The sequence below is a fragment of the Streptomyces sp. NPDC037054 genome (assembly GCF_055606745.1).
In genome coordinates this window covers 1-113,788 of the sequence record NZ_JBVJSJ010000004.1, presented here as the reverse complement: position 1 = coordinate 113,788, position 113,788 = coordinate 1, and the positions used below count along the sequence as shown (strand labels likewise).

Annotated in this window: 94 protein-coding genes (1 of these 94 cut by a window edge); 55 read left to right on the top strand and 39 right to left on the bottom strand. The window is 72.3% G+C overall.

Annotation, left to right across the window (positions count from 1 at the left end; genetic code table 11):
* Window positions 1-959, top strand: the 3' portion of a protein-coding gene (locus tag ACZ7D7_RS11425) for an aminotransferase class V-fold PLP-dependent enzyme (protein WP_470823819.1). 424 nt of this gene lie to the left of the window's left edge; the window shows 959 of its 1,383 coding nt (coding positions 425-1,383); its start codon lies beyond the left edge, outside the window; the stop codon is at window positions 957-959.
* A gap of 15 nt (window positions 960-974) precedes the next feature.
* Here the strand turns inward: ACZ7D7_RS11425 and ACZ7D7_RS11420 are convergent, their stop codons facing one another.
* Window positions 975-1,949, bottom strand: coding sequence for a carbohydrate kinase family protein (locus ACZ7D7_RS11420; RefSeq protein ID WP_470823817.1), 975 nt, complete (start codon window positions 1,947-1,949; stop codon window positions 975-977).
* Between the two features lie 130 nt (window positions 1,950-2,079).
* On the opposite strand from ACZ7D7_RS11420, the gene ACZ7D7_RS11415 reads away from it, so the two are divergent.
* Complete coding sequence (locus tag ACZ7D7_RS11415; protein WP_470823815.1) at window positions 2,080-2,289, top strand: hypothetical protein; 210 nt, start codon at window positions 2,080-2,082, stop codon at window positions 2,287-2,289.
* 86 nt (window positions 2,290-2,375) lie between these two features.
* A complete protein-coding gene (locus ACZ7D7_RS11410; protein WP_470823813.1) occupies window positions 2,376-3,941 on the top strand; it encodes a hypothetical protein in 1,566 nt (521 codons plus the stop codon).
* A gap of 99 nt (window positions 3,942-4,040) precedes the next feature.
* Here the strand turns inward: ACZ7D7_RS11410 and ACZ7D7_RS11405 are convergent, their stop codons facing one another.
* Complete coding sequence (locus ACZ7D7_RS11405) at window positions 4,041-4,397, bottom strand: iron-sulfur cluster assembly accessory protein (RefSeq protein WP_470823812.1); 357 nt, start codon at window positions 4,395-4,397, stop codon at window positions 4,041-4,043.
* 276 nt (window positions 4,398-4,673) lie between these two features.
* Between ACZ7D7_RS11405 and nadA the strand changes: the two genes are divergently transcribed.
* Complete coding sequence (gene nadA, locus ACZ7D7_RS11400) at window positions 4,674-5,858, top strand: quinolinate synthase NadA (RefSeq protein ID WP_470823811.1); 1,185 nt, start codon at window positions 4,674-4,676, stop codon at window positions 5,856-5,858.
* A gap of 85 nt (window positions 5,859-5,943) precedes the next feature.
* On the opposite strand, the gene ACZ7D7_RS11395 is transcribed toward nadA, so the two are convergent.
* The 5 genes from ACZ7D7_RS11395 to ACZ7D7_RS11375 form a co-directional block, all read right to left on the bottom strand.
* Window positions 5,944-9,054, bottom strand: coding sequence for an efflux RND transporter permease subunit (locus ACZ7D7_RS11395; RefSeq protein WP_470823810.1), 3,111 nt, complete (start codon window positions 9,052-9,054; stop codon window positions 5,944-5,946).
* 205 nt (window positions 9,055-9,259) lie between these two features.
* Window positions 9,260-9,940, bottom strand: a complete 681-nt coding sequence (locus ACZ7D7_RS11390) for a response regulator (RefSeq protein ID WP_470823809.1) — start codon at window positions 9,938-9,940, stop codon at window positions 9,260-9,262.
* Window positions 9,941-9,963: 23 nt separating this feature from the next.
* A complete protein-coding gene (locus tag ACZ7D7_RS11385) occupies window positions 9,964-11,193 on the bottom strand; it encodes a sensor histidine kinase (protein WP_470823808.1) in 1,230 nt (409 codons plus the stop codon).
* Between the two features lie 49 nt (window positions 11,194-11,242).
* Entirely contained in the window at window positions 11,243-11,518 is a 276-nt protein-coding gene (pspAA, locus tag ACZ7D7_RS11380) for a PspA-associated protein PspAA (RefSeq protein ID WP_470823806.1), read from the bottom strand.
* A 33-nt stretch (window positions 11,519-11,551) separates the two neighbouring features.
* Window positions 11,552-12,328 (bottom strand): PspA/IM30 family protein, encoded by a 777-nt coding sequence (locus ACZ7D7_RS11375; RefSeq protein WP_470824247.1) that lies wholly within the window; start codon window positions 12,326-12,328, stop codon window positions 11,552-11,554.
* A gap of 266 nt (window positions 12,329-12,594) precedes the next feature.
* On the opposite strand from ACZ7D7_RS11375, the gene ACZ7D7_RS11370 reads away from it, so the two are divergent.
* Window positions 12,595-13,224, top strand: a complete 630-nt coding sequence (locus ACZ7D7_RS11370; RefSeq protein WP_470823805.1) for a DUF3043 domain-containing protein — start codon at window positions 12,595-12,597, stop codon at window positions 13,222-13,224.
* 89 nt (window positions 13,225-13,313) lie between these two features.
* Window positions 13,314-14,051: a class I SAM-dependent methyltransferase gene (locus ACZ7D7_RS11365; protein ID WP_470823804.1), complete on the top strand. Its 738-nt coding sequence runs from the start codon at window positions 13,314-13,316 to the stop codon at window positions 14,049-14,051.
* Window positions 14,052-14,132: 81 nt separating this feature from the next.
* Here ACZ7D7_RS11365 and ACZ7D7_RS11360 read toward each other — a convergent pair whose 3' ends face one another.
* Window positions 14,133-14,345 carry a hypothetical protein gene (locus ACZ7D7_RS11360; protein ID WP_470823803.1) on the bottom strand — a complete coding sequence of 71 codons (213 nt, stop codon included), beginning with the start codon at window positions 14,343-14,345 and terminating at the stop codon, window positions 14,133-14,135.
* Window positions 14,346-14,458: 113 nt separating this feature from the next.
* Here ACZ7D7_RS11360 and ACZ7D7_RS11355 point away from each other — a divergent pair, with 113 nt between their 5' ends.
* Window positions 14,459-15,658 carry a bifunctional adenosylcobinamide kinase/adenosylcobinamide-phosphate guanylyltransferase gene (locus tag ACZ7D7_RS11355; RefSeq protein WP_470823802.1) on the top strand — a complete coding sequence of 400 codons (1,200 nt, stop codon included), beginning with the start codon at window positions 14,459-14,461 and terminating at the stop codon, window positions 15,656-15,658.
* A gap of 3 nt (window positions 15,659-15,661) precedes the next feature.
* On the opposite strand, the gene ACZ7D7_RS11350 is transcribed toward ACZ7D7_RS11355, so the two are convergent.
* Window positions 15,662-16,630: a class I SAM-dependent methyltransferase gene (locus ACZ7D7_RS11350; protein ID WP_470823800.1), complete on the bottom strand. Its 969-nt coding sequence runs from the start codon at window positions 16,628-16,630 to the stop codon at window positions 15,662-15,664.
* A 137-nt stretch (window positions 16,631-16,767) separates the two neighbouring features.
* Between ACZ7D7_RS11350 and cobT the strand changes: the two genes are divergently transcribed.
* Together cobT and ACZ7D7_RS11340 are read left to right on the top strand one after the other, a co-directional pair.
* Window positions 16,768-17,901: a nicotinate-nucleotide--dimethylbenzimidazole phosphoribosyltransferase gene (gene cobT / locus ACZ7D7_RS11345; protein WP_470823799.1), complete on the top strand. Its 1,134-nt coding sequence runs from the start codon at window positions 16,768-16,770 to the stop codon at window positions 17,899-17,901.
* Window positions 17,902-17,951: 50 nt separating this feature from the next.
* Window positions 17,952-18,737, top strand: coding sequence for an adenosylcobinamide-GDP ribazoletransferase (locus ACZ7D7_RS11340; protein ID WP_470823798.1), 786 nt, complete (start codon window positions 17,952-17,954; stop codon window positions 18,735-18,737).
* A gap of 23 nt (window positions 18,738-18,760) precedes the next feature.
* On the opposite strand, the gene ACZ7D7_RS11335 is transcribed toward ACZ7D7_RS11340, so the two are convergent.
* From ACZ7D7_RS11335 to ACZ7D7_RS11315, 5 genes are all read right to left on the bottom strand, one after another.
* Window positions 18,761-19,594, bottom strand: a complete 834-nt coding sequence (locus tag ACZ7D7_RS11335) for an endo alpha-1,4 polygalactosaminidase (RefSeq protein WP_470823797.1) — start codon at window positions 19,592-19,594, stop codon at window positions 18,761-18,763.
* Window positions 19,591-20,274 carry a spherulation-specific family 4 protein gene (locus ACZ7D7_RS11330; protein WP_470823796.1) on the bottom strand — a complete coding sequence of 228 codons (684 nt, stop codon included), beginning with the start codon at window positions 20,272-20,274 and terminating at the stop codon, window positions 19,591-19,593. Before ACZ7D7_RS11330 ends, ACZ7D7_RS11335 begins: the two co-directional genes overlap by 4 nt.
* A 68-nt stretch (window positions 20,275-20,342) precedes the next feature.
* Complete coding sequence (locus ACZ7D7_RS11325; RefSeq protein WP_470823795.1) at window positions 20,343-21,863, bottom strand: hypothetical protein; 1,521 nt, start codon at window positions 21,861-21,863, stop codon at window positions 20,343-20,345.
* Window positions 21,860-23,389, bottom strand: a complete 1,530-nt coding sequence (gene pelF, locus ACZ7D7_RS11320; RefSeq protein WP_470823794.1) for a GT4 family glycosyltransferase PelF — start codon at window positions 23,387-23,389, stop codon at window positions 21,860-21,862. The genes ACZ7D7_RS11325 and pelF overlap by 4 nt, the downstream gene beginning before the upstream one ends.
* Window positions 23,390-23,506: 117 nt before the next feature.
* Entirely contained in the window at window positions 23,507-25,558 is a 2,052-nt protein-coding gene (locus tag ACZ7D7_RS11315; protein ID WP_470823793.1) for a hypothetical protein, read from the bottom strand.
* 351 nt (window positions 25,559-25,909) lie between these two features.
* Between ACZ7D7_RS11315 and ACZ7D7_RS11310 the strand changes: the two genes are divergently transcribed.
* The 7 genes from ACZ7D7_RS11310 (at window position 25,910) to ACZ7D7_RS11280 (ending at window position 36,401) form a co-directional block, all read left to right on the top strand.
* The gene (locus ACZ7D7_RS11310) at window positions 25,910-27,457 is read left to right on the top strand and encodes a leucyl aminopeptidase (protein ID WP_470823792.1); all 1,548 of its coding nucleotides are present in this window, start codon (window positions 25,910-25,912) and stop codon (window positions 27,455-27,457) included.
* 310 nt (window positions 27,458-27,767) lie between these two features.
* The gene (gene lpdA, locus ACZ7D7_RS11305) at window positions 27,768-29,156 is read left to right on the top strand and encodes a dihydrolipoyl dehydrogenase (RefSeq protein WP_470823791.1); all 1,389 of its coding nucleotides are present in this window, start codon (window positions 27,768-27,770) and stop codon (window positions 29,154-29,156) included.
* A 56-nt stretch (window positions 29,157-29,212) separates the two neighbouring features.
* Window positions 29,213-30,991, top strand: a complete 1,779-nt coding sequence (gene sucB / locus ACZ7D7_RS11300; protein ID WP_470823790.1) for a 2-oxoglutarate dehydrogenase, E2 component, dihydrolipoamide succinyltransferase — start codon at window positions 29,213-29,215, stop codon at window positions 30,989-30,991.
* Between the two features lie 205 nt (window positions 30,992-31,196).
* Window positions 31,197-31,826, top strand: coding sequence for a GntR family transcriptional regulator (locus ACZ7D7_RS11295; protein ID WP_470823789.1), 630 nt, complete (start codon window positions 31,197-31,199; stop codon window positions 31,824-31,826).
* Between the two features lie 262 nt (window positions 31,827-32,088).
* Complete coding sequence (gene aceE / locus ACZ7D7_RS11290; RefSeq protein ID WP_470823787.1) at window positions 32,089-34,791, top strand: pyruvate dehydrogenase (acetyl-transferring), homodimeric type; 2,703 nt, start codon at window positions 32,089-32,091, stop codon at window positions 34,789-34,791.
* A 60-nt stretch (window positions 34,792-34,851) separates the two neighbouring features.
* A complete protein-coding gene (locus ACZ7D7_RS11285; protein WP_470823786.1) occupies window positions 34,852-35,826 on the top strand; it encodes a helix-turn-helix transcriptional regulator in 975 nt (324 codons plus the stop codon).
* A gap of 56 nt (window positions 35,827-35,882) precedes the next feature.
* A complete protein-coding gene (locus ACZ7D7_RS11280; RefSeq protein ID WP_470824246.1) occupies window positions 35,883-36,401 on the top strand; it encodes a DUF4240 domain-containing protein in 519 nt (172 codons plus the stop codon).
* Between the two features lie 45 nt (window positions 36,402-36,446).
* Here ACZ7D7_RS11280 and ACZ7D7_RS11275 read toward each other — a convergent pair whose 3' ends face one another.
* Window positions 36,447-37,250 carry a peptidoglycan recognition protein family protein gene (locus ACZ7D7_RS11275; protein ID WP_470823784.1) on the bottom strand — a complete coding sequence of 268 codons (804 nt, stop codon included), beginning with the start codon at window positions 37,248-37,250 and terminating at the stop codon, window positions 36,447-36,449.
* Between the two features lie 154 nt (window positions 37,251-37,404).
* Here ACZ7D7_RS11275 and ACZ7D7_RS11270 point away from each other — a divergent pair, with 154 nt between their 5' ends.
* Window positions 37,405-38,589, top strand: coding sequence for a MarP family serine protease (locus ACZ7D7_RS11270; RefSeq protein ID WP_470823783.1), 1,185 nt, complete (start codon window positions 37,405-37,407; stop codon window positions 38,587-38,589).
* Window positions 38,590-38,606: 17 nt separating this feature from the next.
* Here ACZ7D7_RS11270 and ACZ7D7_RS11265 read toward each other — a convergent pair whose 3' ends face one another.
* On the bottom strand, window positions 38,607-39,110 hold the full coding sequence (locus tag ACZ7D7_RS11265) for a GNAT family N-acetyltransferase (RefSeq protein WP_470823781.1): 504 nt from the start codon (window positions 39,108-39,110) through the stop codon (window positions 38,607-38,609).
* 73 nt (window positions 39,111-39,183) lie between these two features.
* On the opposite strand from ACZ7D7_RS11265, the gene ACZ7D7_RS11260 reads away from it, so the two are divergent.
* On the top strand, window positions 39,184-40,086 hold the full coding sequence (locus ACZ7D7_RS11260) for a TIGR01777 family oxidoreductase (protein ID WP_470823779.1): 903 nt from the start codon (window positions 39,184-39,186) through the stop codon (window positions 40,084-40,086).
* A gap of 203 nt (window positions 40,087-40,289) precedes the next feature.
* Complete coding sequence (locus tag ACZ7D7_RS11255; RefSeq protein WP_470823778.1) at window positions 40,290-41,744, top strand: NAD(P)/FAD-dependent oxidoreductase; 1,455 nt, start codon at window positions 40,290-40,292, stop codon at window positions 41,742-41,744.
* A gap of 82 nt (window positions 41,745-41,826) precedes the next feature.
* Here ACZ7D7_RS11255 and ACZ7D7_RS11250 read toward each other — a convergent pair whose 3' ends face one another.
* Entirely contained in the window at window positions 41,827-43,299 is a 1,473-nt protein-coding gene (locus ACZ7D7_RS11250) for a regulator (protein WP_470823777.1), read from the bottom strand.
* A gap of 229 nt (window positions 43,300-43,528) precedes the next feature.
* Between ACZ7D7_RS11250 and lipB the strand changes: the two genes are divergently transcribed.
* From lipB to ACZ7D7_RS11230, 4 genes are all read left to right on the top strand, one after another.
* Entirely contained in the window at window positions 43,529-44,347 is an 819-nt protein-coding gene (gene lipB, locus ACZ7D7_RS11245; protein WP_470823776.1) for a lipoyl(octanoyl) transferase LipB, read from the top strand.
* A gap of 132 nt (window positions 44,348-44,479) precedes the next feature.
* Window positions 44,480-45,469, top strand: a complete 990-nt coding sequence (lipA, locus tag ACZ7D7_RS11240; protein ID WP_470823775.1) for a lipoyl synthase — start codon at window positions 44,480-44,482, stop codon at window positions 45,467-45,469.
* Between the two features lie 266 nt (window positions 45,470-45,735).
* Complete coding sequence (locus ACZ7D7_RS11235; protein WP_470823774.1) at window positions 45,736-45,936, top strand: SCO2195 family GlnR-regulated protein; 201 nt, start codon at window positions 45,736-45,738, stop codon at window positions 45,934-45,936.
* A gap of 91 nt (window positions 45,937-46,027) precedes the next feature.
* Window positions 46,028-46,729 (top strand): DUF4191 domain-containing protein, encoded by a 702-nt coding sequence (locus ACZ7D7_RS11230; protein WP_470823773.1) that lies wholly within the window; start codon window positions 46,028-46,030, stop codon window positions 46,727-46,729.
* A gap of 78 nt (window positions 46,730-46,807) precedes the next feature.
* On the opposite strand, the gene ACZ7D7_RS11225 is transcribed toward ACZ7D7_RS11230, so the two are convergent.
* Window positions 46,808-47,275: an RDD family protein gene (locus tag ACZ7D7_RS11225; RefSeq protein WP_470823772.1), complete on the bottom strand. Its 468-nt coding sequence runs from the start codon at window positions 47,273-47,275 to the stop codon at window positions 46,808-46,810.
* Between the two features lie 230 nt (window positions 47,276-47,505).
* On the opposite strand from ACZ7D7_RS11225, the gene glnA reads away from it, so the two are divergent.
* The 3 genes from glnA (at window position 47,506) to ACZ7D7_RS11210 (ending at window position 50,625) form a co-directional block, all read left to right on the top strand.
* Window positions 47,506-48,915: a type I glutamate--ammonia ligase gene (gene glnA, locus ACZ7D7_RS11220; RefSeq protein WP_470823771.1), complete on the top strand. Its 1,410-nt coding sequence runs from the start codon at window positions 47,506-47,508 to the stop codon at window positions 48,913-48,915.
* 159 nt (window positions 48,916-49,074) lie between these two features.
* Entirely contained in the window at window positions 49,075-49,338 is a 264-nt protein-coding gene (locus tag ACZ7D7_RS11215; RefSeq protein WP_470823770.1) for an SCO2583/SCO2584 N-terminal domain-containing protein, read from the top strand.
* Between the two features lie 102 nt (window positions 49,339-49,440).
* Window positions 49,441-50,625, top strand: coding sequence for a winged helix DNA-binding domain-containing protein (locus tag ACZ7D7_RS11210; protein ID WP_470823769.1), 1,185 nt, complete (start codon window positions 49,441-49,443; stop codon window positions 50,623-50,625).
* 79 nt (window positions 50,626-50,704) lie between these two features.
* Here the strand turns inward: ACZ7D7_RS11210 and ACZ7D7_RS11205 are convergent, their stop codons facing one another.
* Entirely contained in the window at window positions 50,705-51,019 is a 315-nt protein-coding gene (locus tag ACZ7D7_RS11205; RefSeq protein ID WP_470823768.1) for a hypothetical protein, read from the bottom strand.
* A gap of 174 nt (window positions 51,020-51,193) precedes the next feature.
* Here ACZ7D7_RS11205 and ACZ7D7_RS11200 point away from each other — a divergent pair, with 174 nt between their 5' ends.
* From ACZ7D7_RS11200 to ACZ7D7_RS11165, 8 genes are all read left to right on the top strand, one after another.
* Complete coding sequence (locus ACZ7D7_RS11200; RefSeq protein WP_470823767.1) at window positions 51,194-51,553, top strand: arsenate reductase family protein; 360 nt, start codon at window positions 51,194-51,196, stop codon at window positions 51,551-51,553.
* Between the two features lie 87 nt (window positions 51,554-51,640).
* Complete coding sequence (locus ACZ7D7_RS11195; protein ID WP_470823766.1) at window positions 51,641-52,579, top strand: hypothetical protein; 939 nt, start codon at window positions 51,641-51,643, stop codon at window positions 52,577-52,579.
* A 153-nt stretch (window positions 52,580-52,732) separates the two neighbouring features.
* Window positions 52,733-53,440, top strand: coding sequence for a hypothetical protein (locus tag ACZ7D7_RS11190; RefSeq protein WP_470823765.1), 708 nt, complete (start codon window positions 52,733-52,735; stop codon window positions 53,438-53,440).
* Window positions 53,441-53,871: 431 nt separating this feature from the next.
* Window positions 53,872-54,903 carry a glutamine synthetase gene (gene glnII, locus ACZ7D7_RS11185; protein ID WP_470823764.1) on the top strand — a complete coding sequence of 344 codons (1,032 nt, stop codon included), beginning with the start codon at window positions 53,872-53,874 and terminating at the stop codon, window positions 54,901-54,903.
* Window positions 54,904-55,056: 153 nt separating this feature from the next.
* Complete coding sequence (locus ACZ7D7_RS11180) at window positions 55,057-55,179, top strand: hypothetical protein (RefSeq protein WP_470823762.1); 123 nt, start codon at window positions 55,057-55,059, stop codon at window positions 55,177-55,179.
* A gap of 117 nt (window positions 55,180-55,296) precedes the next feature.
* On the top strand, window positions 55,297-55,887 hold the full coding sequence (locus ACZ7D7_RS11175) for a winged helix-turn-helix domain-containing protein (protein WP_470823761.1): 591 nt from the start codon (window positions 55,297-55,299) through the stop codon (window positions 55,885-55,887).
* Between the two features lie 60 nt (window positions 55,888-55,947).
* On the top strand, window positions 55,948-56,964 hold the full coding sequence (locus ACZ7D7_RS11170; RefSeq protein ID WP_470823760.1) for an NAD-dependent epimerase/dehydratase family protein: 1,017 nt from the start codon (window positions 55,948-55,950) through the stop codon (window positions 56,962-56,964).
* A 248-nt stretch (window positions 56,965-57,212) separates the two neighbouring features.
* A complete protein-coding gene (locus ACZ7D7_RS11165; protein WP_470823759.1) occupies window positions 57,213-58,754 on the top strand; it encodes a DUF1996 domain-containing protein in 1,542 nt (513 codons plus the stop codon).
* Between the two features lie 70 nt (window positions 58,755-58,824).
* Here ACZ7D7_RS11165 and ACZ7D7_RS11160 read toward each other — a convergent pair whose 3' ends face one another.
* On the bottom strand, window positions 58,825-59,280 hold the full coding sequence (locus ACZ7D7_RS11160) for a hypothetical protein (protein ID WP_470823758.1): 456 nt from the start codon (window positions 59,278-59,280) through the stop codon (window positions 58,825-58,827).
* 205 nt (window positions 59,281-59,485) lie between these two features.
* Between ACZ7D7_RS11160 and ACZ7D7_RS11155 the strand changes: the two genes are divergently transcribed.
* From ACZ7D7_RS11155 to ACZ7D7_RS11140, 4 genes are all read left to right on the top strand, one after another.
* A complete protein-coding gene (locus ACZ7D7_RS11155; RefSeq protein WP_470823756.1) occupies window positions 59,486-60,013 on the top strand; it encodes a tetratricopeptide repeat protein in 528 nt (175 codons plus the stop codon).
* A 35-nt stretch (window positions 60,014-60,048) separates the two neighbouring features.
* Complete coding sequence (locus ACZ7D7_RS11150; protein WP_470823754.1) at window positions 60,049-61,986, top strand: hypothetical protein; 1,938 nt, start codon at window positions 60,049-60,051, stop codon at window positions 61,984-61,986.
* Window positions 61,987-62,114: 128 nt separating this feature from the next.
* Window positions 62,115-63,173: a PDR/VanB family oxidoreductase gene (locus ACZ7D7_RS11145; RefSeq protein WP_470823753.1), complete on the top strand. Its 1,059-nt coding sequence runs from the start codon at window positions 62,115-62,117 to the stop codon at window positions 63,171-63,173.
* A 68-nt stretch (window positions 63,174-63,241) separates the two neighbouring features.
* On the top strand, window positions 63,242-63,931 hold the full coding sequence (locus ACZ7D7_RS11140) for a TetR/AcrR family transcriptional regulator (protein ID WP_470823752.1): 690 nt from the start codon (window positions 63,242-63,244) through the stop codon (window positions 63,929-63,931).
* A 33-nt stretch (window positions 63,932-63,964) separates the two neighbouring features.
* On the opposite strand, the gene ACZ7D7_RS11135 is transcribed toward ACZ7D7_RS11140, so the two are convergent.
* The 7 genes from ACZ7D7_RS11135 to ACZ7D7_RS11105 all read right to left on the bottom strand — a co-directional run bounded on the left by ACZ7D7_RS11135 (window position 63,965) and on the right by ACZ7D7_RS11105 (window position 76,812).
* The gene (locus tag ACZ7D7_RS11135; protein WP_470823751.1) at window positions 63,965-64,327 is read right to left on the bottom strand and encodes a 5-carboxymethyl-2-hydroxymuconate Delta-isomerase; all 363 of its coding nucleotides are present in this window, start codon (window positions 64,325-64,327) and stop codon (window positions 63,965-63,967) included.
* 95 nt (window positions 64,328-64,422) lie between these two features.
* Window positions 64,423-69,831 (bottom strand): pullulanase-type alpha-1,6-glucosidase, encoded by a 5,409-nt coding sequence (gene pulA, locus ACZ7D7_RS11130; protein WP_470823750.1) that lies wholly within the window; start codon window positions 69,829-69,831, stop codon window positions 64,423-64,425.
* A 257-nt stretch (window positions 69,832-70,088) separates the two neighbouring features.
* On the bottom strand, window positions 70,089-71,480 hold the full coding sequence (locus ACZ7D7_RS11125; protein ID WP_470823749.1) for an alpha-amylase: 1,392 nt from the start codon (window positions 71,478-71,480) through the stop codon (window positions 70,089-70,091).
* 190 nt (window positions 71,481-71,670) lie between these two features.
* Entirely contained in the window at window positions 71,671-73,371 is a 1,701-nt protein-coding gene (locus tag ACZ7D7_RS11120) for a glycoside hydrolase family 13 protein (RefSeq protein WP_470823748.1), read from the bottom strand.
* Between the two features lie 143 nt (window positions 73,372-73,514).
* Window positions 73,515-74,426, bottom strand: coding sequence for a sugar ABC transporter permease (locus ACZ7D7_RS11115; RefSeq protein ID WP_470823747.1), 912 nt, complete (start codon window positions 74,424-74,426; stop codon window positions 73,515-73,517).
* Window positions 74,427-74,439: 13 nt separating this feature from the next.
* Window positions 74,440-75,444 carry a carbohydrate ABC transporter permease gene (locus ACZ7D7_RS11110; protein WP_470823746.1) on the bottom strand — a complete coding sequence of 335 codons (1,005 nt, stop codon included), beginning with the start codon at window positions 75,442-75,444 and terminating at the stop codon, window positions 74,440-74,442.
* A 96-nt stretch (window positions 75,445-75,540) separates the two neighbouring features.
* A complete protein-coding gene (locus ACZ7D7_RS11105) occupies window positions 75,541-76,812 on the bottom strand; it encodes an extracellular solute-binding protein (RefSeq protein ID WP_470823745.1) in 1,272 nt (423 codons plus the stop codon).
* Between the two features lie 424 nt (window positions 76,813-77,236).
* Between ACZ7D7_RS11105 and ACZ7D7_RS11100 the strand changes: the two genes are divergently transcribed.
* A complete protein-coding gene (locus ACZ7D7_RS11100; RefSeq protein WP_470823744.1) occupies window positions 77,237-78,277 on the top strand; it encodes a LacI family DNA-binding transcriptional regulator in 1,041 nt (346 codons plus the stop codon).
* Between the two features lie 125 nt (window positions 78,278-78,402).
* Complete coding sequence (locus ACZ7D7_RS11095; RefSeq protein ID WP_470823743.1) at window positions 78,403-79,275, top strand: phosphatase PAP2 family protein; 873 nt, start codon at window positions 78,403-78,405, stop codon at window positions 79,273-79,275.
* A gap of 44 nt (window positions 79,276-79,319) precedes the next feature.
* On the opposite strand, the gene ACZ7D7_RS11090 is transcribed toward ACZ7D7_RS11095, so the two are convergent.
* Window positions 79,320-82,325: a bifunctional [glutamine synthetase] adenylyltransferase/[glutamine synthetase]-adenylyl-L-tyrosine phosphorylase gene (locus tag ACZ7D7_RS11090; RefSeq protein WP_470823742.1), complete on the bottom strand. Its 3,006-nt coding sequence runs from the start codon at window positions 82,323-82,325 to the stop codon at window positions 79,320-79,322.
* Between the two features lie 233 nt (window positions 82,326-82,558).
* Between ACZ7D7_RS11090 and ACZ7D7_RS11085 the strand changes: the two genes are divergently transcribed.
* Window positions 82,559-83,077, top strand: a complete 519-nt coding sequence (locus ACZ7D7_RS11085; RefSeq protein ID WP_470823741.1) for a pyridoxamine 5'-phosphate oxidase family protein — start codon at window positions 82,559-82,561, stop codon at window positions 83,075-83,077.
* A gap of 28 nt (window positions 83,078-83,105) precedes the next feature.
* On the top strand, window positions 83,106-83,561 hold the full coding sequence (locus ACZ7D7_RS11080; protein WP_470823740.1) for a VOC family protein: 456 nt from the start codon (window positions 83,106-83,108) through the stop codon (window positions 83,559-83,561).
* Between the two features lie 236 nt (window positions 83,562-83,797).
* On the opposite strand, the gene ACZ7D7_RS11075 is transcribed toward ACZ7D7_RS11080, so the two are convergent.
* Window positions 83,798-85,357, bottom strand: a complete 1,560-nt coding sequence (locus ACZ7D7_RS11075) for a pectate lyase family protein (protein ID WP_470823739.1) — start codon at window positions 85,355-85,357, stop codon at window positions 83,798-83,800.
* Between the two features lie 474 nt (window positions 85,358-85,831).
* On the opposite strand from ACZ7D7_RS11075, the gene ACZ7D7_RS11070 reads away from it, so the two are divergent.
* Window positions 85,832-86,881, top strand: a complete 1,050-nt coding sequence (locus ACZ7D7_RS11070) for an endonuclease/exonuclease/phosphatase family protein (RefSeq protein WP_470823738.1) — start codon at window positions 85,832-85,834, stop codon at window positions 86,879-86,881.
* A 137-nt stretch (window positions 86,882-87,018) separates the two neighbouring features.
* Window positions 87,019-88,242 carry an MFS transporter gene (locus ACZ7D7_RS11065; RefSeq protein ID WP_470823737.1) on the top strand — a complete coding sequence of 408 codons (1,224 nt, stop codon included), beginning with the start codon at window positions 87,019-87,021 and terminating at the stop codon, window positions 88,240-88,242.
* A 233-nt stretch (window positions 88,243-88,475) separates the two neighbouring features.
* Here the strand turns inward: ACZ7D7_RS11065 and ACZ7D7_RS11060 are convergent, their stop codons facing one another.
* The 3 genes from ACZ7D7_RS11060 to ACZ7D7_RS11050 all read right to left on the bottom strand — a co-directional run bounded on the left by ACZ7D7_RS11060 (window position 88,476) and on the right by ACZ7D7_RS11050 (window position 92,124).
* Window positions 88,476-90,233, bottom strand: a complete 1,758-nt coding sequence (locus tag ACZ7D7_RS11060; RefSeq protein WP_470823736.1) for an NAD+ synthase — start codon at window positions 90,231-90,233, stop codon at window positions 88,476-88,478.
* A gap of 566 nt (window positions 90,234-90,799) precedes the next feature.
* Window positions 90,800-91,426 (bottom strand): DUF305 domain-containing protein, encoded by a 627-nt coding sequence (locus ACZ7D7_RS11055; protein WP_470823735.1) that lies wholly within the window; start codon window positions 91,424-91,426, stop codon window positions 90,800-90,802.
* Window positions 91,423-92,124, bottom strand: coding sequence for a DUF3105 domain-containing protein (locus ACZ7D7_RS11050; RefSeq protein WP_470823733.1), 702 nt, complete (start codon window positions 92,122-92,124; stop codon window positions 91,423-91,425). Before ACZ7D7_RS11050 ends, ACZ7D7_RS11055 begins: the two co-directional genes overlap by 4 nt.
* A gap of 311 nt (window positions 92,125-92,435) precedes the next feature.
* Here ACZ7D7_RS11050 and ACZ7D7_RS11045 point away from each other — a divergent pair, with 311 nt between their 5' ends.
* Window positions 92,436-93,797: a glutamine synthetase family protein gene (locus ACZ7D7_RS11045; RefSeq protein ID WP_470823732.1), complete on the top strand. Its 1,362-nt coding sequence runs from the start codon at window positions 92,436-92,438 to the stop codon at window positions 93,795-93,797.
* Window positions 93,798-93,852: 55 nt separating this feature from the next.
* Here the strand turns inward: ACZ7D7_RS11045 and ACZ7D7_RS11040 are convergent, their stop codons facing one another.
* Genes ACZ7D7_RS11040 through ACZ7D7_RS11030 form a run of 3 tightly spaced genes read right to left on the bottom strand, consistent with a single transcriptional unit; the run spans window position 93,853 to window position 97,867 of the window.
* A complete protein-coding gene (locus tag ACZ7D7_RS11040; protein ID WP_470823731.1) occupies window positions 93,853-95,925 on the bottom strand; it encodes an SPFH domain-containing protein in 2,073 nt (690 codons plus the stop codon).
* Window positions 95,865-97,304 (bottom strand): TIR domain-containing protein, encoded by a 1,440-nt coding sequence (locus tag ACZ7D7_RS11035; protein WP_470824245.1) that lies wholly within the window; start codon window positions 97,302-97,304, stop codon window positions 95,865-95,867. The genes ACZ7D7_RS11040 and ACZ7D7_RS11035 overlap by 61 nt, the downstream gene beginning before the upstream one ends.
* A complete protein-coding gene (locus tag ACZ7D7_RS11030) occupies window positions 97,304-97,867 on the bottom strand; it encodes a toll/interleukin-1 receptor domain-containing protein (protein WP_470823729.1) in 564 nt (187 codons plus the stop codon). The genes ACZ7D7_RS11035 and ACZ7D7_RS11030 overlap by 1 nt, the downstream gene beginning before the upstream one ends.
* A 334-nt stretch (window positions 97,868-98,201) precedes the next feature.
* Here ACZ7D7_RS11030 and ACZ7D7_RS11025 point away from each other — a divergent pair, with 334 nt between their 5' ends.
* The 5 genes from ACZ7D7_RS11025 (at window position 98,202) to ACZ7D7_RS11005 (ending at window position 104,166) form a co-directional block, all read left to right on the top strand.
* Entirely contained in the window at window positions 98,202-98,957 is a 756-nt protein-coding gene (locus tag ACZ7D7_RS11025; protein WP_470823728.1) for an acyl-CoA dehydrogenase family protein, read from the top strand.
* Between the two features lie 95 nt (window positions 98,958-99,052).
* Window positions 99,053-99,559 (top strand): formate dehydrogenase subunit gamma, encoded by a 507-nt coding sequence (locus tag ACZ7D7_RS11020; protein ID WP_470823727.1) that lies wholly within the window; start codon window positions 99,053-99,055, stop codon window positions 99,557-99,559.
* Entirely contained in the window at window positions 99,556-101,124 is a 1,569-nt protein-coding gene (locus tag ACZ7D7_RS11015; protein WP_470823725.1) for a formate dehydrogenase beta subunit, read from the top strand. Before ACZ7D7_RS11020 ends, ACZ7D7_RS11015 begins: the two co-directional genes overlap by 4 nt.
* A complete protein-coding gene (gene fdhF / locus ACZ7D7_RS11010; RefSeq protein WP_470823724.1) occupies window positions 101,121-103,937 on the top strand; it encodes a formate dehydrogenase subunit alpha in 2,817 nt (938 codons plus the stop codon). The genes ACZ7D7_RS11015 and fdhF overlap by 4 nt, the downstream gene beginning before the upstream one ends.
* Before the next feature lies 1 nt (window position 103,938).
* On the top strand, window positions 103,939-104,166 hold the full coding sequence (locus tag ACZ7D7_RS11005) for a formate dehydrogenase subunit delta (RefSeq protein WP_470823723.1): 228 nt from the start codon (window positions 103,939-103,941) through the stop codon (window positions 104,164-104,166).
* A 404-nt stretch (window positions 104,167-104,570) separates the two neighbouring features.
* Here ACZ7D7_RS11005 and ACZ7D7_RS11000 read toward each other — a convergent pair whose 3' ends face one another.
* Window positions 104,571-105,194: a carbonic anhydrase gene (locus ACZ7D7_RS11000; protein ID WP_470823722.1), complete on the bottom strand. Its 624-nt coding sequence runs from the start codon at window positions 105,192-105,194 to the stop codon at window positions 104,571-104,573.
* Between the two features lie 131 nt (window positions 105,195-105,325).
* Between ACZ7D7_RS11000 and ACZ7D7_RS10995 the strand changes: the two genes are divergently transcribed.
* The 3 genes from ACZ7D7_RS10995 to ACZ7D7_RS10985 are packed head-to-tail and all read left to right on the top strand — an operon-like array spanning window position 105,326 to window position 108,112.
* Entirely contained in the window at window positions 105,326-106,417 is a 1,092-nt protein-coding gene (locus ACZ7D7_RS10995; protein ID WP_470823721.1) for a Re/Si-specific NAD(P)(+) transhydrogenase subunit alpha, read from the top strand.
* Entirely contained in the window at window positions 106,417-106,731 is a 315-nt protein-coding gene (locus ACZ7D7_RS10990; RefSeq protein ID WP_470823720.1) for an NAD(P) transhydrogenase subunit alpha part 2, read from the top strand. Before ACZ7D7_RS10995 ends, ACZ7D7_RS10990 begins: the two co-directional genes overlap by 1 nt.
* Window positions 106,724-108,112 carry an NAD(P)(+) transhydrogenase (Re/Si-specific) subunit beta gene (locus tag ACZ7D7_RS10985; RefSeq protein WP_470823718.1) on the top strand — a complete coding sequence of 463 codons (1,389 nt, stop codon included), beginning with the start codon at window positions 106,724-106,726 and terminating at the stop codon, window positions 108,110-108,112. Before ACZ7D7_RS10990 ends, ACZ7D7_RS10985 begins: the two co-directional genes overlap by 8 nt.
* A gap of 71 nt (window positions 108,113-108,183) precedes the next feature.
* Here the strand turns inward: ACZ7D7_RS10985 and frc are convergent, their stop codons facing one another.
* From frc to ACZ7D7_RS10970, 3 genes are all read right to left on the bottom strand, one after another.
* A complete protein-coding gene (gene frc / locus ACZ7D7_RS10980; protein WP_470823716.1) occupies window positions 108,184-109,440 on the bottom strand; it encodes a formyl-CoA transferase in 1,257 nt (418 codons plus the stop codon).
* Window positions 109,441-109,470: 30 nt separating this feature from the next.
* Window positions 109,471-111,204, bottom strand: coding sequence for an oxalyl-CoA decarboxylase (oxc, locus tag ACZ7D7_RS10975; RefSeq protein ID WP_470823715.1), 1,734 nt, complete (start codon window positions 111,202-111,204; stop codon window positions 109,471-109,473).
* 191 nt (window positions 111,205-111,395) lie between these two features.
* Complete coding sequence (locus tag ACZ7D7_RS10970; RefSeq protein ID WP_470823713.1) at window positions 111,396-111,953, bottom strand: LysR family transcriptional regulator; 558 nt, start codon at window positions 111,951-111,953, stop codon at window positions 111,396-111,398.
* A 144-nt stretch (window positions 111,954-112,097) separates the two neighbouring features.
* On the opposite strand from ACZ7D7_RS10970, the gene ACZ7D7_RS10965 reads away from it, so the two are divergent.
* Both ACZ7D7_RS10965 and ACZ7D7_RS10960 read left to right on the top strand, forming a co-directional pair.
* On the top strand, window positions 112,098-112,559 hold the full coding sequence (locus tag ACZ7D7_RS10965) for a PAS domain-containing protein (RefSeq protein ID WP_470823712.1): 462 nt from the start codon (window positions 112,098-112,100) through the stop codon (window positions 112,557-112,559).
* Window positions 112,560-112,808: 249 nt separating this feature from the next.
* Window positions 112,809-113,788: OFA family MFS transporter (locus ACZ7D7_RS10960; RefSeq protein ID WP_470823711.1), on the top strand; the 980-nt coding region annotated here is incomplete at its 3' end.

Here is a 113,788-nt window from a genome sequence, read left to right as displayed (position 1 = left end):
CGTGTCTGCAGTCCGCGAACCACGAGGTGGGCACGGAGCAGCCGGTCGCGGAGGTGGCCGGGGCGTGCCGGGCGGCGGGGGTGCCGCTGCTGGTGGACGCGGCCCAGTCGCTGGGGTGGGGTCCGGTGCCGGACGGCTGGTCGCTGCTGACGGCGAGCGCGCACAAGTGGGGCGGACCGGCGGGGGTCGGGCTGCTCGTCGTGCGCAAGGGGGTGCGGTTCGCGGTCCAGGGGCCGTCGGACGAGCGGGAGTCGGGGCGGGCGGCCGGTTTCGAGAACCTGCCGGCGATCGTGGCCGCGGCGGCGGCGCTGCGGGCGGTGCGGGCGGAGGCGGCCGAGGAGGCCGCGCGGCTGCGGGAGCTGACGGACCGGATCCGGGCGCGGGTGCCGCGGCTGGTGCCGGACGTGGAGGTGGTCGGGGACCCGGTGCGCCGGCTGCCCGGCATCGTCACGTTCTCGTGTCTCTATGTCGACGGGGAGACGCTGCTGCACGAGCTGGACCGGGAGGGCTTCTCCGTGTCGTCCGGTTCGTCGTGCACGAGCAGCACGCTGACGCCCAGCCATGTGCTGCGGGCGATGGGGGTGCTGAGCGAGGGCAACGTCCGCGTGTCGCTGCCGGCCGGGACGCGCGAGGAGGACGTGGACCGGTTCCTCGCGGTGCTGCCGGGGGCGGTGGCCGGGGTGCGGGAGAAGCTGGGCGCGCCGGTCGCCGCCGAGGACGTCCGGGCGGAGTCCGACGTCGTGGTCGTGGACGCGGTGGGGCGGCGCTGCCCGGTCCCGGTGATCGAGCTGGCGAAGGTCATCGGGGACGTGCCGGTGGGCGGCACGGTCCGGGTGCTCGCGGACGACGAGGCCGCGCGCCTCGACATCCCGGCGTGGTGCGAGATGCGGGGGCAGGAGTACGTCGGCGAGGAACCGGCGGACCGGGGTGCGGCGTACGTGGTCCGCCGGCTCGGGTAGCCGGCCGGGGGCGGGTCAGGCCAGGTGCGCCTGGACCTCGGCGGCGGCCTCGTCGCCGTAGGCCTTGGTGAAGCGCTCCATGAAGTGGCCGCGGCGCAGCTGGTACTCCTGGGTGCCGACGGTCTCGATGACGAGCGTGGCGAGCATGCAGCCGACCTGCGCGGCGCGCTCCAGGGAGACGCCCCAGGCGAGGCCGGAGAGGAAGCCGGCGCGGAAGGCGTCGCCGACGCCGGTGGGGTCGGCCTTGCGCTCCTCGTCGGGGCAGCCGACCTCGATCGGGTCCTGGCCCTCCCGCTCGATGCGCACGCCGCGCGCGCCGAGGGTGGTGACGCGGTGGCCGACGCGGGAGAGGATCTCGGCGTCGCTCCAGCCGGTCTTGGACTCGATGAGGCCCTTCTCGTACTCGTTGGAGAAGAGGTACGTCGCGCCGTCCAGCAGGATGCGGATCTCGTCGCCGTCCATGCGGGCGATCTGCTGGGAGAAGTCGGCGGCGAACGGGATGGACCGCGAGCGGCACTCCTCGGTGTGCCGCAGCATCGCCTCGGGGTCGTCGGCGCCGATGGAGACCAGGTCGAGGCCGCCGACGCGCTCGGCGACGGTCTGGAGCTCGATGAGGCGGGCCTCGCTCATGGCGCCCGTGTAGAAGGAGCCGATCTGGTTGTGGTCGGAGTCGGTGGTGCACACGAAGCGGGCGGTGTGCAGCGTCTCGGAGATGCGGACGGACTCGGTGTCGACACCGTGCCGGTCCAGCCAGGCCCGGTACTCGTCGAAGTCGAAGCCGGCGGCCCCGACCAGGATCGGCTCGGTGCCGAGCTGGCCCATGCCGAAGGCGATGTTCGCGCCGACGCCGCCCCGCCGGACGTCGAGGTTGTCGACCAGGAAGGACAGCGAGACCGTGTGCAGTTGGTCCGCGACGAGCTGGTCGGCGAAGCGGCCGGGGAAGGTCATGAGGTGGTCGGTGGCGATGGAGCCGGTGACTGCGATGCGCACGGCGTGGATTCTCCAGGAGGGAGGCGGATTGACAGTTCACGCTACCGGGTCGGCCGGTGTCGCTGAAGCGGGGAAAACTACCCGATAGTAGATCTTTCTTCGCGTGGGACAACCTGCATACGGTGCGGTCATGACGAACCTCGAGGTCCACGCTCCCACCCCGGACGAGATCGACGTCGACCTGGCCGCGCTGCGCGGCGACTGCGCCCGGATGGCCCCGCACTGGGCGGTCCGGGACCGGGACGCGGCCCGTCCGGTGCCGCCGTCGCTCATCCACGGCGTGAGCGTCCCGGCGACCTCGGCCCGGCTGCTGGACGCGATGTCGGACTACGGCGACTGAGCCGGCGCACCGAGGGAACCGCTCGCTCCCCCGCCGCGTCCCATCGCTGTCCCCCGTGACAGCTGTGCAGCCGAAGGAGCGATGCGGTGAACACCGAGCGACCCGACAACGACGACGCCGCGGCCGAGTCCGGCGCCGAGGAGGCCGGCGTGTCCGGCCCCGGCGGGGCTCGGGACGACGGTGACGGAAGCGGCGCCGGCCGCGCGGCCCGGCGTACGCCGGTGATCGTCGCCTCGGTCGCCGCGGCCGTGCTGGTGGTGGGCGGCGGCGGGGCGTACCTCGCCGCGAGCACGTCCGGCGGTTCGGACGACAAGGCGGCCGCGGGGGCGCCCGGCGGTGACACTCCCCCGCCGCTGCCCCTGGACGGCCACGAGGCGAGCGGCCCCGGCGTCGCGCCGGGCGAGCCGAATCCGTACGGCGCCGTGTACCGGGCGGACGGGGCGCTGCCGAAGGGGCCCGGCTCGGCGCCGGTGTACCGGACGTCGGGGCAGGTCACCAAGGACGAGGTGGTCCGGCTGGCCGAGGCGCTGGGCGTGGACGGGACGCCGGTGGCGGAGGGCCAGGCCTGGAAGGTCGGCGCGAAGGACGGCGCGGGTCCGAGCCTCCAGGTGAACCGGCAGGCGCCGGGCGGCTGGACCTTCCACCGGTACGCGCCGGGCACCGACGACTGCAAGGGCAAGCTCACGTGCGCGTCGGAGCCGGGCGCGGGCGGCGGCGCGACGGTCGACCCGGTCGGCGAGGAGGCCGCGCGGAAGGCGGCGGCGCCGGTGCTGAAGGCGGTGGGCCAGGACGACGCGAAGATCGCCGCGGGCCAGGTCGCCGGCGCCAACCGGGTCGTGAACGCCGAGCCGCTGGTCGGCGGGCTGCCGACGTACGGCTGGAGCACGGGCGTCACCGTGGGCGCGAACGGCGAGGTGGTCGGCGCGAGCGGTCAGCTGAAGGCGCCGGTCAAGAGCGACACGTATCCCGTGCTGGACGCGCGGCGGACGCTGGACCTGCTGAACGCCGCGCAGGGCGGCGGCCAGGTCGGGATCGGCGGCTGCGCGAGCCCCGTGCCGCACGGGGACGGGTCGCAGGCGCCGTGCGAGCCGGGCTCCGATCTGGCGAGCCCGGAGGCGAAGCCGCAGACGATCACGGTCGAGAAGGCGGTGTTCGGGCTGGCCGCGCAGTTCGTGTCGGGCCGGCAGGCGCTGGTGCCGTCCTGGCTGTTCGAGGTGCGGGCGCCGGGCGCGAAGGACCCGTTCACCGTGACCCACACGGCGGTCGACCCGCAGTACCTCACCTCCCCCGCGCCGCCCGAGGAGCCGGCGGAGCGGCCCAGCCCGCGGCCGACCGGGCCGGACGAGGAGCGCACGGGCAAGCCCCGTGACGTCGACGTCGAGGGCTACACCGCGGAGGGCCGGGAGCTGACCGTGCGCTTCACGGGCGGGGTCTGCTCGGACTACGCGGCGACGGCGAGCGAGAGCGGCGGCAAGGTGACGGTGAAGGTGACCGAGACGCCCCGGCCGGGCAAGGTGTGCATCATGATCGCCAAGGTGCAGCACCGGACCGTGACGCTGGACGAGCCGCTCGGCGACCGCGCGGTGGTCGGGGCGGACGGCAAGGGCGTGCCGCTGGAGAAGCCGGGGGCGCGGCTGCCGCAGGCGCGCTGAGCCGTTTCCGGCCCGTAGGCCCGTGCGGGAATGACGAAGGCGGCGCTCCCTCCGCGGAGGGGGCGCCGCCTTCGTCGTGCGTGCCGTGCGTGCCGGGACTCAGTTGAAGGAGTCGCCGCAGGCGCAGGAACCCGTCGCGTTCGGGTTGTCGATCGTGAAGCCCTGCTTCTCGATGGTGTCCACGAAGTCGACGGTGGCGCCGCCCAGGTACGGGGCGCTCATCCGGTCGGTGACGACCTTGACGCCGCCGAAGTCCTTGACCACGTCGCCGTCGAGGGAACGCTCGTCGAAGAACAGCTGGTAACGCAGGCCGGAGCAGCCGCCGGGCTGGACGGCGACGCGCAGCGCCAGGTCGTCACGGCCTTCCTGGTCGAGCAGCGCCTTGACCTTGGCCGCGGCGGCGTCGGTCAGGATGATGCCGTCGGTGACGGTGGTGGTCTCGTCCGATACGGACATCTACATCTCTCCCGGGTTGTACGGAGACTGCTTGCCGACGGTTGCAACCGGCGGGGCCGCGGATTCATTCCGGGCCGGGCTCGTGTCTTTCGGGCTCCGTCTTCATGCTCGCACACGCCGCCGCAAGCGGAAAACGCCTCTTCGGGGAATGAATCGCCGCCCACCGGGATTCACGTCACATGGACGCTATGGCCATCGTCAAACTGACGTGAAGCGGTTATGATAGATAGCGTCAAATCGACGAAAAGTCGCCGCAGAACAGAAAGGGTGCGTGTCGTGACCACCGCCCAGACCCAGGAGCTCGACGTACAGCCGACGCCCCTCGCCCTGCTGCTCCTCGGCCGTGAGGCCGACCCCAGGAGCGAGCGCGGCGTGGAGTGTCCCGGCGACCTGCCCTCGCCGTCCGACCCGGACCTGGTCGAGCGCGCCCGGGCGGCCAAGGAGAGGCTCGGTGACAAGGTCTTCGTGCTGGGCCACCACTACCAGCGCGACGAGGTCATCCAGTTCGCCGACGTCACGGGCGACTCCTTCAAGCTGGCCCGGGACGCCGCCGCGCGCCCGGAGGCCGAGTACATCGTGTTCTGCGGCGTGCACTTCATGGCGGAGTCCGCGGACATCCTGACGTCCGACGACCAGAAGGTCGTGCTGCCCGACCTCGCCGCCGGCTGCTCGATGGCCGACATGGCGACGGCCGAGCAGGTCGCCGAGTGCTGGGACGTGCTGACCGAGGCCGGGGTGGCCGAGCAGGTCGTGCCCGTCTCGTACATGAACTCCTCCGCCGACATCAAGGCCTTCACCGGCAAGCACGGCGGCACGATCTGCACGTCCTCGAACGCGCGCCGCGCGCTGGACTGGGCCTTCGAGCAGGGCGAGAAGGTCCTCTTCCTGCCCGACCAGCACCTCGGCCGCAACACCGCCGTGCGCGACATGGGCATGTCCCTGGAGGACTGCGTCGTCTACAACCCGCACAAGCCGAACGGCGGGCTCACCGCCGACGAGCTGCGCGGCGCGAAGATGATCCTGTGGCGCGGCCACTGCTCGGTGCACGGCCGCTTCAGCCTGGACTCCGTGAACGACGTGCGCGAGCGCATCCCGGGCGTGAACGTCCTCGTCCACCCCGAGTGCCGGCACGAGGTCGTCGCCGCCGCGGACTACGTCGGCTCGACGGAGTACATCATCAAGACGCTGGAGGCGGCCCCGGCCGGCTCCAAGTGGGCCATCGGCACGGAGCTGAACCTGGTCCGGCGGCTGGCGAACCGCTTCGCCCCCGAGGGCAAGGAGATCGTGTTCCTCGACAAGACGGTCTGCTTCTGCTCCACGATGAACCGCATCGACCTGCCGCACCTGGTGTGGGCGCTGGAGTCCCTCGCCGACGGCAAGCTGGTCAACCGCATCGAGGTCGACAAGGAGACGGAGGCGTTCGCGAAGCTGGCGCTGGAGCGGATGCTCGCGCTGCCGTAGCGGCGGTCCCGACCGTGCGAGGGGCCCCGCCCCCGGCGCCGTGAGGCGCTCGGGGGCGGGGCCCCTCGCATGTCGGCCGGGCGGGCTAGACCCCGGCGGGCTCCGGCGTCGACTCCTCCGGCGCCGCGCGCCGCTTGTCCCGCTTCGCCGCGCGCTTCTTCGCCCGGCGCTCCTTGCGGAGCTCCAGCATCGCGTACAGCGTCGGCACCAGCAGCAGCGTCAGCAGCGTCGACGTGACCAGGCCGCCGATCACGACCACCGCCAGGGGCTGCGCGATGAAGCCGCCCTCGCCGGTGACGCCGAGCGCCATCGGCAGCAGCGCGAAGATCGTCGCCAGGGCCGTCATGAGGATCGGCCGCAGCCGGTGCCGGCCGCCCTCGACGACGGCCTCGACGACGCCGTACCCCTGCTTGCGGTACTGGTTGATCAGGTCGATCAGCACGATCGCGTTCGTGACGACGATGCCGATGAGCATCAGCATGCCGATCATCGCCGGGACGCCCATCGGCGTGCCCGTGGCGACCAGCAGGCCGATCGCGCCCGTCGCCGCGAACGGGATGGACACCAGCAGGATCAGCGGCTGCGCGAGCGAACGGAACGTGCCGACCAGCAGCATGAACACGATCGCGATGGCCGCCACCATGGCGAGGCCGAGGTTCGCGAACGCCTCGTCCTGGTCCTGGGAGACGCCGCCGATCTCCGCCGTGGCCCCCGCCGGGAGCTTCAACGCGTCGATCTTCGACTGGAGTTCGGCGCTCACCGCGCCCGTGTTGTCGGCGGTCGGCCGGGCGGTGATCGTCGCCGCCCGCTGACCGTCGATGCGGGTCATGGAGACCGGGCCGTCCACGAGCTTCACGGTGGCGATGTCACCGAGCTTCACCGGGCCGAGCGGCAGCTTCTTCAGCTGCTCCAGCGTCCTGGCGGGCTTCGCCGGGCGGATGACGAGGTCGCGCTCGGTGTCGTCCAGGACCGCCTTGCCGGCCGGGGTGCCGCGGACCGCGCCCGCGACGACCGCGCCGAGCGTCCGGTCGTCGAAACCGGCCGCCGCGGCCTTGGAGTTGGCGCGGACCGAGATGCGGGGCACGCTCTGCGACAGGTCGCTGGTGACGTCGGTGACGTCGTCCAGTCCGGCCACCGCGTCGCGGACCTGGTCGGCCGCCGTGCGCAGCACCTCGGCGTCGGCCGCCTTCACGACGACGCTCAGGTCCTGGCTGCCGAAGCCGTCACCGGCGGCGACCGTGGTGGTGCCGGCGCCGTCGAGCTTCTCCAGCCCGTCCTCGATGTCCTGACGCACGTCCTCGAAGGACGCGGAGTCCTTGAGCCTCACCTGGTAGGAGGCCTGGTTGGTGTCGGTGCCGCCGCCGAACGCCGCCATGAACCCGGACGAGCCGACGGTGACCTGGTAGTCCTCGACGCCGTCCACGCCGTCGAGCGTCTTCTCGACCTCGCGCGCCGCGGCGTCGGTCGCGGCCAGGCTGGTGCCCGGCTCCAACTCCTGCCTGACGGTGAGGACCTCCTGCTCGCCCTGGTCGAAGAAGTTCGTCTTCAGCAGCGGCGCCATGCCGAAGGTGCCGATCAGGATCACGGCCGCGAGCAGCAGGCTGGTCAGCCGGCGGCGGGTGGCGAAGCGCAGGACGGGGACGTAGATCCGCTGCAGACGGCTCCGGGCCTCCTTCTCCTCGGCGAGGCGGCGCGCCTCGGCGGCGTCCTCGGGGGTGCCCTTCGGCGGGCGCAGGAACCAGTACGACAGCACCGGCACGACCGTCAGCGACACCAGCAGGGACGCCAGCAGCGCGGCCGTCACCGTCAGGGAGAACGAGCCGAACAGCTCGCCCACCATGCCGCCGACCAGACCGATCGGCAGGAACACGGCGACCGTGGTGAGGGTGGAGGAGGTGACCGCGCCCGCGACCTCGCGGACCGCCTTGAGGATGGCCTCGTGGCGCTCCTCGCCGTAGCCGAGGTGCCGCTTGATGTTCTCCAGGACGACGATGGAGTCGTCGACGACGCGGCCGATCGCGATGGTCAGCGCGCCCAGCGTCAGCATGTTGAGGGACAGGTCCCGCGTCCACAGCACGATCAGCGCGAGCACGACGGACAGCGGGATGCTCACCGCCGTCACCAGCGTCGAGCGGATCGACGCGAGGAAGACCAGGATGACGAGGACGGCGAAGACCAGGCCGAGCGCGCCCTCCGTGGTCAGGCCCTCGATGGACTTGGACACCGCCGGGCCCTGGTCGCTGACCACGGTGAGCGTGGCGCCGGAGCCGAGGTCCTCGCGCATGCCCGGGAGCATGTCCTGGACGGCGTCCGAGATGGCGACCGCGCTGCCGTCGTGGTCCATGGTGACGGCGACGGCGAGGCTCGGCCGGCCGTTGGTGCGGGTGAGGGAGTCGGCCCTGGCCTCCTCCCGCGCGACGGTCGCGACGTCGCCGAGACGCACCGGCTTCCTGTCCTCGCCCCGGACCGCGAGGTCCTGGATCTGCTTCAGCGAGGTGAAGCCGCCGCCGACCTGGACGGTGCGGTTGGCGCCGCCCTCGTCGAAGGAACCCGCCGGCACGGTCGCGCCGCCCGCCTGGAGGGCCTCGGCGAGGGCCTGCGTGGTCAGACCGGCCTTGGCGAGCTTCGCGTCGTCGGGCGTGATCGTGACCTCGACGTCGCGGACGCCGTCGACCGTGACCTGGCCGACGCCGTCGATGTCCTTCAGGTCCGGGACGACGGTCCGGTCGAGCTGGTCGGCCAGGGCCTGCTGGTCCTTGTCCGAGGTGACGGCGAGGACGACGGTCGGGATGTCGTCCGTCGAGCCGGCGACGACCTGCGGGTCCACCTCGTCCGGAAGCATCACCCGGGCCCGGTTGACGGCCTGCTGGACGTCGGCGACGAGCTGCTCGGTGTCGTTGCCGTAGTCGAAGGACGCCATGATGACGGCGTTGCCCTCACTGGCGGTCGACGTGACGCCGGTGATGCCGTCGACGGCCTCGAGGTTGTCCTCGATCGGCTCGACGACCTGCTTCTCGACGACGTCCGGGGACGCCCCCTGGTACGGGGCGATCACCGACACCATGGGCAGCTCGATGGTCGGCAGGAGTTGCTGCTTCAACTGCGGGATCGCGATCGCGCCGAAGACGAGCGCGACGATCGACATCAGGCCTATCAGGGCCCGTTGCGCGAGGCTGAATCTCGACAGCCAGGACATGGGTCAGGGTCTCTCTTCTGTGGAGCGGCAAAAAGCGCTTCTGGGAGCGTGCGCGCTTCCGGAAGCGGAGCGGCAGAAGCACGAAGGCGCGGGCATGCCGAGCCCGCCTCCTCCACCCTGGGCCACGCCGGGCCGTGGTTTCCCGGCCCGCAGGGCCATTTCCCCGTCCGGCGCGTACTGCGGGCGCAGTAGGGCCGTACCGGGATCAGTCCACCCTTGGACGTACCAGGCCGGTTTCGTACGCCATCACCACGAGCTGGGCCCGGTCCCGGGCGCCGAGCTTGGCCATGGCCCGGTTGACGTGCGTCTTCACCGTGAGCGGGCTGACCTCCAGGCGCTCGGCGATCTCGTCGTTCGAGTGGCCGCCCGCGACCTGCACCAGCACCTCGCGCTCGCGGACGGTCAGCGCGTCCAGCCGCTCGGCGCGGGCCGGGTCGCGGTCGTCGTCGGTGTCCCGCTGGGCGAGGAAGCGGGCGATCAGGCCCTTGGTCGCGGCCGGCGACAGCAGCGCCTCGCCGCCCGCCGCGACGCGGATCGCGTTGAGCAGTTCGTCGGGCTCGGAGCCCTTGCCGAGGAAGCCGGAGGCGCCCGCGCGCAGCGACTGCACGACGTAGTCGTCGACCTCGAAGGTGGTGAGTATGACCACGCGGACGTGGCCGAGGTCGGGGTCCGCGCTGATCAGGCGGGTCGCGGCGAGGCCGTCGGTGCCGGGCATCCGGATGTCCATCAGGACGACGTCGGCCCGCCGCTCCTTCGCCAGCCGCACGGCCTCGGCGCCGTCGGAGGCCTCGCCGACCACCTCCATGTCGGCCTCGGAGTCGACGAGGACCCGGAACGCGCTGCGCAGCAGTGCCTGGTCGTCGGCGAGCAGGACACGGATCGTCATGCGGGGTCCCCCGGGTGCTGCGGTCATCTGGACGGCTCGGTGTCTTGCGCGGCGGGCGTGCGGGCCTTGAGCGGCAGGATCGCATGGACGCGGAAGCCGCCGCCGTAGCGGGGCCCGGTGGTGAGGGTGCCGCGCAGGGCGGTGACGCGTTCCCGCATGCCGAGCAGCCCGTGCCCGCCGCCGGACTCCGGGCGCTCCTCCTCGCCGGTCCCGTCGTCCAGGACGGTGATCTCGACGCTGGGTCCCACGCGGACGACGCTGACCTCCGCCTTCGCCTCTCCGCCCGCGTGCTTGCGCACGTTGGTGAGGGCCTCCTGGATGATCCGGTACGCGGCCAGGTCGACGGCGGCGGGCAGGGTGGTGTCCTGGTCGGCGCGGGCGACCTCGACGTGGAGTCCGGCGCTGCGGAAGGTGCCGACGAGCTCGTCGAGGCGGTCCAGGCCCGGCGCCGGTTCGGTGGGGGCCTCGGGGTCGCCGGACTGGCGGAGCAGGCCGACGGTGGCGCGCAGCTCGTTCAGCGCCGAGCGGCTGGCCTCCCGTACGTGGGCGAGGGCCTCCTTGGCCTGGTCGGGCCGCTTGTCCATGACGTGCGCGGCGACGCCGGCCTGCACGTTGACCAGGGCGATGTGGTGGGCGACCACGTCGTGCAGGTCCCGGGCGATGCGCAGGCGTTCCTCGGCGACGCGGCGGCGGGCCTCCTCCTCGCGGGTGCGTTCGGCGCGTTCGGCGCGCTCCTGCACGGCCTGCACGAACGCCCGGCGGCTGCGGATGGCGTCTCCGGCGGCGGCGGCCATGCCGGTCCACGCGAAGATGCCCAGGTTCTCCTGCGCGTACCAGGGCAGCGGGCCGGCGATCATGGCGACGCCGGTCAGCACGGACATGGTGAGCAGGCCGATGCGCCAGGCGGTGGGGCGGTCGGTGGAGGCCGCGACCGTGTAGAGGGCGACGACGGCGGACATGGCGACGGGGGCCCGGGGGTCGCCGGTGACGAACTCGACGATCGACAGGGTGCCGGTGAAGGCGAGCACCGTCCGCGGGACGCGGCGGCGCAGCACGAGCGCGGCGGCGCACAGGGCCATGAGCACCAGGCTCAGCACGTCCGGGGTGCGCACGGCCCAGATGATGCGGTTGCCGCTGTGCGGCTCGACGAACGACCCGGCGACCATGCAGGCGAGCACACCGGCCGCGATGGCCGCGTCCAGCGCCATGGGGTGGGCCTTGAGTCGACGTCTGGCGCGGTCGAGGGAGGTCACGCCAGCCAACTGTACGGATCCGGGGCCGCTCTGTGGCCGGCTGAGGGACTCAGGAGATGAGGCCGTTGTCCCCGAGCAGTTCCCTGACCTCGTCCAGGGTGGCGTCCGGGGACGGGAGGATCAGGTCGGAGGGCTCCAGGGAGTCGTCCGGCAGGGGGTCGCCGAGGGCGCGGACCTCGGCGAGGAGGGCCTGGAGGGTACGGCGGAAGCCGGGGCCGTCGCCGTTCTCCATCTCGGCCAGGAGTTCGTCGTCCAGCTTGTCGAGTTCGGCGAGGTGGCTGTCGGCCAGCCTCACCTGTCCCTCCCCCATGATCCGTACGATCATGTCGCCCTCCTCGGCGTGGGCCCCGGCCGGTGCTTACTGCTTGTCGAAGCGCGGGGTGTCCTGCGGCTGCTGCTGGGACTGCGACTGGCCGTTGCCGCCCTCGATGGCCTGCTGCCCGCCGGCGCTCCCGCCGGCCAGCTCGGCCTTCATGCGCTGCAGTTCCAGCTCTACATCCGTACCACCGGAGAGCCGGTCCAGCTCGGCCTGGATGTCGTCCTTGTGCATGCCGGACTGGTCGTCGAGGGCGCCGGAGGCGAGGAGTTCGTCGATCGCGCCGGCCCGCGCCTGGAGCTGCGCGGTCTTGTCCTCGGCCCGCTGGATCGCCAGGCCGACGTCGCCCATCTCCTCGGAGATGCCGGAGAAGGCCTCGCCGATCCGGGTCTGCGCCTGGGCCGCCGTGTAGGTGGCCTTGATCGTCTCCTTCTTCGTGCGGAAGGCGTCGACCTTGGCCTGCAGGCGCTGGGCCGCGAGGGTGAGCTTCTCCTCCTCGCCCTGGAGGGTCGCGTGCTGGGTCTCCAGGTCCGTGACCTGCTGCTGGAGGGCGGCGCGGCGCGAGAGCGCCTCGCGGGCCAGGTCCTCGCGGCCCAGCGCGAGCGCCTTGCGGCCCTGGTCCTCCAGCTTGGACGACTGGGACTGCAGCTGGTTGAGCTGGAGTTCGAGGCGCTTGCGCGACGTGGCGACGTCCGCGACGCCGCGGCGCACCTTCTGGAGCAGCTCCAGCTGCTTCTGGTACGAGTAATCGAGGGTCTCGCGCGGGTCCTCGGCCCGGTCAAGGGCCTTGTTCGCCTTCGCGCGGAAGATCATCCCCATACGCTTCATGACACCGCTCATGGGCTTCGCGCGCCCCCTTCTGACGGACTCCACTCCAGCACCTGCGACAGAACCCACAGTACGGGCCCTGCATCCATTACCGCACTGTTAGGGGACGGATGCGCTCATCCCCAAGGACGACTGACCACCGCGGTCGTCCGGCGCAGGGAGTAGGTGGTCCCCGTACTCGCTGTCCGGTGCCGTCCCCTTCTGTCCAGATAGAGACGACTGGTGTTGCCGGATCGTTCCCCACGGGACTGGGGTCCATGCGCCACCACCCCGTACCCTTGGCTTTTGTGTTCCGTAGCCGTGCCAAGGAAGAGAAGGCATCGTCCGCCGACAACGCGACGGTGACCGACTCCAAGAGTGTCCGCCACCCGGAGGCCCCCAAGGGCCGCCCCACGCCCAAGCGCAGCCAGGCCCAGTCGCAGCGCCGCAGCGTCGCCAATACGTCGATGTCCCGCAAGGACGCGGCGAAGCGGCAGCGCGAGGAGCGCCGTGCCGCGCTGGAGCGTCAGCGCCAGGCGCTGGCCAGCGGCGACGAGCGGTATCTGCCGGCCCGTGACAAGGGCCCGGTCCGCCGCTTCGCGCGCGACTTCGTCGACTCCCGGTTCAACATCGCGGAGTTCTTCCTGCCGATGGCCGTCGTCATCCTCGTGCTGAGCATGGTGCGGGTGGCCTCGCTGCAGAGCGTCGCGCTGCTGCTGTGGCTCGTGGTGATCGTGCTGATCGTGCTCGACTCCGTCGTCACCGGCTTCCGCCTGAAGAAGCAGCTGGCCGAGCGCTTCCCGAACGAGAACAAGCGCGGCGCGGTCGCCTACGCGCTGATGCGCTCGCTGCAGATGCGCCGGCTCCGGCTGCCGAAGCCGCAGGTCAAGCGCGGAGAGCGGCCCTGAGCACAACGTCGTTCAGCGGGGGGCCGGCGGCCGAGGCCGCCGCGCCGGGCGGTCCGGAAGGACTGCGTGACGTCGTACGACGGGAACTGGTGGCCCGGCAGCTCGACGAGCAGCTGGCCGGACGGTTCCCGGTCGGGCGCCGGCTGCGGGTGCTCGACGTCGGCATGGGCCGGGGCACGCAGGCGCTGCGGCTGGTCCGGGCCGGGCACCAGGTCACCGGCCTCGAACAGGACCCGGCGCTGATCGCCGCGGCGCGTGCCGCGCTGGCCGCCGAGCCCGAGGGCATCCGGGAGCGGATGCGGATCATCGAGGGCGACGGCCGCGACACCGGCGTGCACTTCCTGCCGGGCAGCTTCGACGTGGTGCTGTGCCACGGCGTGCTCATGCACGTCGAGGAGCCCGACCCGCTGCTGGCCGGGCTCGCGCGGATGCTCGCGCAGGGCGGGCTGCTGTCGCTGGTGGTGTGCAACGGCGACGCGCTCGCGATGCGGCCCGGCCTGTCCGGCGACTGGGCCGGGGCGCTGGCCGCGTTCGACACGGCCGACCGGCTGCCGCATCCCCGGGTCCGCCCGGACGGCGGAGCGCCGGTCCGCGCGGTGCCGGAGCTGCGGGCCGACCGGCTGGGCAAGCTGACCGGGACGCTCGCGGGCATCGGGGCGCCGCTGCACACCTGGTACGGGGTGCGCGTCTTCACGGACACGGCTCCCGAGGGCGCGCCGCCGCCCGCCGACCTGGCGGCGCTGCTCGCGGTCGAGGAGCGGGCGGGGCGCACGGACCCGTACCGCGGGGTGGCCGCGCTGCTGCACCTGTGCGGCGTGCGCGACTGAGCGGGACACGGTGAACGGGGCGGTGGAGGGGGGCGGCCGGCGGGCCGCCCCCCTCCACCGTTCGCACCGCGTGTCAGCGGGTCACGACTCGTTCGCGTGCAGGCTCATCGGCCCGTAGATCTCCGTGGCGTCCTCGAACAGACGCACCTGGTCCACGCCGCCGTCGAGCAGTGCCTTCCACTGCTCCCCGATCCAGGACTCGGCGTCCCCCTGCGTGGTGAACTCCTCGGGCTGCACCGCGGGCTGCACCTCCGTCCCGTCGGCCGCCTCGAACCGCCACGTCCATGCCGCCATGTACGCCTCCCAGGTCTGAGCACAGGCAGAACAGAAGCCGGATCTTGGTCCGGCTCCTGCCCAGAGCCTAGCCGGACGCGCAAGACCGTCCCGGACACGTGAAAATCAGGGGCGTGGACATCACTCTGCTCGGTACCGGCGCTCCCGCGGGGCTTCCCCGCCCCGACTGTTCCTGCGCGTCCTGCGCGTCCGCCCTCGGCCGGGACGCGCGTGCGGCCACCGCCGTGCTCGTGGACGGGGCGCTGCTGCTGGACCTCACGCCCGGGGCGGCGTTCGCCGCCGCGCGGGCGGGGCGCTCGCTCGGCGGCGTACGGCAGGTGCTGCTCACGCATCCGCACGACGGGCCCGCCGTGGAGGTGCCGGCGGGGCTGCCGCAGCCGGGGCGGGTGCCGGACGGGCGGGAGCTGGCGCTGCTGACGGGGCATCGGGTGCGGGCCGTGGCGATGGACGCGCCCGGTACGGGGTACGCCGTGACCGGGCCGGGCGGTCAGCGGCTGCTGTATCTGCCGCCGGGCGGCGCGCCCGCGGGCCTGGAGGAGCCCGTCGAGCCGTACGACATGGTCCTCGCGGACGTCGTGGGGCGGCCGGACGGGCTCGCGAAGCTGCGGGCGGTGGGCGCGGCCGGGCCGACCACCGATGTCGTCGCCGTGCACCTCGACCACGACGTGCCGCCGGGCCCCGAGCTGCGGCGGCGGCTCGCGGCGGCCGGGGCGCGGGCGGTGCCGGACGGTGTGACGCTGGCCGTCGGCGCCTACGAGGACGTGCCCGACGTGCCGCGCCGGACGCTGGTGCTGGGCGGGGCGCGGTCGGGGAAGTCGGTGGAGGCCGAGCGGCGTCTGGAGGCGTTCCCCGACGTGCTGTACGTGGCGACGGGCGGGTCCCGCAACGGCGACACCGAGTGGTCGGCGCGGGTCACGGCGCACCGGGAGCGGCGGCCGGGGTCCTGGCGGACCGTGGAGACGTGCGACCTGGTGCCGCTGCTGAAGGACGACGGGCCGCCGCTGCTCGTGGACTGTCTGTCGCTGTGGCTGACGGACGCGATGGACGCCGTGGGGGCGTGGGACGACGCCGAGTGGGCGGACGGCGGGGAGCGGGCGCTGCGGGAGCGGGTGCGGGAGCTGACCGGGGCGGTGCGCGAGACGCGGCGCACGGTCGTCGCCGTGTCGAACGAGGTGGGGTCCGGGATCGTCCCGGCGACCGCGTCGGGCCGCCGTTACCGGGACGAACTGGGACGCCTGAACTCGGCGTTCGCCGGGGAGTGCGAGCACGTGGTGCTGGTGGTCGCGGGCCAGGCGGTGGTGCTGCGGGGGTGACCGTCAGCCGCGGCGGGCGAGGATCCGGTACGTCCACCGCGGGCGGGGCAGGCGGCGGGGCGGCGTGACGATCAGGCAGCCCTCGGCGCGGAGTTCCGCCTCGACGTTCGCCGGGAGCGGCAGGTGCGGGCGGGCGGGGCGCGCGGAACGGCCGGGACGGGTGGGGGGCGTCCACCGTCCGGCGCGCGGGTCGGTGAGGTCGATCAGGAGGTGGCCGCCGGGGCGGAGGACCGCGAGGGCGGCGTGGAGTTCCGCGCGGGGGTCGGGCGCGCCCTCCAGGTGGTGGAGCAGGCTGACGACGTCGTAGCGGGCGCGCAGCCGGGCCGCGATGTGCGGGTCCGTCAGGCGGCCGACGTGGACCTCCTCGACGTGGCCCGCCTCGTGCGCCCGCAGCAGGAGCCGACGGTCGGTGTCCACGCCGTCGAAGGCCGTGTACGGGAAGAACTCCCGCGCGGCGGCCGGGAAGCGGCCGTCCCCCGTGCCGACGTCGAGCCAGCTCTCCGGCTCGTGGAAGGGCGGCAGCACGCGGGCGGCGGAGCGGTGGCGACGGGCGGCCAGGTGGCCGGCGAGGAGGCGGACGGCCATGTGCGCCTCCTCGCCGTGGGGACGCGGGTGACGGGCAGGGCCCTCGACGGACGGCCCGGGGTGACGGGCAGGGCCCTCGACGGACGGGTCGGGGTGACGGGCGAGGCCTTCGGTGATGGGGCCCGGGTTCAGGAAGACGTGCCCGCAGTCCCCGCACTCGTCGTACGGGACGCCGCCGCCCCGGCCACCGTCGGGGCCGGCCGGCCGGTCGAGCAGGCGGCGCGGGCCCGGTGGCGCCGGGCGGGGGCCGAGCCGCTGCGAGCCGCACCACGGGCAGTCGGGGCGGCGCGGCTCGTGGAAGTCGGCGGCGGCGTGGGCGGGTTCGGCGGAGTCGGCCACCGCCCGGCGCCGGTCGGCGGCCCGAGAGGGGAACGGTGCGGACGGCATGGCGGCTCCCGGGGACGAACGGCGATCCACGACAAACCGGAACGTATGGGATACGGATCTTGGGTGCAACGACGTCGCCCCGACGGGGTGGCGATGTGGCGGCGATCCGTTCGACCCGGGCCGGTACTGTTCGGCGAATGAGCTCGCTGAATCTCGACGACTTCACCGATCTGATCGAGCGCCCCGACGGCGGGGTGCGCCGCGACGCGGAGGCGCGCCGGGAACGCCAGATCGTGCCGCCCGGATCGCTGGGCCGGCTCGACGAACTGGGCGAATGGCTGGCGGCGGCGCAGTCCGCGGTGCCGGTGCGTCCGGTCGAACGGCCGCGGGTCGTCCTCTTCGCCGGTGACCACGGCGTCGCCGGCCTCGGGGTGTCGGCCCGCCCGGCGGGCAGCGCCGGGCGGTTGGTGCGGGAGATCCTGGACGGCGGCCGGCCGGTGTCGGTGCTGGCGCGGCGGCTCGGAGTACCCCTGAGGGTCGTCGACATGGCGCTGGACTGCGACCCGGACACGCTGCCCGCCGACGTCGTACGGCACCGGGTGCGGCGGGGCAGCGGACGCCTCGACATCGAGGACGCGCTGACCGCCGAGGAGGCGGAGGCCGCCTTCCGGGCGGGCGTCGCGGTGGCCGACGAGGAGGCCGACTCGGGCACGGACCTGGTGGTCCTCGGCGACGTCAGCGTCGGCGGCACGACCGCGGCGGGCGTGCTGGTCGCGGCGCTGTGCGGGACGGACGCGTCGGTGGTGACCGGGCGGGGCGGACTGGCGATCGACGACCTCGCGTGGATGCGCAAGTGCGCGGCGATCCGGGACGGGCTGCGCCGGGCGCGGCCGGTGCTCGGCGACCAACTGCACCTGCTGGCGACGGTGGGCGGCGCCGACCTCACGGCGATGACGGGCTTCCTGCTGCAGAGCGCGGTGCGGAAGATGCCGGTGGTCCTGGACGGCGTCGTGACCGCGGCCTGCGCGCTGGTGGGCCAGCGGATCGCGTTCCGGGCGCCGGACTGGTGGCTGGCCGGGCACGACAGCGGGGAGCCGGGCCAGGCGAAGGCGCTGGACCGGATGGCGCTGGAGCCGCTGCTGTCCCACGGCGTGACGGTCGGCGAGGGCGCGGGCGCCCTGTTGGCCCTGCCGCTGGTCCAGGCGGCGGCGGCCCTGGCGGCGGAACTGCCGGAACTGCCGGAGAAGCCAGAGCGGCCGGAGCAGGCGGAGACGGCAGTGGACGCCGAGGGGGCCATCGGGGCCGAGGCGGGCAAGGGGACCGAGGCGTAGGCCACGGTCCTCCCGAGGGCCCTCGCCCGGCCGCCCGGTACTCTGCGCCGGTGTTCAGGACCCCCTCGGCCGACGGCCTCCGTTTCTCCTTCGGCACCCTCACCGTGCTGCCCGTCAAGGTGACCCGCTGGGACCGGGAGGCCGCGCGCGGCGGCATGCTGTGCGCCCCGCTGGCCGGGCTGGTCGTCGGGGCCGGGTCCGCCGCCGCCGGGCTGGTGCTGCTGGTCCTCGGTGCCGGCGCGCCGCTCGCCGCCGTCGCCTCGGCCGCCGTACCGGCGCTGCTCACCCGCGGCCTGCACCTGGACGGGCTCGCGGACACCGCGGACGGGCTGGGCAGCGGGAAGCCCGCCGAGGACGCGCTGCGGATCATGAAGCAGTCGGACATCGGCCCGTTCGGTGTGATCACGCTCGTGTTCGTGCTGCTCGCGCAGGTCGCCGCGCTGACGCAGGCGTACGCCGACTCGTGGCCGCGGGGCGCGCTCGCCGCCGTCGTCGCGGGCACCGTGGCCCGGCTCGCGCTCACCCTGGCGGCCCGCACCGGGGTGCCCGCGGCGCGGCCGGAAGGGCTCGGGGCGGCCGTCGCCGGGGTGGTGCCGGTGCGCGGCGCGGTGGGCGTGGCCCTGGCCGTCGCCGTCCTCGCGGCGGCGTCCGGCGCGTTCCTCGGCGGCGCGGGCGGCATGGCCCGTACGGCGCTCGCGGTGCTCGCCGCGCTCGGCGCGGCCGAACTGCTCCTGCGGCACTGCACGCGCCGCTTCGGCGGCGTCACGGGTGACGTGTTCGGCGGCCTCGCGGAGACGGCGGCGACGACGGCGCTCGTGGTCCTGGCGCTGGGCTGACCTCGCGGTCGGCGCGGGCGGGCTCAGCAGGGGCGTCGCCAGGCCCCCAGGTCGTATCTCTTGAGCATCGAGCTCAGTCCCAGCCGTCCGGCCTCGGGGCAGAAGCGGCGCGTCGGCAGTTCGTACTCGACGTGGAAGACCGCCTTGCCGGCCTCGACGAACGGGGTGAGCGTCTCGCACTCGTCGTACTGGGCGCACTGCTCGTTGACCGCGAAGTCGAAGTCGTCGAGGAGTTCGGGGATCTGGTCGAGGTCGTTCTTCAGGCCGACGGCCATGCCGCGCTCGTGGGCGAGCCGGGCCACGAGGCGGTTGTAGCGGAGCTGGTCGGCGGCGGTGAGGGGGAAGCCGGTGCGGTTGCGGTAGCCGTCCATGTTGTCGGGCTCCACGGCGTCGAAGCCCTTGTCGCGGCACATGTCGAGGCGGGCCGCCATGAGGGGTTCCAGGATGTCGACGCGGCGGATGTCGAGCCAGCGTTCGCCCTGCCAGCCGTTGCCGCGGCCCAGCACCGAGCGGGGGAAGTCGTCGGCGTCCGGGCGGAAGTCCTCCCAGGCGCCGGTCGAGACGTAGCAGATGACCTTGCGGCCGTCGCGGTGCAGTGCGGCGACCGTCTTCGCGGAGTGGTCGAAGCCGTCGATGTCGTAGACGGGCACGTCGACGGAGGTGTCGAGACGGCCGCTGAGCTGCCACTGCCAGGGCGTGCCGGGGCGCGGCTGCCAGCGGGCGCCGTCCGTGGCGTTCGCCCCCGGTGTGGCGTCCGTGGCGCCCGCCCCGGGTGTGCCGTCCGGGTCGTCGGTGCAGCCCGCGAGGAGCAGGACGAGGGCGCCCAGCAGGGCGGGGAGCAGGGGCGGGCGTCTCACCGGGCGGTCTCCAGGGTGTGGGGCAACGTACCCCAAGGATGATCTCCGTCGCCCGGAACCGCACAGTGGACGGCGGCGCCCAGGGCGCGGGCCCGGGCGGCGACGTCGGCGCCGGGCGGCACGCCGTACACGAGGTGGCACGGCCGGGCGTCGGCGGGGCCCGGCCACGGCCGCCGGTCCAGTGCGCGGTACGTCTGCCAGTGGCCCTCGAAGGTGACGAGGAGGTCGGCGATCCGGGCGTACGACGGGTGGGGCGGCGTGCCGTGGTTGAGGGCGAGCGTGCCGCAGCCGGCGCGTGAGGCGGCTGCGGCGAGCCGCCGGTAGTGGGCGAGTTCGCCGGGTCCGGCGGCGGCCTGGTCGAGGAAGGCGCCGTCGGTGCCGTACCAGTCGCGGTGCCGGGCGAGGTCGCGGACCACGTCGTCGTGGGGGCGGCGGCCGTAGGCGGTGTCGACGTAGCCGAGGACGCGCACCCGCGCCGCCCGCAGGCGCGCCGCGACCTCGGCGAACGCCGCGTCGGGGCGCTCGCCCGGGCCGCTGGCCGGGTTGAGGACGACGCCGTACAGCCTCGGGGCGGCGGCGACGACCGCGTCCCACTCGGCGGGGCGGACGGCGGGGTGCTCGTAGTAGGGGACCAGCAACTCGCGGGACAGGGCGGGTACTTGGTCCGGCGGATTCGTCATGGCGCCTCGCGTGTCGGGTACTTCGCGCCCCGCGTCCGGCGAGTCGCCGTGCGGCGGCGGTGGTTCGTTCATCGGTGGGCCGTCGCCCTCCCCAGCAGCAGGCAGACCAGGACGGCCTGCGTGGCGGCGGCGGTGCCGTGCACGGCGAGGCCCGTGAGGTGCGGGTCGGCCGCGCCGGTGAGGAGGCTGAGGACCTGGGCGAGGGCGGCGGCGCAGCACACGGCCGTCGCGGCGAGGACCGCGCCGAACGACTGGAGCAGCAGGCCCGTCCACACCACCACGCCGAGCAGGAGCAGCCCGGCGAGCCGGACGCCGCCGGGTCCGGGGGCGCCGGGCCACAGGGCGGAGGCGGCCAGGGCCAGCGCCAGCAGGGCGGCGAGGTAGGCGGTGAGGCACTCGGCGACGGTCCGGGCGGTCGCCCTGCGGAAGGCGCGCGGGGTGGCGGTGGAGCGCAGCCCGGCGAGGCCGGCGCTGCGGAAGCGGTACAGCAGCCACTCGGCGGGCCCCATGCTGAGGGTGAGTGCCACGGCGGCCGGTGCCGCCGTCGCGCTCGGCCCCCGGCCCGCGAGGACGTCGCCGAGCGCCGCGCACAGCACGAGGACGCCGCTGCCGAGCCCGAACAGGGCGTACGGCAGCGAGCCGGTGAGCCGGGGCCCGGCCGGCCGGCGCCGCTCGGCGGGTACGGTGCCGAACGCGCCGAAGGGCAGCAGCGCGGCCAGTCCGGCGCTCCAGCCGCCGGACCCGCGCGGCGCGGGCGCCGCCTCGCGCACCGCGAGGAACGCCACCGCCAGCAGGGAGCCCAGCAGCAGGGCGGAGCGGGCCGCGTCCGGCACGGGTCGCGCGAGGGCGTACGCGGCGCCCGCCGCCATCGGCAGCAGGGCGGCGAACAGGGCCTTCTCACGGCCCATGACCAGCAGCACGGTCGCCGCGCCCAGGTAGCAGGACTGCCCGGCGGCGAAAGCGACCGCTCCCGGACCGGCGCCGCCGGCAGCGCCCGCGGCGGCCGCCGCGGCCAGGGCGCCCAGTACGGCGCCGGTCACGGCCCCGAGGAGCAGGCAGCGCCGGGCGGCGTCCCGGTCCCCGAGGCCCAGCCAGGCGTACGCCCGGTGGGACAGGGCCTGGTTCCAGGCCCAGCCCCACAGCGCGCCCGCCAGCAGCGGCACGGTGCCGGCCGGCAGGCCGAGTGCGCGCGGGCCCGTCAGCAGGGGCGCGCCGAGGACGTAGGCGAGGCCGGGCAGCGCGAAGACGAGGCCGCGCAGCAGACACGCCGGCAGGCCCGCCTGCCAGGGGTCGTGGGCGGGGCCCGCCGGTTCGGGGTAGCGGCGCGGGACCCGCTCGTAGAGTTCCTCGGCGAGCGCGAAGGAGTTCTTCACGCCGTACCGCTCGCGTATCTGGTCGTCGGACAGTCCGTCGGACTCCAGCAGCGCGGCGATCTCGTCGGGGTGGACGGCGGCGGCCACGAAGTCGTCGAGCCGGTCGGCGAGTTCGTCCACCGGGTCGGGCCGGGCCCAGGTGGGGGTGCGCTGCCGGGGGATCGCGGGCAGGGTGTCCGGGCGGGAGCCCGGCGGCAGCCAGACGCTTCCGCTCACCAGCCGGTCCCGTCCGTCGCGACGGCCGCGTACCAGGGATCGCGCAGTTCGACGGTCCAGTCGGCGACGGTCTCGACCGTCGGCTCGTAGACCTCGGGCAGCCCGGCGAGTTCCTGGTAGATCGTCCGGAAGGCGTCCACGGAACGGCGCAGCGTGAAGCGGTCGATGACCCGTCTGCGGGACAACTCGCCCAGTTCGCGGCGCCGTTCGCCGTCGCGGAGCAGGGTCAGCGCGGCGGCGGCCATCTTCTCCGGCTCGCGCGGCGGCACCACGAGCCCGGTGTCGCCGACGGCCTCGCGCACTCCCCCGACGTCCGTGGACACCGTCGTACGGCCGCAGGACATGGCCTCGATGAGGGAGAACGGGAAGCCCTCGGATATCGACGACAGCATCACGACGTGACCGGCCGCGTAGGCCCGCCAGACCTCGGTGATGCGGCCCTCGAAGGTCAGCCCGTCGGTGACGCCGAGTTCGGCGGCGAGTTTCTCCAGCCGGGTGCGGTAGGCCTCGCCGCCCGGCGGCACCGGGCCGAACAACCGCAGCCGGGTCTCGGGGAGTTCGGCGCGGACCATGGCGTAGGCGCGGATCAGCGTCTCCAGGTCCTTGATGGGGTCGACCCGGCCGCACCAGCTGAGCGTGGGCACGTCGGGTTCGGGCCCGGCGTGCGGGAAGGCCTGCGGGTCGACGCCGTTGTAGACGGTGCGGATCTTGCCGGCGTCGGCGCCGCCGCGCTCCTCCCAGCGCCGGTTGTACTGGTTGCACGGGGTGATGAGGTCGGCGGCGCGGTAGCCGAGGGTGTTCAGCTCGCGGTAGAAGCCGAGCATCAGGGCCTTCACGGGCCAGCGTTGGGCGTCGCGGCGGTATCCGAGGTAGCGCTCGCGCAGGTAGATGCCGTGCTCGGTGAGGAGAAACGGTACGCCGTCCAGGTGGCGCGCGGCGAGCGCGGGCAGGGTGGCGAGGCCGCTGCTGACGGCGTGCGCCACGGTGTCCTCGCCGTCGGCCGCGATGCGCACGCCGAGCGGGCGCAGGGCGTGTTCCAGCAGGTCGGTCGCGGTCAGCGCGTCGTGCACGGTGGGCCGGGCGGCGGCCGTCGGCAGGTGGGGCGAGGTCCAGATCCACATCAGGGACCTGAGCGCCGCCTCGGTGCGCAGCGCGGCGGACAGCCGCCCGTCGCGGGCGAGCACGGCCAGCTCGTGGAGGGCCTCGCCGAAGTCGAACGGCCCCTCGGGGTCGAGGAACGACAGCAGGAACCGCTCGTAGGTGTCGAGGAAGCGGCGCCGGGCCCGGCCGTGCGGGGGCCGGGCGCGGCCGGGGCGCGGGCCCCAGGTGGGCACGTTGGTGTGCCGGCGGACGTTGGCCGGCAGCTCCCAGGTCACGGGTTCGCGGCCGGTGCCGGTGAGCGACACGACGTGGAAGTCGACCTCGGGCATGCCCTTGACGAGCTGGTCGCACCAGGTGCTGACGCCGCCGTGGACGTGTGGATAGGTGCCTTCTGTGAGCATGGTGACGTGACGGCCGGTACGCATCGCTGCGCTTGCTCCCCCCGGTTCGGATTCTGTGCGGGGAACTGCTGCCCGGCGCCCGGCTGCGGGTTCGTCGTGGCTGGTCGCGCAGTTCGCCGCGCCCCTTCAAGGCGTTTGCTCTTACGGCAGCTTCAAAGTCACCGCTGACTGGAGCAGCTCCGGCGTGGTCCACGCCGAGCGTTCGCCCGCGTACGGCGTGCCGAACGGCGCCGTGCCCAGGAGGAGTTGCTTGCGGGTGCCCTCCGGGGCCGTGATCGGGATGCGGACGCCCGACGGGGCCGTCACCGTGACCGTGTCGCCGACGCGGTAGGCGGTGACGCGGTTGGTGTCGAGGGCGGTCCGCCAGGCGGTGCGGCGCTGGAGTTCGGTGCCGATGGCCTTCTGCGGCAGGTTCTCCAGCGGAGTGTTGGCGGCGAACAGGGCCGCGTAGTCGGCGAGGACCTTGTCCAGGACCGGGTAGAGGATGCGGTCCTCGGCCAGGTTGGACTGGTGGACGTAGTGCGGGCGCGGGTCGCCCGAGACGACGTGGCCGAGGGCGGTGCGCGCCTCCTGCGGGACGATGTGCGTGTCGTAGCCGGTGGCCGGGTCCAGCGGGGCGGGCAGGCAGGTGGAGGTCGGGTCGTCCTCGCAGACGCCGCTGCCGCCGTCGGCGCGGGAGGTGTAGATCCAGTTGTACTCGTCGGTCATCTCGGCCTCGGTGCCGACGTTGTAGTACACGTTCATCGGGTGCCGGGGCACGGTGACCGCCGTGCCCACCGCACGCTGGCCGGGCTCGCGGGAGTTGTCGGAGGCGATCCACCGGATGCCGGTGTCGGCGAGGGCGCCGGCCAGGTGGGGGTTGTCGGACGGCTGCTGCGGCAGGGTCTTGAGGCCGGAGTGCTCGCCGGTGACCAGTTCGGTGCGGTCGACGGGCAGGCCCTTGTTGACGGCCCAGTTGTGGTTGTCGCGGATCTGCGCGGCGATCTCCGCGCGGCTCATCCACCTGACCGACCCGTCGGCGTTCTTCGCGCAGCTCCACGGCACGGTGGAGGTGTCCTGCACGCAGCCCAGGTAGGGGTGGGTGTAGGTGTGGTTGATCCAGCGGTACTGGCCCTTGTCGGCGAGCAGTTGGGCGGTGAGCGCGTCGGTGCCGCCGTGCTCGCGCTTCCACTCCTCGCCGGAGCCCGCGTTGTAGACCATGTCGAGCGTGAAGCCGCGCTCGCGCTGCCACTGGGCGGCGTACCGCGCGTCGTCGGCGGTCATGCGGATCGGGGCGGTGCCCTCGCCGTCGCCGCCCGCGCAGTCGAAGTCGCCGGGCGTGCAGTTGCGTTCGGTGTCCCAGCGGCTGTCGGGCGCGAACACGTCGTCGACGTGCACGGCGAAGTGGTTGCGGGCGCGGCCCAGGTGGACGCCCTGCGTGAGCCATTCGACGATGCCGCGCGCGAGCAGCCGGAACTGCTGCTGGTGCCGGTTGTACGCGAAGGTCACCACCAGTTCGCGGCGCCCGTCGTGGGCGTACTCGCCGACCAGGCTGCCGCGGCCCTCCCCGGCGGGCACCGGCAGGTCGACGTAGCTGGTGAAGCCGGCGCGGGGCCGGGCCACGTAGCCGTAACTCTCCAGCGTGGTGGGCGAGTTGTCCTCGAAGGTGAACGCGCCGTCGAGGTAGCCGAAGGGCCCGGACTTCCCGGCCTGGGTGACGGTGGCCTCGCGGCCGTCGAGGGAGCCGGCCCAGCCGCCCTCGCTGATGTGGTCGAGGCCGACTCCGGGGTGCGCCCAGGTGTAGGCGTCGACCTGCGGGATGCCGTACGTCCGCTCGTAGGTCTCCAGGGCGGTCTGCTCGGGCGAACCCGCGCCGAACGGGGCCTCGTTGGGCAGGACGACGCCCTGGTACCGGGCGCGGGGGCGGCCTCCCACCGTGTCGCTGAGGAAGGCCTCGGTGACGGTCGGGCGGTCCGGGTCGTTCAGGTCGACGGTGGTGTACGGCACGCCCGTGCTCCTGAGCCGGTCGGTGATCGCCCCGACCGAGCTGTCGCCGTTGTCGACGACCAGCACCCTCAGGTCGATGCGCGGTGTCTCGGCCGCCGAGGCGCCGGGCACCCCCAGCCCCAGCGCCAGCAGTCCCCCGGCCGTCAGCGCGACGGCGGGCCCTCTCAGACGGGTCCGTCGATTCCAGCGGTGCGCACGGTGCGCCATGGCGGTCCTCCCCCCAGATGATCCCCTCGCGGTCGATAAGCGGAGGATCCGTGGAAATCATGCAAAGCGGTGAGCCGGGCACTCACCGGAACGCGATGAGTGTGACTCAGGTCACCGGACGCGAGGATCGGGAAATGGCCATGACGCCACCCACAGGTGAACACCCGCAGGAATGAGCGAACGCGACCACGAGCGTAGGCTCGTCCCGGGTGTTCGCCGACAGGGTGAAGGCCCCGGTCGGTACCGCACCCGCAGCCCGTGGAACAGGTGGAGTTAGGGTCGGCCGACGGGCCCGGTCGACCCACCCACTCGGCCACAGCAACTTCACATCGGAAGCGAGAATTCACCACCGTGACTGCTCTCACTCTCAGCACCGCCGCGGCGCCCGGCCTGCGGGCCGACGCGCTCGTGATCGGTGTCGCCAAGGGCACGGCATCCAGGTCCGGGAACCTGGTCGTCGCACCGGGCGCCGAAGCCGTGGACCAGGCGTACGACGGCGGGCTCGCCGGCGTCCTCGAGACCCTCGGCGCCTCCGGTGCCGAGGGCGAGGTGACGAAGCTGCCCTCGCCGTCCGGCTTCAAGGCCCCGCTCGTGGTGGCGGTGGGCCTGGGCGAGGAGCCCGGCGAGGACGCCGAGGGCGGCTACGGCGCCGAGGCGCTGCGCCGCGCCGCCGGTGCCGCCGCCCGCGCCCTGGCCGGCTCGAAGAAGGCCGCCTTCGCGCTGCCGCTGGCCGACGCGGCGGACGCCGGTGCCGTCGGCGAGGGCGTGCTGCTCGGCGCGTACTCCTTCGACGCGTACAAGAAGAAGGACGGCAAGGACGCCGGCGGGAAGGGCGGCAAGGCGCCGCTCGGCGAGGCCACGCTGCTCGGCGGCAAGGCCCGCGACAAGGCCTACAAGGCGGCCCTGGAGCGCGCCACCGCGGTCTGCGAGGAGCTCAACCGCGCCCGCGACCTCGTGAACACCCCGCCGAACGACCTCAACCCCGAGGCGTTCGCGGCCGTCGCGCAGGCCGCGGCCAAGGAGCACGGCATCAAGGTGCAGGTGCTCGACGAGAAGGCGCTCACCAAGGGCGGCTACGGCGGCATCCTCGGCGTGGGCGCCGGCTCGGCGTCCCCGCCGCGCCTGGTGAAGCTGTCGTACACGTCCTCCAAGGCGAAGAAGCACCTCGCCTTCGTCGGCAAGGGCATCACCTACGACTCGGGCGGCATCTCGCTGAAGCCGGCCGGGCACAACGAGACGATGAAGTGCGACATGAGCGGCGCCGCCGCCGTGTTCGCCGCGGTCGTCGCCGCCGCACGCCTGGGCCTGGAGGTCAACGTCACCGGCTGGCTGGCGCTCGCCGAGAACATGCCGTCCGGCTCGGCGACCCGCCCCGGCGATGTGCTGCGCATGTACAGCGGCAAGACCGTCGAGGTGCTCAACACCGACGCCGAGGGCCGGCTGGTGCTGGCCGACGCGCTGTGGGCCGCCTCCCAGGAGAAGCCGGACGCCGTCGTGGACGTGGCGACCCTGACCGGCGCGATGATGATGGCGCTGGGCAGCCGCACCTTCGGCATCATGGCGAACGACGACGCGTTCCGCACCGCGGTGCACGAGGCCGCCGAGGAGGTCGGCGAGGCCGCGTGGCCGATGCCGCTGCCGGAGCACCTGCGCAAGGGCATGGAGTCCGCGACCGCCGACATCGCGAACATGGGCGAGCGGATGGGCGGCGGCCTGGTCGCCGGTCTGTTCCTGCGCGAGTTCGTGGGCGAGGGCATCACCTGGGCGCACCTCGACATCGCGGGCCCGGCGTTCAACGAGGGCGGTCCGTTCGGCTACACGCCGAAGGGCGGCACGGGGTCCGCGGTGCGGACGCTGGTCCGGCTGGCGGAGCTCACGGCCGCGGGCGACCTGGGCTGACGTCCGCCTCCTGAGGCGGACCCCGTCCGTCGTACGACGATTCCGCCGCGTGGGGCCGGTCGCTCCCACGCGGCGGAGCCGCACATCGACACGGTCCCGTGCCCTTCCGGCGCCGTCCGCTCCCCCGTGACACCTGAACGTGGGACGTCTCACACACCGGCCCCTTGTCTCGCACGGCGCCGACAAGTGCGAAGATGGGGCACGGCAGGACAGGGCCCCCACCGAAGGGCCGAAGCAAGAGCGGCCGGACACCAGCCGCCTGCCGGTCAGTGACGACCGGCTCACGGCGCACATGCATGGAGGACGTGACGTGGCGAACGACGCCAGCACCGTTTTCGACCTAGTGATCCTCGGCGGCGGCAGCGGTGGTTACGCCGCGGCCCTGCGCGGGGCGCAGCTGGGCCTGGACGTCGCCCTGATCGAGAAGGACAAGGTCGGCGGCACCTGCCTGCACCGGGGATGCATCCCCACCAAGGCCCTGCTCCACGCGGGCGAGATCGCCGACCAGGCCCGCGAGAGCGAGCAGTTCGGTGTGAAGGCCACGTTCGAGGGCATCGACGTGCCCGCCGTCCACAAGTACAAGGACGACGTCGTCTCGGGCCTCTACAAGGGTCTGCAGGGCCTGATCGCCTCCCGCAAGGTCACGTACATCGAGGGTGAGGGCCGGCTCTCCTCGCCGACCTCCGTCGACGTGAACGGGCAGCGGATCCAGGGCCGCCACGTCCTGCTGGCGACCGGCTCCGTGCCGAAGTCGCTGCCGGGCCTGGAGATCGACGGCAACCGCATCATCTCCTCGGACCACGCCCTCGTCCTGGACCGCGTGCCGAAGTCCGCGATCGTCCTCGGCGGCGGTGTCATCGGCGTCGAGTTCGCCTCCGCCTGGAAGTCCTTCGGTGCGGACGTCACGATCATCGAGGGTCTGAAGCACCTCGTCCCGGTCGAGGACGAGAACAGCTCGAAGCTCCTGGAGCGCGCGTTCCGCAAGCGCGGCATCAAGTTCAACCTGGGCACCTTCTTCCAGAAGGCGGAGTACACCCAGGACGGTGTCAAGGTCACCCTCGCCGACGGCAAGGAGTTCGAGGCCGAGGTGCTGCTGGTGGCCGTGGGCCGCGGCCCCGTCTCGCAGGGCCTCGGCTACGAGGAGGCCGGGGTCGCCATGGACCGCGGCTACGTCCTCGTCGACGAGTACATGCGGACGAACGTCCCGACGATCTCCGCCGTCGGTGACCTCGTCCCGACGCTCCAGCTCGCGCACGTCGGCTTCGCCGAGGGCATCCTGGTGGCGGAGCGTCTCGCCGGTCTGAAGACCGTCCCGATCGACTACGACGGCGTGCCGCGGGTGACGTACTGCCACCCCGAGGTCGCCTCCGTGGGCATCACCGAGGCCAAGGCCAAGGAGATCTACGGCGCGGACAAGGTCGTCGCTCTGAAGTACAACCTGGCGGGCAACGGGAAGAGCAAGATCCTGAAGACCGCGGGCGAGATCAAGCTCGTCCAGGTCAAGGACGGTGCGGTGGTCGGCGTCCACATGGTCGGCGACCGCATGGGCGAGCAGGTCGGCGAGGCCCAGCTGATCTACAACTGGGAAGCGCTGCCGGCCGAGGTGGCCCAGCTCGTCCACGCCCACCCGACGCAGAACGAGGCGCTCGGCGAGGCCCACCTGGCCCTCGCGGGCAAGCCGCTGCACGCGCACGACTGAGCAGCCCTCGGGCGCGACGACACAGACTTCCGCACTTCTAAGGAGCAACCGAAACCATGGCGGTTTCCGTAACCCTTCCGGCGCTCGGCGAGAGCGTCACCGAGGGCACTGTCACCCGGTGGCTGAAGGCCGAGGGTGAGCGCGTCGAGGCCGACGAGCCGCTGCTCGAGGTCTCCACCGACAAGGTCGACACCGAGATCCCCTCCCCCGCCGCCGGCGTCCTGGCCTCCATCAAGGTCGCCGAGGACGAGACGGTCGAGGTCGGCGCCGAGCTGGCCGTCATCGACGACGGCAGCGGCGCCCCCGCCGCGGCCCCCGCCCCGGCCGTCGAGGACGTCGCCCCGCCGGCGCCCGAGCCCACCCCGCAGGCCGCCCCGTCCACGGAGCAGGCCGCGCCCGCCCCGGCCCCGACCGCCGAGGCGGCCGCCGGTGGCGGTTCGGCCGAGGGCACGGACGTGGTCCTGCCCGCGCTCGGCGAGTCGGTCACCGAGGGCACCGTCACCCGCTGGCTGAAGTCGGTCGGCGACAGCGTGGAGGCCGACGAGCCGCTGCTCGAGGTCTCCACCGACAAGGTCGACACCGAGATCCCGGCGCCGGCCGCCGGTGTGCTGCTCGAGATCGTCGTCGGCGAGGACGAGACCGCCGAGGTGGGCGCGAAGCTGGCCGTCATCGGCCAGCCCGGTGCCGCCCCGGCCGCGGCCCCCGCCGCTCCGGCCGCCCCCGCTGAGCCCGCCCCGGCGCCCGCCGCCCAGGCCGCCCCGGCCCCGGCTCCGCAGGCCCCGGCCCCGCAGGCCCCGACGGCTCCGGCCCCGCAGCAGCAGGTCACCCCGGCTCCCGAGCCGGCCCCGGCCGCTCCGGCGCCCGCGCCCGCCCCGGTCACCCCGGCCCCGGCGCCCGCCGGTGACGACGGCGCCTACGTCACCCCGCTGGTGCGCAAGCTCGCCGCCGAGAACGGCGTCGACCTCGCCGCCGTCAAGGGCACCGGCGTCGGTGGCCGCATCCGCAAGCAGGACGTCATCGCCGCCGCCGAGGCCGCGAAGGCCGCCGCCGCTGCCCCGGCTCCCGCCGCGGCCGCCCCGGCCGCCAAGAAGGCGCCCGTGCTGGAGGCCTCGCCGCTGCGCGGCCAGACCGTCAAGATGCCGCGCATCCGCAAGGTCATCGGCGACAACATGGTCAAGGCGCTCACCGAGCAGGCCCAGCTGTCGTCGGTCGTCGAGGTCGACGTCACGCGGCTGATGAAGCTGCGCGGCCGGGCCAAGGACGCGTTCGCGGCGCGCGAGGGCGTCAAGCTCTCCCCGATGCCGTTCTTCGTCAAGGCCGCGGCCCAGGCGCTGAAGGCCCACCCGGTCATCAACGCCAGGATCAACGAGGCCGAGGGGACCATCACCTACTTCGACACCGAGAACATCGGCATCGCGGTGGACTCCGAGAAGGGCCTGATGACCCCGGTCATCAAGAACGCCGGCGGTCTCAACCTCGCCGGCATCGCCAAGGCCACGGCGGAGCTGGCCGGCAAGGTCCGCGCCAACAAGATCACGCCGGACGAGCTGTCCGGGGCGACCTTCACCATCTCCAACACCGGCTCGCGCGGTGCCCTGTTCGACACGATCATCGTGCCGCCGGGCCAGGTCGCGATCCTCGGCATCGGTGCCACGGTCAAGCGCCCGGCCGTCATCGAGACGGAGGAGGGCACGGTCATCGGCATCCGCGACATGACCTACCTGACCCTCTCCTACGACCACCGCCTGGTCGACGGCGCCGACGCCGCCCGCTACCTGACGGCGGTCAAGGCCATCCTGGAGGCGGGCGAGTTCGAGGTCGAGCTCGGCCTGTAGCCGCGCCCCGACGTCGCTTCGATGCCCCCGCCCGGAATCTCCGGGCGGGGGCATCGCCGTCTCCCGGTTGTGTCAGGGGCGTGTAAGCCTCGTCTCACCTGCACAGAAGCCCCGTGCACGCCCTTCCCGGCGAGCCAACGCGCCGTATTGTCTAAACGTCGAACGCCCCCCGGGGGTCCGAGAGGCCCCTTCCTAAGGAGCTCTCATGACCGCGCCCGTCGTCCATTCGCTCCGCGAGCAGATCCGCGAGCACATCCTGGAAGGGATCATCAGCGGGCGCTGGCAACCGGGCGAGCGAATCGTGGAACGGCGCATCGCGACCGAGCTGGAGGTCAGTCAGACGCCCGTCCGGGAGGCGCTGCGCGAGCTGGAGTCGCTGCGGCTGATCGAGTCGGCGCCCAACAAGGGCGTACGGGTGCGGAATCTGACCGCGGCGGACCTGGAGGAGAGCTATCCCGTCCGGGCCGGTCTGGAGGCCATCGCGGCGGAGCTGGCGGCCGCGCGCCTCGCGGAGGACTGCTCGGCGCTGGAGCCGCACGTCGCCGCGCTGTACGAGGCCGACCGCATGGCGGACGGCACGGGGCAGGTGCGGCACACGGTGGCGTTCCACCGGGAGCTGGTGCGGGCGGCGGGCAACTCGGTGCTGCTGCACACCTGGGAGGGCCTCGGCATCGAGGTGTTCACGGCGCTGTCGATCCGCTGGCTGGGCACGGTCCAGCAGTCGTACGCGGAGGAGCACGAGGAGCTGGTGGCCGCCTTCAAGCGCCGCGACCCGCGCATCGCGGAGCTCGTGAAGGCACATGTGCTGGGCTGCGCGCCCCGCCACGAAGGCTGAGCGGCGCCCCGCTCACACGTGGCCCGACCTGCGAAAACCACGCCAAAACGCGGCACCCGGTGTCTGCGCCGCAGGCACCCCGTGCCTACTTTCTCGTGATCAAGGGATTTTCGCCCCGAACCCTTTGATCGATCATCGATCAGGGGGTTACAGTCGCCGACGGGCTCCCACCCGAGCCTCCAGCCCTGTCCTGCCAAAGATCAAGGGCACCCCTGAACCCTTACCGATGAGGGAACCCCCTTCGACTGAGGAAGGCGGCGACATGACCGACCCCTACGCCATCCAGCCGAGCGAGCTCGACCAGCTCCCGGACCGCGACCCGGAGGAGACTGCCGAATGGCAGGCCTCACTGGACGCCGTCGCCAAGGCGGCCGGGCCGCACCGTGCCGCGTACCTGATGCGCCGTACGCTGGAGCGCGCCGAGGGCGCCGGCATCGCGCTGCCGAAGCTCCTCGAGACCGACTACGTCAACACCATCCCCACCGCCGCCGAGCCCGCCGTGGACGGTGACGAGGAGATGGAGTCCCGGATCACGGCCTGGAACCGCTGGAACGCGGCGGCCATGGTGACCCGCGGCTCGAAATACGGCGTCGGCGGCCACATCGCCACCTTCGCCTCCGCGGCCTGGCTCTACGAGACCGGCTTCAACCACTTCTTCCGGGGCAAGGAGGCCGACAGCTCCGGCGACCAGCTCTACATCCAGGGCCACGCCTCCCCCGGCATCTACGCCCGCGCCTTCCTCGACGGCCGGCTGACCGAGACCCACCTCGACAACTTCCGCCGCGAGTCGGGCGGCGAGGGCCTGCCCTCGTACCCGCACCCGCGCCGGCTGCCCTGGCTGTGGGAGTTCCCGACCGTGTCGATGGGCCTCGGCCCGCTCTCCGCGATCTACCAGGCGCGCTTCAACCGCTACCTGACCAACCGCGGCATCAAGGACACCGCCGGCTCGCACGTGTGGGCGTTCCTCGGCGACGGCGAGATGGACGAGCCCGAGTCGACGGCGGCCCTCGCGCTCGCCGCCCGCGAGGAGCTCGACAACCTCACCTTCGTCATCAACTGCAACCTGCAGCGCCTCGACGGCCCGGTCCGCGCCAACTTCAAGATCGTGCAGGAGCTGGAGGCCCAGTTCCGCGGCGCCGGCTGGAACGTGATCAAGACGCTGTGGGGCTCGGCCTGGGACGAGCTGTTCCAGCTCGACACCACGGGAGCGCTGGTACGCCGGCTGCGCGAGGTACCGGACGCGCAGATCCAGACGTACCAGACCCGCGACGCGGCCTACATCCGCGAGGACTTCTTCGGCAAGGACCCGGCGCTCGTCGAGATGGCGAAGCTGCTGAGCGACGACAAGATCGTCGAGTGCTTCCACTTCTCGCGCGGCGGCCACGAGTCCCGCAAGGTGTACGCGGCGTACAAGAAGGCGCTCGCGCACAAGGGCGCGCCGACCGTGATCCTGGCCCAGACGGTCAAGGGCCACACCCTCGGTGAGGGCTTCGCGTCGAAGAACGCCAACCACCAGATGAAGAAGCTGACGGTGGACGAGTTCAAGGCGATGCGCGACCGCCTCGGCCTGCCGATCAAGGACAGCGACTTCGTCGACGGCGTGGTCCCCTACGGCCACCCGGGCGCCGGCTCCCCCGAGGTCCGCTACCTCCAGGAGCGCCGCGCGGCCCTCGGCGGCCCCGCCCCGGCCCGCCGCGTGCACCCGGTCGCGCCGCTGCCCGCGCCCTCGGAGAAGGCCTTCGCCTCCTTCGACAAGGGCTCCGGATCGCAGAACGTGGCCACCACCATGGCCTTCGTCCGCCTGGTCAAGGACCTGGTCCGCGACAAGGAGACCGGGAAGCGCTGGGTGCCGATCGTCCCCGACGAGGCGCGCACCTTCGGCATGGAGAGCCTCTTCCCGTCCCTCGGCATCTACTCGCCCAAGGGCCAGACGTACGAGCCGGTCGACCGCGACCAGCTGATGTACTACAAGGAGGCCAAGAACGGCCAGATCCTCAACGAGGGGATCACCGAGGCCGGTTCGATGGCCGACTTCATCGCCGCTTCCACGTCGTACGCGACGCACGGCGAGGCGATGATCCCGTTCTACATCTTCTACTCGATGTTCGGCTGGCAGCGCACGGCCGACCAGATGTGGCAGCTCGGCGACCAGCTCGGCCGCGGCTTCCTCATCGGCGCCACGGCCGGCCGCACCACGCTGACCGGCGAGGGCCTCCAGCACGCCGACGGCCACTCCCCCGTCATCGCCGCGACCAACCCGGCCGCGCTGACGTACGACCCGGCGTTCGCGTACGAGGTCGCCGCCATCGTCAAGGACGGTCTGCGCCGCATGTACGGCGAGGCCGCCCCGGGCGAGGACCAGGACGTCTTCTACTACCTGACCGTCTACAACGAGCCGCTCCCGCAGCCGGCGAAGCCGTCCGTGCCCGGCATCGACGAGGGCATCGTCAAGGGCCTGTACCGCTTCAACACGGCGGAGTCGGCGGGCCTGTCCCCGGTCGCGAACGCGCCGCGCGTCCAGCTGCTGGGCTCCGGCACGGCGATCCACTGGGCGCTGAAGGCGCAGCGGATGCTGTCCGAGGAGTGGGGCGTGGCCGCCGACGTGTGGTCCGCGACGTCCTGGAGCGAGCTGCGCCGCGACGCGCTGGAGGCCGACGAGGCGCTGCTGCGCGGCGAGGAGCGGGTGCCGTTCGTGCGGCAGGCGCTCCAGGGCGCCGAGGGTCCGGTGCTGGCGGTCTCCGACTACATGCGTCAGGTCCCCGACCAGATCGCGCAGTGGGTGGAGCAGGACTGGTCGTCGCTGGGCGCGGACGGCTTCGGCCTGTCGGACACCCGTGACGCGGCCCGCCGCCACTTCGGTGTGGACGCGGAGTCGATCGTCGTCGCCGCGCTGGCCCAGCTCGCCCGGCGCGGCGAGGTCAAGGCGACGGCCGTGAAGGAGGCGCGCGAGCGCTACGGCCTGTAAGGCACGGCTGGTTTCCGGGAGGCCCTCGCTTCGGCGGGGGCCTCCTGCATGATGTGGTCCATGCGTGCTGCCCGGCTGATCAAGATGGTGCTGTTGCTCCAGTCCCGGCCGTCCATGACCGCCGCCGAGCTGGCGCGGGAGCTGGAGGTGTCGGAGCGGACCGTCACCCGGGACGCGCAGGCGCTGTCGGAGGCGGGCGTGCCGGTGTACGCGGACCGGGGCCGGGCCGGCGGGTACCGGCTGGTCGGCGGGTACCGGACGCGGCTGACGGGGCTGCACCGAGGCGAGGCCGAGGCGCTGTTCCTGTCGGGGGTGCCGGGGGCGCTGCGCGAGATGGGTCTGGAGGACGCGGCGTCAGCGGCCCGGCTGAAGGTGTCGGCGGCGCTGCTGCCGTCGCTGCGGGACGCCTCGCGCACGGCGGCGCAGCGGTTCCACCTGGACGCGCCGAACTGGTTCCGGGAGCCCCGCACGCCCCGGCTGCTGCCGGCGGTCGCGGACGCGGTGTGGGACGACCGGCGGATCGCGGCGCGCTACCGGCGCGGGGAGGAGGAGGTCGTCCGGGAGCTGGAGCCGTACGGGCTCGTGCTCAAGGCGGGCGTCTGGTACCTGTGCGCGCGGGTGGCGGGCCGGGAGTCGTTCCGGGTGTACCGGATCGACCGGTTCACGGCGGTGGAGGCGGGCGAGGAGCGGTTCGAGCGGGATCCGGACTTCGATCTGCCGGCGTTCTGGGAGGAGCGGGCCGAGCAGTTCGCGCGGTCCCTGCTGCGGGCGGAGGTCGTGGTGCGGCTCTCCCCGGAGGGGGCGCGCAGGCTGCCGTACGCGGTGGACCCGCTGTCCGCGCGGGAGGCGCTCGACGCGGCGGGCGGCCCGGACGGCGAGGGCTGGGTGACGGTGACCCTGCCGGTGGAGTCGGAGGAGGTCGCCCACACGCAGCTCGCGGCGCTCGGACCGGAGGCGGAGGTGCTGGCGCCCGAGGGGCTGCGGGCGCGGTTCACGGCGGACGCGCGGCGGCTGGCGGCCCTGTACGGCGCATAACGATCCGCCGCACTCCGCGTGCGACCGGTGGCCCGAGGGCCGATGCTGGACCCGTGATGGACGAGACGGAGTTCTGGCGGCTGGTGGACGACGCCCGGGAGGCCGCCGACGGCGATCCCGAGGAGCAGGCCGACCAGCTCGTGGAGCGGCTGCTGGGCCTCGACCCGGAAGCGGTCCTGGACTTCGCGCGCCATTTCGAGGTCCGCTACAACCGCGCCTACCGCTGGGACCTGTGGGGTGCCGCGTGGGTGCTGCTGGACGGCGCGAGCGACGACGCCTTCGACTTCTTCCGGTGCTGGCTGATCGGCCAGGGACGCGAGGTGTTCGAGGGGGCGCTGCACGACCCGGACGCGCTCGCCGATCTGCTGGGCGACTTCGACGAGGAGCTCGACGGGGACGCCGAGGAACTCGGTTACGCGGCGGACGAGGCGTACGAGCAGCTGACGGGGGTCGTCGCGCCGGACCTGGACCTCGCGCCGCCGCCGGCGGAGCCGGAGGGCACGCCGGTCGACTTCGAGAACGAGCGGGCGCTGTCGGAGCGGTATCCGCGCCTGTGGGACCGGTTCCGGGCCTGAGCCGCGGCTGCGGCCCGAGCGCCTTGTCCTGCCTGCCCCGGCACGCTACTTCCTGCCCTGCAGCAGGGCGGCCTGGCCGCGGATGGCGGGGAGGCGGGCGGTGAGCTCGGCGCCGGGGCAGGTGGTCATGTAGCCGTCGTTGTGGCCGGCGACGGCGGGCAGGGAGGCGGTGGCGCCGGCCGCGTACCGGCTGTGGCCGTTGCTGGACACCAGGTCGACCACGGCGCGCGGGTCGGTGCCGGACGGGCCGAGTTTCCAGGCGGCGACGGCGGCGACGGCGTCAGTGATCTCCTGAGGTACGGGGACGCCGGCGGTGAAGGTGCCGAGGGCGGCGATACCGGTGGTGCGGTGGTTGAAGCCCTGGGTGTGGGCGCCGGTGACGGCCCGGGTGACGCCTCCGGCGCGGCCCTCGTAGACGGTGCCGCAGCGGTCGACGACGAAGTTGTAGCCGATGTCGTCCCAGTCGCGGGCGCCGGTCTGGCCCGTGTAGAGGTCGCGCAGGATGCGGGGGGTGTCGGCGCAGTCGTAGTCGTTGGGCGTGTCGGTGTGGTGGACGAACACGGCGACGACCCGGTCGTCGTAGCGCGGCCGGGGCTGGGGACGGGCGGCGTCGCCCAGCCAGACGGAGCGCGGCACGATGTGTGGCCGGGGGGCGTGGTACTGCGCGGCGGGGCGGATCGCGGGGGCGGCGGCGGGGCGCCGGTCGACGCCGTGTGCGCACAGCACGAGCGCCCCGACGGCGGCGAGCCCGGGCAGCCAGCACAGCAGCGCCGGGACGGCGCCTGGCAGGCCGGGTATCCGGCCCGCGCGCGGTTGTCGTGCCCCTCGCGCGCTTCGGACGACACGCATGCTCCCACTGTCGGTCCGTTCCGCCGGGCCCGCGACGCGTGCTGTGCCACCCGGTGGAACCCCGTCCGGTCCGCGGCGGTCCGCGCTGATCATCGGGCCCCGCCGGCACGTACTACGTGGGGTCGGGGGTGGGGTCCGAAAGGAAGGCGGTGTCGTGGAGCTGCTCGACATCCTGCTGGTGCCGGTGGTCCTGGCCTACGCGGCGTCCGGTTGCCGCCGCGGGCTGGTGGCCGGCTGTGTCTCGCTCGCCGGGTTCGTCGGCGGCGCGGTCGTCGGTGTGTGGGTCCTGCCGTGGGTCATGGGCCTGGTGACGCCGGGGACGACGCGGGCGACGGTGACGGCCGTGCTGACGGTGCTGGTGCCGGCGGCCGTGGGGCACGAGCTGGCCGGGCGGCCCGCGATGCGGCTGCGGCGTGAGCTGGAGCGGGGCCCGCTGCGGGCGGCGGACGGCGTCGGCGGGGCGGTGGCGAACGCGGCGGCGGCGCTGATCGTGGCGTGGGTGGCGGCGAGCGTGCTGGCGGTGTCCTCGTCGCCGCTGGTCACGAGCGCGATCCGGGACTCGCGGCTGCTGGGCGCGGTGCAGGGGGCGATGCCGGACACGACGCCCACGTGGTTCTCGGGGGCGACGTCGGCGCTGACGGAGGCGGGCTTCCCGCAGGTGTTCAACCCGTTCGAGAGCGAGTCGACGGCCGAGGTGGCCAGGCCCTCCGGCGACAGCGTCACGGCGAGCGCCACGAACGCGGCGAAGCTGAGCACGGTCAAGATCGAGGGCGTCACCGGGGACGTGGGCCGCGAGGGCAGCGGCTTCGTGTACGCGCCGCGGCACGTGATGACGAACGCGCACGTGGTGGCCGGCATCGACGCGCCGGGCGTACGGGTCGGCGGGGTGGGGCGGACGTACGAGTCGCGGGTGGTGCTGTTCGACCCGGACAAGGACGTGGCGGTGCTGTACGTGCCGGATCTGCGGGCGCCTGCGCTGCGGTTCGACGACGGTGCCCGGCGCGGCGACCCGGCGGTCGTCGCGGGCTATCCGGAGGACGGCGACCTGGATCTGCGGGCGGCGACGGTCGCGGGCCGGGTGCACGCGACCGGGCAGAACATCTACAGCGACGCGAGCGTGACCCGTGAGATCTACTCGATCCGCTCCACGGTCCGGCCCGGCAACTCCGGCGGACCGCTGCTCACGACGGGCGGCGAGGTGTACGGCGTGGTGTTCGCCCGTTCCACCTCGGACGCCGGGACGGGGTACGTGCTGACGGCGGCCGAGGTCGCCGGCGACGCGGCGCGCGCGGCGGACGCGACGGCGCCGGTGGACACCGGGGAGCCGACCGGGCCGTAGGCACGGCGCCGCCGCTGTCAGCCCTGGGCGACGGGGACCAGGGACTGTCCCATCAGCACGTCGTCGACGTAGGCGCCGTCCAGGCGGAACTCCTCCGGCTGGACGCCCTCGACGACGAAGCCCTCGGACTCGTACAGCTTGCGGGCCGCGGTGTTGTGGCCGAGGACGCGCAGGGTGATGCGGCGGGCGCCGAGGCGGCGGGACTCCTCGACGGCGGCGCGGACGAGGGCCCGGCCGATCCCCAGGCCGCGGGCCTCGTCCGCGACGGCGAGACCGCGGATCTGCCGGACGTGCCGGTTGGAGGCGAGTTCCGTGGGGAAGCCGAGCCGCACATAGCCCACGACGCGCCCGGCCAGCTCGGCGACGAGGTGGTCGTCGGGCCCGCAGCGCTCCCGGAAGAACGGCTCCAGGCCGTCCGGGCGCGGGGTGACCGCGTGCAGGGGCGACCAGGTGGCCAGGTCGAGCCGCGCGAGCGGTTCCTCGTCGGCGAGCGTGGCGCGGCGGATGGACGGATGCGGCATGACGGCCACTGTACGGGGCACGCGTCGCGGCCGGTCATCGGTTTTTCGCCGCCGGGCGCGGCAGGATGGGCGCATGGCAGCTTCCCGTATCGCGGTGGCCGGCGCGTCCGGTCTCGTCGGCAGCGCCCTGGTGCGGTCCCTGACCGCCGACGGGCACGAGGTGGTGCGCCTGGTGCGCCGGGAGCCGCGTGCGGCGGACGAGGTGCGGTGGGATCCGCAGCGGCGGTCCGTGGACGCGGCGGGGCTCGCCGGGTGCGACGCGGTGGTCAACCTGGCCGGGGCCGGGGTCGGCGACCGCCGCTGGACGCCGGCGTACAAGGAGCGGATCCGCTCCAGCCGGGTGGACGGGACGGCGGCGCTCGCCGGGGCGCTCGCCGCGCTGGATCCGGGCGAGCGGCCCCGGGTGTTCGTGAACGGCAGCGCGATCGGCTTCTACGGGGACACCGGCGAGCGGGCCGTGGACGAGAGCGCGCCCGCGGGCGAGGGGTTCCTGCCGTCGCTGTGCGTGGAGTGGGAGGCGGCGGTGGCGCCCGCGCGGGAGGCGGGCGTGCGGACGGTGCTGGCCCGCACCGGGCTGGTGGTGGCCCGCGGGGGCGGGGCGTGGGGGCGGCTGTTCCCGCTCTTCCGGGCGGGGCTCGGGGGGCGGCTGGGCGACGGGCGGCAGTACTGGTCGTTCGTCGCGCTGCACGACGAGGTGGCGGCGCTGCGTCACCTTCTCGACACGGACGGCCTGTCGGGGCCCTTCAACCTCACCGCGCCGCGTCCCGCGACGAACCGTGAGGTGACCGCGGCGATGGGCCGGGTGCTGCGCCGGCCGACGCCGTTCACGGTGCCGGCCCCGGTGCTGCGGGGTGTGCTGGGCGAGATGGCCGGGGACGTGCTGGGCAGTGCGCGGGTGCTGCCGGCGCGGCTGCTGGAGTCGGGGTTCCGGTTCGCGTTCCCGGAGGTCGAGGAGGCGATCCGGGCGGCGCTGTGAGGCGGGACGCGGGCAAGGTCGTCTGGCGGGCCGCGGGCTGTGGGCGGCGGGGACGGGCATGCGACCGTCGTGCGCCCGTGCCCTGTGCGTGCGCGACTCCGCAGGGCGGATCACGGGCCTAACCTCGTGCCGAACTCGGGTATCCCTGGAGCCGGTTGGGGGCATGAGGTCTCCAGCTGCCGCGCAACCTCGAGGAGGGGCACGTGCTTGAGCCCGTGAATCAGGCGGACGTCGTCGTCGTGGGAGCCGGGGTCGCCGGGCTCGCGGCGGCTCATCGGCTGACCGGCGCAGGAGTGTCGACCGTCGTGCTGGAGGCCGCCCACGGGGTGGGCGGACGGATGGCGACGGAGAAGATCGACGGCTTCAAGCTCGACAGAATCGGACAGTTGCTGTCCACGGCGTATCCGGGGCTGCGGCTGACGCCGGGTCTGGAGGGGCTGGTGCTGCGCCCGTTCGCACCGGGGGTCCTGCTGCACAGCGAAGGACGGCACCACCGCGCGGGCGCGCAGACCGGCGCGGGGGGCGCAAGGAGCGCACTCCATGCCGTACGCGCCCTCGCGAGCGCTCCCCGGTCCGTACCGGCACCCCGGAGGCCGCTGCCGACGGCCGGGACGGCGGGGCGGCCGGGGGATGTGCCGCGCAGCCGGCCGGGGAGTGCGCCTCGGAGCCGGCCGGGGGGTGTGCCGCGCGGCCGTACCGGCGCCCCGCTCGGCGGCGCCGTCGACCAGGCGCGGCTCGGCGCCGCGCTGACCCGGCTCGCGGGCACGCCCGTCGAACGGCTGCTGGCGCGGCCGGAGATGCCGGCGGCCAGGGCGCTGGCGGCGCGCGGTCTGCCCGCCCGCACCATCGAGGGGTTCGTCAGGCCGCTGCTCGCGGCGCTGCTGTGCGACCCGGAGCTGACGACGTCCAGCCGGTGCGCGGACCTCGCCCTGCGGGCCTTCGCGGCGGGGCGGCTGTGTCTGCCGGAGGGCGGCGCGGAGGCGCTGCCCGAGCTGCTGGCGGGCTCGCTGCCGCCGGGCTCGGTGCACACCGGGGTGCGGGTCACGGCGGTGTCCACGACGTCGGTGACGACGGCGGAGCACGGCGAGATCCGCTGCCGGGCGGTGCTGGTGGCGACGGACGCGCGGGCCGCCGCCGAGCTGCTGCCCGGGCTGCGGGTGCCGGACTTCCATCCGGTGACCGTGCTGCACCACACCACGGCGGAGCCGCCGGCCACGGGCGCGTCCCTGGTGCTGGACGCGGACCGGGGCGGGCCCGTGGCGCACACGGCGGTGGTCAGCCGCGTGGACCCCTCGCGCGCGCCGGCCGGCCGCACGCTGGTGACGTCGACGGTCCTCGGCACACCGCCGCCGGACGTCGACACGGCGGTCCGCACACACCTCGCACGTCTCTACGGCACGTCGACGACGGGCTGGGAGACGCTCGCCGTACGGCACACCCCCGAGGCGGTCCCGGCGATGGGCGCGCCACACGACCTGTGCCGCCCGGTGCGCCTGCTGGCGGGCCTCTACGTGTGCGGCGACCACCGGGACACCAGCACGGTACAGGGCGCCCTCCACTCGGGCCACCGGGCGTCGACGGCGATCCTCGCGGACCTGGGGGCGGGCGGCTCGATGCACGCGGCGGAACCCTCGCGGACGATGCCCTCGGCGGCGTGAGCCGTGCCGTGACGGCCGGTCCGGTCGGTACCGGAGCGGCCGTCACGGCGAGGGACGGCGGCGGGTGCCGGGCGCGGGAACCTCAGGCCAGGGCCGCCACCCGGTCCCGGTAGCCGCGGGCCGCCGCCGCGTCCCGGTAGGGCTCCAGGCGGCGTTCGAAGTCCCTGACGTACTCCACGGCCCGCACCGAGCGCATCTCCGCGGCCTGGCCCGCGGCCTCGGCGGCGAGGCGGCAGGCCTCGTCGAGTTCGCCGAGGCCGAGGCGGGCGGTGGCGAGGACGACCTTGCAGAACACGCGGCTGCGGGCCTGCGCGGGCGCGCGCAGTTGCAGCGAGCGCTCGGCGTGCTGCGCGGCGGCCCGGAACTGCTGGAGGTCGCGGTGGCAGTGCCCGAACTCGTCCGCGAGCTGCGCCTCGTCGAAGAACCGCGCCCAGTGCGGCACCTCGTCACCGGGCCGGGCGGTCTCCAGCGCGCGCTCGGCCCGGACGAGGGACGCGGTGCAGGCGCGCACCTCGCCGAGCACGCCGTGCCCGCGGGCCTCGGCGGCGTGCAGCAGCGCCTGGAGGGCGGGCGGCACGGTGGTGCCGACGCCCTGCTGCGCCACGCGCGCGAGCTGCACGGCCTCCCGTCCGTGGCCGAGGTAGACGGCCTGCCGGCTCATGGTGACGAGCACGTACGCGCCGTAGGCCCGGTCCGCCGCCGCCTGGGCGAGCCGCAGCGCCTGCACGAAGTAGCGCTGCGCGAGCCCGTGCGCGGCGATGTCGTACGACGTCCAGCCGGCGAGCCTCGTGAGCTCGGCCGCGGCGGCGAACAGGCGGCGGCCGGCCTGCTCGCCGTAGCTGCCGCGCAGCATCGGCTCGCACTCGTGCTCCAGGTACCGCACGAGGGCCTGGCGCGCGTGGCCGCCGCCGTACATGTCGTCGAGGGTGCGGAACAGTTCGCCGACGGAGCGCAGCGCCGCGATGTCGCCGCCGGTGACCCGCTGGCCGGGGCCGCGGTCGGCGGGCCCGCGCCGGGCGGCGAGCGCGGCGGCCTGTTCCGGCCCGGCGGGGCGGCGTACCGCAGGGCGGCCCTGGGCGGGTACGCGCGTGGGGACCTCGGTGCGGGCGACCTTGTCGTCGGGCCGGCCGATGAGCCAGTCCCGGCTGGGCACGACGAGCCCCGCCGGGGTGAACGCGATCTTGCGGAGTTCGGCGTGGCTGCCGGAGTCCTTGCGCCACAGTCCGCTGACGATGTCGACGGCCTCGTCGGGGGTGGCGGCGAACTCCAGCCCGGCGTAGACGGGCGCGCAGGCGTCGAGCCCGAGGTCCTGCGCCGTGAGCCGGCGGCCGAGGCGGCGGGTGAACACCTCGGCGATCAGGGCGGGGGTGGTGCCGCGGGGCTGCTGGCCGCGCAGCCACCGGGTGACGGACGTCTTGTCGTATCTCAGGTCCAGCCCGTGTTCGAGGCCGAGCTGGTCGACGCGACGGGCCAGACCTGCGTTGGAGAATCCCGCTTCTGCGATGAGCGCGGCGAGTTGGCGGTTGGGAGTGCGCTGCGCGGGTCGTTCCGTCATCTGCGGTGCGGTCTCCTGCCTTCCGGGACGAAGTGCCCGGATTGCCTGTGAGCAGCCCTTATGGCCTCGTGGTCGGCGCGAATGTAGCGGAGCGTAGCCAGGCGATCGCACATTCCAGCAGGCATTCATCCGATCGTGTGAGGATTGGCCGCGAGGCTGACGGCCAGAGGCGGTCGTACAGTGGCGTAGGCACGTTTCGTGCCTTACGACTTCCAGGGAGGCGCTTGCCGTGAGTGAGCTGCGGTTCGTCCGCATGGGTTTCGGTGCCGAGGCCGTGGACTACCAGGTGGCATGGGACGAGCAGCGCCGGGTGCACGCGGCGCGCTTCGAGGACCGTGTCCCCGACACCGTGCTGCTGCTGGAGCACCCTCCGGTCTACACGGCCGGCCGGCGCACGGAGGACAGTGAGCGCCCCCTCGACGGCACCCCGGTCATCGACGTGGACCGCGGCGGCAAGATCACCTGGCACGGACCGGGCCAGCTCGTCGGCTACCCGATCCAGAAGCTGCCCCGCCCGGTGGACGTCGTGGCGCACGTGCGCCGCCTGGAGGAGGCCCTGATCCGCACCTGCGCCGACTTCGGCCTGGAGACGACGCGGGTCGAGGGCCGCAGCGGCGTGTGGGTGCTCGGCGACCCGGTGGCGGAGCGTCCCGCGCTCGGCGGGCTGTCCCTGGACTTCGACCCGCGCCTGACGGACGACGAGTTCGACCCCCGCCTGAACGGCCCCGACTACGCCCCCTCCAACGCGGGCCAGCGCCGCGAGGACCGCAAGATCGCGGCCATCGGCATCCGCGTCGCCAAGGGCGTCACGATGCACGGCTTCGCGCTGAACGTGAACCCGGACAACAAGTGGTTCGACCGGATCATCCCGTGCGGCATCCGCGACGCGGGGGTCGCCTCCCTGGCCGGCGAGCTGGGCCGCGACGTGACGATCGACGAGGTCCTGCCGGTCGTCGAGCGGCACCTGAGGGACATCCTGGAGAACGCCGAGCTGAAGCCGAGGGTGGTCGAGAAGACCCCGGAACCGGTCGCCCCGACCGGCGCCTGAGGACGGGGCCGTCCGGCCGCACGGGCGCCCGGGGCGGCGGCCGCCGCAGGCGCAGGCCAGCACCCACGCCGGCCACCAAATCAACGGGCGTACCCTGGTGGACGCCGAAGAATCAACGCTAGGGAGCCAGCCGTGTCCGCAGTCGCACCCGACGGACGCAAGATGCTGCGCCTGGAGGTCCGCAACAGCCAGACCCCCATCGAGCGCAAGCCCGAGTGGATCAAGACCCGGGCGAAAATGGGCCCCGAGTACACCAAGATGCAGAACCTCGTGAAGAGCGAGGGCCTGCACACGGTCTGCCAGGAAGCCGGCTGCCCGAACATCTACGAGTGCTGGGAGGACCGCGAGGCCACCTTCCTCATCGGCGGCGACCAGTGCACCCGGCGTTGCGACTTCTGCCAGATCGACACCGGCAAGCCCGAGGCCCTCGACCGCGACGAGCCGCGCCGCGTCGGCGAGTCCGTCGTCACGATGGACCTCAACTACGCCACCATCACCGGCGTCGCCCGCGACGACCTGGAGGACGGCGGCGCCTGGCTGTACGCCGAGACCGTGCGCCAGATCCACCAGCAGACCGCGGACCGCGAGGCCGGCCGCACCAAGGTGGAGCTGCTCGCCCCCGACTTCAACGCGGTCCCGGAGCAGCTGGCCGAGGTCTTCTCCTCCCGCCCCGAGGTCTTCGCGCACAACGTCGAGACGGTCCCGCGCATCTTCAAGCGCATCCGCCCCGGCTTCCGCTACGAGCGTTCGCTCCAGGTCATCACCGCCGCCCGCGACTACGGCCTGGTCACCAAGTCGAACCTGATCCTCGGCATGGGCGAGACCCGCGAGGAGGTCAGCGACGCGTTGCGCCAGCTGCACGACGCGGGCTGCGAGCTGGTCACCATCACGCAGTACCTGCGCCCCTCGGTGCGCCACCACCCGGTGGAGCGGTGGGTGAAGCCTCACGAGTTCGTGGAGCTCCAGGAGGAGGCCGAGCAGATCGGCTTCTCCGGCGTGATGTCCGGTCCGCTGGTCCGGTCCTCCTACCGCGCCGGGCGGCTCTACCGGATGGCGATCGAGCAGCGCCACTCGGCCGCTCCGGGACAGGGCGACGCCCAGGTCGCCGCGCAGGCCGTCTGACGCCCCGTCACCCGTCGTCCTCACGCGAGCCCTTGGCCGCGTGTGAAGTCGCGCACAAGTGACTACTCGCCGGTAGTGACCGATACGACGCGGTCCCGACCGTCCTCCCAGCTGAGGACGTACGTCGGGGCCGCGTCCGTGTTTCGGGGCGCCACATCGGGGCTTCATGGGTGTTTGACCGGTCGGTCACGCCCTGGTAACACCAATCAGTGACCCTGGAATCACAGGTCGTACACCCGTATCCGCTCCGAGGGGGGACCTCCACGATGCAGGCCGCGCCCGTCCGCGCCACCGCCATTCCGTCGTTCGGCACCGCACTGCGCGCCGTCGAGTCGCTGCTGATGAGCAGCGGCCAGCGCACCGCCCGTCGCAACGCCTGGACCTCCGTACTGGAGGACCGCCGCCGCGCCAAGGACCGCGTCGAGGCGCAGCGCGTCCTCGACGAGACCGTGTCCGGCCGCCTCTGATCCTCCCCGGTCCCCCGCGGCCGGCCCGCCGCCCGCGCTCCGGCTGGCACTGCCGTCGTCCGCGCTCCTGGGGACACGTAGACTTCTTGTCATGGCGAGGAAGGAAACCGCAGCGGACGCTGCGAACCCCGGGCGACTGAAGCAGATCGCCCTGACCTACAAGATGACCCGCAGGGCCGACAAGAAGATCGGTCTTGTACTCGCGGCAGTCGGAATCGTCACCTTCGGTGTCTTCCTCGCGATCGGTTTCTTGATCGGTCACCCCATCTATCTCGGCATCCTGGGCCTCCTGCTCGCCTTGCTCGCGACGGCGATCGTGTTCGGGCGCCGGGCCGAGCGGGCCGCCTTCGGGCAGATGGAGGGCCAGCCGGGCGCGGCAGCGGCGGTGCTGGACAACATCGGCCGGGGCTGGACCACGACCCCCGCCGTGGCGATGAACCGCAGCCAGGACGTGGTGCACCGCGCCGTCGGCAAGGCCGGCATCGTGCTGATCGCCGAGGGCAACCCGAACCGGGTGAAGGGCCTGCTGGCCGCCGAGAAGAAGAAGATGAACCGCATCGTGGCCGACGTGCCGGTGCACGACCTGATCGTCGGCACCGGCGAGGGCCAGGTCGAGCTGAAGAAGCTGCGCACCACCATGCTGAAGCTGCCGCGCGTGCTCACCGGCCCGCAGGTCACCACGACCAACGACCGGCTGCGCGCGCTGGGCGACCTGATGAGCAACATGCCGCTGCCGAAGGGTCCGATGCCGAAGGGCATGAAGCTGCCGAAGGGCGGCCCGAAGGCCCGCTGACGCACACGTCCTTGCGCCGTACGACGAAGGGGCGCCCGGATCACTCCGGGCGCCCCTTCGTCCTGTGCACCGGACGGGTCAGACGCGCACTTCCACCGTGCGGGCCAGCCGGTCGTGCAGGCCGCGGCCGTCGCGGTCCCAGACCAGCGGCGGGATCGCCAGGCACAGCAGCACCGTGCGCAGCAGGACCCGCAGGGGGTTGACCGTACCCGTGTCCAGGGCGACCACCCGCAGGCCGAAGAGCCGCTTGCCGGGTGTGCAGCCGATGGTGCCGACCGTGAGGACGCTGAGCACGAAGAAGATCAGCAGGGCCCAGTTGCCGGTGGCCTGGCCGTAGCCGTCAGTGATCAGACCGTATGCGATCAAGAGGCAGAGGCTCCAGTCCACGGCCAGCGCGCCGACGCGCCGCCCGGGCCGGGCGATCGAGCCGGGTCCGTGCTCCGGCAGGCCCAGCCGCTCGCCCCGGTAGCCGAGTTCCGCGCCCGCGTTCTCCAAGGCCGCGCGCGGCCCCGACAGCCATGACCCGAATGCTTCCCTGTTGTCCACGCGTCCACGGTACTGCGCCCGGTCGGGCCCGGGGGCCGGTGGGGTGCTCCGGGGCTACGGTGGAACGAGAGCCGGTCGACCCGACCGGAAGCCGGTTAACTTGTGCGAAACAAATGGGTCACGCCGGAGAAATCACGCGTCCCTAGGGTCGAGGTCAGCGTGTGCCACCCGCACTGGCCGCACGAACGAACTACCACCCCGGCGGGACGGTCGGGAGTAGGAGGAGCTGGATGTTCCAGAACGCCGACGAGGCCAAGAAGTTCATCGCGGACGAGGACGTCAAGTTCATCGACGTCCGGTTCTGCGACCTCCCGGGCGTCATGCAGCACTTCACGGTGCCCGCCGAGGCGTTCGACCCGGACGAGGAGCTGGCCTTCGACGGCTCCTCCATCCGCGGCTTCCAGGCCATTCACGAGTCCGACATGGCGCTGCGCGCCGACCTGTCGACGGCCCGGGTGGACCCGTTCCGCCGTGACAAGACGCTCAACGTCAACTTCTTCATCCACGACCCGATCACCGGCGAGCAGTACTCCCGTGACCCGCGGAACGTGGCGAAGAAGGCCGAGGCCTACCTCGCGTCCACCGGCATCGCCGACACGGCGTACTTCGGCCCCGAGGCCGAGTTCTACGTCTTCGACAGCGTCCGCTTCGCGACCAGCGCGAACGAGTCCTTCTACCACATCGACTCCGAGGCCGGCGCCTGGAACACCGGCGCCCTGGAGGACAACCGCGGCTACAAGGTCCGCTACAAGGGCGGCTACTTCCCGGTGCCGCCGGTCGACCACTTCGCCGACCTGCGCGCCGAGATCTCCCTGGAGCTGGACCGGGCCGGCCTGAAGGTCGAGCGCCAGCACCACGAGGTGGGCACCGCCGGCCAGGCGGAGATCAACTACAAGTTCAACACGCTGCTCGCCGCGGCCGACGACCTCCAGCTCTTCAAGTACATCGTGAAGAACGTGGCCTGGCGCAACGGCAAGACCGCGACCTTCATGCCGAAGCCGATCTTCGGCGACAACGGCTCGGGCATGCACGTCCACCAGTCGCTGTGGAGCAACGGCGACCCGCTGTTCTACGACGAGGCCGGTTACGCGGGCCTGTCGGACACCGCCCGCTACTACATCGGCGGCATCCTCAAGCACGCCCCGTCGCTGCTGGCGTTCACCAACCCGACGGTGAACTCGTACCACCGCCTGGTGCCGGGCTTCGAGGCGCCGGTGAACCTGGTGTACTCGCAGCGCAACCGCTCCGCCGCGATGCGCATCCCGATCACGGGCTCCAACCCGAAGGCCAAGCGCGTCGAGTTCCGCGCGCCCGACTCCTCCGGCAACCCGTACCTCGCCTTCTCGGCGCTGCTCCTCGCGGGCCTGGACGGCATCAAGAACAAGATCGAGCCGGCCGAGCCGATCGACAAGGACCTGTACGAGCTGGCTCCCGAGGAGCACGCGGGCGTCCCGCAGGTCCCGACCTCCCTCGGCGCCGTCCTCGACCGCCTGGAGGCCGACCACGAGTTCCTCCTCCAGGGCGACGTGTTCACGTCCGACCTGATCGAGACGTGGATCGACTACAAGCGCGCGAACGAGATCGCCCCGCTCCAGCTGCGCCCGCACCCGCACGAGTTCGAGCTGTACTTCGACGTGTGACAGGCACCGGGCCGCTCACCGGCCCGGGGGTTCGCACGAGGACCCGCCGTCCCTTCGGGGAAGGCGGGTCCTCGCCGTATCCTGGGTTTGGCACCGGACGGACGTTCGATCGGGCGACTGCCGGTGGCCGACGACCGCCGAGTACGGGGGGTGACCAGGATGTCCGGGCGTGACGAGTTCGAGGAGCGGGAGTTCGACATCCGCTGGGCCGACGGGGCCGAGCACAAGGAGCCGTCGGCGCGGGCCCGGATGCTGGCCGCGCGCTGGAAGCACGATCCGCCGGGGCCGGTGCCGTTCCGGCCCGAGCCGACGCGGAAGGCCGCGCGGCACCGGCCGGCCTGGTTGTCGGCCGTGCTCGTGCTCGGTGGCATGGCGGCGTTGATCGTGCTGCTCGGTCTCGGCGGGTTCCGCCCGCCCTTCTGACTTCGCCTCCCGGGCCCGGGCGCCTCGCGCCTGCGCCCGCCCCCGCTGTCAGTGGCGTCCGCGAGGATGGGCGTACCGAGCGTGGTGAGTGGGGAGGCGTGCATGGGTGAGCGGCAGCGGCACATTTCCGTGGTGGAGCGGCGGGCGCGGCTCGCGGTGCGGCACCGGCTGGCCGGGGCGGCCCGGGCGGCGGGGCCCGAGGAGGTCGCCGACTCGCTGGTAGCGCTGCACGGCACGGATCCGGCGACCGTGTTCCTCGCGGTGGGCGCGCGGCTCGCGGACCCGGCGAAGACCGTGCCCGAGACCGAGCGGGCGCTGTACGAGGACCGTGCCCTGGTACGGATGCACGGCATGCGGCACACCGTGTTCGTGTTCCCCGCCGGCCTGACCGCCGTCGTGCACGCGTCGACGGGGCTGACGGTCGCCGCGCGCGAGCGTGCCTCGCTGCTGAAGCAGATGGCTGCGGCCGGGGCGCCGGACGCGGCCTGGCTGGCGGAGGTGGAAGCGGCGACGCTGGCCGCGCTGGGCCGGCGCGGGCAGGCCACGGCGGCCGAACTCGCCGTGGACGAGCCGCGGTTGAAGGAACAGTTCGTGTACGCGGCCGGCAAGAGCTACGAGGGCGTGCACACCGTGTCGACGCGGCTGCTGAAGGTGCTGGGCGTCGAGGGGAAGGTCGTACGGGGCCGGCCGCTCGGTTCCTGGACGTCGGGCCAGTTCCGCTGGGCGCTCGCCCCGGAGCATCCCGGGCTGGACCCGGCCGAGGCCCGGGCCGCGCTGCTGCGGCGCTGGCTCACGGCGTGCGGGCCGGCGACGGAGGCGGACCTGAAGTGGTGGACGGGGTGGCGCGTGACGGACGTGCGCGGGGCGCTCGCCGCGATCGGGGCGCGGCAGGTGTCGCTGGACGAGGGCACGGGGTTCGTGGCCGACGGCGACGAGGCTCCCGTGGCCGCGCCGGACGGGCCGTGGGCCGCGCTGCTGCCCGCCCTGGACCCGACGGCGATGGGCTGGCAGCAGCGGGACTGGTATCTGGCGCCGGAGCTGCGCGCGGCCCTGTTCGACCGGAGCGGGAACGTGGGGCCGACGGTGTGGTGGGACGGCCGGGTGGTCGGCGGCTGGGCGCAGCGCGCCGACGGGGAGGTCGTCTGGCGGCTCCTCGACACGCGGGGCCTTGGCCGCGACGCGGAGGCGGCGATCGCGGCGGAGGCCGAGCGGCTGCGCGGCTGGGTCGGCCCGACGCGGGTGACTCCGCGCTTCCGGACGCCGCTGGAGCGGGAGTTGGCGGCCTGAGCGGCCAGGGGCGGAGACACCGGTGCCGGGCACCCCGTCGCAGCGGGGTGCCCGGCACCGGACGTACGCGTGCCTCCGGTCAGCGGCAGTAGCGCATCAGCGCGCGCACCATGTGGCACGTGGTGTCCGACGGCGGGTGGACGCCGATCGTCTCCGCCGTCTTCCGTATCGTCTCGTTGCGGGCCTGGTTCGGGACGTGGACGCCGGAGTCGAGCAGGGCGATCGCGAGCCGCATCGCCTTCAGACGCCGGTTGTGCGTGATGTACCACTCGCGGGGGCGGCCCGGCGGCAACGGGCGCTTCTCCACGGGGGCGTAGGGCAGGTCGAGCAGGACGGGACGCTTCGCGGTGGACTGGGTGGGCAGTGGCTTCGCCTTCAGTGCGGCAGCGGGCACAGGCATCCTCCTGTCGCGGTAAGAGCGCCGGCCGGGGACCTCGGCGACCCCGGCGCCGCTCTCGAACACTGCTTCTATTCTACTGCCCACCACTGACAAAAGCCCCTGGCCACAAGGGCTTTCGGGGGTGGTGTGACGCAGGGGGGAGACGGGTTTTCGCGTACCGTGGGCGGCATGGAGATCTGGATCAACCCGGCCTGTTCGAAGTGCCGCAGCGCCGTGAGCCTGCTCGACGCGGAGGGTGCCGACTACACCGTCCGCCGGTATCTGGAGGACGTGCCGAGCGAGGACGAGATCAGGGCCGTACTCGACCGGCTCGGTCTGGAGCCCTGGGACATCACCCGCACCCAGGAGGCCGTGGCCAAGGAGCTCGGCCTCAAGGAGTGGCCGCGCGACGAGAGCGCGCGGGGCCGCTGGATCGCGGCGCTCGCCGTGCATCCCAAGCTGATCCAGCGCCCGATCATCACGGCGGACGACGGCACGGCGGTCGTGGCCCGCACCGAGGAGGCCGTACGGGACGCCTTGTCCCGGTGATCGGTCTTTCGCCGCCGATGTGCGGGTAGTTGGCGGTTTGTCGCTCGGTGCGGGAGTGGGCGCCCTTCGCTGTTACCCTGCGCGGCCATGACCTTCGGTGATCATGGAAGCCCGCAGGGGCCCCCGCCCCCGCACAGCCCTTACGGGCAGTCGTACGGGCAGCCGCCCGGACAGACTTACGGGCAGGCGTACGGACAGTCTCACCCGCAGCCCGGTCCGGATCCCTACGGGGCCGGGGCCGCGCAGTCGTACGCCCAGTGGGAGGCGCAGCAGGAGCGGATACGCCGGGGGCGGCGCCTGCGGCGCGTGGTCGGCGGCGCGGTGGGAGTCGTCCTCGTCGCGGCGATCGGCGTGGGCGCCGTGCTGGCGACCGGCGGGGGCGGCGGTGAGGGCGCGGCCGCCGCACCCTCGTCGACCGGCTCCGTCGGGGAGGCCGTCCCCTCCGTGCCCTCCGTCGCCGCCGAGCTGCCCTCCGACGCGCCGTCCGCCCTGCCGTCGCTGCTCGCCCGGCCCGTGATCCGCCCGGAGCAGGCGTTTCCGGAGAAGAGCGTGCGGCTGGCGGACGGCGCGCGGTACGAGCGGGTCGACCTGGTCACCACCACCGACTGCGCGCGGGGCATGTCCCCGGAGCTCGCCGAGCTGATCGAGCAGGGCGAGGAGTGCCTGCGGCTGACGGCGGCCCTGTTCACGGACGCCGAGCGGCGTTCGCAGGTGACGGTCACCGTGCTGAGCTTCCGGCGCGTGGAGGACGCCTCGCGGGTCATGGCGATGGCGTCGATGGATCCGGTGACGTACCAGGTCGTCGCGCTCGATCCGCCGGCCGGTGCGGGACTGCCGACGGTGCCGCCGGGGTCGGCCGGTGTGTTCCGGCGGGTGATGACCGTGCGGTCCGTGGTGTTCGCCAGTGGGCAGTGGGGCGACGGCGCGGAGACCGGTGAGGCGGCGCTCACCGCTCGGACGGAGGGCCTGCTCGGGCACGTCAACGAGACCGTCGCGGCGTACGAGCAGGGTGCGGACGGGTCCTGAAACCGACTGCCGTCGCACCTCCGGGCGCGGGCGACGACCCTTCAACTCGCGTGTGATACAGGTTACTTCGGCGGTGGCCCCGAGCGCTGAGCAACCTCGTTCGGCATCTCGTACATAGCGGCGTACGCTCCCCTACCTCTTCAGGAGGCGCGCATGTCGCGCAGGAGAACGCTCAGTACGAAGAAGAAGATCGCGCTGCTGGTGAGCGCCGCGACGGTGGCGGGCGGCGGGGCCTTCGTCATGGCCGGTGCCTCGAACGCGCAGCCCCCGTCGGCGGCCGGCGACTCGGTCGTCTGCCAGGGTCTGGCCACCGCCCTCGGCAACAACCAGCGGTTCATCGAGGGCCAGCGGGCCGCCCCGGACGCGCAGTCCGAGGCGCGGATCGCCAACCGCGAGGCGGTCATCGCCGAGATCCGGCGCAAGCAGGAGGCGTCCGGCTGCGAGGCGGGCGCGGGGGCGGGGGAGTCGGCTCAGGACTCCCAGCCCGAGCAGCAGCGCCCGCCGCAGTCCGCACCCGCCGGGAGCGCGCCCGCCGGCGAGGCCCCGGCGGAGACCGCGCCCGAGGGCGGGGCCCCCGCCGGGAGCGCGCCGGCCGACGGGGCTCCGGCCGCCGGTGAGCGGGTCTGCGACGGGTCGACGGTGACCCTCTCCGGGGAGGGCGGCCCGCCCGCCGCGTCCAGCAGCGAGTTCCCGGCGGGCACGAAGCTGAAGGTCACCAACCTGGACAACGGCAAGTCCACGACCGTGGAGGTCACGTCCGTCTCCGGGAGCTGCGTCCTGCTCAACGACGCCGCGTTCGAACAGGTCCGTGAGCCCGGCAAGTTCCTGATCCGCCGGGCCGTGATCGAGAAGGTGGGGTGAGGCCCGGCGCCCGACGGCGAACCGCTCCCCCGTGTCACGGTCCTGCCGCGCCCGCCAGGCGCGGCAGGACCGCCGCCCTTCACCCCGCAGCACGCCCCCTTCGCCCCGCCGCACGCCCCTTTCGCGCGGTGCCGAGCGCCCCCTTCCGCCCGCCGCGGGCCCGTTCCCCCTCGCATTCCCATCGCATACGAGCCGTCGCCCCGAAGCCGCCACCGGGCCCCTGATCAGGGGCTTTCCGGGGACTTCCCGGCACGCGCGCGCCCTCACAGCGTGAGTCGCGCCACACGACCACCAGGTAACACGGGGTTCACATTCGGGCAATGGCCGGGAAATCGCCTGTTGACAGGCTTCCGGGTATCCGCGGCGCCCCAGTGCCGCAGCGCCGCAGCACCCGCAAGTGCGCCTAGACCCACCCCCGAAGGATGTGGCCCGTGACCTTCAAGGCTGAGTACATCTGGATCGACGGCACCGAGCCGACGGCCAAGCTGCGTTCCAAGACGAAGATCATCGCGGGCGCGCCCGCCGGCCTGGACGCGCTGCCGATCTGGGGCTTCGACGGTTCCTCCACGAACCAGGCCGAGGGCCACGCCTCGGACTGTGTGCTCAAGCCGGTCTTCTCCTGCCCGGACCCGATCCGCGGCGGCGACGACGTCCTGGTGCTGTGCGAGGTCCTCAACACGGACATGACCCCGCACTCCACCAACACGCGGGCCGCGCTGGCCGAGGTCGCGGAGCGGTTCGCCGCGCAGGAGCCGATCTTCGGCATCGAGCAGGAGTACACGTTCTTCAAGGACGGCTACCCCCTCGGCTTCCCCAAGGGCGGCTTCCCGGCCCCGCAGGGCGGCTACTACTGCGGCGTCGGCTCGGACGAGATCTTCGGCCGTGACGTCGTCGAGGCGCACCTGGACAACTGCCTGAAGGCCGGCCTCGGCCTGTCCGGCATCAACGCCGAGGTCATGCCCGGCCAGTGGGAGTTCCAGGTCGGCCCGCTGGCGCCGCTGGAGGTCTCCGACCAGCTGTGGGTGGCCCGCTGGCTGCTCTACCGCACCGCCGAGGACTTCGGCGTCGCCGCCACCCTCGACCCGAAGCCGGTCAAGGGCGACTGGAACGGCGCCGGCGCGCACACCAACTTCTCCACGAAGGCGATGCGCGAGACCTACGAGGCGATCATCACCGCCGCCGAGTCGCTCGGCGAGGGCTCCAAGCCGCTGGACCACGTCAAGAACTACGGCGCCGGCATCGACGACCGCCTGACGGGCCTGCACGAGACCGCCCCGTGGAACGAGTACTCGTACGGCGTCTCCAACCGCGGCGCCTCGGTCCGCATCCCGTGGCAGGTCGAGAAGGACGGCAAGGGCTACATCGAGGACCGCCGTCCCAACGCCAACGTCGACCCGTACGTGGTGACCCGCCTGCTCGTCGACACCTGCTGCTCCGCGCTGGAGAAGGCCGGCCAGGTCTGAGCAGGACCCGCAGCCTCCTTGCGCGAAGAGGGCGTCCACCGTGACGGTGGGCGCCCTCTTCGCGTCGTCGGGGGCGCGGGCGAGCGGGAGTTCGGGCGTCCACTGTGTGAGAGACGGCTCCTGCTGGACGTGGGTGTCTGCTTCAATGGGTCCATGACCGGTATCCAGAAGCACGTCGCGACGGGTCGTCACGACCTCGAGCCCTTCTGGCCGTCCCGTCAGCACCACGACTTCGACCGGGTGTGTTGCCGCGCGGTGAACGCGCGGGCCCTCTAAAGCCGTACCCCGGCCTTCGGCCAGCGCGGACGACGTACGTCCCGCGGCGCCCCGACCACGACCTCGCGGCCGTCGCCCTTTCCCGACGCACTCCTCGCGCGAAAGAGCTGACCTCTCATGGCGACCTCCCGTTCCCTGACCACCGCTCCCTTCCCCGCCCACTCCCCCGGCGTCCCTCGGCACCGGCTGCGCGCCGTCGACCGGGACGAGGCCGTGGAGCCGGCGTTCGACGTGGCGGACCTCCTGCCGCCGGGCGCCACCTGGCTGCCCGCGCCGCCGCACACCCTGCCCGCGCTGCCGGGCCGGCCGCCGATGGTCGGCTACCTGGTGCTCGTCCCCGCCGGCCGGCGGCCGCCGTTCCTCGCGGCGACCGACCGGCCGGAGGCCGCCGCCCCGGCCGGCGACGACGACGGCGCGCCCCTCGTCCGCATCGACACGGTGCGCCGCACCGCCGAGGTCGACGGGCGTGAACTCGACCTGACCTACCTGGAGTTCGAGCTGCTCGCGCACCTCGTCGCGCACCCGGGCCGGGTGCACACCCGGGACCAGCTCGTGAGCACGGTGTGGGGCTACGGGCACGTGGGCGACGGCCGTACGGTCGACGTGCACGTGGCCCGGCTGCGCCGCAAGCTGGGCGCCGAGTACCGGGCGGCGATCCAGACCGTGCGCCGCGTCGGCTACAAGTACGTGCCGCCGACCGGGCGCTGAGGCTCTGCCGACGGCAGATTCGCGTGCCGTGCCGGGCCCGCGCCGGGCAGAGTGACCGGCATGAGGCTTCTGGTGCTGGGTGGTACGGAGTTCGTCGGGCGGGCCGTCGTGGAGGCGGCCCTGGGGCGCGGCTGGGACGTGACGGTGTTCAACCGGGGGCGGCACCCGGCCCCGCCGGGGGTGCGGTCGCTGCACGGCGACCGCACCGCGCCGGACGGGCTCGCCGCCCTCGCCGCGGACGACGCCGAGTGGGACGCCGTCGTCGACACGTGGTCGGCGGCGCCCCGCGCGGTGCGGGACGCGGCGCGGCTGCTGCGGGGCCGCGCCGGACGGTACGTGTACGTGTCGAGCTGCTCGGTCTACGCCTGGGCGCCGCCCGCCGGGTACGCGGAGGACGCGCCGCTGGTCGAGGGCTCGGCGGACGCGGAGCAGACCGCGTACGCGGAGGACAAGCGGGGCGGTGAACTGGCCGCGCTGGACGCCTTCGGCGCGGACGGGTCGCTGCTGGTGCGGGCCGGGCTGATCCTCGGCCCGTACGAGAACGTGGGGCGGCTGCCCTGGTGGCTGGGCCGCATGGCGCGCGGCGGCGCGGTGCTGGCGCCGGGACCGCGGGACATGCCGCTGCAGTACGTCGACGCGCGTGACCTCGCCGAGTGGTCGCTCGACGCGGCCGAGGCCGGGCTGAGCGGGCCGTACAACCTGATCAGCCCGCAGGGGCACACGACGATGGGCGCCTTCCTGGAGGCGTGCGCCCGGGTGACCGGCGGCCGGGCGGAACTGCGGTGGACCGACCCCGAGGTGGTGCTCGCCGCCGGCATCGAGCCGTGGACGGAACTGCCGGTGTGGGTGCCGCCGGGCAGCGACATGCACGAGGCGCTGCACAGCGCCGACGTGTCGCGGGCCGTCGCGGCCGGGCTGCGCTGCCGTCCCGTGGAGGACACCGTCGCCGACACCTGGGCGTGGCTCCAGGAGATCGGCGGCACGGCGCCGCAGCGACCGGACCGGCCTCGCAAGGGCCTCGACCCGGAGGTGGAGGCGAAGGTGCTCGCCGGGGGCGGGACCGGCGCGCCGTCATGACCGTGCCGCCGTGATCGCCGGGGACAGTGGGAAGCGGACGGATTCCGCCGCATCCCCGGCATCACGCCGCAATTCTCAGGAATTCCCGGCTCCCGCTGCTCAAACGGCATTCGAAACATCATTGCGGCGCGCAATTCCCGGCAATCGCCGATGCGTCTGAACACCTCTGGGCCCAACTCCGTATGGGAGGACGCCGCTTCACTCCTGTCGGGCGCCTCGCTGCCCCGCAAGGAAGTCAGAGGAGTTCCATGGGACGCAATACACGAAAACGCCGTACGCCGCTGGCCACCAAGGCCGTTGCCGCATCGGCGGCACTGGCGCTCGGTGGGGGCGGGCTGGTCTGGGCGAATTTCTACGCCTCGGCGCACGAGTCCGACGGCCGCGACGGCACGACCCGTTCGGCGGGTGCGCAGATCGCCACGATCGACTGTCCGGACGTGGGTCAGCAGCTCAGGCGGCTGCCGCGGGGGGCCCGCTCCGGAGTCGACAGGGAATTGGCGAACCTCGACAAGCAGATCACCGAGGCGTACACGCGTCTCGCGTCGACGCGCGACGCCCAGGAAGGCGATCCGGGATATGTGCGGAACGCGATTCTCAGCCCGCTGAAGTCCAAGCGGACCGCCGCGCTCGACCGGATCGGCATCAACATCCGCCGGGCGGGCGGCAGCACGCCGGGCGACCTGGACCGGTTCGCCGAGTGCCGGGGCGTGCCGGCCGAGGAGCCCGAGACCGTCGACGGCGACGGCGACGGCGACGGCCAGGACCAGGACGGTCAGGACGGCGACCAGGACAACGACGGTCAGGACGGCCAGGACGGCGGCCAGGACGGCGGTCAGGACCAGGGCGACGGCCAACAGGGCGACAACGGCAACGGGGCCGCGGGCCCGGTCGCCGAGGACTTCGTCGACATCACGACCGTCGAACCCAACGTGCAGCAGCCGCAGGAGGGCGAGAACGCCTCGACGGGCAGCTTCACGACCGAGTGCGGCGTGAACGAGAACGACCTGTTCAACAGCGACAACCTGATCGTGGCGCCCGGCGTCGACAACGGCGCGCACCACGTGCACGACTACGTCGGCAACCAGGACAACGACGCGTTCTCCAGCGACGAGGACCTCGCGAACGCCGACACCAGCTGCCAGAACCAGGGCGACAGGTCCACGTACTACTGGCCGGTGCTCCGGCTCCAGGACGGGACGCAGGAGTTCGACGCGGGCGACCTGGGCGGCGGCGCCGAGGGCAACGTCGGCCGGATCCTCCAGGCGGAGAGCGCCGAGATCACGTTCGTCGGCAACCCGCAGAGCGAGGTCGTCGCGATGCCGAAGTTCCTGCGCATCATCACCGGTGACGCGAAGGCCTTCACCAACGGCGACGCCAACGCCAACGCGGGCTGGTCCTGCACCGGGTTCGAGGACCGGGTGCTGGAGGACAAGTACCCGCTGTGCCCGGACGGTTCCAAGGTGGTCAGGATCTTCGACTTCCAGAGCTGCTGGGACGGCCAGAACATCGACAGCGCCAACCACCGCGACCACGTCGCGTTCGCCGACCCGGCCACCGGCGCCTGCCCGGAGGGCTTCCGGGCCATCCCGCAGCTGACGATGAACCTGGTCTACGACGTGCCGCGGCCGACCATCGAGAACGGGCAGGTGCAGAACCCGTTCGCGGTGGACGGCTTCCCCGAGCAGCTGCACAAGCCGATCACGGACCACGACGACTTCATCAACGTCATGGACGAGGACCTGATGAACCAGGTGGTCGACTGCATCAACAGCGGCGAGGACTGCCAGTGACGCGGTAGCGGCCACGAAGGGGAGCCGGCGGCGGGTGCGGAACGTTCCCGCCGCCGGCTCCCCCGTGCGCTCAGTGGTGCGAGCCCGTGTGGCCCCCGTCCCCGCTCCCTCCGTGCGACGTGCCCTCCTCCAGCGTCCCGCCGAGCCGCCCGCGCAGTGACCGCACCACGTCCGCGTGGCCGACGGCGACCCACTTGCGTCCGACGAGGTAGTGACCGCCGTAGTCCTTGGCCGTGTTGATCCACTCGCGCTGGCCGCGGTCGGTGGCGAAGGTGGCGAGGACGTACTTGCCGTCGCCCGTCCCGCAGATGGCCTGGCGGATCTCGTCCGCGTCGGTCTGCATGTCCGGCTCGCAGTCGGCCTCGGCGGCCAGTTGCTCCAGGCTGCCGGTCGCCGTGCGGGGCGGCGCGGCACCGCCGCTCCCGCCGTCCGCCCGCGCGGCGCCGTCCCCGTCGGATCCGCAGGCCGCCAGTGCCAGTGCCGCCACGGCCCCGGTCAGCGCGAGCATCGGTCGGGTCACCCTCATCCTGTCTCCTCCGGTCCCTCGCGGCGGCACCGAGCGGTGGCACCGCACGGTGGCGTGCCGCGGCCGGCCCCGGCCCGGGGCCTCCCCCTGGATACGGGCGCGGGGCGCACCGCGCTCAACGTCCGCGGGGCGCACCGCGCTCAACGTCCGCGGGACGCGGCGCGCTCAAATCCGCGTGCCGCCGCCCGCCCCGCCGTGCGAAGGTGTGCCGGTGAACCAGGACTGGGAAGACCGCGTGGCCGCCGCCTGGGCGTCCTTCGACACCTACGACGAGGACAGGGCGGGCGAGTTCCGCGAGGTGATCGAGGCGCTCGTCGCCGAACTGCCCGCCGACAGCCCGCTCGGCCCGTTCGAGCGGGCCTGCGCCTGGGACTCCACGGGCCGCTCCGACCTGGCCGTTCCGCTGTACCGGGAGGCGCTGGCGCGCGGCCTCGCCGAGGTGAGCCCGTACAAGGCACGCCGGACGAAGATCCAGCTGTCCAGCTCGCTGCGGAACATCGGGCGCCCCGCGGAGGGCGTCGAGCTGCTCACGCCCGAACTGGACGCGCTGTCCGACGAGTTGGACGACGCGGTCCGTGCGACGCTCGCGCTGTGCCTGTCGGGCCTCGGCCGCGACCGCGAGGGCCTGGCTTTGGTGCTGGGCGCCCTCGCGGCCCATCTGCCGCGCTACCAGCGGTCGATGGCGAACTACGCGCGGCTGCTGACCGCCCCGGAGGGCGACACCCACGCGTGAAGTGACCATCCAACGATTCGCTCGTTCTGCTGAACGTGCAGTCACAGGATGTCGCCCCGCACCCCACCCCCTCCGCCGCCGACCCGGTCGTGGACGTCGAACAGGCCGAGGCCGCGCTCGTCGAGCACTATCCCCGGCTGGTCCGGCTCGCCTACCTGGTGCTGCCGCCCCGCCTCGGCCGCAACCGGCGTGTCCTGACCGCGCACGCCCTCACCCAGCGCGCCCTGCCCCGCGGCCGGACGCCCGCTCCCCCGGCGCCCGCCGCGACGGTCCCGGCGCAGCCGGCCGGCCGGAACGCCGACCCCGGCTACGCCCTGGTCCGCCTGCGGGTGCTGCGCACGGCGCTGGAGGCGGACCTGCCGCCCCGGCACCGGCTGCTGCCCCGGCGGTCCCACCTGCCGCCGCTGCTGCCCCAGGTCTGGGGGCTCAAGCTGTTCCCGCGCTCGGGCGGCGCCGACGAACTCGCCCTGGACCAGCGGCTGTCCGCGCTGTCCGGCCCGGCGCGCGCGGCGTACGTGCTGCGCGGCCTGGAGAAGCTGCCCGAGGGCGACGTGCGCGAGACGCTGGCCGCGGCGGGCGTCGACGACGTCGAGGACGCGCTGCGCGCGGCCGGTGAGGTGCCGGAGCGGTACGCGCTGCTGAACTCCCCCGAGTTCGACGCCTGTTCACTCCAGGCGCGGCCCACCGACCTGATGCGGCGCAGGCAGCACCTGAAGGCGGCGCTGGCCGCCGGGGCGGCGCTGGTGGTGTGCGGCGCGCTGCTCGGCCTGCCCGGCGACGCCTGGGGCCCGGACGGCGCGGCGGCACCGCCGTACGCGCGCAATCCCGCCGCCGAGGCCGCGCTGGACCCGGGGAAACTGACGAGGGTCGCGCCCGCCGCGTGGCAGACCTCGGCGCGCACCGACTTCTCCGTGTGGCCGGCGCGCGGTGAACTCAAAGGCGACAAGGACCTGTTGCGCCGCGCCCTCGCGGTGTGGGCGCGCCCCGGCGAGACGGTGCAGGTGTCGGCGACGCCGGGCACCCCGTCCGGCGGCCCGTCCGGACCGCCCCAGCTGCTGTACGCCGGAACCCTCGGCCTCGCGCGCGTGGTGGTCCTGTACGACGGTCTGCGCATCGCCCGGTACGCGGAGCCGAAGGACGGCACGGAGGGCGCGGCGCTGGACTTCGCGCGGGCCGACGGCGCCGGCCGGGCCGGGGCGAGCGCGGTGGTGCTGGAGCGGACCGACGGCAACGTCCGCTACCTGACGGCACCCTGGGTGAAGCGGGCGTCCGTCAGGGATCTCGCGAAGCCGGACTCCCCGGCGCGGGACCTCGCGATCACCGACGGCGTGACGGCGCCGCTGGCGAGCCCGGCCGCCCGGCAGTCCGGGACGTGCACGTCCTGGCACGTGCTCCAGGTGACCGACGGCACCGGTACGCGCCTGATGACCGACCTCGGCGAACTGGTACCGGCCCGCCTGACCACGGGCCGCCCGGGCGCGCCCTCGGACGCCGCCGGCTCCGCGGCACGGCGCGCCTGGGCGCCGTACGCCTGCTCGCTGGCGGCGGTGCGGTCGGCGGGCGTGCGGAGCGTGAACGCCTGGGAGTACGCCGAGCAGCGGCTGCCCGACGCGAGCGGGGCGGCCACGTGGGTGTGCACCCGCGCGGAGACCTGGCGGGGCGGCGGCGAGCGGGTGCTGGCGCAGTTCCACACCCCGGACGGGACGTACGGGGCGGTGGCGGCGCGGGCGGAGAACGTGACGGCGTGCGGCGCGAAGGACCCGCACGTGCTCGCCGGGGTGCTGTGGAAGTCGGCGGCCGGTGACTGGTACCTGCTGGCGGCGGGCAGTCGCGACACCGAGTCGATCAGCGCGACCGGCGGGGTCGGCGGTTCCGTGCGCGGCAACCTGCTGGCGGTGCCGGCCGCGCAGGGGGCGCAGGCGGGCCTGAAGGGGACGCTGCGGGACGGGCGGACGGTGAGCGGCCTCGGATGAGGCCCCGGCCCGGGCCTCGGATGAGGCCCCGGCCCGCCGACTTCGACCCCGGCCCCTTGCTGACAAAAATGTAAACAAGAGCCCGCGCAGGGGTTCACCCAGGACTTACTCGTCAGTACATTGACGCCATGTCCAACAAGACCCGCCTGTTGACGAAGCCCCGCACCGTCGCCCTCGCCGCGGGAGTCGCGCTGCTCGCCGCGCGAACCCTGCTCCGTCGCGGGGGCGGGACCCCGGCCCCGCGTCCCGCCGAGTCCGCGCCGCCGCGCTCGCGGGACCTCGGCCTGCTGGTCACCACGCACGAGCGGATCGCCGACGGAGTCGTCCAACTCCGCCTGGAAGGCACCGAGTTGCTGCCCTGGGAGCCGGGGGCGCACCTCGACCTGGTGCTGCCGTCGGGGCTCGTGCGGCAGTACTCGCTGTGCGGGGACCCCGAGGACACCTCGTCGTACACCGTCGCGGCCCGGCTCGTCGAGGACGGGCGCGGCGGCTCGCGCGAGGTCCACGAACAGGTGCGGGAGGGCATGGAACTGGAGGTGCGCGGGCCGCGCAACCGCTTCCCGCTCGTCGCCGCCGACGCCTACGTCTTCGTGGCCGGCGGCATCGGGATCACCCCGATCCTGCCGATGCTGCGGGCCCTGCCGGAGGGCACCGACTGGCGCCTGCTGTACGGCGGGCGGACGCGGGCCTCGATGCCGTTCCTGGAGGAGATCGAGAAACTCGCGGCGCGGGGCGGCCGGGTCACCGTGGTCCCCGAGGACGAGGCCGGACTGCCGGACCTGGACGCGCTGTTCGCCGATGTCCCCGAGGGCACCGCCGTCTACTGCTGCGGCCCGGACGGGCTGATGGCGGCGGTCGAGGAGCGGCTGCCGGAGGGCTCGGAACTGCACCTGGAGCGGTTCGCGCCGCGCACGGCGGGCGGCGACGGCGCCTTCGAGGTCGAACTGCGGCGCACCGGGCGGACGGTGACCGTGCCGGCCGGCACGACGGTGCTGGCGGCGGTGCGCGAGGAACTGCCGGAGACCGCGTCGTCGTGCGAGCAGGGCTGGTGCGGGACCTGCCAGCAGCGCGTGATCGAGGGCGAGGTCGACCACCGGGACGACCTGCTCACGGACGCGGAGCGTGGCGACTCGATGCTGATCTGTGTGTCCCGCGCCCGCGGCGAGCGGCTCGTGCTCGACATGTGACAGCACGTGCGAACATCCGCGTCGGAACGGACCCGTTCGAGGCCGGATTCGATCGGTAAGGTGTCCGCATGACTACCGGGGTTCGCCGCAGAATGGGAGTCGAGGAGCGGCGGCAGCAGTTGATCGGCGTCGCCCTCGAACTGTTCAGCCGCCGCTCGCCCGACGACGTCTCCATCGACGAGATCGCGTCGGCCGCGGGCATCTCGCGCCCGCTCGTCTACCACTACTTCCCCGGCAAACTCAGCCTGTACGAGGCGGCGTTGAAGCGTGCCTCGGACGATCTGGCGGCCCGCTTCGTGGAACCGGAGGAAGGCCCGCTGGGGCTCCGGCTGCTGCGGGTGATGCGCCGCTTCTTCGACTTCGTGGAGGAGCACGGGCCCGGTTTCTCCGCTCTCATGCGCGGCGGGCCGGCGGTCGGCTCCTCGACCACGAACGCGCTCGTCGACTCCGTACGGCAGGCCGCGTATGACCAGATCCTTTCGCATCTGCGGGTCGACGTGCCGCCCGCGCGACTGGAACTGGTCATACGCTCATGGATCTCGCTCGTGGAGTCGACGGCGCTGATCTGGCTGGACGGCCGGCGCATTCCGCGCGCCGAGCTGGAGACCCAGCTCGTGCACGACTTCGCCGCGCTCGCGGCCGTCGGCGCCGCCTACGACGACGAACTGAACGCCCTGCTGCGCCGCGTCATGAAGGACGAGCCGGTCGACGGCCCGTTCAACGGCCTGGCGTCCCGCCTGATCGCCCTGGCGTCCTGAACCGGCGCCGCCCGGCGGCGGAGAACGCCGCCCTCAGCTCTCGGACTCGAACCTCCGGTACGACGGGTCCAGATCCCGCACCTCCGCCGACACGTGCAGCGCGAGTCCGGCCGCGGGCTTCACGAACCGCTTGAGCAGGTCCACGGCCTCCTCGGTGAGACGGGCCTTCGTCTCGTCTGTGCGGCCCGCCAGCAGACCGATCACGACGTGCACGACGGCGTGCCCCTCGGCGTCCGGGCCGACGGTCGTGTCCTCGGTCCTGCGGAACTGCGTCTTGCAGGCCGGCGGCTTGGCGGCCGCGATCTCGACGGTCGCGGCGTGCAGGGCCCGCGCGAAGCCCGGACGGTCGAAGTCGTCCGCCAGCCGGTCCGAGTAGTCGACGGTGATCTGCGGCATGGGCACTCCTGTTCTACGGCAACGGGGCCACCCTAACCGCGGGTGGCCCCGTGGGCCCTACGGATCCGGACAGCGGTTTCAGCCGCTCGCCGTCGTCACCGGGTGAAGACGGCCACCGTCCTGGCAGGCACCGTGAACGTGCCGCTGTCCGCGTCGTACGACGCCTTCCTCACCACCGGGTCGGCGCCCGACGCCTGCACCGGGTGCAGCCGGTGGGACGTGCCGGCGAGCGACTCGACGCGCTGCTCGCGCGCCTCGGGCGTCGCGTTGAACACGACGACCAGGTCACCGAGGCGCATGGTGATCACGCCGGGCGTCTCGTCCGTGCCGGACAGCGGGAAGGACAGCTTCGCCTGCACCTGCTCGGCGGTGTCGAGGGAGAACGCCGGCTCCGTCGTGCGGATCCTCAGCAGGTCCCGGTACGCGGCCGAGGTGCCGTCGATCTCCTCGCAGCCCACCCGCACCGACTTCAGCAGCGGCACGGCGTAGGGCCACTTGGCCTCGTTGTCGGCGGCCGGCGGCAGACCGCGGCCGAAGCCGTTGCCGTCCGCGCAGTTCCAGTGGATGGCGTTGAACCAGTCGCCGCTGTCGTAGGAGTTGCGGTCCAGGGACTTCGAGCGCAGCAGGTCGGTGCCCGCCTGCGACAGGGCCGGGCCCTGCGACAGCGCGGCCGTGGCCATCGCCAGCACCTGCATCCGGGCCCGGTCGGCGGCCGGGGTGTCCTTCGGCAGCTTGAAGGCGAGGGCGTCGAACAGCGTCTCGTTGTCGTGCGCGTCGGCGTACGCGAGGGCGTCGCCGGGCGCGTCCGCGTACCCGGCCGGGGAGCCGTTGTAGTCGACCTCCGCGCCGGTGACCTCCTTGCCGTCGGTGTCGGTGAAGCGGTACTTCGCCAGGTTGCCGGACAGGCCGACCTTGATCAGGTCCTGGTAGTGCAGCAGGCGGGCCTTCTGCTCGGCCTCCGTGCCGTTGTCCGCCGCCGGGTTGGGGTCGGTGTAGAGGCCGGACGCGAAGCCCTGGACGCCGGGGTCCTCGTCGAACGGGCCGCCGCCGCGCACCGCGTCACGGGCCCGGTCGGAGAACGTCGCGACGCCCGTGCCGGCCATGTTCTTCTGGGTGGCCTGCTCGAAGCGGGCGTCGTCGGCGATCTCGCCGAAGTTCCAGCCCTCGCCGTACAGGATGATCTTCTTGCCGTCGACGCCGTCCTTCTCGGGCGTGAGCGCGTCGAGGGCCTTGCGCACGGCGAGGATGTTCGCCTTCGGGTGGTGGCCCATCAGGTCGAAGCGGAAGCCGTCGACCTTGTACTCCTTGGCCCAGGTGACGATCGAGTCCACGACGAGCTTGCCCATCATGGTGTTCTCGGTGGCGGTGTTGGCGCAGCAGGTGCTGTTCGCCACCGACCCGTCGGCGAGGAGCCGCTGGTAGTAGCCGGGCACGACCTTGTCGAGGACGCTCGTTTTCGCCTGGCCGCTCGCGGCGGTGTGGTTGTAGACGACGTCCATGACGACGCGCAGGCCGTCCTCGTTGAGCGCCTTCACCATCTCGCGGAACTCGACCGTGCGGGCGGTGCCGTCCGGGTCGGTGGCGTAGGAGCCCTCGGGGACCGTGTAGTGGAACGGGTCGTAGCCCCAGTTGTAGGCGTCCTTCGCGGCGGCCTTCGCCACGCACTTCTGCTGCTCGGCCGAGTCGGCCGGGTAGGAGGCGAGGTCGCAGTCGACGGTCGCCTGGTCGGACTTCTTCTCGGGGATGGTGGCGATGTCGAACGCGGGCAGCAGGTGCACGTACGAGGTGCCCGCGTCCGCGAGCGACCGCAGGTGCTTGCCGCCGGCGCTGTCCTTGTCGGTGAAGGCGAGGTAGCCGCCCCGGTGGCTCGCCGTCCGGTCCGCGACGGAGAAGTCGCGGACGTGCAGCTCCTGGATCTGCGCGTCCTTCAGCGGCACGGCCTTCGGCTTGCTCAGCGTCGACCAGCCCTTCGGGGCGAGCGACCGGTCGCGCAGGTCGACGACGAGGCTGCGCTCGGAGTCCGCGGTGAGGGCGACCGAGTACGGATCGGTGACCTTGTTGGTGACGACCTCGCGGACGCTGGGCGCCCACACCTTCACGACGTACCGGTACGGCTTGTTCTTCCAGGACGACGGGCCCGTGACGGACCAGACGCCGGTGGCGGAGTCCCGCTTCATGGCGACCGTGGAGCCGTCGATCTCCAGCCGCACCGACTGCGCGGTGGGCGCCCACACCGACAGGGTGGGACGGCCGTCGCGGAAGACCGGGCCGAGGTCCGCGTCCTGCGCGGCGTACAGGTCGTCCAGGACGCCGGCGATCTGCACGCCGGTCGCGGCGAGCACCGCGCCGTTCACCGCCTGCTGGGAGGCGACGACCTGGCCGCGCAGCGCCTCGCGCACGCGGTCGCGGTCACGCGGGTCGACGGAGTAGGCGGTGTACTCCTTCAGGTGCGGGAACTTCGCCTTCTGGGCGTCGGTCAGCGACGACTTGTTCAGCCGCAGCCACCGCTCGTCGGAGCCGCTCAGCACGCCGTCCGCGGCCTTGATGGAGCCGCTGCGGGAGTAGCGGAGCTGGGTGGAGGCGGCGGCGTCGGAGCCGTTCCACGCGACGGTGTCGCGGTCGATCCAGACCGCCTTGGAGGTGGTCAGGTCGACGGCCGCCGCGGAGCCCGCGGGCTGCGGCAGCAGGTACTTCTCCTGGCCGCTCAACAGCCACACCTCGTGGCCGTTCGCGGTGAGGTCCAGGGACTGGTCGGAGGGCAGGTCCTTCTCGTCGCCCTTGTGGATGATGTAGCTGAGGCTGGTGGCACCCTCGGTGAGCGGTACCTCGAAGACAGCGCCATACGCGTCAGTCTTCACCGGCTTCAGCGGGTTCGACCACTCGGTGGGGTTCGCGGCACCGGTCCAGGTGTGCAGGCCCCAGCCGTCGTAGTCGCCGTCGGCGCGGTGGTAGTGCAGGACCGCCTTGGACTTGTCCTGCTCCGGGTAGTCGGCCGCGGGCCGCTCGGTGCGGACGGTGTCCTTGCCCTGCTCGATCCAGATCTCGCCGGTCTTGGTGACGTCGATGGTCCGGTCGGCCGGGACGTCCTTGTCGCCGTCCTTGTCGATGACGAGGAAGCCGACGTTCGACGCACCCGGCTTCAGCTTCACGTAGGCGAAGGCGCCGTACGCGTCGCGACCGGTGAACGGGTGGCTCTCGGGCCATTCGGTGGCCTCGCCCTCGGCGAGGTCGCCCCAGGCGTACAGGCCCCAGTCGGCGTAGTTCCCGTCGTCGCGCTTGTAGTGGACGATCGCGTAGTCGCGGGACGACGCGGTGGGCGGCGCCTCGACGGGCGGCGTGCCGGTGGTGCTCTGGGCGGTGGCGCTCTTGGTGCGCCCGGCCGGGTCGATCACGACCGCCTTGTACCGCAGGGCGGTACCGGGGGCCACGTCCGCGGGGACGGTGTGGGTGACCTTGTACGGGGCGTGGTCGGCGGAGCCGAGGATCCGCCAGGCGGCGTTGCCGGTCTGCGCGGCGAAGACGACGCGGTTGCCGTCGGCGGTGTCCGCGGTGACGTCCACCGTGCCGGTGGCACCGGCGGCCGGGGCCTGGAGGGTGATCGCCGGTCCGGTGGCGGGCTCGGGCTGCGGGCGGGCCGCCTTGAGGACGATGGCGGACCGGGCCGGGACCGTGACGGTGACCTTCTTGTCCCCGTCGGACTTCACGGTGTCGTCCGTGCCGTGGATGCCCTGGAAGGACGTGTTCGGCGAACCGGTCGCGAACGTGGCGGACTTGGCGTCGGTGGCGTTGTTGAACGCGACGACGTACTCGGTACGGGTCTTGGCGTCGGTGCGGGAGAAGGCGTAGACGCCGGCCCCGTCCGCCGCGTGGCGCTCGGTCTGCACGCCGTCCGTGAGGGCCGGGTGGGCCTTGCGGAGTGCGGCGAGGGCGCTGATCTGCCGGTAGAGCGGGGCGCTCGTGTCGTAGGCGGCGTCGGCGTGCGTGCGGTCCGTGCCGATCTGGTCGTCGTCCAGGTAGTCGGCGGTACGGGACGCGAACAACGGCTGGCGGGCGTCCTTGTCGCCGCCGGCGCCGGTGAAGCCCTGCTCGTCGCCGTAGTAGACGACCGGGTTGCCGCGGCTGAGGAACATCAGCTCGTTGGCGAGCCGGGCCCGCTCGAGGAGTTCGGCGTCGGTCGCCTTCGGGTTGTCCTGGTTCAGGAAGTACCCGATGCGGCCCATGTCGTGGTTGCCGAGGAAGGTGACCTGCTCGTACGCGTTCGCCTTGTCGGTCGTGTACTTGTAGTCGTCCGCGAAGACCGACCTGAGCTTCCGCGCGCTGCCGCCCTGCGAGGCGTACTGGCGGGCCGCCTCCTGGAACGGGAAGTCGAGCGTGGCGTCCAGGCGGCCCCGGGTGACGTACGGGGACGTGATGTCCGTGTCGGCGGAGTACACCTCGCCGAACATGAAGAAGTCGTCCCGGCCCTGCTTGGCGGCGTAGGCGTCGAGGGCCGTGGCCCACTGGGTCCAGAACTCCATGTTGACGTGCTTGACCGTGTCGATGCGGAAGCCGTCGATGCCGAAGTCCCTGACCCAGCGCTGGTAGATCTTCGCCATGCCGTCGACGACCTCGGGACGCTCGGTCCACAGGTCGTCCAGGCCGGAGAAGTCGCCGTACTCGGTGGACTCGCCGGCGTACGTCGAGTCACCGCGGTTGTGGTACATCGCCGGGTCGTTGAGCCACGACGGGACCTTGACGTTCTTCTTGGCGGTGGGGACGGCCGGGGTGCGGGGGAAGCTGTCGCGGCCGACGCGGGGGAAGCCCTTGTCGCCCTTGGCGTAGTCCGCGTCGTCGAAGGGCTCGCCGTCCTCGGTCAGGTACGGGAAGGCGCCCTTGGACAGGTAGCCGTAGGACTTCTCCTCGTAGTCGACGACGTCGGCGGTGTGGTTGGTGATGACGTCGAAGTAGACCTTCATGCCCTTGGCGTGGGCCTTGTCGATGAGGGTCTCCAGGTCGGCGTTGGAGCCGAAGTGCGGGTCGACCTGGGTGAAGTCGGTGATCCAGTAGCCGTGGTAGCCGGCGGAGGCGCTGTCGCCCTCCCCCTGCACGGGCTGGTTCTTGAAGATGGGGGCCATCCAGATGGCGGTGGTGCCGAGGCCCTTGATGTAGTCGAGCTTCTTGGTGAGGCCCTTGAGGTCGCCGCCCTGGTAGAAGCCCTTGTCGGTGGGGTCGTGGCCGGTGGCGAGACGCGAACCGGTCAGACCGCCCTTGTCGTTGCCGGTGTCGCCGTTGGCGAAACGGTCCGGCAGGACGAAGTAGAACTGCTCGCGGGTGGCGTCGTGGCGGGCCGGCTGTGCGGCGAGCTTCGCGTCGGACGGCGGGGCGGGCGGGGTGTCCGCCTGCGCGGCCAGGGGCTGGACGACCGCGGCGGTGAGGGCCGCGGCGAGTGCGGTGGCGGTGACGGCCGCGAGCCGTCTGCTCTGCGGGGTGCGGCGCTTGGGCGGCGCCGGCCATCTCGGTATCACAGGCGTGAACTCCTTGCGACTGCGGCTCATTCGGGTCCGACCCCTGCGCCTCGGGATGGCCGATGTCCGTCTCCATCGCCGGGCGCCCGGGGGACGGTATCGCCGACGCAAGGGTTGCAGCAAGAGGCATGAAAGGGGCGGCAAGAGGTTGCATGCGGATCGTTACGTGCGGGGTTCGGTGAACGCCGTGCCGCCCTGCGGCACGGCTGCCCGTGGGGTGTGGCAGCCGTGCCGGGGCGTTCGCCGCTGTCAGCGGTTCAGCACGTCGACTTGCCCGCGTGGATCGCCAGCGCCGTGTTCGGCGCCAGCGTCGCGGTCAGCTGGCCCGAACCGTTCACCGTCACCTGCGTGTTGTTCTGCACGTTGCAGTACGTCCCCGCCGGCAGTGACGTCTGGTACGTCCGGCTCAGGGTCCACGACTCGTGGTTGATCGCCACGTAGCCCTTCGTGCCCCGGCCGAAGGCGATCGCGTCGCCCCCGTTGTCCCACCAGTTCGTCACCGACTGCCCCCGCGTCGCGTTGCGGAAGCCGACCATCGACCTGATCTCGCGCCAGTTGTGCTGGCACTTCCAGCCGTTCTGCCAGCACGCGTCCACACGCCCGCCGTTGGGCGGCCCCGCGTCGTGGTCCGTGAACTCGTACCCGGAGTTGATGTCCGGCGCCCCGTACGGCCAGGCCAGCATGAAGACGTTCGCCAGCGTGTAGTTCGCGTTGTCCTTGTAGCTGAGCGTCGACCCGTTGCGCTCGGTGTCGTGGTTGTCGACGAAGACGCCCGCGCTGGAGCTGCTCAAGTAGCCCCAGCCCTCGCCGTAGTTCTTCAGATACGCGAGGTTCTCGTTGTTGAAGACCCGCTTGAGGTCGTACGCGTAGCGGAACTCCTGCACGTCACCGGTGCCGGTGTACTCCGACGGCTGCACGGCCTCGCCCGCGCCGTGGATGACCTCCTGCTTCCAGTAGGCCGACGGGTTGGTCAGCCGGGACTTGATGTTCGCCAGGTCCGCCGCGGGCATGTGCTTCGCCGCGTCGATGCGGAAGCCGTCCACGCCGAGCGAGAGCAGGTCGTTCATGTACTTCGCGAGCGCCGAGCGGACGTACTCCTCGCCCGTGTCCAGGTCCGCGAGGCCCACCAGTTCGCAGTTCTGGACGTTCCAGCGGTCCTGGTAGTTGGTGATCTGCGAGGTGCAGTTGTCGAAGTCGTAGGAGCTGTACAGGCCCGGGTAGGTGTACTTGCTGTACGACGAGCCGCCCGTGCCGGTGCCGCTGCCCGCCGACATGTGGTTGATGACCGTGTCGACGACGACCTTCACGCCGGCCGCGTGGCAGGTGTTGACCATGTTCTGGAAGGCCGCCCGGTCGCCCAGACGGCCGGCTATCCGGTAGCTCACCGGCTGGTACGACGTCCACCACTGCGAGCCCTGGATGTGCTCGGCGGGCGGGGAGACCTGGACGTATCCGTAGCCGGCCGGGCCGAGGGTGCTCGTGCACTCCCTGGCGACCGAGGCGAAGTTCCACTCGAACAGGACGGCCGTGACGTCCTTGGTGCCGGGCGGGGAGGCCTCGGCAGCCGTCGGGGCCATGACAAATGCGGACGCCGTGAGCGCGAGTGCTCCGGCGAGGGTTTCGCGTACCGTGCGGTTTCTGCGTGCCATGTGGGGTTCCTTCTTCGTCGAAGGCTGCGGGGACGGCCCTGGGGAAGGCCGGTGGTACCGCTGACGGTTCTTGCTGAAACTTTCCAGCAACCTTGCGGTGACGCAGATGTTAAAGGCCCGCTGCCTGAAAAGGCAGCGGGCCGTGTGGAATTCAATGAAAAAACTTGCGAGGGTCCGTGGGCGCGGGTTCTCAGGCCCGGGTGAACCACACCGTCGTGTCGGCCGGCACCTTCGCCTCGCCGTCCACCTCGGCCACGTCACCGCTGGCGAGCAGCACACGGCCGTACGTCGGCGTCGTCACCGACTCCCCCGTGGTGTTCGCGACGCACACGAAGTCCCCGCGCCGGAAGGCCAGGACGCCCTCGGGCGCCCGCAGCCACTCCACCGCGTCGCCCGCGCCCAGGTCGGCCTGCTCCCGGCGCACCGCGAGCGCGGCCCGGTACAGCTCCAGCGTCGAGCCGGGCTCGCCCGTCTGCGCCTCCACGCTCAGCTCGCCCCAGCCCTCGGGCTGCGGCAGCCAGCTGCCGCCGTCGCCGAAGCCGTACGACGATCCCGTGCGCGTCCACGGGATCGGCACCCGGCAGCCGTCGCGGAAGCCGTCCTGGCCGGCGCCGCGGAAGTACGCCGGGTCCTGGCGCACCTCGTCGGGCAGGTCGACGACGTCCGGCAGGCCGAGCTCCTCGCCCTGGTAGACGTACGCCGAGCCCGGCAGCGCCAGCATCAGGAGCGTGGCGGCGCGGGCGCGGCGCAGGCCCAGCTCGCGGTCGCCGGCGAGGCGGATCTGGGTGCCGAGGCCGGGCGGGTTGGCGAAGCGGGTGGCGTGCCGGGTCACGTCGTGGTTGGAGAGCACCCAGGTGGCGGGGGCGCCGACCGGGCGCATCGACTCCAGGGTGCGGTCGATGACCTCGCGCAGCTCCTCGGCGTCCCAATGGGTGCCCAGGTACTGGAAGTTGAAGGCCTGGTGCAGCTCGTCGGGGCGCACGTAGTTGGCGGTGCGCTCGACGGTCGGCGTCCAGGCCTCCGCCACGAAGATGCGGTCGCCGGAGTACTCGTCGAGGATGAGCCGCCACTGCCGGTAGATGTCGTGGACGCCGTCCTGGTCGAAGAACGGCATGACATCGTTGCCCAGCAGCTTGAGCTGTTCGTGGGAGCCGAGGTCGGGCAGGCCCTCCGCCTTGACCATGCCGTGGGCCACGTCGATGCGGAAGCCGTCGACGCCCATGTCCAGCCAGAAGCGCAGGATGGAGCGGAACTCGTCGCCGACCGCCGGGTGTTCCCAGTTGAAGTCGGGCTGCTCGGGGGCGAAGAGGTGCAGGTACCACTCGCCGGGCGTGCCGTCCGGTTCGGTGACCCGGGTCCAGGCGGGGCCGCCGAAGATGGACTCCCAGTCGTTGGGCGGCAGTTCGCCGTTCGCGCCCTTGCCGGGGCGGAAGTGGTAGCGGTCGCGCAGCGGGGAGCCGGGGCCCTCCGCGAGGGCGCGCTTGAACCACTCGTGCTGGTCCGAGGAGTGGTTGGGCACCAGGTCCACGATGATGCGCAGGCCCAGCCCGTGCGCGTCGCGGATCAGCGCGTCGGCGTCGAGCAGCGTGCCGAACATGGGGTCGACGGCCCGGTAGTCGGCGACGTCGTAGCCGGCGTCGGCCTGCGGCGAGGCGTAGAAGGGGCTGAGCCACACGGCGTCCACGCCGAGGTCGCGCAGGTAGGGCAGGCGGGAGCGTACGCCTTCGAGGTCGCCCATGCCGTCGCCGTTGCTGTCGGCGAAGCTGCGCGGATAGACCTGGTAGATCACCGCGTCCCGCCACCAGTCGCGGTGCCGGGAGACGGTGGCGGTGGCGGTGGCCGAGGTGGAGGTCGAGGTGGCGGCCGGGGCGGCGGAGTGCTGCTGGCTCATGGCGTCCTTGAAACGTAACGGGGTCATCGGGTGTGTGGGTCTCTGCTGCGGGTGACGACGAGGCGGCCGCGGTGCAGCGGGGTCGGATGGGCACCGCGGCCGCCACCCGCGCGGTCAGGCGCGCGGGAGTCCGGTCACGGGCGTCAGCCCTTCGTGCCGCCGGCGGTCAGGCCGGTCACCAGGTTCTTCTGCACGAGGTAGAAGAAGGCGGAGACCGGTATCGCGATCAGCACGGCGGTGGCCGCCATCAGGTTGCGCTGCGCGTCGTGTTCGCTGACGAAGCTCTGGAGGCCGACGGCGAAGGTGTACTTCGTGTCGTCCAGCAGGAACGTCGACGCGAAGGCGACCTCGCCGAACGCGGTGATGAAGCTGTAGAAGCCGGCGACGGCCAGGCCCGGCTTGGCGAGCGGCAGGATCAGCCGCAGGAACGTGCCGAACGGCGTCAGTCCGTCGACCCGGCCCGCCTCGTCGATCTCGAACGGGATGGTGTCGAAGTAGCCCTTGAGCAGCCAGGCGCAGTACGGCACCGCGGTCGAGCAGTAGACGAGGATCAGGCCGAAGTAGGTGTCGATGAGCTGGAGTTCCGACAGGATCTGGTACATCGGCACCATCAGGACGGCGACCGGGAACATCTGGGTGACGAGCAGGACCCACATGAACTTCTTGTACCCGGGGAACCGCATGCGGGACACCGCGTAGCCGGTGGTGGCGGCGATGATGACGCCGATCAGCGTGGTGCCGAGCGAGACGACGAGCGTGCTCTTCAGCCAGTCGAAGAAGTTCGTGTTCTGCAGGACGAACGCGTAGTTGTCGAACGTCATCTTGCCCCAGATGTCACCGGGGTGCAGGTAGTCGTCCTTGTCGGGGCCGAGGGAGAGGAACACCAGCCAGGCGATCGGGAACAGCGCGACGAGGCTCGCGGCGATCAGGATGCCGTGGGAGGCGAGGGACGCGCCGAGGCTGTTCTCGCCGCGGCGGCGGACCCTGCCCTGCTTGGGGGCCACGGAAGCCTTGTCGCCGGCCGGGGCGGGGGTCTCGACTGTGGTCGTACTCATGGGGACTCCTGCCTCAGATCGCGAGCTGCTGGTCATTGCGGTTCAGCCAGCGGCGGTAGAAGGAGGTGAAGACGATCAGGATGCCCAGCAGCAGGATGCCGTAGGCGGCGGACTGCGCGAAGTCGCGCGGCTGCTGCCCGAAGCCCAGGTAGTAGGCCCACGTCACGAGGATCTGGGCGTCCGGGGCGGTGTTGCCGAACAGCAGGAAGATCACGGCGAACTGGTTGAACGTCCAGATGATGCCGAGCAGGACGACGGTGGAGCTGACGGACCTCAGCCCCGGCAGGGTGACGTAGCGGAACCGCTGCCAGGCCGTGGCGCCGTCCATCTCGGCCGCCTCGTACAGCGTGGAGTCGATGGACTGCAGGCCGCCGAGCAGCGAGACCATCATGAACGGCACACCGCACCAGGTGTTGACCATGATCGCGGCGAACCGCTGCCAGAAGGTGTCCTCCAGCCACAGCGGCGTCGGCAGGTGCAGCGTCTCCAGGAAGGAGTTGACGATGCCGGCGTCGGCGAGCATGAAGCGCCAGCCGAACACGGTGACGAAGGTGGGCACGGCCCACGGCAGGACCAGGATCAGCCGGTACAGGGTCCGGCCGCGCAGCTTCTGGTTGAGCAGCAGGGCGAGGCCGAGGCCGATGGTGTAGTGCAGTCCGACGCACAGCGCGGTCCACACGATCGTCCAGATGAAGTGCGACCAGAACCGGTCGTAGGCCGTGGGGCCCCACAGGATGTCGGCGTAGTTGTCGAGGCCGATGAACTTGTACGTGGCCTCGATCTCGTTGACGCCGATGGTGCGGGCCGTGTTGAGGCTGTTGGCGTCGGTGAGCGTCAGATAGAGGCCGTAGCCCAGCGGATACAGCACCAGGACGCCGAGCACGACGGCCACCGGCGCGACCATGGCGTAGGCGTACCAGTACTTGCGGTAGCTGTGCTTGAAGCGTCGGCCCAGCCCGGGCCGCGGCGCGCGGTCACCGCTGCGCTTGCCTGTCGCGCGGTCGATGGCGACTGTCATGTTCGACACCTTCTGGAAAGTTCTACGGAAGGGGTGGCCGGGCAGGCCGACGGCCGCCGGACCGCCCGCGAGGGGCTGGTCCGGCGGCCGGCCGGGTCACTTGCTGAAGTCCGGCACCAGCTTGGCCATGGCGAGCTCGGCGTTGCTCAGGCCCTTGTCGAGGGACACCTTGCCGCCCGCGATCTTCGGCAGCTCCTCGTCGAGCGGGCCCCACAGGGAGCTGTACTCCGGCAGCGCCGGGCGCGGCTGGGCGGCGGACAGCACGCCCTGGTAGCCGGCGATGCCCGGGTCGGAGACGACCTTGACGCTGTAGGCGTCCTCGCGCGTGGGCAGCGTGGAGTTCTTCAGCGCGATGGTCTCCTGCGACTTCGCGGAGGTCATGAAGTTCACGAACTTCAGCGCGGCCTTCTGCTTGGCCTCGTCGGAGCCGGCGTAGACCGACAGGTTGTGGCCGCCGGTCGGGGCGCCCGCCTTGCCGCTGGAGCCGCCCGGGACGGGGGCGATGCCCAGGTTCTTCTTGTCCTTGAAGGCGGAGCCCTTGTAGAAGTTGGTGATCTCCCACGGGCCCTGGATGATCGCGGCGACCTTGCCGTTGACGAACGCGTCCTGGATGTGCGCGTAGGCGTCGGCGGTGGTGTCGGCCTTGTGCAGGCCCTTGCCGTCGAACAGGCTCAGCCAGGTGCCGTAGGCCTTCTTGGCCTCGGGGGAGGCGACGGTGATCTTCTTGGCGTCGACGTCGACGGTGTCGGCGCCCTCGCCGTAGAGGAACGACTGCGCGTAGTAGGCCTGGGTGGAGCCCCAGTAGCCGTCGACGCCCGTCTTGTCCTTGATCGTGGCGGCGGCCTTCTTCAGGTCGTCCCAGGTCTTGGGGGCCTCGACGCCGGCCTTCTCGAAGATCTCCTTGTTGTAGACGAGCGCGAGGGTGTCGGTGACGAACGGCACGCCGTACGTCTTGCCCTCGTACTGCGCCTGCTTGATCAGGCTGGGCTGGAACTTGGCCTGGTCCTTGAGGGCCTCGGTGCCGTCCAGCGGCAGGAAGTAGCCCTTCTTGGCGAAGGCCGGGGTCCAGCCGACCTCGGAACGCAGGATGTCCGGGGCGCCCTTGGAGCCGGCGGCCGTGTCGAACTTGTTCTGCGCCTGGTCGAACGGCACGTTGACGTACTTGACCTTGATGTCCTTGTTGGCGGCCTCGAATTCCTTGACCAAGGCCTGGTACGTCGGCGCCTCGTTGGTGGCGTTGGAGGTGTCCCACCAGGTGAGGGTGACCGGGCCGTCGGCCTTGTCGCCGCTGTCGCTGTCGCCGCCGCAGGCCGTCGCCGCGAGGGCGAGGGACGCCACCAGCGCGGTGGCCGCTATGCCACGCCGCATGAGTTCTCCTTGAGGGTGAAAGCCCGTGTGGTGCAGGGGGCCCCGTCTGCCGCACCTGCTCGACTTGCCGACTGCGTCGTTGCCGCCGCGCCGGGCGACGTGAACGTAACAGCGATGTAAGCGTCGCGAAAGACCTTGCAGAAAAAAAGTGCAAGGCCTGCCGAGAGTTATGCCGTCGTGACCTCTCCGCCACCGTCGTGCGACCCTGTATACCGGCCGTACAGCGGCCCGGCCGGGGGTTGTGCAAGACTCTGCAAGCACTTGCCATCCGTTACCGCCGGGTGAATCATCCGTTGCGGACCGGACGCCGACCACTACTTGAGGGATCGCGATGACGCAGCAGCCCCCCACGCGCCGCGCAACGGCGCGCACCAGGCGTCCGATCGGTGTGCAAGGCGACATACGCCCGCTACAGTCCGGTGCTGTGACCACACGCCTTGCCGATATCGCTGCTCAGGCGGGGGTGAGCGAGGCGACCGTCAGCCGCGTCCTCAACGGCAAGCCGGGCGTCGCCGCCACCACCCGCCAGTCCGTGCTCGCCGCTCTCGACGTCCTCGGCTACGAGCGCCCGGTGCGGCTGCGGCAGCGCAGCGAGGGCCTGGTGGGCCTGATAACCCCGGAGCTGGAGAACCCCATATTCCCGGCCCTGGCCCAGGTCATAGGGCAGGCGCTGACCAGGCAGGGCTACACCCCGGTGCTCGCCACCCAGACCCCGGGCGGGTCGACGGAGGACGAGCTGACGGAGATGCTCGTGGACCGCGGCGTCGCCGGGATCATCTACGTCTCCGGACTGCACGCGGACACTACGGCCGACATGCAGCGCTACGAGCGACTGCGCGCCCAGGGCGTGCCGTTCGTGCTCGTGGACGGCTTCTCGCCGAAGGTGCAGGCGCCGTTCATCTCCCCCGACGACCGCGCCGCGATGGCGCTGGCGGTCACGCACCTCGCCTCCCTCGGCCACACGCGCATCGGACTGGCCCTGGGGCCCAAGCGGTTCGTGCCGGTGCAGCGCAAGATCGAGGGCTTCGTGCGCACGGTGCAGGAGCAGCTCGGGCTGAGCGCCCAGACCGTGGAGACCGAGTTCGTCCAGCACTCGCTGTACACGCTGGAGGGCGGCCAGGCGGCGGCGACGGCGCTGATCGAGCGGAACTGCACGGCGGTGGTCTGCGCGAGCGACATGATGGCGCTCGGCGCGATAAGGGCGGCCCGGCAGCACGGCCTGGAGGTCCCGAAGGACATCTCCGTGGTCGGCTTCGACGACTCCCCGCTGATCGCGTTCACCGACCCGCCCCTGACGACGGTCCGCAAGCCGGTCCCGGCGATGGGACAGGCCGCGGTGCGCACGCTGCTGGAGGAGATCGGCGGGACGCCCGCGCCGCACAGCGAGTTCGTGTTCATGCCGGAGCTGGTGGTGCGCGGTTCGACCGCTTCGGCCCCTGGTGACCGGAATCGTCCTCAGGGCTGAGGACGGGGGTCGCGGTTCCTTCCCCGGGAGGGGTCGCCGGACCTCATTCCGGTGGAGAACGTGCGTCCGGGTCCGGACCGGAGGATGATCGGTCGGGAAAGGATTGTCTGGCAGACTCTGTGCCCATGGGTGAGACGACCGTGACGACTACGGAAGGCCGCGAAGCGGCCGTTCCGCACCCCGTCGCGGACGACGCGGACCAGGACTTCCTGCGCCGGCTGCGGACCCCGCGGCGGCCCCGGCTCTGGTTCGAGATCCTGCTGATCGCGGTGAGTTACTGGACGTACTCGCTCATCCGCAACGCCGTCCCGGAGCAGCGCGGCGAGGCCCTGCGCAACGCCGACTGGATCTGGCGGCTGGAGCAGCAACTCGGCCTCGCCTTCGAGCAGTCCGTCAACCACGCCGCGAACTCGGTGACTTGGTTGATCGTCGGCATGAACTACTACTACGCGACGCTGCACTTCGTGGTGACGCTGGGCGTCCTGGTGTGGCTGTACCGCGCGCATCCCGGCCGCTACGCGGCGACCCGGCTGGTGCTGTTCTCCACCACGGGCGTGGCCCTGGTCGGTTACTACCTGTATCCGCTGGCGCCGCCCCGGCTGATGAACGGCGGCCACTTCGTCGACACGGTCATGGTCCACCAGACGTGGGGCTCGATGGCGTCCGGCGACCTGAAGAACATGTCGAACCAGTACGCCGCGATGCCGTCCATGCACATCGGCTGGTCCCTGTGGTGCGGGCTGACGATCTTCGCCCTGGCCTCGGTCCCCTGGGTCCGCGTGCTGGGCCTGCTGTACCCGACGGGCACGCTGGTGGTGATCGTCGCGACGGCCAACCACTTCTGGCTGGACGCGGTGGGCGGCGTCGCCTGCCTCGGGTTCGGCTTCGCCCTGGCGGGCGTCTGGTACGGCACGACGCCGTACGCGCTGCCGAAGGTGGCGCCGCCGCGCCGGGCGCTGGTCACGCCGTACCTGCGCGGGCGGGTTCGGGCGCGGTAGGCCAGTCGGCCTCGGGCCGGGCGATCCCGCGCCCGCCGTGGATCTCAGGTCCCGTAGAACAGCTCGTCCACGACCGCCCGCGCCCGGCGGGTGGTGCGGCGGTAGGCGTCCAGCATGTCGCCCGCGTGACCGGGTCCGTACCCCAAGTAGCGGCCCACCGCGGCCAGTTCCCGGCTCTCCGAGGGGAACGTGTCGCCGGCCCGGCCCCGCACCAGCATCACCGCGTTGCGCACCCGGGTCGCCAGCACCCACGCCTCGTCCAGCGTCGCCGCGTCGTCCGCCGTGATCAGCCCGGCCTCGCGCGCCGCGGCCAGCGCCTGCCGGGTGCGCGTCGTGCGCAGTCCGGGCACCTGCGCGCCGTGCCGCAGCTGCGTGAGCTGCACGGTCCACTCCACGTCGGACAGCCCGCCCGGGCCCAGCTTGGTGTGCAGCCGTGGGTCGGCGCCGCGCGGCAGCCGCTCCGACTCCATGCGGGCCTTCAGCCGCCGGATCTCCCGCACGGCCTCCTCGCCCAGCCCGTCGGCCGGGTAGCGCAGCGGGTCGACCAGCTCGATGAACCGGCGGCCCAGGTCCTCGTCCCCGGCGACCGCCTCGGCCCGCAGCAGCGCGTGCGACTCCCACACCAGCGACCAGCGCCGGTAGTACGCCTCGTACGACTTCAGGGTGCGCACCAGCGGTCCCGACTTGCCCTCCGGGCGCAGGTCGGCGTCGATCAGCAGCGGCGGGTCGGAGCTCGGCAGCTGCAGCAGGCGGCGCATCTCGGAGACGACCTTGTTCGCCGCGTCGGAGGCCTCCCGCTCCTCGACGCCGTCCCGGGGCTCGTGCACGAACAGCACGTCGGCGTCGGAGCCGTAGCCCAGCTCGTGGCCGCCGAACCGGCCCATGGCGATGATCGCGAACCGGGTCGGCAGGGTGTCGCCCCAGCCCTCCCGGACGACCGCGCGCAGCGTGCCCGCCAGCGTCGCCGCCGTCAGGTCGGACACCGCGCCGCCCACCAGGTCCACCAGCGCGCCCTGATCGGCCTCGGCGGGCTGCGCCTCCGTGCCGTACGAGCCGACGATGTCGGCGGCCGCCGTGCGGAACAGCTCGCGGCGCCGCACGCCGCGCGCCGCCGTCACCCCCTGGGTCGCGCCGTCGGCGCGCCGGACCGCGGCGAGGACCTCCTGCTCCAGCTGGGCCCGGCCGCGCGGCTCCAGGCCGCCGCGCCCGCCGGTGTCGCCGTCGCCGAGCAGCGCCACGGCCTCCGGCGCCCGCATCAGCAGGTCGGGGGCGAGCCGCCCGGCCGACAGCACGCGCGCCAGGTTCTCCGCGGCGGCGCCCTCGTCGCGCAGCAGCCGCAGGTACCAGGGCGTCTTGCCGAGCGCGTCGGAGACCTTGCGGAAGTTCAGCAGGCCCGCGTCCGGGTCGGCGGAGTCCGCGAACCAGCCCAGCAGCACCGGCAGCAGCGTGCGCTGGATCGCGGCCTTGCGGCTGACGCCGGACGCCAGCGCCTCCAGGTGCCGCAGCGCGGACGCCGGGTCGGCGTAGCCGAGGGCGACCAGGCGCTCGCGGGCCGCCTCGGTGGACAGCCGGGCCTCACCGGGGGCGAGCTGGGCGACCGCGTCGAGCAGCGGCCGGTAGAACAGCTTCTCGTGCAGCCGCCGTACGGCACCGGCGTGCCGCTTCCACTCGCGGTGCAGCTCGGCCACCGGGTCGGTGCGCAGGCCCAGGGAGCGTCCGATGCGGCGCAGGTCGGCGTCGTCCTCGGGCACCAGGTGGGTGCGGCGCAGCCGGAACAGCTGGATGCGGTGCTCCATGGAGCGCAGGAAGCGGTACGCCTCGTCGAGCCGGGCGGCGTCGGCGCGGCCCACGTAGCCGCCCGCCGCGAGGGCCTTCAGGGCGGCCAGCGTCGTGCCGCTCCTGAGGGACGCGTCGGCCCGGCCGTGCACCAGCTGGAGGAGCTGCACGGCGAACTCGACGTCCCTCAGGCCGCCGGGCCCGAGCTTCAGCTGGCGGTCGACCTCCGCGACGGGGATGTTCTCCACGACCCTGCGGCGCATCTTCTGCACGTCGGCGACGAAGTTCTCCCGCTCCGCCGCCTGCCACACGAGGGGTTCCACGGCGGCGACGTAGCTCTCGCCGAGGGCGAGGTCGCCGGCCACCGGGCGGGCCTTGAGGAGTGCCTGGAACTCCCAGGTCTTCGCCCAGCGCCGGTAGTAGGCGACGTGGCTGCTGAGCGTGCGGACGAGCGGGCCGTTGCGGCCCTCGGGGCGCAGGTTGGCGTCCACCGGCCAGATGGAGCCCTCCACGGTCGTCTCGGAGCAGATCCGCATCATGTGCGAGGCGAGCCGGGTCGCGGCGCGCAGCGCCTTGTCCTCGTCGGCGCCGTCGACGGCCTCCCCCACGAAGATCACGTCGACGTCGGAGACGTAGTTCAGCTCGTGGCCGCCGCACTTGCCCATGGCGATCACCGCGAGCCGGCACAGCGCCGCGTCGTCGGGGGCGGCGGCCCGCGCTATGCCGAGGGCGGCGCGCAGCGTGGCGGTGGCGAGGTCGGCGAGTTCGGCGGCGGTCTCGGCGACGTCGGTGGTGCCGCACACGTCGCGGGCGGCGATGGACAGCAGGCAGCGCCGGTAGGCGACGCGCAGCGCGACCGGGTCGCCGGCCTCGGCGAGACCGCGCTCGAACTCGTCCACGCCGGGGTGCAGATCCCGCGGCTCGTACATGGCGAGGGCCCGCCAGTCGCCGGCGTGCCGGGCCAGGTGGTCGGCGAGCGCGGCGGAGGCGCCGAGGACGCCGAGGAGGCGGTCGCGCAGCGGCTTGGCGGCCGTCACGGTGTCGAGCAGTTCGCGGCGGGCGGTGGCGTCGGGCTGCACCTCCAGCAGCCGCACCAGGCCCTGGAGGGCGAGGTCGGGGTCGGCGGTGGCGCCGAGGGCGTCCAGCAGGACGGGGTCGTCGCGCAGGGCGGCCAGTTCGGGGCCGTCGAGGAGGCGCTCGGCGGCGGAGGCATCGGTGAAGCCGTGCCGCAGCAGTCGCGTGAAGGTGCTGCTTCTGCGCCCCGGCGCCGTCATCCTCGGCCTCCTGCCCCACGTCCGTGCCGTACGGGGTCGAGCCTAACCGCAGGGGCGGGGCGCGGCTCCGGGGCCGGGAGCGGCGCCGTTCCGCCGGGTGCGGGTGCGGCGTACGGGTGCGGGGCGCGGCGCGGTGGGAACACGTCCCTGGAAGGGGCGGGGCCCGCACGAGCGACGGCGCGGGGCCGGGGCCGCGGGGCCCGGCGCGGGACCGTCCGGTTGGGAGGACACCGATGACGCAGCCGAGGAGCGAGCCCGAGGCCCGTGTCGACCTGCGCTACAGCGACCCGTCGGCCACCGCGACGCCGTGGGCGGACGCGGAGCCGCTGCTCGCGTCGGCCGAACTGTTCTGGATCTCGACGGTGCGTCCTGACGGGCGCCCGCACGTGACGCCGCTGCCCGCGGTGTGGTCGCGGGGCGCCCTGCACTTCTGCACGGGGCCGGAGGAACGCAAGGCCCGCAACATCGCCGCCAATCCGCACGTCGCGCTGACCACCGGCACCAACATCTGGAACCGGGGCTACGACCTCGTCGTGGAGGGCGAGGCGGTGCGCGTGGCCGACGACGTGAGGCTGCGCGAGCTGGCGGCCGGGTGGGAGGCGAAGTACGGGGACTTCTGGCGCTTCGAGGTGCGGGACGGGTATTTCCACCACGGTGCCGGCCGGGCGCTGGTGTTCTCGGTGGCGCCGCACACCGTTTTCGGGTTCGGTAAGGGTGAGCCGTTCAGCCAGACGCGATGGCGGTTCGCCTGACTCCCGCGCCGACGAAGGAGCCGAGACCGTGGACATGACCCTCGAAGTGATCCCGCTGCCGGTGAGCGACATCGACCGGGCCCGGGACTTCTACCGGGACAAGGTCGGCTTCCACGTCGACATCGACCAGGAGGTCATGCCGGGCCTGCGGATCGTCCAGCTGACCCCGCCGGGCTCCGGGTGTTCCATCGCCCTCGGCGACTCCATCTGGGAGCTGGCGAAGGGCCCGCGCCCGGAGCCCGGTTCCTACCAGGGCCTTCAGTTGTGCGTCGCGGACATCGAGGCGGCCCGCGCGGAGTTCGTCGGGCGGGGTCTGGACGTCTCGGAGCCGGTGCGGTACTCGCCCGACGACGGGGCGACGTTCCTGTACTTCACGGACCCGGACGGCAACGGCTGGTCGGTGCAGGAGTACCGGCGCCGGGCGACGGAACCGCTGCACAAGCTGCTGGCGTCCCTGGCGGCCGGCGGGAACGGCGGGAAGTAGCCCGGGGGCCGTCGCGGCGACGGCCCCCGGGCGGTGACTCACTTACGAGGACTAGGGGGTGTCGTTTGGATCAGCCTGGCTGCGAGGTGCCGCGCCTCTTGCCGACCCGAGCGGGGTCTGGTGCGTGCAGCTGCAAGGCGGAGGAGGGCGGCGACGCGGAGCGTCGGCAACCGACGACAACGCCGCAGATGTGCGTGCCAGACCCCGCGACGCCGGGGTGATCCAAACGACAGCCCCTAGCTCGCGTACGTCTCGAACTCGGCGACCTTCGGGGTGCCGGTCGAGCCCGTGATCTGGAACGTGATCTTGCTCAGCGAGACGGTCGGGATGTCGATGACGCCCGCGCCGCTGCCGGAGGCGAGGGTGGCCCCGGTGTCGTGGTTGAGGACCTTCCAGGAACCGATGGCGCCGACGGCCCCGGACGCCTCCCGGATGTTGATCTTGGACACGGTGGTGGCGGAGGCCCACTTGACCGAGACGGAGCCGGTCGAGCCGGCCGGTGACCAGTAGGTGCTCATGTTGCCGTCACGCACGTTGCCGTAGCTGGTGCCGTCGGCCTTGCTCGTGCCGTCGGCGCCGGCGCCGAGGCTGAGGTTGGTGCCGGTCGGCGGGGTGGTGGGGTCGGTCGGCGTCGGCGTGGGGTCCGTCGGGGTCGGCGTCGGGTCGGTCGGCGTGGGGCTCGGCGACTGCGGGGTGCAGCTGCCGTCGGACACGCGAAGTCCCTTGTTGGCGCCCGCCGTCTGGCTCACGACGCCCGGCACGCAGGTGGCCGGGTCGGGGCTGAAGGCGTACGGGATGGCGACCGTGGTGTTCGACGTCGGGTTGGGGCCGGCGGGGTAGTTGTCGGTGCCGGGGCTGGACCAGGTCACGTTGTCGAAGATGTTGCCCGAGACCTGCCAGTAGCCCTTGGCGTCGGTGTAGAAGGTGCCGAGGACGTCCTTGGAGTCCTCGAAGTAGTTGTTGTCCACCTTGGCCTTGGCGCCGGCGCGGGAGTTGATGCCGGAGGAGTTGATGCTCTTGTAGTGGTTGTTGTACATGTGGCCGACGCCGCCGCGCAGCAGGGGCGCACGGGAGTCGATGTTCTCGTACAGGTTGTGATGGAACGTCACGTAGCCGTTGCTCAGGTCGCTTTCGCTGGACCCGATGAGGCCGCCGCGGCCGGAGTTGCGCAGGATGCTGTACGACAGGGTGACGTACTGGGTGTTGTCCTTCATGTCGAAGAGGCCGTCGTAGCCCTCCGACTCGCCGCCGGACGCCTCGAGCGTAGTGTGGTCGACCCAGATGTTGCGGACGTTGCTCTCCATGCCGATGGCGTCGCCGCCGTTGGAGAGGGGCGAGCCGGACTTCTTGACGTTCCGGACGGTCACGTTCTGGATGATGATGTTCCGTGAGTCACGGATGTGAATGCCCAGTTGGTCGAAGACGGCACCGCTGCCGACGCCGACGATCGTGACGTTGCTGATCTGCTTGAGCTCGATGCGGTCGCTCGCGGTGCTGCAACTGGGGCCGGAGACCTGGCTGGTGTTGCCGTGATTGATGGTGCCCTCGACCTGGATGGTGATCGGGGTGCTGCTGCTGGCCCGGCTGCACAGGGCCTGGTGGATCGCGGTGCCGGTGGTGGCGCGGACGGTCTGGCCGCCCGCCCCGCCGGTGGTCCCGCCGTTCTGGGTCGCGAAGCCGGTGGCGCCGGTGGTCGCGGCCGACGCCGAGGGCATCGACAGGGCCACACCGGCCGCGGCGGCGACGGCCCCCGTGGCCAGGACCGCGCTGAGTCGCAGGGCGACTGGTCGTCTCATTCTCGTCTCGCCTTCGTCCTCGAATGCAGGATGGTGGGGTGGCGCTGGGTCATGGCACGGGCACGTCAGTAGGGCGGGTGGCGCCCGTGCCGAGGTCTGTTGGCGGCTCGTGCGTCGTGCGTCAACTCGCGGCTGGGGCCGCGGAGTTCGCTTCCGACGGAACGGTCCCTCGCTCCGGGAAAGCGCTTTCTGGCGCGCAGAATAGGGCCGCGTTCAGCTGGCTGACAAGAGTTCGCGCATCTGCACAGCGTGACCGCGCGCATCGGGGCAGGTGAGAGGGCCGGGACTGTGCGGGTTTCGTCACAGTGCGGCCGGGGTCGGCGTCGGACGGAACTCCGGGCGCGGGGTCGGTCGTCATCGTGCCCGTACGGCCGTCACGGGACGGCGAGGAACGGAGCCGTTCATCCCCTGCCGGGGCACTAGGGTCGTAGGCGCGGGGGTGACGGTGCGCACGGCAGGTAGTGAGGCGACGGTATGGCGCAGCAGGCGTACGTGAGGGATACGGGCAACGGCGACTCTCAGCCCGAGGGCCCGGAATCCGGATTCCGGCGCCTGCGTTCCCGGCTGACCGCCCTGCGGGGCGATCCGGGGATCTGGCGGCGCGGCGTGCTCGTGGCCGCCGTGGCGGTACTGCTGGCGCTGGTGATGCTGGCCCACTCGCGCATTCCGAACGCGGTCGGCAACCTCGGCAGCCTCACCGAGACCTTCCTGCCCTGGCTGGGACTGCTGGTCCCGGCGCTGCTGGCCCTGGCCCTGGTGCGCCGCTCGGCGACCGCGCTGATCGCGGTGCTGGTGCCGGCGGTCGTCTGGCTGACGCTGTTCGGGGGGCTGCTGACCGACAAGGCGGCGCCCGGAGGCGAGCTGACGGTGGCCACCCACAACGTCAACGCCGACAACCCCGACCCCTCCGGCACCGCCCACGACGTCGCCGCCTCCGGCGCGGACATCGTGGCCCTGGAGGAGCTGACGGACTCCGCCGTCCCGACGTACGAGAAGGCGCTCGCGTCGACATATCCGCATCACGCGGTCGTGGGCACGGTCGGCCTGTGGAGCAAGTACCCGATGTCCGGCGTCGAGGACGTCGACATCAAGCTCGGCTGGAAGCGCGCGATGCGCGCCACGGTCACCACGCCGTCCGGCCGGGTCGCGGTCTACGTCGCCCACCTCCCGTCGGTCCGCGTGAAGCTGGAGGCCGGTTTCACGGCCCGCCAGCGCGACAAGAGCGCCGACGCGCTCGGCGAGGCCATCGCCGGTGAGCCGCTCACGCGCGTCGTGCTGCTCGGCGACCTCAACGGCACCATGAACGACCGCGCGCTGAACGCCGTCACCTCCCAGATGCGCTCCACGCAGGGCGCGGCGGGCAGCGGCTTCGGGTTCAGCTGGCCGGCGTCGTTCCCGATGGCGCGCATCGACCAGATCATGGTCAAGGGCGTCGAGCCGGAGAGCTCCTGGACGCTCCCGCGCACCGGCAGCGACCACCTGCCGGTCGCCGCGCGTGTGAGGGTCGACACAACGACCTCCTGAAAACCCCAGGTCAGCCCCGGATCGACACGCGAAGGCAACCACCCGTCAACACATCGGAACACCGCGCCTGAGAGACTTTGTTCCGTACTTGAACTTAAAGACGTACGGAACCCTCTCTGAAAGGCACAGGCCCCTCCATGCCCCTGGCCCTGCTAGCCCTCGCCGTGGGCGCCTTCGGCATCGGCACCACCGAGTTCGTGATGATGGGCCTCCTGCCCGACGTCGCGGACGACCTGAACGTCTCGATCCCCAGCGCGGGCCACCTCGTCTCGGCGTACGCGCTGGGCGTCGTCATCGGCGCCCCGCTGCTCGCCGCCGTCACCGCCCGCATGTCCCGCCGTACGGTCCTGATCGCCCTGATGGTGCTGTTCGTGGTCGGCAACGCGCTCTCCGCGTTCGCCCCCGACCACCACTGGCTGCTCGCGGCCCGCTTCCTGAGCGGTCTGCCGCACGGCGCCTTCTTCGGCGTGGGCGCCGTCGTCGCCACCACCCTGGCGAGCCCCGGCCGCAAGGCCCGCTCCGTCTCCCTGATGTTCCTCGGCCTGACGGTCGCCAACGTCGTGGGCGTCCCCGTCGCCACGCTGATGGGCCAGCACCTGGGCTGGCGGGCCACCTTCCTCGGCGTGAGCGCCATCGGCCTGGCCGCCATCGCCTCCCTCGCGCTGCTCGTCCCGCGCGACCACCGGCACGCCGAGGCGACCGGCCTGCGCGGCGAACTGGCCGCGCTGCGCTCCCTGCCCGTGTGGCTGGCGCTCGGCACGACGGTCGCGGGCTTCGGCGCGCTGTTCTCGGCGTACAGCTACATCACGCCGATGCTCACCGACTCCGCCGGGTACGCCGACACCAGCGTCACCGTGCTGCTGGCGCTGTTCGGCGTCGGCGCGACGGCCGGCAACCTGCTGGGCGGCCGGCTGGCCGACCACGCGATGCGCGGCACGCTCTTCGGCGGCCTGACGGCCCTGGTGGTGACGCTGGCGCTGTTCCCACTGCTGATGACCACGCCGTGGACGGCGGCGGTGGCGGTCACCCTGCTCGGCACGGCCGCCTTCGTCACCGGCTCGCCGCTCCAGCTGATGGTGATGGAGAAGGCGTCGGCGGCCCCGTCCCTGGCGTCCTCCGCCAACCAGGCCGCCTTCAACCTGGCCAACGCGGGCGGCGCCTGGATCGGCGGACTCGCCCTCGCGGCGGGCCTGGGCACCACGTCCCCCGCCCTGGCGGGCGCGGCCCTGGCCGTCCTGGGCCTGGCCGTGGCGGCGACGGCGTACGCGGTGGACCGCCGCCGCGCGACGGCGCCGCACGCCTCGCGGGAACGACTCGTGGCGTCGCACGTGCCGCTGGAGGCGGAGGCGGCGACGCGCTGAGTGCATGGGGCGCGTGGGCATGCGGGGCCCGTGGGCGCGCGGGGCCCGTGGGCACGCGGGCGCCCGGGAGCCCTTGGGGCGCCTGGGGCACGTGGGGGCGCATGGGGCACCTGGGCGCCCTGGAACCGCATGGGGCACCTGGGGCACCTGGGCGCCCTGGAACGCCTGGGACGCCTGGGCGCCCTGGGGCGCGTGACGAGGGGGCCCGGCGGCAGCCGGACCCCCTCGCGTGTCTACCGGCCCGTCTCGCGCCAGCCGTTGGTGATGGGCAGGCGGCGGTCCTTGCCGAAGCCCTTCGGGGAGATCTTGGTGCCCGGCGGGTACTGGCGCCGCTTGTACTCGGCGGTGTCGACCATGCGCAGCGTCTTCGTCACGAGCGCGGGGTCGAACCCGGCGGCCACGATCTCGTCGGCGCCCTGGTCGCGGTCGACGTACCGCGCCAGGATCGCGTCGAGCACGGGGTAGTCGGGCAGCGAGTCCGTGTCGACCTGCCCGGGCCGCAGCTCGGCGCTGGGCGGCTTGGAGAGGGAGTTCTCCGGGATCGGCGGCGTCTCCCCCCGCTCCGCGGCGGCACGGTTGCGCCACTCGGCGAGCCGGAACACCAGCGTCTTGTAGACGTCCTTGATCGGCCCGTACGCGCCCACGGAGTCGCCGTAGAGCGTCGAATAGCCCACCGCCAGCTCGGACTTGTTGCCGGGCGCGAGGACGATGTGGCCCTCCTGGTTGGAGAGGGCCATGAGCAGCGTGCCGCGCAGCCGGGACTGGAGGTTCTCCTCGGCGAGCCCGGTCAGGCCCAGGGCGCCCATGTACGCGTCGAACATCGGCTCGATGGACACGGTACGGAAGTTGAGCCCGGTGCGGCGCGCGAGGTCGGCGGCGTCGTCCCGGGAGTGCTGCGAGGAGTACTTGGACGGCATGGAGACGCCGTACACGTTCTCGGGGCCGACCGCGTCGCAGGCGATGGCGGCGACGAGGGCGGAGTCGATGCCGCCCGACAGGCCGATGAGGACGGAGCGGAAGCCGTTCTTCTCGACGTAGGCGCGCAGGCCGACGACGAGGGCGGAGTAGACCTCCTCGTCGTCGTCGAGCCGGGGGGCGTGCGAGCCGGTCGCCTCGGGCTCGTAGGGGGCGAGGGGCTCCTCGGAGAGCACGACCCGCTCGATGCGCAGCCCGTCGTCCACGACACCGGTGGGGGCGTCGGCGGACGCGGCGGGCAGGTCCAGGTCGAGCACCAGGCACTCCTGGGCGAACTGCGGGGAACGCGCGAGGACTTCACCGGCGGCGTCGACGACGATGGAGTCCCCGTCGAAGACGAGCTCGTCCTGGCCGCCCATCATGGCGAGGTAGGCGGTGGTGCAGCCGGCCTCCTGGGCGCGCTTGCGGACGAGCTCCAGGCGGGTGTCGTCCTTGTCGCGCTCGTACGGCGAGGCGTTCACGGACAGCAGCAGGCCGGCCCGGGCGGAACGGGCCGCCGGGACGCGGCCGCCGTCCTGCCAGAGGTCCTCGCAGATCGCCAGGGCGACGTCGACGCCGTGCACGCGCAGGACGGGCATGGTGTCGCCGGGCACGAAGTAGCGGAACTCGTCGAAGACGCCGTAGTTCGGCAGGTGGTGCTTGGCGAAGGTGAGCACGATGTCGCCGCCGTACAGCACGGCCGCGGCGTTCTGCGGGGCGCCGGCGGGCTGGCCGTACTTCGGCTGCGCCGTCTCGCAGCGGTCGAGGTAGCCGACGACCACCGGGAGGCCGCCGAGGCCTTCGGCGGCGAGGCGGGCGGCGAGGTCGCGCAGGGCGGCGCGGGACGCCTCCACGAAGGAGGAGCGCAGGGCCAGGTCCTCCACGGGGTACCCGGTCAGCGCCATCTCCGGGAACGCCACGAGATGCGCTCCGCGGTCGGCGGAGAGGCGGGTGCGGCGGACGATGGTCTCGCTGTTCCCGGCGAGGTCGCCGACGCGGGAGTCGATCTGGTTCAGGGCGAGGCGTAGTTGAGGCACGGGGTTCAGTGTAATCGTCAGAGCGACGTTATGGGTATCGGGTGCCGGTCGGTGTTGCTGTCGGCGTCACGGTGTTTGCGGTGACCGGCGTGGGCTGGTTGCCGTCCGCGCCCACCCGTGCGCCTACCGTCCACACGTGGGTCGGGGGCGTGGGGCCGGGGCGAGCCCGCCGCGGTCGGGCCCTTGCACGGGCCCACAAGTGACCGCCGGGTGGTAACCGAGTAAGCGGCGGGCTTTCGCCCCGGCCCCACGCCCCGCTCCCGTCGTACGGCGGCTGCCGGAAGGACGTGGCCCGGCGGGTTCGGAGGAGGTGGGGCACCTGGGCCGCAGTCGCGTACGGCGGGAAGGGGACGTGGCGGGGGGTGTCCGCCCGCAGCGGACGGCGCGTCAACGCCGCGAGCTTCTCAAGACACCTTGCCCGCGCCGTTCCGAGGACGGACACCCCCCGGCGCGGCCCCGACCCCACCACCGGGCCGTAGGCGCTACGCGCACCCCCACCGGAGCCGCGCGGGCCGCCGCAGGCATCCCCGCCCAGCACAGCGGCAGCGCCCCGCGCAGCGCCCCGCTCAGCCCAGCGGCAGCGCCCCGCGTTGCCGCAGCATGTCCGCCATCAGCCCGATCTCCGACTCCTGGGCCTCCACCATCCCGCGTGCCAGCCGTTTCTCCACGCCGACCGTGCACTTCTCGGCGCAGCCCTGCGCCATGTGCACCCCGCCCTTGTGGTGCTCGGTCATCAGCTGGAGGTAGTAGACCTCGGCCTCCCGGCCCTTCAGCCGGGCGAGCTTCTTCATCTCCGCGTTCGTCGCCATGCCCGGCATCAGCGCCCCGTCCCCCTTGGTCGGTGCGGCGCTCATGCCCATCCACGTCATCGGCGGATCGGCGGACACCTTCGGCAGTTCCCACAGGTCCAGCCAGCCCAGCATCATGCCCCGTTGGTTCGCCTGGGTCTGCGCGATGTCGTACGCGAGCCGCCGCACCTCCTCGTCGTCGGTGCGGTCCCGCACGATGTACGACATCTCCACGGCCTGCTGATGGTGCACGGCCATGTCCCGGGCGAACCCGGCGTCGGCGGACGACGCCGCGGGCGCGTCGGCGCCCGTCCCGCCGTCGTCGCCGGCGACCGCGAACGTCACCCCGCCGGCGGCGACGAGCACCGCCGTCGCGGCCCCCGCGACCCAGCCGGCCCGCCTCACTGCGGCAGCCCTCCCGTGCACGCCGCACCGGGCTCGGGCGTCTGCGCGCCCTGGACGAACTTCTCGAAGAACTTGTCGACGTTCGGGTCGTCGGCCCCGCTGACCGTCCGCTGGTGACCCCACGCGGACAGCATGATCGGGTCCTTCTGCTCCGCCACGGGGCTCATCAGCGTGTACGGCGTCTTCTTCACCTTCGCCGCGAGCGCGTCCACGGCGGCCTTGTCGGCCTTGTCGTTGTACGTCACCCACACCGCGCCGTGCTCCAGCGAGTGCACGGCGTTCACGTTGTTGAGCTCCTTGGTGTAGACGTCCCCGTTGCAGTTCATCCACACCTGGTTGTGGTCGCCCCCGACGGGCGGCACGGTCGGGTACTTCACGGACTTGGTGACGTGGTTCCGGGACAGCTCGCCCTTCCATTCCTTCACGCCGTCCGCGCCCGCCACGAACTTCCCGGTCGACTTGTCGTCGGAGGCGCTGTCGGAGCCGGACTGCGACCGCACCAGCACGACACCGCCCACGACGAGCGCGGTGACGACCACGGCGACAGCGCCGATCGTGAGGACCCGGTTGCGCCGGTCGCGGGCCTGCTCCGCCCGGCGCATCTCGGCTATCCGTGCCTGGCGCGCGGAGCCACTGCTGTCCTTGCCGGTCTTGCTGTTCTTGCCGGCCTTGCCGGAACCGTTCTTCGCGGAACCCATGGTTCGTGTCCTTCGGGGGGAGGTGACGGAGGAGGCCCGCTGATCGTACTGGGATACGAGTTCCCAGCCGAGACCACCGCGGCGGCCTCCGGCCCTCCTGCCGTTACGTCCGCCGCCGGCAGCAGGCAAGATGGGCGGCAGAGCAGTAACCCGCAACCCGCCGGACGCCAGGCGTTCAGACCCCGGTCGGCCGCCCGATCAAGGTCCGCAACGCGCGTGAAATGGGGTTGTGGTGGGATGCTCAGGTGCCCGACCGCCACCCGTGGGACCGGAGACAGGCGGCCTGACCAGCAAGGATGGGGAAGCGGAAGATGGACAAGCAGCAGGAGTTCGTGCTCCGTACGTTGGAGGAGCGCGACATCCGTTTCGTACGCCTGTGGTTCACGGACGTGCTGGGCTTCCTCAAGTCGGTCGCCGTGGCCCCCGCCGAACTGGAGCAGGCCTTCGACGAGGGCATCGGCTTCGACGGCTCCGCGATCGAGGGCTTCGCCCGGGTGTACGAGTCGGACATGATCGCCAAGCCGGACCCGTCCACGTTCCAGGTGCTCCCCTGGCGCGCGGAGGCCCCCGGCACGGCCCGTATGTTCTGCGACATCCTCATGCCGGACGGCTCGCCGTCCTTCGCCGACCCGCGCTACGTCCTCAAGCGGGCCCTGGCCCGCGCCTCCGACCTGGGCTTCACGTTCTACACGCACCCGGAGATCGAGTTCTTCCTGCTGAAGGAAAAGCCGGTCGACGGCTCCCGCCCGACCCCGGCCGACAACTCGGGCTACTTCGACCACACCCCGCAGAACGTCGGCATGGACTTCCGCCGCCAGGCGATCACGATGCTGGAGTCGATGGGCATCTCGGTGGAGTTCTCCCACCACGAGGGCGCCCCGGGCCAGCAGGAAATCGACCTGCGCTACGCGGACGCCCTGTCCACGGCGGACAACATCATGACGTTCCGCCTGGTGATGAAGCAGGTGGCGCTGGAGCAGGGCGTGCAGGCCACGTTCATGCCGAAGCCGTTCAGCGAGCACCCCGGCTCCGGCATGCACACCCACCTCTCCCTCTTCGAGGGCGACCGCAACGCGTTCTACGAGTCCGGGGCGGAGTACCAGCTCTCCAAGGTCGGCCGTTCCTTCATCGCGGGCCTGCTCAGGCACGCGGCGGAGGTGTCCGCGGTGACGAACCAGTGGGTCAACTCGTACAAGCGCATCTGGGGCGGCACGGAGCGCACGGCGGGCGCCGGCGGCGAGGCCCCGTCGTACATCTGCTGGGGCCACAACAACCGCTCGGCGCTGGTGCGCGTGCCGATGTACAAGCCCGGCAAGACGGGCTCGGCGCGGGTCGAGGTCCGCTCCCTCGACTCGGGCGCCAACCCCTACCTGTCCTACGCCGTGCTCCTGGCCGCCGGCCTGAAGGGCATCGAGGAGGGCTACGAACTCCCGCCGGGCGCCGAGGACGACGTGTGGGCGCTGTCGGACGCGGAGCGCCGCGCGATGGGCATCGAGCCGCTGCCGCAGAACCTCGGCGAGGCGCTGGACCTGATGCAGCGCAGCGACCTGGTCGCCGAGACGCTGGGCGAGCACGTCTTCGACTTCTTCCTGCGCAACAAGAAGCAGGAGTGGGAGGAGTACCGCTCGGAGGTCACCGCGTTCGAGCTGCGGAAGAACCTGCCGGTGCTGTAGGCGCGGGTCGGAGCCGGTTTCGCGCTGAATCGGCGGACGGGGCCGGCCGGGATGCCTAGTCGGTGTCCCGCTGGACGTCCTGGGCGTCTGCCTGGTGGTCGCCCTTGTCGAGCGACGGCCTGGCCCCGCCGTCGGTCACGGCCTGCTGGGGCAGGCCCCGCACCTTGTCCAGCAGCTCTTCCAGTCGCGCGATCGGCTGCGTCTCCAGGTAGGCCGAGAGGTCGCCGCCGCCGATGAACTGCGGAACGGGCGCCTTGGTGATCTCGGAGAGCATTTCCAGCACCATGACGTTGTTCAGGCCCAGCGCGTCGATGCGGGCCCGCAGGTCCAGAGCCATGCGTCGGCTCTCGCGCCGTACGTTCACGGCGTCGATGGCGTCTTCGCGTTCCGCGTTGGCCAGCTCCAGGTCGAGCAGTTCGCTGCGCATCTGTTCATGGGCCGGCCTCTTCAGGATCTCGTTGAGCTGCGGGTCTTCGGCCCTGAATTCACCGAGGGTGGTGTTCCGGGCCTCCACGCCCCATTCTCTGAGCGCGTTGCGCACCTGCGAAGCCAGGTCGGTGCGGGTCTCGGCGTACGCCTCCAGGAATTCCTTGACGGTGGCGGCCGCGGCGATCTCGTTGAAATAGGAGGCGACGATGGCGCCCAGGACCCGTTCCACGAACCGCTGGACGGGGAGCGGGTTCCAGTCGAGGCCGCCGATGCCCGTCATCTGGCTGCCGCCGTTCTTGCTGACGAGAACAGGCGCGGACTCCGGCGGGATCTGGAGGGTCTGGCTCATGTCCACGAACAGCCGGTGTCCCTGGACGGTGACCGTGATCCGGCCCAGGTGCGCGTCGTAGTTCAAGTACTCCGCCTGGGTCTTGTCGTTCCATTCCAGGATGAGCACCCGTGTCGGAATCAGCACGACGCGCACGAAATACGGGTTGAGGGCGCAGACGGTTCCCTCGCGCAGGGTCTCCTCCTGCACGCCTCGGGTCCCGCCGTTCGCCAGGAACACCCACGGCAACTGGAATCCCTGGTGCCCCGGCACGCGCGGCCCGAGTTGATCGGACGACTGCGGATCGGCACCTTCGAGCGTGATCACCACACCGGTGTAGCCGATGGGAATGGTGATTTCCTGAAGGTGCTGGGGGGTCAGCTCGCCGTGTCCGGTACCGACGTTGTGACGGGTGAAGACGTCGAACAGCGCCGGGTTGATGTCGTAGTACGCACCTCCCTGGAGAATGGCCAGCTGCATGCCCTGTTCACCGCCACCGGTCAGGAACCGGCCGCCGTCCTGGAAGTTGTCGCACTCCACATGCGGGCCGAAGAGCCGGCCGGGCGGCCGGACGCCGCCCGCCTTGGCGCTGACCAGGCCGATGCATTTCTCCTCGATGTACACACGGTCGACCTGCTCGACCTCGAAGAGTTCCGTGTTGATGTAGTAGGCCTGCCCGCCGGCCAGCGTGGCGACCTGCCTGCCCTGCTCCCCTCCGTTCAGCAGGAAGGCCTGGCCGTCCTGGAAGTTGTCGCACTCCACGGGCAGTGCCAGGGGGCGGCTCGCCGGCCGCGCCCTGCCCTCCTTCGCCGTGACCAGGCCGAGCTTGTTCTCGGCCACCCGGGTGCGGGGCACGAATGTGATCCGGTACATGAAGGGCAGCAGCCAGCTGGCGCGGTCGGGCAGCAGGGTGCGCGCCTGGATTCCGCGGGTGTTGTAGGGCGTGATGTGGCGGAAGTCCGGATGACTGCTCCCCCGGGTCCGGGCCACGATGCCGACGTGCTCGGGCGGAACGGCACGGTAACTGCGCAACGCGACGAAGGCGGCGATCGAGAGCGCGACGACCAGAAGAAGGATCAAGTTATTCACCTTTGACAGCTCGTGGCCGGCCAGCGCGTACAGAATTCCGAGAAGAATGACTTCGAGGACGACATTGTTCTTCCATGCCTTGCCGCTCCTCTTGCGTTCGCGGTCCTTGCGCACGGCCCGGAGGACGAGCACCACGATGCCGAACACGTAGACGAGCAGAAACACGATGGACCATTCGAGGTACACGGCAACGGCCAGGCCACTCAGGAAAATGACCAGATTCACCTGCTGACCTCCCGGTGGCAAGGATGCAATTGCACGGCCAGGACCGTGGCGGTCCACTGGTCGTACCAGTCGAGAAAGAGCTCGTTCTGCGGATTGCGGAGCGTGGGGTAGAAGCCGCCACGAGGGCCGGGCCCCGCCTGGCCGGCGAACTCGCGGTAGCCGCGCGGCACCGCCGCGTCCACGGAAGTCCGCCATCCGCAGGCCACCGACAGCGCGAGGAAATCCGCGTGCCGGGCGCGGCGCACGCCGCCCAGCGCCGCCTGCGCGCGGAAGCCCTGTCTGCCGTGCGAGTGGTCCGCCCACACCGCGTCCACGCCGGCCAGCACCGAGGAGGGGATCCTGCGCACGTGCCGCGCGCCCAGCCAGCCCTCGTCGAGCCGGTCCGCCGCCTCCAGGACGACGGCGGTGGTCAGCAGGTCCGCGTGCGCGAACTCGCCTTCGGACAGGTAGGTGTCGAGGCGCTCGAGGGAAGCGGCGGGCGGGACCCGTACCGCGCCCACCGCCGGCCGGGTGAGCGGCGCGGGGAACACCGGGGCCGGTTCGGCCTGTTGGCCGGCGCCTCCCGCGGTGTCCAGCTCTTTCAGCAGGTCGAGTTCGAACGGGCGCAGCAGCCGGCCGTCACGTGCGTCGACGTACCAGGTGTGCGCCAGGTGGTAGTTGCGCTGCCCCTCCAGCAGGACGGGGAAGAACGGACGCTGGTGCAGCATCCCTTCGAGGATCATGCGGGTGATGTCGTCGGAGTCCTGGGAGTGCGGCGACATCAGCACGATGACGGCCGCGGCGAAGGCCAGTTGCTGCCGGATCGTCCAGAACTGGGCGTCCCCCGGCCTGAGATCGGCGGCCGACCAGACGGGTAGCCCGGCCGTCCGCAACTGGTCGGCGAGCGCCCGGCCGTACGCCGCGTCGGCCTGGGCGTAACAGATCACGAAGGCGCGCCGGTCCGGCTCCGTCACGGGGCGGGCCGGCGACGGCAGCGCCGCCGCGAGGTTCTCCTCCCGCACCGGCGCGGCACGGGAGCCGCCCGGCCCTTCCCGGGCGGTCTCGCCCAGGATGACCGCGCAGAGCTCCTCGACCCTGTCCTCGTACGCGTGCTCGTCGACGTTCCTGAAGTCGCGCCAGACCCGGTTGGCGGCGAAGGGCGGCAGGGTGGTGTCGCCGATCAGCACGGGAATGAACCGCAGGTTCCGCGCCGCTCCGGCCGTGGCCAGGGCCGCGTATTCCTCAAGGGCCCGCGTCGATGTCGCCGAAGCGGGACTGACGACCACGACGGCGCACGCCGCGTCACTGATCGCCGCGTCGGTGCGGTGTACGACCACGTCGCCGGGGAGCACGTCCCACTCGTCGAAGAAGACTCTCAGGCCGCGCCGGGAGAGGCCGTCGGCCAGTCTCCTCACCCAGGTGCCGTCCTCGTTGGCGTAGGAGAGGAAGACGTCGATCAGGTGGCATCACTCCGCGGCCGCACGGCTCGCACCAGCGTGGCGAGGCCTTCTTCGTACCGTGCGCTGCCCGGGTCCCGTAGGTCCACCGGTCTGCGGATGCGGGCGAAGGGCGGCAGTTCCACGTCCTCCACGAGCACGGGGACGAACCTCCGGCCGCCGGAGTGCACGCGCTGGAGCAGGGCCGCGTACTCGTCGCGGATCGCGGCGTCGTCCATGGTCGCGCCGCTGAAGACCAGCAGACCGTTGGCCGAGGCACGCAGGGCCGCTTCCTTTTCCAGGCTCTCCACGAGGCCGGGGCCGATCCACTGGGCCAGAAAGACACGCAGTCCTTCGCCGCGCAGCCGGGAGGCCAGCGTTTCCGCCGCTCCGCCGTCGGCCTCGGCGTAGGAGACGAACACGTCGTAGCTACCGCCCGGTTCGACGACAGGCGGTACGGGGGCGGGGGCGGGGGTGGGAGTCCGTCTGCGGACCATCCGGCCACGGACCTCGACGACGGTCGAGACGACTGCGGCGACAGCACCGACGGCTCCCACCACTAATCCCCACTCTTCGGGCCCCATAACGGAAAGATTACCCAGGGCCCCGGCGGTTCCGCAGGCATTCGCTCCGTGAACTGCCCGCCCGGCGGGATGCTTTCCGCCAGGCGCGGACGTGCGAGCCGGCGCGTCCGGAGCCTCGAGGACCGGCCGGCCCAGGGGGCGCACCCGCCGGCCGGTCCCGACCGTCGAGGCGATGTGGCCCACCTCACGGTCGACCGCATTCTGTCTACAGTATGCCCTCCTTGGCAAGGTGCCGGTCGGTTCCTGGACAGGTGCGCGGGGGTATGGAATACAGTATGCAATCTACAAAGGGGAGGCCAGTCAACGGGCTCCCCCGGACCCAGGGAGCCGTTCCATGCCCTACCGCTCCGCTCTCGCCCACGTCCTGCACAGCACCGTCGAGCCCGCCGCCGAACTCGCCCGCACCCGGGGGGCGTTCCCGCGCGCCTCCGTCGCCGCCCTCGCGGAGACCGGGCTGCTCGGCCTCCTCACCTCCGTCCATCTGGGCGGCCGCGGCCTCGGGCTCGCCGAGGCCGGCGAGGTGGTGAGCGAGGTGTCGCGCGCCTGTCCGGCCACGGGCGCCGTGCTCCGGTCCCACTACGCCGCCGTCGCGTTCATCGAGGCGTACGGCGCGCCCTGGCTGCGCCGGGAGGTCACCTCCGGCGAGCACCTCAGCACCCTCGCGCTGGACAACGTCGGGGGCGACGGCGCCGCGTCCGCCTCGACCGCCGTCGTCACCGGCGGCGTGGTGACACTCCGCGCCCGCAAGCGGGACGTCGTCGCGGCCGGGGAGGCCGACAGTTACGTCTGGTCCTCCGGGTCCGGCGACGACCTGGCACTCTGGCTGGTCCCGGCGGACGCGTGGGGACTGTACGTCCCGGCCCGGCCGGGCGGCGCCGGGCCGCGCGGCAGCGCCACGTCCACCGTGTGCGCCGACCCCGTGCGCATCCCCGCGAGCACCCGGCTCGGTCAACCCGCCCGCGACATCCGGGACACGGGCCGACGCGACGCGCTGCTCGCCGACGTGCGCGCCTGGCTCGCCTCGCTGCCCGCCGCGGAGCCGGTCATGGAGCCCGCCGCGGAGCCGGTCGGGGCCGACGCGTTCATCTGACCGCTTCCGGACGGTGGACGCGGACATTGCCGACTGCATACAGTATTCGATGACCATTGAGCGACAGAGATGCGCGACGGTCGGGCGGAGGAACCATGACGACGAGCGTCAGTGACATGGCGAGTGACGTGACGAGTGACGTGACGACGGAAGCCGCGATCAACGCGATCGTGGCGAGCCATCGCGGGCAACGCGGCCCGCTGCTGCCGATCCTGCACACCATCCAGGCCGAACTGGGTCATGTCCCGGAGGAGGCCATCGCGTTGCTGGCCCGCGAGCTCAACCTCTCGCGGGCCGATGTGCACGGAGTGGTGACCTTCTACCACGACTTCCGCCGCGAACCCGCGGGCCGCACCAGCGTGCGCATCTGCCGCGCCGAGGCCTGCCAGGCGCTCGGCGCCCGGGAGTTGGTGACCTGCGCCGAGGAGCGCACGGGTGTCTCCCTCGGCCAGACGCGCGCCGACGGCTCGGTCACCGTCGAGCAGGTCTTCTGCCTCGGCAACTGCGCCCTGGGCCCGGCCGTCGAGGTCGACGGCGAGGTGCTCGGGCGGATGAGCGCGGACCGGCTGCGGACGATCCTCGACAAGGCGGTGACGTCATGACCGAGGTCCCCGACGCTCACGTGACGGTGTACGTTCCGCGCGACTCGGCGGCCCGTTCCGTCGGCGCCGACGCGGTCGCCGAGGCGATCCACGCGGCGGCGGCCGAAGCGGGCCGCCCGGTCGAGATCGTGCGCAACGGCTCGCGCGGCATGCTGTGGCTGGAGCCGCTGGTGGAGGTGGTCACCCCCGAGGGCCGCGTCGGCTACGGTCCGGTGGACCCGGCGGACGTGCCCGCGATGCTGGAGGCGGGCCTGCTGGACGGCGCCGAGCACCCGCTGCGGCTCGGCGTGGTCGACGAACTGCCCTGGCTGGCACGGCAGAACCGGGTCACCTTCGCCCGGATCGGCGTCGTCGACCCGCTCTCGGCGGACGACTACGAACGCCACGGCGGCATCGCCGGACTGCACACGGCCCTCGCGCTCCCGCCCGCCGACGTGGTGGCCTCGGTCACCGAGTCCGGGCTGCGCGGCCGGGGCGGGGCCGGGTTCCCGGCCGGCATCAAGTGGAAGACCGTGCTCGACTGCGCCGACGAGCTCAAGTTCGTCTGCTGCAACGCCGACGAGGGCGACAGCGGCACCTTCGCCGACCGCATGGTCATGGAGGGCGACCCGTTCATGCTCATCGAGGGCATGACGATCGCGGCCCACGCGGTCGGCGCGCGCGAGGGCTACGTCTACATCCGCTCCGAGTATCCGGACGCGGTGGCCACGATGCGCGCGGCCATCGGCATCGCCCGCGAGCGCGGCTGGCTCGGCGAGCGCGTCCTCGGCTCGGACCTCACCTTCGACCTGCACGTCCGGGTCGGCGGCGGGGCGTACATCTGCGGCGAGGAGACCTCCATGCTGGAGAGTCTCGAGGGCAAGCGGGGCATGGTGCGGTCCAAGCCGCCGATCCCCGCGATCGAGGGCCTGTTCGGCAAGCCGACCGTGGTGAACAACGTCCTCACCCTCGCCACCGTCCCGGTGATCCTCGCCGAGGGCGCGGAGGCGTACCAGCGGCTCGGCATGGAGCGTTCGCGCGGCACGCAGGTCTTCCAGCTCGGCGGGAACATCGCCCGCGGCGGCATCGTGGAGACGGCGTTCGGCATCACCCTGCGCGAACTGGTCGAGGACTACGGCGGCGGCACGCTCAGCGGGCGCCCGGTGCGCACCGTGCAGGTCGGCGGCCCGCTCGGCGCGTATCTGCCGGAGTCGGACTTCGATCTGCCCATGGACTACGAGGCGTTCGCGGCGGCCGGCGCCATGGTCGGCCACGGCGGTGTCGTGGTCTTCGACGACACGGTGGACATGGCGGCGCAGGCGCGCTTCGCGATGGAGTTCTGCGCGGCCGAGTCGTGCGGCAAGTGCACGCCGTGCCGCGTCGGTTCGGTGCGCGGCGTCGAGGTGATCGACCGGATCGTGGCGGGTGAGCGGCGTGAGGAGAACCTGGCGCTGCTGGAGGACCTCTGCGAGCTGATGACCGACGGATCGCTGTGCGCCATGGGCGGGTTGACGCCGCTTCCGGTGCGCAGCGCCATGACCCACTTCTCCGACGATTTCCTCGCAAGGAAGGAGGGCACGGCATGACTCTGCTCAAGGAACCCGACTTCGGTACTCCCGAGCGGCCCGGTGCGGCGACGGTCCAGGTCGAGGTGGACGGGCTGCCCGTCACGGTGCCCGAGGGCACCTCGGTGATGCGCGCGGCCGCGCTCGCCGGCATCGACATACCCAAGCTGTGCGCCACCGACAGCCTGGAGCCGTTCGGCTCCTGCCGGTTGTGCGTGGTGGAGATCGACGGCCGCCGGGGCACCCCGGCGTCCTGCACCACCCCGTGCTCCGACGGGATGACCGTACGCACCCAGACGCCCAAGGTGGAGAAGCTGCGCCAGGGCGTCATGGAGCTGTACATCTCCGACCATCCGCTGGACTGTCTGACCTGCCCGGCCAACGGCGACTGCGAACTGCAGGACATGGCGGGCGAGGTGGGGCTGCGGCAGGTGCGGTACGGCTACGAGGGCGAGAACCACCTCGACGCCGCGCCCGACACGAGCAACCCGTACTTCGACTTCAACCCGGACAAGTGCATCGTCTGTTCGCGCTGTGTGCGGGCCTGCGGCGAGGTGCAGGGGACGTTCGCGCTGACCATCGAGGGCCGGGGCTTCGACTCCAAGGTGTCGGCGGGTGCCGGTGAGTTGTTCATGGACTCCGAGTGCGTCTCGTGCGGTGCGTGCGTGCAGGCCTGTCCGACGTCCACGCTCCAGGAGAAGTCGGTCGTCGAACTCGGCATGCCGTCCCGCTCGGTGATCACGACCTGCGCGTACTGCGGCGTCGGCTGCTCGTTCAAGGCCGAGCTGCGCGGCGACGAGCTGGTGCGGATGGTGCCGTACAAGGACGGCGGGGCGAACGAGGGCCACTCCTGCGTGAAGGGCCGCTTCGCGTTCGGCTACGCCTCCCATCCCGACCGGGTGCTCAAGCCCATGGTGCGCGACCGGATCACCGACCCGTGGCGGGAGGTCGAGTGGGACGAGGCGATCCGGACGGTCGCCCGGCGGATGCTGGCGATCCAGGAGGCCCACGGCCCGGCGTCGGTCGGCGCGATCACGTCCTCGCGGTGCACCAACGAAGAGGTGTACGTCGTCCAGAAGATGGTGCGCGCGGCGTTCGGCAACAACAACGTCGACACCTGTGCCCGGGTGTGCCACTCCCCCACGGGTTACGGGCTGAAGCAGACGTTCGGCGAGTCGGCCGGCACGCAGGACTTCCGCTCGGTGGCGAAGGCCGACGTCATCATGGTGATCGGCGCCAACCCCACCGACGGGCACCCGGTGTTCGCCTCGCGGATGAAGCGGCGGCTGCGCGAGGGCGCGCAGTTGATCGTCGTGGACCCGCGCCGCATCGACCTGGTGCGCTCTCCGCACGTCGAGGCCGCGCACCACCTCCAGCTGCGGCCGAGCACGAACGTCGCCGTGATCAACGCGATGGCGCACGTGGTCGTCACCGAGGGCCTGGTCGACCAGTCGTTCGTCGAGCAGCGCTGCGAGGGCTTCGACGAGTGGGCGGGGTTCGTGGCGCTGCCGGAGAACAGTCCGGAGGCCGTCGAGCCGATCACCGGCGTGCCGGCGGACGACCTGCGCGCCGCGGCGCGGCTGTACGCGGCGGCGCCCAACGGGGCCATCTACTACGGCCTCGGGGTGACCGAGCACAGCCAGGGTTCCACGATGGTGATGGGCATGGCCAACCTGGCCATGGCGTGCGGCAACATCGGCCGGGACGGGGTGGGCGTCAACCCGTTGCGCGGCCAGAACAACGTGCAGGGCTCCTGCGACATGGGGTCGTTCCCGCACGAGCTGCCCGGCTACCGGCACGTCTCCGACGACGCGGTGCGCACCGTGTTCGAGGACCTGTGGGGCCGGGAGCTGCTGCCGGACCCGGGGCTGCGCATCCCGAACATGTTCGACGCGGCGATCGACGGCTCGTTCCGGGGCCTGTTCGTGCACGGCGAGGACATCGCCCAGTCCGACCCGAACCTCCAGCACGTCAGCGCCGCCCTCGAGGCGATGGACCTGGTCGTGGTGCAGGACCTGTTCCTCAACGAGACGGCCAAGTTCGCGCACGTCTTCCTGCCGGGCGCGTCGTTCCTGGAGAAGGACGGCACGTTCACCAACGCCGAGCGCCGGATCAACCGGGTGCGGGCGGTGATGAAGCCGAAGACCGGCAAGCACGAGTGGCAGATCGTCGCCGAGATCGCCACGGCGATGGGCTACCCGATGGCGTACGGCCACCCGAGCGAGATCATGGACGAGATCGCGCGGGTGACGCCGACCTTCACGGGTGTCTCCTTCGAGGTGCTGGACAAGCTGGGCAGCGTGCAGTGGCCGTGCAACGAGGCGGCGCCGGAGGGTACGCCGACGATGCACGTGGACGCGTTCGTGCGCGGCAAGGGCAAGTTCGTGGTCACGTCGTACGTGCCGACGGACGAGCGGACCACCTCGCGCTTCCCGCTGGTGCTGACGACGGGCCGGATCCTGAGCCAGTACAACGTGGGCGCGCAGACCCGCCGTACCGGCAACGTGGCCTGGCACGCCGAGGACGTGCTCGAACTGCACGCCCTGGACGCGGAGAACCGGGGCATCGGGGACGGCGACATGGTGACGGTGGCCAGCCGGGTCGGCAGTACGACGCTGCGGGCGCGGGTGTCGGACCGGATGCCGCCGGGGGTCGTCTACACGACGTTCCACCACCCGGTGACCGGGGCGAACGTGGTCACGACGGAGAACTCGGACTGGGCGACGAACTGCCCGGAGTACAAGGTGACCGCCGTGCAGGTGGGCCTGGCGCACCCGGTGGGGCGGCACGTGACGGAGTCGGCGGACGACGACCGGCTCGCGGGGGTGGAGTGAGATGGCCGCCGCGGTGCCGCCGGAGCGGCGGATGGCGAACCAGATCGCGCTCAACCTCCGGCATCTGCCCGCCGACCGGGCCGCGCGGGCGATGGCGGAGCACCTGCGCCGGTTCTGGGACCCGCGCATGCGCGGCAGGCTGCTGGAGCTGGTGGACGCCGGCCCCGACGGTCTGGACCCGGTGGTGCTCGCCGCCGCGCGGGAGCTGCGGGAGCCGTCCGTAGGCTGAACCCGAGGGCGCCTCATCTCCCGTCCCGCGGAGGGGAGATGAGGCGCCGTCGTCTCTTCGCCGAGGGCCGTTCCCACGCGACCCGGACCCCGCGCGGACGTTCCCGCCGTGCCGGGGTCCGGCTCAGGCGGCCCTGCCGTGGCAGGGGGTCCCGCCCGGGCGGCCCCGGCGTGGCAGGGGTCCCGGCTCAGACGGCCCCGCCACGACCCGAGCCCCGCCAGGCGGCCCTGCCATGGCAGAGGGTCCCGCCCGGGCGGCCCCGGCGTGGCAGGGGTCCCGGCTCAGACGGCCCCGCCACGACCCGAGCCCCGCCAGGCGGCCCCGCCGTGGCAAGGGCCCCCGCCCAGGCGGCCTCACCGCGGCCCGAGTCCCGCCCAGGCGGCCCCGCCGTGGCAGGGGTCCGCTCAGGCGGCCTCGGTGGTGTGCGGGACGCGGTTGGTGACCGGCCTGACCTCGCCCTCGTGCAGGCGGTAGGAGAGGCCGACGACGTCGGCCCGGCCGCCGAGCAGCGCGGGCGAGCGGTCGCGGAGGAGGGCGACGGTGTGCCGGATGTGTTCGTCGATGACGTCGGACGCCTCGGTCAGGCCGGCCGCTCGCGCGGCGAGCACGCTGGGCGTGACGCGCTCGACGACGTCCCGTACGTAGCCGGCGGGAGCGATGCCCTCGGTCAGGGCTGTGCGGGCGGCGCGGATCGCTCCGCAGGAGTCGTGCCCGAGCACGACCACGAGCGGGCAGCCGAGTTGGCCCACGCCGTACTCGATGCTGCCGAGCACCTCGGGGCCGAGTACATGGCCCGCCGTGCGCACCACGAACAGGTCGCCCAGGCCGCGGTCGAAGACGATCTCGGCCGCGATGCGGGAGTCGGAGCAGCCGAACACGACGGCGAAGGGGTGCTGTCCGGGCGTCAGGGAGGTGCGCCTGGCGGCGTCCTGATGGGGGTGCTCGGGGGTCCCGTCGACGAAGCGGCGATTGCCGGCCAGCAGGAGTTCGAGTGCCTCGGGCGCGGTATGGGGCTGGGTGAGGGTCATGGAGCGAAGGATGCTCAGATTCCATACAGTATTCAATAGGCAGGACAGACTGCATACTGTATTCATTGCCTTTCCGTACCTGTCCACCCCGCACATCGCCTGACAGACATGGACCAGTGAGGAAGACGCACATGACAGTCATCGGAGTACCCAGGGAGAGCGCGGACGGCGAACGCCGGGTCGCGCTGGTGCCCAGGGTCGTCGAACGCCTGCGCGCCGCAGGCCTTTCCGTCGTGGTCGAACCGGGCGCCGGCACCGGCGCCCTGATCCCCGACGCGCAGTACGAGGAGGCCGGTGCCACCCTCGGCGACCCCTGGTCGGCCGACGCGGTGGTGAAGGTCAACCCGCCGACCCCGGCCGAGGTCCACCGGCTCAAGCCCGGCAGTACCCTGATCGGCTTTCTCGCGCCGCTGACCAGGCCGGAGCTCGCCGAGCAACTCGCCCTGGCCGGCGTGCGGGCCTTCGCCATGGAGGCGGTGCCCCGCATCTCCCGCGCGCAGTCCATGGACGCCCTGTCGTCCCAGGCGAACGTGGCCGGCTACAAGGCGGTGCTGGCCGCCGCCGAACACTCCACCCGCTTCTTCCCCATGCTCACCACCGCGGCCGGCACCGTGAAGCCCGCCACCGTCCTCGTCCTCGGCGTGGGTGTGGCCGGGCTCCAGGCGCTGGCCACCGCCAAGCGCCTGGGCGCCCGCACCACGGGCTTCGACGTCCGCCCCGAGGTCGCCGAGCAGGTGCGCTCGATCGGCGCCCAGTGGCTCGACCTGGGCGTCGAGGCGTCCGGCGAGGGCGGCTACGCGCGCGCCCTGACGGAGGAGGAACAGGCCGAGCAGCAGCGGCGGCTGACCGACGCCATCGCCGGATTCGACGTCGTGATCACCACCGCCCTCGTCCCCGGCCGCCCGGCGCCCCGCCTGGTCACGGCCGAGGCCGTGCGGCTGATGCGCCCCGGCGGCGTGGTGGTCGACCTCGCGGGCGAGGCCGGCGGCAACTGCGAACTGACCGAGCCGGGCGAGACCGTCGTACGCCACGACGTCACGGTCACGGCGCCGCTGAACCTGCCGGCGACCATGCCCGAGCACGCCAGCGAGCTGTACGCGCGCAACGTGCTCGCCCTGCTCGAACTCATGCTCAAGGACGGTGCGTTGGCGCCCGACATGACGGACGAGATCCTCGCCGGATCCTGTGTGACGGGCACCGACGAGAAGGTGGAGGTGCGCTGATGTTTCTCGCCAATCTCGCGATCCTGGTGCTGGCGGGCTTCGTCGGCTTCGCGGTCATCTCCAAGGTGCCCAACACCCTGCACACTCCACTGATGTCCGGTACGAACGCCATCCACGGCATCGTGCTGCTCGGGGGTCTGATCCTCATCGGGCAGGCCGGCTCGGACGTCCTGAACAAGGTGCTGCTGGTGATCGCGATCGCCTTCGGCACGATCAACGTGATCGGCGGATTCCTGGTGACGGACCGCATGCTCGGCATGTTCAAGAAGAAGCCGGCCCGGCCCGGTGCCGATGGGGGCGCGAACCATGAGTGACCTGATCTCCGTTCTGTACATCATCTCCTTCGCGCTGTTCATCCACGGCCTGTCGGGGCTGACCGGTCCGCGCACCGCGGTGCGCGGCAACCTCACGGCGGCGGGCGGCATGCTGCTGGCCGTGATCGCCACCCTGCTCCAGCCCGGCACGGGCAACTGGTGGCTGATCGCGCTGGGCGTGGCGATCGGCACGGTCGTCGGCGTGCCCGCGGCGCAGAAGGTCAAGATGACCGCGATGCCGCAGATGGTGGCGCTGTTCAACGGCGTCGGCGGCGGCGCCGTCGCCCTCATCTCCTGGGTGGAGTTCCGCGAGAGCCACGGCTTCGCGGACGTCGCGGCCTACGTCACCGTCACCTCGCTGTTCGCCGCGATCGTCGGCTCGGTGTCCTTCTGGGGCTCCCTGATCGCCTACGGCAAGCTCCAGGAGATCCTGCCGGGACGCCCGATCGGCCTCGGCCGGGGTCAGCAGCCGCTCAACGCCGCCCTGTTCCTGGGCGCCCTGGGCTGTTCCGTCGCCATCGGTCTCGGCGCGCGCTCCGAACTGCTGATCGTGATCGTGCTGCTGGCCTCGGCGGTGCTCGGCGTGATGGTCGTCATGCCGATCGGCGGCGCCGACATGCCGGTGGTCGTCTCCCTGCTCAACGCCTTCACCGGACTGTCCGCCGCGGCCACCGGCCTCGCCATGGACAACACGGCGCTCATCGTCGCCGGCATGATCGTCGGCGCCTCCGGCACCATCCTGACCAACCTGATGGCCAAGGCGATGAACCGTTCCATCCCGGCGATCATCGCCGGCGGTTTCGGCGGTACGTCCACCGGCGCGGGTCCCGGCGGCCCCGGGGGCGACCAGACCGTGCGGCAGACCAACGCCGCCGACGCGGCGATCCAGATGGCCTACGCGAGCCAGGTCGTCATCGTCCCCGGCTACGGCATGGCCGTAGCCCAGGCGCAGCACGCCGTGCGCGAGATGGCGGAACTGCTCCAGGCTCGGGGCGTCGAGGTCAAGCACGCCATCCACCCGGTCGCCGGGCGCATGCCGGGCCACATGAACGTGCTTCTCGCCGAGGCCGACGTGCCCTACGAGCAGTTGAAGGAGATGGACGACATCAACGGGGAGTTCACCCGCACCGACGTCGCCCTCGTCATCGGCGCGAACGACGTCACCAACCCGGCCGCCCGCTCCAACCCGGCCTCGCCCATCTACGGCATGCCGATCCTCAACGTGGACCAGGCGAGATCGGTCATCGTCCTCAAGCGCTCGATGAGCCCCGGCTTCGCCGGTATCGACAACGAGCTGTACACGACGCCGAAGACCGCGATGCTCTTCGGCGACGCGAAGTCCTCCGTCGCCGAGATCACCGAGGAGCTCAAGGCGCTGTAACCGAGCACACGAAAGTGCCGGCCGGGACCAGACGGTCCCGGCCGGCACTTTCGTGTGCTCGCCCGGCCGGCTCAGGCGATGATCTTCTTCTCGCGCAGCGCGGCGATCGTCTCCGTGTCGTAGCCCAGCTCGCTCAGGACGTCGTCCGAGTGCTCACCGAGCAGCGGAGCGCCCTTGATGTCGGGCTGGAAGCGGGAGAACTTGATCGGGCTGCCGACCGTCAGGTAGGTGCCGCGGCCCGGCTGCTCGACCTCGACGACGGTGCCGCTCTTGCGCAGCGCCTTGTCCTGCGCGATCTCCTTCATGCTCATCACGGGAGCGCAGGGGACCTCCCACTTGCGCAGGATGTCGACGGCCTCGTACTTGGTCTTGTCCGCCAGCCACTTCTCGATCTCCTCGAAGATCTCGAAGAGGTGGTTCTGGCGGGCCTTGGCGGTCGCGTACTCCGGGTCCTCGGCCCACTCCGGGCGGCCGATGGCCTCGGCGGTGCGCTTCCAGTTCTGCTCCTGGATGGTGAAGTAGATGTACGAGTTGGGGTCGTCCTCCCATCCCTTGCACTTCAGCACCCAGCCCGGCTGGCCGCCGCCGCCCGCGTTGCCGCCGCGCGGCACGGCGTCGCCGAACTCGCCGTTCGGGTACTGCGGGTACTCCTCCAGGAAGCCGACCCGCTCCAGCCGCTGCTGGTCGCGGAGCTTGACGCGGGACAGGTTGAGCACGGCGTCCTGCATGGACACCGCGACCTTCTGGCCCTTGCCGGTGCGGTCCCGGTCGATCAGCGCGGTGAGCAGCCCGATGAGCAGGTGCATACCGGTGTTGCTGTCACCGATGGCGGCGCCGGACACGGTCGGCGGGCCGTCCCAGAAGCCGGTCGTGGAGGCGGCGCCGCCGGCGCACTGGGCCACGTTCTCGTAGACCTTGAGGTCGTTCCAGGGCGAGTCCTCGTTGAAGCCCTTGACCGACCCGAAGATCAGCCGCGGGTTCCACTCCTGGAGCCGCTCCCAGCTCAGGCCCATGCGGTCCATGGCGCCCGGGGCGAAGTTCTCGACGAGGATGTCGGCCTCGCGGATCAGCTTCTCCATCACCTCGCGGCCCTCGTCGGACTTCGTGTTGATGGCCAGGGAGCGCTTGTTGCTGTTGAGCATGGTGAAGTACAGCGCGTCCAGGTCGGGAATGTCCCGCAGCTGGTTGCGCGTGACGTCACCGCCGGAAGGACGCTCGACCTTCAGCACGTCGGCGCCGAGCCAGGCCAGCATCTGGGTGCAGGCGGGGCCCGCCTGTACGCCGGTGAAATCGATGACCTTGATCCCGGACAGGGGCAGTTGCGTCATGTTCGGTTTCTCATTTCGCAGGTGGAGGAGTCAGTGTTTGGCGGTGATGCCCTTGGGGTTGAGGTGCGCGATGTTCCCGCTCTCCGTGCCGTCCGAGGGGTCGATGACGCAGTCGATGAGCGCCGGCTCGCCAGCGGCCAGCGCCTCGCGCAGGGCGGTGGCGACCTCTTCCGGAGTCGTCGCCTGGTAGCCCTTGCCGCCGAAGGCCTCGATCATGAGGTCGTGGCGGGCCTTGAGGAAGGTCGGTGCCGGGTCGTCGGACCCGGATGCCTCGTCGCCGCGGTAGACACCGCTGTTGTTGAGTACGACGGTGACGATCGGCAGGTTGTAGCGGCAGACGGCCTCGATCTCCATGCCGCTGAACCCGAAGGCGCTGTCGCCCTCGATGGCGACGACCGGCTCGCCGGTCTCCACCGCCGCGGCGATGGCGTAGCCCATGCCGATGCCCATGACGCCCCAGGTCCCGCTGTCCAGGCGGTGCCTGGGCACCTTCATGCCGATGGTGTTGCGGGCCAGGTCGAGCGCGTTGGCACCCTCGTTGACGACGTAGGCGTTCTCGTGCTCGGCGAGTACGTCGCGGATGGCCTGGAGCGCGCCGAGGAACTTCATGGGGTGCGCGGTGCGGGCCGCCTGGAGCCGGCCGGCCATCTTCTCCACGTTCCGCTGGGAGCGGGCGGCGAGTTCCTCCCGCCACGAGGCCGGTGCCGAGATCCGGCCCGGCTTGCTGCGCTCGGCGAGGGCCTCCATCACCGAGGCGATGTCGCCGACGAGCGGCGCGGCGATGGGCTGGTTGCTGTCCATCTCGTGGCCGGCGATGTCGACCTGGATGAACTTGGCGTCCGGGCTCCACTGGGGCGCGTCGCCGTGCCCGAGCAGCCAGTTGAGGCGAGCGCCGACCAGCATGACGACGTCGGCCTTCTTCAGGGCGAGCGAGCGCGCCGTGGCCGCCGACTGGGGGTGGTCGTCGGGCAGCAGGCCCTTGGCCATCGACATGGGGATGTAGGGGATTCCGGTGGTCTCGACGAACTCGCGGATCTGCTCGTCGGCCCGGGCGTACGCGGCGCCCTTGCCGAGCACGACCAGCGGGCGTTCGGCGCCGGCCAGCAGGTCGATCGCCCGGTCCACGGCCTCCGGCTGGGGCAGTTGGCGCGGGGCCGGGTCGACCAGCTCCCACAGTGAGGCGGCGCCCTTGTCGGCGTCGAGCACCTCGCCGAGCACGGCGGCCGGGATGTCCAGGTACACGCCGCCGGGGCGGCCGGAGATCGCGGTGCGCAGCGCGCGGGCGATGCCGCGGCCGATGTCCTCGGCCCGGTGTACCCGGTAGGCCGCCTTCACGAAGGGCTTGGCGGCGGCGAGTTGGTCCATCTCCTCGTAGTCGCCGCGCTGGAGGTCGACCAGGTGCCGCTCGCTGGAGCCGGAGATCTGCACCATCGGGAAGCAGTTGGTGGTGGCGTTGGCGAGCGCGACGAGGCCGTTGAGGAATCCCGGCGCGGACACCGTCAGGCAGATGCCCGGCCTCTGGGTGAGGAACCCCGCCGCCGCGGCGGCGTGTCCGGCGTCGCTCTCGTGCCGGAAGCCGATGTAGCGGATGCCCGATGCCTGCGCGAGGCGTGCCAGGTCGGTGATCGGGATGCCGACGACCCCGTAGATCGTCTCGACTCCGTTGAGTTTGAGAGCGTCGACCACCAGGTGGATGCCGTCGGTCAAAGCGGCCGGCTCGCCGGCTCCCTCCGCTCCCGTGGCCTGTGTGACAGTGTCCGTCATGGTCCGGAACCTCCCTAGAGGGTCGCCCAGTTCGACATTTCGTGGTTCTGGTTCACCATCCGCGCCGTGGTGCGGGCGCGTCCAAGATCTTTTGCCAACCGGCCGATTGACGGTGTTTATCGAGAAGCCCGTGGTCGGCCGGGGTTTTCGACGTCGCGTCCGGGAGCCCCGGGCGGACTCGCGGACCGCGTTCAGTCCGCACCCGCGACGCTCATCAGCCGCTCGTCGCGGGACTCTTCCTCGGCGCCCTGCCAGTCGGGGGCGAGCATCTCGTCGAGGGCCATGCGGGCGGCGGCGCTGCGGAACGCCCGCGCCACGACGGAGCCGGGGGTGGCCGCGTGGACCGCGCGGACCAGTTCCGTGGACGACAGCCGGGAGCCGACCTTGACCCGGGCGAGCGGGTGCATCGCGCGGAACGCGGCGACCGGCAGGGCGGCCGTGGTGGAGACGGTGGGTCCCGTGCCCAGGCGCAGCGTCCCGGTGATGCCGGACTGCATGATGGCGACCTCGGCCTTGAAGGCGTCGTGCTCGGCGAGGATGCGCTTGGCCCACACGACGAGCCGCTCGCCCTCGGGGGTGAGGCCCTCGAAGGTGTGGCCCCGGTTGATCAGCGTGACGTTGAGCTCCCGCTCCAGCTTGGCGATGGCCACCGACAGCGCCGGCTGGGAGACGTAGCAGGCCTCCGCCGCCCGGGCGAAGTGCTTCTCCCGGGCCACCGCCACGAAGTATTCGAGCTGCCGGAACAACATGGAGCGGCTCCTTCATCTGCTGACGCCGATGGTTGCCGGACAGGCCGATCGGCCGCCCCCGCCACCCGAGGACATTGTATGCAGTATTCCTTATTCACAGTGTCTACGCCATACTGTCGACAACAAACAGAGAGGGGAAGCACCGTGGACGCAGAGATCGGGGAGCCGGAGCCCTGGATGGCCCAGGCGCTCGTACGGGAGTCGCCCGAGGCGATCGTGGTCGCCGACACGGAGGGCGTCATCCGGGTCTGGAACCGCGGGTCGGAGCGCATGTTCGGCTACAGCGCGGCGGAGGCCGTGGGGCGGAGCCTCGACCTGATCGTCCCGGAGAAGCAGCGGGCGCGGCACGACAAGGGCTACCAGCGCACCGTGGAAACCGGCGAGACGCGCTACGGCGACCGGCTGCTGGCGGTGCCGGCCACCCATCGGGACGGCCACCGGCTGTCGATCGAGTTCACGGTGGCACTGCTGCGGGACGACACCGGCGCGGTCGCCGGGGTCTCCGCGATCATGCGCGAGGTGACGGAGCGCCGGAACACGGAGCGGGCGCTGCGCATGCGACTGGCGGAACTCGAGCGGAGCGCGCCGGCCCCCTCGCAGGCCTGACGGGAGCCGACGGGCGCCGAAAAGTTTCGCGTACCCCCTGGACACCGGCCGCCGGATACGGGATAACAGTCACCACTCGTCGACTGTATGCAATATACGCAGGAGTGGTTGGGGGGCGCTGGATGACGTAAGTGAGCCGGGGACCGGACGGCGGTGCGCGCGCCGATCGGACCCGGGACCCGTGCGCGCACGGAAGGCACTTGGACAGGGGGCGCTGGCCAGAGCTTTCGACGCTAGGGGCAAGACACAATGACAACGACAGATCTGTCGGCCGCGGTTCCCTACCGGGAGGTCACCGATACCAACGGACGTGTGTTCCGTATCGGTGAGACCGACATCGACATCATGGGCCGCAAGCGCAAGTGGATGGTCATCCTGCCCTGGGTGGGCATGATGGGCATCTCCTCGGCGGAATACGCCTTCGCATCGGCCGAGGACACACTGCACAAGGCCCACCACTGGGGCAGTGCGCACATCTTCTGGATGCTGGGCGTCTGGGTGTTCTTCCAGGCGGCCGTCGCCTTCCCCGCGGGCAAACTCCGCGAGAGCGGCAAACTCCCCGCCCGCTGGGCGATGATGCTCGGCGCACTGGGAACCCTGCTCGGATACGTCTCGCTGGCCTTCGCACCACACGTCGTCGTCGCCTACGTCGGCTTCGGCATGTTCAGCGGCATGGGCGCCGGCATGGTCTACGCGACCTGCGTCAACATGGTCGCCAAGTGGTACCCCGAACGCAAGGGCGGCAAGACCGGCTTCGTCAACGGCGGATTCGCCTACGGCTCCGTCCCCTTCGTCTTCCTCTTCACCGGCTTCATGGACCTCACCAACTTCCGCTGGGTCCTCGTCTCCGTCGGCGTCTTCCTCGCCGCCGTCGTCGCCGGAGCCGGCCACTTCTTCCGCGACCCGCCCAAGAACTGGTGGCCCGCCGACGTCGACCCCCTCAAGGTCCCCGACGACGCCCGGGCCCGCCGGGCCCTGGAGAAGAACCCGCCCGCCGTCCACCAGTACACCCCCCTGGAAGCCTGGCGCACCGGCCGCGTGGCCCTCATGTGGTTCTGCCTGCTGTGCACCTCGGGCGTGAACATCTTCGGCATCGCCTTCCAGGTCCCCTTCGGCAACGAAGCCGGCTTCGCCGGCGGCATCGTCGCCACCGCCATGTCCCTCAAAGCCATCGTGAACGGCACCGGCCGGGGCGTCATCGGCTGGCTCTCCGACCGCTACGGACGCAA

What these genes read in the sequence shown, in the direction of transcription:
- ACZ7D7_RS11415 (WP_470823815.1), top strand. Translation starts at nt 2,080, where the DNA reads ATGACGAACCTCGAGGTCCACGCTCCCACCCCGGACGAGATCGACGTC.
- ACZ7D7_RS11405 (WP_470823812.1), bottom strand. Translation starts at nt 4,397, where the DNA reads ATGTCCGTATCGGACGAGACCACCACCGTCACCGACGGCATCATCCTG.
- ACZ7D7_RS11395 (WP_470823810.1), bottom strand. Translation starts at nt 9,054, where the DNA reads ATGTCCTGGCTGTCGAGATTCAGCCTCGCGCAACGGGCCCTGATAGGC.
- ACZ7D7_RS11390 (WP_470823809.1), bottom strand. Translation starts at nt 9,940, where the DNA reads ATGACGATCCGTGTCCTGCTCGCCGACGACCAGGCACTGCTGCGCAGC.
- pspAA (WP_470823806.1), bottom strand. Translation starts at nt 11,518, where the DNA reads ATGATCGTACGGATCATGGGGGAGGGACAGGTGAGGCTGGCCGACAGC.
- ACZ7D7_RS11375 (WP_470824247.1), bottom strand. Translation starts at nt 12,328, where the DNA reads ATGGGGATGATCTTCCGCGCGAAGGCGAACAAGGCCCTTGACCGGGCC.
- ACZ7D7_RS11370 (WP_470823805.1), top strand. Translation starts at nt 12,595, where the DNA reads ATGCGCCACCACCCCGTACCCTTGGCTTTTGTGTTCCGTAGCCGTGCC.
- ACZ7D7_RS11360 (WP_470823803.1), bottom strand. Translation starts at nt 14,345, where the DNA reads ATGGCGGCATGGACGTGGCGGTTCGAGGCGGCCGACGGGACGGAGGTG.
- ACZ7D7_RS11350 (WP_470823800.1), bottom strand. Translation starts at nt 16,630, where the DNA reads ATGCCGTCCGCACCGTTCCCCTCTCGGGCCGCCGACCGGCGCCGGGCG.
- cobT (WP_470823799.1), top strand. Translation starts at nt 16,768, where the DNA reads ATGAGCTCGCTGAATCTCGACGACTTCACCGATCTGATCGAGCGCCCC.
- ACZ7D7_RS11330 (WP_470823796.1), bottom strand. Translation starts at nt 20,274, where the DNA reads ATGACGAATCCGCCGGACCAAGTACCCGCCCTGTCCCGCGAGTTGCTG.
- pelF (WP_470823794.1), bottom strand. Translation starts at nt 23,389, where the DNA reads ATGCGTACCGGCCGTCACGTCACCATGCTCACAGAAGGCACCTATCCA.
- ACZ7D7_RS11315 (WP_470823793.1), bottom strand. Translation starts at nt 25,558, where the DNA reads ATGGCGCACCGTGCGCACCGCTGGAATCGACGGACCCGTCTGAGAGGG.
- sucB (WP_470823790.1), top strand. Translation starts at nt 29,213, where the DNA reads ATGGCGGTTTCCGTAACCCTTCCGGCGCTCGGCGAGAGCGTCACCGAG.
- ACZ7D7_RS11295 (WP_470823789.1), top strand. Translation starts at nt 31,197, where the DNA reads ATGACCGCGCCCGTCGTCCATTCGCTCCGCGAGCAGATCCGCGAGCAC.
- aceE (WP_470823787.1), top strand. Translation starts at nt 32,089, where the DNA reads ATGACCGACCCCTACGCCATCCAGCCGAGCGAGCTCGACCAGCTCCCG.
- ACZ7D7_RS11285 (WP_470823786.1), top strand. Translation starts at nt 34,852, where the DNA reads ATGCGTGCTGCCCGGCTGATCAAGATGGTGCTGTTGCTCCAGTCCCGG.
- ACZ7D7_RS11280 (WP_470824246.1), top strand. Translation starts at nt 35,883, where the DNA reads ATGGACGAGACGGAGTTCTGGCGGCTGGTGGACGACGCCCGGGAGGCC.
- ACZ7D7_RS11275 (WP_470823784.1), bottom strand. Translation starts at nt 37,250, where the DNA reads ATGCGTGTCGTCCGAAGCGCGCGAGGGGCACGACAACCGCGCGCGGGC.
- ACZ7D7_RS11265 (WP_470823781.1), bottom strand. Translation starts at nt 39,110, where the DNA reads ATGCCGCATCCGTCCATCCGCCGCGCCACGCTCGCCGACGAGGAACCG.
- ACZ7D7_RS11260 (WP_470823779.1), top strand. Translation starts at nt 39,184, where the DNA reads ATGGCAGCTTCCCGTATCGCGGTGGCCGGCGCGTCCGGTCTCGTCGGC.
- ACZ7D7_RS11250 (WP_470823777.1), bottom strand. Translation starts at nt 43,299, where the DNA reads ATGACGGAACGACCCGCGCAGCGCACTCCCAACCGCCAACTCGCCGCG.
- ACZ7D7_RS11235 (WP_470823774.1), top strand. Translation starts at nt 45,736, where the DNA reads ATGCAGGCCGCGCCCGTCCGCGCCACCGCCATTCCGTCGTTCGGCACC.
- ACZ7D7_RS11230 (WP_470823773.1), top strand. Translation starts at nt 46,028, where the DNA reads ATGGCGAGGAAGGAAACCGCAGCGGACGCTGCGAACCCCGGGCGACTG.
- glnA (WP_470823771.1), top strand. Translation starts at nt 47,506, where the DNA reads ATGTTCCAGAACGCCGACGAGGCCAAGAAGTTCATCGCGGACGAGGAC.
- ACZ7D7_RS11215 (WP_470823770.1), top strand. Translation starts at nt 49,075, where the DNA reads ATGTCCGGGCGTGACGAGTTCGAGGAGCGGGAGTTCGACATCCGCTGG.
- ACZ7D7_RS11210 (WP_470823769.1), top strand. Translation starts at nt 49,441, where the DNA reads ATGGGTGAGCGGCAGCGGCACATTTCCGTGGTGGAGCGGCGGGCGCGG.
- ACZ7D7_RS11200 (WP_470823767.1), top strand. Translation starts at nt 51,194, where the DNA reads ATGGAGATCTGGATCAACCCGGCCTGTTCGAAGTGCCGCAGCGCCGTG.
- ACZ7D7_RS11195 (WP_470823766.1), top strand. Translation starts at nt 51,641, where the DNA reads ATGACCTTCGGTGATCATGGAAGCCCGCAGGGGCCCCCGCCCCCGCAC.
- ACZ7D7_RS11190 (WP_470823765.1), top strand. Translation starts at nt 52,733, where the DNA reads ATGTCGCGCAGGAGAACGCTCAGTACGAAGAAGAAGATCGCGCTGCTG.
- ACZ7D7_RS11180 (WP_470823762.1), top strand. Translation starts at nt 55,057, where the DNA reads ATGACCGGTATCCAGAAGCACGTCGCGACGGGTCGTCACGACCTCGAG.
- ACZ7D7_RS11175 (WP_470823761.1), top strand. Translation starts at nt 55,297, where the DNA reads ATGGCGACCTCCCGTTCCCTGACCACCGCTCCCTTCCCCGCCCACTCC.
- ACZ7D7_RS11170 (WP_470823760.1), top strand. Translation starts at nt 55,948, where the DNA reads ATGAGGCTTCTGGTGCTGGGTGGTACGGAGTTCGTCGGGCGGGCCGTC.
- ACZ7D7_RS11165 (WP_470823759.1), top strand. Translation starts at nt 57,213, where the DNA reads ATGGGACGCAATACACGAAAACGCCGTACGCCGCTGGCCACCAAGGCC.
- ACZ7D7_RS11160 (WP_470823758.1), bottom strand. Translation starts at nt 59,280, where the DNA reads ATGAGGGTGACCCGACCGATGCTCGCGCTGACCGGGGCCGTGGCGGCA.
- ACZ7D7_RS11145 (WP_470823753.1), top strand. Translation starts at nt 62,115, where the DNA reads ATGTCCAACAAGACCCGCCTGTTGACGAAGCCCCGCACCGTCGCCCTC.
- ACZ7D7_RS11140 (WP_470823752.1), top strand. Translation starts at nt 63,242, where the DNA reads ATGACTACCGGGGTTCGCCGCAGAATGGGAGTCGAGGAGCGGCGGCAG.
- ACZ7D7_RS11135 (WP_470823751.1), bottom strand. Translation starts at nt 64,327, where the DNA reads ATGCCGCAGATCACCGTCGACTACTCGGACCGGCTGGCGGACGACTTC.
- ACZ7D7_RS11125 (WP_470823749.1), bottom strand. Translation starts at nt 71,480, where the DNA reads ATGGCACGCAGAAACCGCACGGTACGCGAAACCCTCGCCGGAGCACTC.
- ACZ7D7_RS11120 (WP_470823748.1), bottom strand. Translation starts at nt 73,371, where the DNA reads ATGAGCCAGCAGCACTCCGCCGCCCCGGCCGCCACCTCGACCTCCACC.
- ACZ7D7_RS11115 (WP_470823747.1), bottom strand. Translation starts at nt 74,426, where the DNA reads ATGAGTACGACCACAGTCGAGACCCCCGCCCCGGCCGGCGACAAGGCT.
- ACZ7D7_RS11110 (WP_470823746.1), bottom strand. Translation starts at nt 75,444, where the DNA reads ATGACAGTCGCCATCGACCGCGCGACAGGCAAGCGCAGCGGTGACCGC.
- ACZ7D7_RS11105 (WP_470823745.1), bottom strand. Translation starts at nt 76,812, where the DNA reads ATGCGGCGTGGCATAGCGGCCACCGCGCTGGTGGCGTCCCTCGCCCTC.
- ACZ7D7_RS11095 (WP_470823743.1), top strand. Translation starts at nt 78,403, where the DNA reads ATGGGTGAGACGACCGTGACGACTACGGAAGGCCGCGAAGCGGCCGTT.
- ACZ7D7_RS11090 (WP_470823742.1), bottom strand. Translation starts at nt 82,325, where the DNA reads ATGACGGCGCCGGGGCGCAGAAGCAGCACCTTCACGCGACTGCTGCGG.
- ACZ7D7_RS11085 (WP_470823741.1), top strand. Translation starts at nt 82,559, where the DNA reads ATGACGCAGCCGAGGAGCGAGCCCGAGGCCCGTGTCGACCTGCGCTAC.
- ACZ7D7_RS11075 (WP_470823739.1), bottom strand. Translation starts at nt 85,357, where the DNA reads ATGAGACGACCAGTCGCCCTGCGACTCAGCGCGGTCCTGGCCACGGGG.
- ACZ7D7_RS11070 (WP_470823738.1), top strand. Translation starts at nt 85,832, where the DNA reads ATGGCGCAGCAGGCGTACGTGAGGGATACGGGCAACGGCGACTCTCAG.
- ACZ7D7_RS11065 (WP_470823737.1), top strand. Translation starts at nt 87,019, where the DNA reads ATGCCCCTGGCCCTGCTAGCCCTCGCCGTGGGCGCCTTCGGCATCGGC.
- ACZ7D7_RS11050 (WP_470823733.1), bottom strand. Translation starts at nt 92,124, where the DNA reads ATGGGTTCCGCGAAGAACGGTTCCGGCAAGGCCGGCAAGAACAGCAAG.
- ACZ7D7_RS11045 (WP_470823732.1), top strand. Translation starts at nt 92,436, where the DNA reads ATGGACAAGCAGCAGGAGTTCGTGCTCCGTACGTTGGAGGAGCGCGAC.
- ACZ7D7_RS11030 (WP_470823729.1), bottom strand. Translation starts at nt 97,867, where the DNA reads ATGGGGCCCGAAGAGTGGGGATTAGTGGTGGGAGCCGTCGGTGCTGTC.
- ACZ7D7_RS11025 (WP_470823728.1), top strand. Translation starts at nt 98,202, where the DNA reads ATGCCCTACCGCTCCGCTCTCGCCCACGTCCTGCACAGCACCGTCGAG.
- ACZ7D7_RS11020 (WP_470823727.1), top strand. Translation starts at nt 99,053, where the DNA reads ATGACGACGAGCGTCAGTGACATGGCGAGTGACGTGACGAGTGACGTG.
- ACZ7D7_RS11015 (WP_470823725.1), top strand. Translation starts at nt 99,556, where the DNA reads ATGACCGAGGTCCCCGACGCTCACGTGACGGTGTACGTTCCGCGCGAC.
- fdhF (WP_470823724.1), top strand. Translation starts at nt 101,121, where the DNA reads ATGACTCTGCTCAAGGAACCCGACTTCGGTACTCCCGAGCGGCCCGGT.
- ACZ7D7_RS11005 (WP_470823723.1), top strand. Translation starts at nt 103,939, where the DNA reads ATGGCCGCCGCGGTGCCGCCGGAGCGGCGGATGGCGAACCAGATCGCG.
- ACZ7D7_RS11000 (WP_470823722.1), bottom strand. Translation starts at nt 105,194, where the DNA reads ATGACCCTCACCCAGCCCCATACCGCGCCCGAGGCACTCGAACTCCTG.
- ACZ7D7_RS10995 (WP_470823721.1), top strand. Translation starts at nt 105,326, where the DNA reads ATGACAGTCATCGGAGTACCCAGGGAGAGCGCGGACGGCGAACGCCGG.
- ACZ7D7_RS10990 (WP_470823720.1), top strand. Translation starts at nt 106,417, where the DNA reads ATGTTTCTCGCCAATCTCGCGATCCTGGTGCTGGCGGGCTTCGTCGGC.
- ACZ7D7_RS10985 (WP_470823718.1), top strand. Translation starts at nt 106,724, where the DNA reads ATGAGTGACCTGATCTCCGTTCTGTACATCATCTCCTTCGCGCTGTTC.
- frc (WP_470823716.1), bottom strand. Translation starts at nt 109,440, where the DNA reads ATGACGCAACTGCCCCTGTCCGGGATCAAGGTCATCGATTTCACCGGC.
- oxc (WP_470823715.1), bottom strand. Translation starts at nt 111,204, where the DNA reads ATGACGGACACTGTCACACAGGCCACGGGAGCGGAGGGAGCCGGCGAG.
- ACZ7D7_RS10970 (WP_470823713.1), bottom strand. Translation starts at nt 111,953, where the DNA reads ATGTTGTTCCGGCAGCTCGAATACTTCGTGGCGGTGGCCCGGGAGAAG.